The sequence below is a fragment of the Paenibacillus cremeus genome (assembly GCF_007786445.1).
Lineage (GTDB): Bacteria > Bacillota > Bacilli > Paenibacillales > NBRC-103111 > Paenibacillus_G > Paenibacillus_G cremeus.
Genome location: NZ_VNJI01000033.1, coordinates 1 through 85,070 on the forward strand (window position 1 = coordinate 1; position 85,070 = coordinate 85,070).

Annotated in this window: 74 protein-coding genes, 1 riboswitch and 1 other annotated feature; of the genes, 65 read left to right on the forward strand and 9 right to left on the reverse strand. The window is 55.2% G+C overall.

Annotated elements, in window-relative coordinates; translation table 11 throughout:
- Window positions 1-160: 160 nt before the first annotated feature.
- Window positions 161-1,858 carry a methyl-accepting chemotaxis protein gene (locus FPZ49_RS22365; RefSeq protein ID WP_144851211.1) on the reverse strand — a complete coding sequence of 566 codons (1,698 nt, stop codon included), beginning with the start codon at window positions 1,856-1,858 and terminating at the stop codon, window positions 161-163.
- A gap of 311 nt (window positions 1,859-2,169) precedes the next feature.
- On the opposite strand from FPZ49_RS22365, the gene FPZ49_RS22370 reads away from it, so the two are divergent.
- Window positions 2,170-3,651, forward strand: coding sequence for a glycoside hydrolase family 18 protein (locus FPZ49_RS22370; protein WP_186446007.1), 1,482 nt, complete (start codon window positions 2,170-2,172; stop codon window positions 3,649-3,651).
- Between the two features lie 52 nt (window positions 3,652-3,703).
- On the opposite strand, the gene FPZ49_RS22375 is transcribed toward FPZ49_RS22370, so the two are convergent.
- Window positions 3,704-4,672 carry an aldo/keto reductase gene (locus FPZ49_RS22375; RefSeq protein ID WP_144851215.1) on the reverse strand — a complete coding sequence of 323 codons (969 nt, stop codon included), beginning with the start codon at window positions 4,670-4,672 and terminating at the stop codon, window positions 3,704-3,706.
- 173 nt (window positions 4,673-4,845) lie between these two features.
- On the opposite strand from FPZ49_RS22375, the gene FPZ49_RS22380 reads away from it, so the two are divergent.
- From FPZ49_RS22380 to FPZ49_RS22410, 7 genes are all read left to right on the forward strand, one after another.
- Window positions 4,846-5,532, forward strand: a complete 687-nt coding sequence (locus tag FPZ49_RS22380; protein ID WP_186446008.1) for a TetR/AcrR family transcriptional regulator — start codon at window positions 4,846-4,848, stop codon at window positions 5,530-5,532.
- 58 nt (window positions 5,533-5,590) lie between these two features.
- Window positions 5,591-6,622, forward strand: coding sequence for a LacI family DNA-binding transcriptional regulator (locus FPZ49_RS22385; protein WP_144851219.1), 1,032 nt, complete (start codon window positions 5,591-5,593; stop codon window positions 6,620-6,622).
- A gap of 157 nt (window positions 6,623-6,779) precedes the next feature.
- Window positions 6,780-9,926: an alpha-mannosidase gene (locus FPZ49_RS22390; protein ID WP_144851221.1), complete on the forward strand. Its 3,147-nt coding sequence runs from the start codon at window positions 6,780-6,782 to the stop codon at window positions 9,924-9,926.
- A 70-nt stretch (window positions 9,927-9,996) separates the two neighbouring features.
- Window positions 9,997-10,240, forward strand: a binding site (T-box leader).
- Window positions 10,241-10,364: 124 nt separating this feature from the next.
- Window positions 10,365-11,399, forward strand: coding sequence for a phenylalanine--tRNA ligase subunit alpha (pheS, locus tag FPZ49_RS22395; RefSeq protein ID WP_144851223.1), 1,035 nt, complete (start codon window positions 10,365-10,367; stop codon window positions 11,397-11,399).
- A gap of 29 nt (window positions 11,400-11,428) precedes the next feature.
- A complete protein-coding gene (pheT, locus tag FPZ49_RS22400; RefSeq protein ID WP_144851225.1) occupies window positions 11,429-13,873 on the forward strand; it encodes a phenylalanine--tRNA ligase subunit beta in 2,445 nt (814 codons plus the stop codon).
- A gap of 191 nt (window positions 13,874-14,064) precedes the next feature.
- Window positions 14,065-18,294, forward strand: a complete 4,230-nt coding sequence (zapA, locus tag FPZ49_RS22405) for a cell division protein ZapA (protein WP_144851227.1) — start codon at window positions 14,065-14,067, stop codon at window positions 18,292-18,294.
- A 2-nt stretch (window positions 18,295-18,296) separates the two neighbouring features.
- Window positions 18,297-18,878, forward strand: coding sequence for a CvpA family protein (locus tag FPZ49_RS22410; RefSeq protein ID WP_144851229.1), 582 nt, complete (start codon window positions 18,297-18,299; stop codon window positions 18,876-18,878).
- A 58-nt stretch (window positions 18,879-18,936) separates the two neighbouring features.
- Here FPZ49_RS22410 and FPZ49_RS22415 read toward each other — a convergent pair whose 3' ends face one another.
- Window positions 18,937-19,317 (reverse strand): SDR family NAD(P)-dependent oxidoreductase, encoded by a 381-nt coding sequence (locus FPZ49_RS22415; RefSeq protein ID WP_144851231.1) that lies wholly within the window; start codon window positions 19,315-19,317, stop codon window positions 18,937-18,939.
- 214 nt (window positions 19,318-19,531) lie between these two features.
- Entirely contained in the window at window positions 19,532-19,900 is a 369-nt protein-coding gene (locus FPZ49_RS22420; protein ID WP_144851233.1) for a phage holin family protein, read from the reverse strand.
- Window positions 19,901-20,134: 234 nt separating this feature from the next.
- Here FPZ49_RS22420 and FPZ49_RS22425 point away from each other — a divergent pair, with 234 nt between their 5' ends.
- The 23 genes from FPZ49_RS22425 to FPZ49_RS22535 all read left to right on the forward strand — a co-directional run bounded on the left by FPZ49_RS22425 (window position 20,135) and on the right by FPZ49_RS22535 (window position 42,962).
- Window positions 20,135-22,510 carry an endonuclease MutS2 gene (locus FPZ49_RS22425; RefSeq protein WP_449289942.1) on the forward strand — a complete coding sequence of 792 codons (2,376 nt, stop codon included), beginning with the start codon at window positions 20,135-20,137 and terminating at the stop codon, window positions 22,508-22,510.
- 250 nt (window positions 22,511-22,760) lie between these two features.
- A complete protein-coding gene (locus tag FPZ49_RS22430) occupies window positions 22,761-23,441 on the forward strand; it encodes a PspA/IM30 family protein (RefSeq protein WP_144851237.1) in 681 nt (226 codons plus the stop codon).
- A 131-nt stretch (window positions 23,442-23,572) separates the two neighbouring features.
- Window positions 23,573-23,992, forward strand: coding sequence for a DUF350 domain-containing protein (locus tag FPZ49_RS22435; RefSeq protein ID WP_144851349.1), 420 nt, complete (start codon window positions 23,573-23,575; stop codon window positions 23,990-23,992).
- Between the two features lie 131 nt (window positions 23,993-24,123).
- A complete protein-coding gene (locus FPZ49_RS22440; protein WP_144851239.1) occupies window positions 24,124-24,600 on the forward strand; it encodes a hypothetical protein in 477 nt (158 codons plus the stop codon).
- Between the two features lie 145 nt (window positions 24,601-24,745).
- On the forward strand, window positions 24,746-26,044 hold the full coding sequence (locus tag FPZ49_RS22445) for an MFS transporter (RefSeq protein WP_144851242.1): 1,299 nt from the start codon (window positions 24,746-24,748) through the stop codon (window positions 26,042-26,044).
- Between the two features lie 159 nt (window positions 26,045-26,203).
- Window positions 26,204-26,512 carry an ArsR/SmtB family transcription factor gene (locus FPZ49_RS22450; protein WP_144851244.1) on the forward strand — a complete coding sequence of 103 codons (309 nt, stop codon included), beginning with the start codon at window positions 26,204-26,206 and terminating at the stop codon, window positions 26,510-26,512.
- An 11-nt stretch (window positions 26,513-26,523) separates the two neighbouring features.
- Entirely contained in the window at window positions 26,524-27,684 is a 1,161-nt protein-coding gene (locus FPZ49_RS22455; RefSeq protein ID WP_144851246.1) for a cation diffusion facilitator family transporter, read from the forward strand.
- 127 nt (window positions 27,685-27,811) lie between these two features.
- Window positions 27,812-28,738 carry a cysteine synthase A gene (cysK, locus tag FPZ49_RS22460; protein WP_144851248.1) on the forward strand — a complete coding sequence of 309 codons (927 nt, stop codon included), beginning with the start codon at window positions 27,812-27,814 and terminating at the stop codon, window positions 28,736-28,738.
- 128 nt (window positions 28,739-28,866) lie between these two features.
- On the forward strand, window positions 28,867-29,139 hold the full coding sequence (locus FPZ49_RS22465; RefSeq protein ID WP_144851250.1) for a hypothetical protein: 273 nt from the start codon (window positions 28,867-28,869) through the stop codon (window positions 29,137-29,139).
- A 151-nt stretch (window positions 29,140-29,290) separates the two neighbouring features.
- Window positions 29,291-29,782 carry an Lrp/AsnC family transcriptional regulator gene (locus FPZ49_RS22470; RefSeq protein ID WP_144851252.1) on the forward strand — a complete coding sequence of 164 codons (492 nt, stop codon included), beginning with the start codon at window positions 29,291-29,293 and terminating at the stop codon, window positions 29,780-29,782.
- Between the two features lie 16 nt (window positions 29,783-29,798).
- Complete coding sequence (locus FPZ49_RS22475) at window positions 29,799-30,992, forward strand: aminotransferase class I/II-fold pyridoxal phosphate-dependent enzyme (RefSeq protein ID WP_144851254.1); 1,194 nt, start codon at window positions 29,799-29,801, stop codon at window positions 30,990-30,992.
- Between the two features lie 146 nt (window positions 30,993-31,138).
- On the forward strand, window positions 31,139-31,408 hold the full coding sequence (locus tag FPZ49_RS22480) for an aspartyl-phosphate phosphatase Spo0E family protein (RefSeq protein ID WP_144851256.1): 270 nt from the start codon (window positions 31,139-31,141) through the stop codon (window positions 31,406-31,408).
- 116 nt (window positions 31,409-31,524) lie between these two features.
- Entirely contained in the window at window positions 31,525-32,049 is a 525-nt protein-coding gene (locus FPZ49_RS22485; RefSeq protein WP_144851258.1) for a hypothetical protein, read from the forward strand.
- A gap of 76 nt (window positions 32,050-32,125) precedes the next feature.
- Complete coding sequence (locus tag FPZ49_RS22490; RefSeq protein WP_261381543.1) at window positions 32,126-33,142, forward strand: ABC transporter substrate-binding protein; 1,017 nt, start codon at window positions 32,126-32,128, stop codon at window positions 33,140-33,142.
- A gap of 1 nt (window position 33,143) precedes the next feature.
- Window positions 33,144-34,190: a FecCD family ABC transporter permease gene (locus FPZ49_RS22495; protein ID WP_144851260.1), complete on the forward strand. Its 1,047-nt coding sequence runs from the start codon at window positions 33,144-33,146 to the stop codon at window positions 34,188-34,190.
- An 80-nt stretch (window positions 34,191-34,270) separates the two neighbouring features.
- A complete protein-coding gene (locus FPZ49_RS22500) occupies window positions 34,271-35,065 on the forward strand; it encodes an ABC transporter ATP-binding protein (RefSeq protein WP_144851263.1) in 795 nt (264 codons plus the stop codon).
- 1 nt (window position 35,066) lies between these two features.
- On the forward strand, window positions 35,067-36,134 hold the full coding sequence (cobT, locus tag FPZ49_RS22505) for a nicotinate-nucleotide--dimethylbenzimidazole phosphoribosyltransferase (protein ID WP_261381544.1): 1,068 nt from the start codon (window positions 35,067-35,069) through the stop codon (window positions 36,132-36,134).
- 4 nt (window positions 36,135-36,138) lie between these two features.
- Window positions 36,139-36,747, forward strand: a complete 609-nt coding sequence (cobU, locus tag FPZ49_RS22510) for a bifunctional adenosylcobinamide kinase/adenosylcobinamide-phosphate guanylyltransferase (protein ID WP_144851266.1) — start codon at window positions 36,139-36,141, stop codon at window positions 36,745-36,747.
- Between the two features lie 179 nt (window positions 36,748-36,926).
- Window positions 36,927-37,910 (forward strand): adenosylcobinamide-phosphate synthase CbiB, encoded by a 984-nt coding sequence (cbiB, locus tag FPZ49_RS22515; protein WP_144851268.1) that lies wholly within the window; start codon window positions 36,927-36,929, stop codon window positions 37,908-37,910.
- A complete protein-coding gene (cobS, locus tag FPZ49_RS22520) occupies window positions 37,898-38,707 on the forward strand; it encodes an adenosylcobinamide-GDP ribazoletransferase (RefSeq protein ID WP_144851353.1) in 810 nt (269 codons plus the stop codon). The genes cbiB and cobS overlap by 13 nt, the downstream gene beginning before the upstream one ends.
- 56 nt (window positions 38,708-38,763) lie before the next feature.
- Window positions 38,764-41,427 carry a cobyric acid synthase gene (locus FPZ49_RS22525; protein ID WP_144851270.1) on the forward strand — a complete coding sequence of 888 codons (2,664 nt, stop codon included), beginning with the start codon at window positions 38,764-38,766 and terminating at the stop codon, window positions 41,425-41,427.
- Window positions 41,428-41,469: 42 nt separating this feature from the next.
- On the forward strand, window positions 41,470-42,039 hold the full coding sequence (locus FPZ49_RS22530) for a cob(I)yrinic acid a,c-diamide adenosyltransferase (RefSeq protein ID WP_144851272.1): 570 nt from the start codon (window positions 41,470-41,472) through the stop codon (window positions 42,037-42,039).
- Window positions 42,036-42,962: an RluA family pseudouridine synthase gene (locus tag FPZ49_RS22535; RefSeq protein WP_144851274.1), complete on the forward strand. Its 927-nt coding sequence runs from the start codon at window positions 42,036-42,038 to the stop codon at window positions 42,960-42,962. The genes FPZ49_RS22530 and FPZ49_RS22535 overlap by 4 nt, the downstream gene beginning before the upstream one ends.
- 75 nt (window positions 42,963-43,037) lie before the next feature.
- On the opposite strand, the gene FPZ49_RS22540 is transcribed toward FPZ49_RS22535, so the two are convergent.
- Window positions 43,038-43,790 carry a YdcF family protein gene (locus tag FPZ49_RS22540; RefSeq protein WP_144851276.1) on the reverse strand — a complete coding sequence of 251 codons (753 nt, stop codon included), beginning with the start codon at window positions 43,788-43,790 and terminating at the stop codon, window positions 43,038-43,040.
- Window positions 43,791-43,992: 202 nt separating this feature from the next.
- On the opposite strand from FPZ49_RS22540, the gene FPZ49_RS22545 reads away from it, so the two are divergent.
- From FPZ49_RS22545 to FPZ49_RS22585, 9 genes are all read left to right on the forward strand, one after another.
- On the forward strand, window positions 43,993-44,370 hold the full coding sequence (locus FPZ49_RS22545) for an arsenate reductase family protein (protein WP_144851278.1): 378 nt from the start codon (window positions 43,993-43,995) through the stop codon (window positions 44,368-44,370).
- Between the two features lie 79 nt (window positions 44,371-44,449).
- Window positions 44,450-45,463 carry a site-2 protease family protein gene (locus tag FPZ49_RS22550; RefSeq protein ID WP_391563853.1) on the forward strand — a complete coding sequence of 338 codons (1,014 nt, stop codon included), beginning with the start codon at window positions 44,450-44,452 and terminating at the stop codon, window positions 45,461-45,463.
- Window positions 45,464-45,553: 90 nt separating this feature from the next.
- On the forward strand, window positions 45,554-46,735 hold the full coding sequence (locus tag FPZ49_RS22555; RefSeq protein ID WP_144851282.1) for an LL-diaminopimelate aminotransferase: 1,182 nt from the start codon (window positions 45,554-45,556) through the stop codon (window positions 46,733-46,735).
- Window positions 46,736-47,139: 404 nt separating this feature from the next.
- Window positions 47,140-47,976 (forward strand): HAMP domain-containing sensor histidine kinase, encoded by an 837-nt coding sequence (locus tag FPZ49_RS37540; RefSeq protein ID WP_144851284.1) that lies wholly within the window; start codon window positions 47,140-47,142, stop codon window positions 47,974-47,976.
- Window positions 47,888-48,169, forward strand: a complete 282-nt coding sequence (locus FPZ49_RS22565) for a sensor histidine kinase (RefSeq protein ID WP_144851286.1) — start codon at window positions 47,888-47,890, stop codon at window positions 48,167-48,169. Before FPZ49_RS37540 ends, FPZ49_RS22565 begins: the two co-directional genes overlap by 89 nt.
- Window positions 48,170-48,348: 179 nt before the next feature.
- Window positions 48,349-49,431: a Gfo/Idh/MocA family protein gene (locus FPZ49_RS22570; protein WP_144851288.1), complete on the forward strand. Its 1,083-nt coding sequence runs from the start codon at window positions 48,349-48,351 to the stop codon at window positions 49,429-49,431.
- Window positions 49,432-49,468: 37 nt separating this feature from the next.
- Window positions 49,469-50,488, forward strand: a complete 1,020-nt coding sequence (locus tag FPZ49_RS22575; protein ID WP_144851290.1) for a Gfo/Idh/MocA family protein — start codon at window positions 49,469-49,471, stop codon at window positions 50,486-50,488.
- Window positions 50,485-51,441, forward strand: coding sequence for an AraC family transcriptional regulator (locus tag FPZ49_RS22580; protein ID WP_144851292.1), 957 nt, complete (start codon window positions 50,485-50,487; stop codon window positions 51,439-51,441). Before FPZ49_RS22575 ends, FPZ49_RS22580 begins: the two co-directional genes overlap by 4 nt.
- A 133-nt stretch (window positions 51,442-51,574) precedes the next feature.
- Window positions 51,575-52,474 (forward strand): 5'-3' exonuclease, encoded by a 900-nt coding sequence (locus FPZ49_RS22585; RefSeq protein WP_261381545.1) that lies wholly within the window; start codon window positions 51,575-51,577, stop codon window positions 52,472-52,474.
- 67 nt (window positions 52,475-52,541) lie between these two features.
- On the opposite strand, the gene FPZ49_RS22590 is transcribed toward FPZ49_RS22585, so the two are convergent.
- A complete protein-coding gene (locus tag FPZ49_RS22590) occupies window positions 52,542-53,321 on the reverse strand; it encodes a pirin family protein (protein WP_144851294.1) in 780 nt (259 codons plus the stop codon).
- Between the two features lie 157 nt (window positions 53,322-53,478).
- Between FPZ49_RS22590 and FPZ49_RS22595 the strand changes: the two genes are divergently transcribed.
- Both FPZ49_RS22595 and FPZ49_RS22600 read left to right on the forward strand, forming a co-directional pair.
- Entirely contained in the window at window positions 53,479-53,991 is a 513-nt protein-coding gene (locus FPZ49_RS22595; RefSeq protein ID WP_144851297.1) for an acyl-CoA thioesterase, read from the forward strand.
- Between the two features lie 132 nt (window positions 53,992-54,123).
- Window positions 54,124-54,441: a cupin domain-containing protein gene (locus FPZ49_RS22600; protein WP_144851299.1), complete on the forward strand. Its 318-nt coding sequence runs from the start codon at window positions 54,124-54,126 to the stop codon at window positions 54,439-54,441.
- Window positions 54,442-54,567: 126 nt separating this feature from the next.
- Here FPZ49_RS22600 and FPZ49_RS22605 read toward each other — a convergent pair whose 3' ends face one another.
- Window positions 54,568-54,861 (reverse strand): DUF3055 domain-containing protein, encoded by a 294-nt coding sequence (locus FPZ49_RS22605; protein ID WP_144851301.1) that lies wholly within the window; start codon window positions 54,859-54,861, stop codon window positions 54,568-54,570.
- 209 nt (window positions 54,862-55,070) lie between these two features.
- Between FPZ49_RS22605 and ilvD the strand changes: the two genes are divergently transcribed.
- The 18 genes from ilvD to FPZ49_RS22695 all read left to right on the forward strand — a co-directional run bounded on the left by ilvD (window position 55,071) and on the right by FPZ49_RS22695 (window position 77,921).
- Window positions 55,071-56,756 carry a dihydroxy-acid dehydratase gene (ilvD, locus tag FPZ49_RS22610; RefSeq protein ID WP_144851303.1) on the forward strand — a complete coding sequence of 562 codons (1,686 nt, stop codon included), beginning with the start codon at window positions 55,071-55,073 and terminating at the stop codon, window positions 56,754-56,756.
- Between the two features lie 166 nt (window positions 56,757-56,922).
- Window positions 56,923-59,031 carry a sensor histidine kinase gene (locus FPZ49_RS22615; protein ID WP_144851305.1) on the forward strand — a complete coding sequence of 703 codons (2,109 nt, stop codon included), beginning with the start codon at window positions 56,923-56,925 and terminating at the stop codon, window positions 59,029-59,031.
- A 1-nt stretch (window position 59,032) separates the two neighbouring features.
- Window positions 59,033-59,752: a response regulator transcription factor gene (locus FPZ49_RS22620; RefSeq protein WP_144851307.1), complete on the forward strand. Its 720-nt coding sequence runs from the start codon at window positions 59,033-59,035 to the stop codon at window positions 59,750-59,752.
- A 28-nt stretch (window positions 59,753-59,780) separates the two neighbouring features.
- Window positions 59,781-60,329: a SiaB family protein kinase gene (locus FPZ49_RS22625; RefSeq protein WP_144851309.1), complete on the forward strand. Its 549-nt coding sequence runs from the start codon at window positions 59,781-59,783 to the stop codon at window positions 60,327-60,329.
- A 9-nt stretch (window positions 60,330-60,338) separates the two neighbouring features.
- Entirely contained in the window at window positions 60,339-60,731 is a 393-nt protein-coding gene (locus tag FPZ49_RS22630) for a DUF1987 domain-containing protein (RefSeq protein WP_144851311.1), read from the forward strand.
- The gene (locus FPZ49_RS22635) at window positions 60,728-61,246 is read left to right on the forward strand and encodes a histidine kinase dimerization/phospho-acceptor domain-containing protein (RefSeq protein ID WP_186446011.1); all 519 of its coding nucleotides are present in this window, start codon (window positions 60,728-60,730) and stop codon (window positions 61,244-61,246) included. The genes FPZ49_RS22630 and FPZ49_RS22635 overlap by 4 nt, the downstream gene beginning before the upstream one ends.
- Before the next feature lies 1 nt (window position 61,247).
- Entirely contained in the window at window positions 61,248-63,062 is a 1,815-nt protein-coding gene (locus FPZ49_RS22640; protein WP_144851315.1) for a SpoIIE family protein phosphatase, read from the forward strand.
- A 148-nt stretch (window positions 63,063-63,210) separates the two neighbouring features.
- A complete protein-coding gene (gene pelF, locus FPZ49_RS22645; protein WP_186446012.1) occupies window positions 63,211-64,962 on the forward strand; it encodes a GT4 family glycosyltransferase PelF in 1,752 nt (583 codons plus the stop codon).
- A gap of 27 nt (window positions 64,963-64,989) precedes the next feature.
- Window positions 64,990-66,492 carry a hypothetical protein gene (locus tag FPZ49_RS22650; protein ID WP_144851319.1) on the forward strand — a complete coding sequence of 501 codons (1,503 nt, stop codon included), beginning with the start codon at window positions 64,990-64,992 and terminating at the stop codon, window positions 66,490-66,492.
- 49 nt (window positions 66,493-66,541) lie between these two features.
- Window positions 66,542-67,702 carry a carboxylate--amine ligase gene (locus FPZ49_RS22655; RefSeq protein WP_144851321.1) on the forward strand — a complete coding sequence of 387 codons (1,161 nt, stop codon included), beginning with the start codon at window positions 66,542-66,544 and terminating at the stop codon, window positions 67,700-67,702.
- A gap of 24 nt (window positions 67,703-67,726) precedes the next feature.
- On the forward strand, window positions 67,727-69,346 hold the full coding sequence (locus FPZ49_RS22660) for a hypothetical protein (RefSeq protein ID WP_144851323.1): 1,620 nt from the start codon (window positions 67,727-67,729) through the stop codon (window positions 69,344-69,346).
- A 20-nt stretch (window positions 69,347-69,366) separates the two neighbouring features.
- Complete coding sequence (locus FPZ49_RS22665) at window positions 69,367-71,343, forward strand: hypothetical protein (RefSeq protein WP_144851325.1); 1,977 nt, start codon at window positions 69,367-69,369, stop codon at window positions 71,341-71,343.
- Between the two features lie 24 nt (window positions 71,344-71,367).
- A complete protein-coding gene (locus FPZ49_RS22670) occupies window positions 71,368-72,210 on the forward strand; it encodes an XrtA system polysaccharide deacetylase (RefSeq protein ID WP_186446013.1) in 843 nt (280 codons plus the stop codon).
- Window positions 72,207-73,601: a lipid II flippase MurJ gene (locus tag FPZ49_RS22675; RefSeq protein ID WP_144851329.1), complete on the forward strand. Its 1,395-nt coding sequence runs from the start codon at window positions 72,207-72,209 to the stop codon at window positions 73,599-73,601. Before FPZ49_RS22670 ends, FPZ49_RS22675 begins: the two co-directional genes overlap by 4 nt.
- Entirely contained in the window at window positions 73,564-74,304 is a 741-nt protein-coding gene (locus FPZ49_RS22680) for a glycosyltransferase family 2 protein (protein ID WP_144851331.1), read from the forward strand. The genes FPZ49_RS22675 and FPZ49_RS22680 overlap by 38 nt, the downstream gene beginning before the upstream one ends.
- On the forward strand, window positions 74,301-74,666 hold the full coding sequence (locus FPZ49_RS22685) for a DUF2304 domain-containing protein (protein ID WP_144851333.1): 366 nt from the start codon (window positions 74,301-74,303) through the stop codon (window positions 74,664-74,666). The genes FPZ49_RS22680 and FPZ49_RS22685 overlap by 4 nt, the downstream gene beginning before the upstream one ends.
- A 16-nt stretch (window positions 74,667-74,682) precedes the next feature.
- The gene (locus tag FPZ49_RS22690; RefSeq protein ID WP_222429951.1) at window positions 74,683-75,672 is read left to right on the forward strand and encodes a phosphatase PAP2 family protein; all 990 of its coding nucleotides are present in this window, start codon (window positions 74,683-74,685) and stop codon (window positions 75,670-75,672) included.
- A 404-nt stretch (window positions 75,673-76,076) separates the two neighbouring features.
- Window positions 76,077-77,921: an HD-GYP domain-containing protein gene (locus FPZ49_RS22695; RefSeq protein WP_186446014.1), complete on the forward strand. Its 1,845-nt coding sequence runs from the start codon at window positions 76,077-76,079 to the stop codon at window positions 77,919-77,921.
- 35 nt (window positions 77,922-77,956) lie between these two features.
- On the opposite strand, the gene FPZ49_RS22700 is transcribed toward FPZ49_RS22695, so the two are convergent.
- Window positions 77,957-78,217, reverse strand: coding sequence for a hypothetical protein (locus FPZ49_RS22700; RefSeq protein ID WP_144851338.1), 261 nt, complete (start codon window positions 78,215-78,217; stop codon window positions 77,957-77,959).
- A gap of 268 nt (window positions 78,218-78,485) precedes the next feature.
- Here FPZ49_RS22700 and FPZ49_RS36950 point away from each other — a divergent pair, with 268 nt between their 5' ends.
- Complete coding sequence (locus FPZ49_RS36950; RefSeq protein WP_261381546.1) at window positions 78,486-78,809, forward strand: hypothetical protein; 324 nt, start codon at window positions 78,486-78,488, stop codon at window positions 78,807-78,809.
- The gene (locus tag FPZ49_RS22705; RefSeq protein ID WP_261381549.1) at window positions 78,754-79,497 is read left to right on the forward strand and encodes an HRDC domain-containing protein; all 744 of its coding nucleotides are present in this window, start codon (window positions 78,754-78,756) and stop codon (window positions 79,495-79,497) included. The genes FPZ49_RS36950 and FPZ49_RS22705 overlap by 56 nt, the downstream gene beginning before the upstream one ends.
- A 114-nt stretch (window positions 79,498-79,611) precedes the next feature.
- Here FPZ49_RS22705 and corA read toward each other — a convergent pair whose 3' ends face one another.
- Entirely contained in the window at window positions 79,612-80,547 is a 936-nt protein-coding gene (gene corA / locus FPZ49_RS22710) for a magnesium/cobalt transporter CorA (RefSeq protein ID WP_144851340.1), read from the reverse strand.
- Between the two features lie 513 nt (window positions 80,548-81,060).
- A riboswitch (SAM riboswitch) is annotated at window positions 81,061-81,208 on the forward strand.
- Between the two features lie 119 nt (window positions 81,209-81,327).
- Between corA and metA the strand changes: the two genes are divergently transcribed.
- The 3 genes from metA (at window position 81,328) to mqnC (ending at window position 84,716) form a co-directional block, all read left to right on the forward strand.
- Window positions 81,328-82,260 carry a homoserine O-acetyltransferase MetA gene (metA, locus tag FPZ49_RS22715; protein ID WP_144851343.1) on the forward strand — a complete coding sequence of 311 codons (933 nt, stop codon included), beginning with the start codon at window positions 81,328-81,330 and terminating at the stop codon, window positions 82,258-82,260.
- The gene (locus FPZ49_RS22720) at window positions 82,257-83,441 is read left to right on the forward strand and encodes an aminotransferase class I/II-fold pyridoxal phosphate-dependent enzyme (protein WP_144851345.1); all 1,185 of its coding nucleotides are present in this window, start codon (window positions 82,257-82,259) and stop codon (window positions 83,439-83,441) included. The genes metA and FPZ49_RS22720 overlap by 4 nt, the downstream gene beginning before the upstream one ends.
- Before the next feature lie 132 nt (window positions 83,442-83,573).
- Window positions 83,574-84,716, forward strand: a complete 1,143-nt coding sequence (gene mqnC / locus FPZ49_RS22725; RefSeq protein WP_144851347.1) for a cyclic dehypoxanthinyl futalosine synthase — start codon at window positions 83,574-83,576, stop codon at window positions 84,714-84,716.
- Window positions 84,717-85,070: the final 354 nt, after the last annotated feature.

Sequence of the window (85,070 nt, forward strand, 5' to 3'; positions counted from 1 at the left end):
CCTTTAACGATTCTGGATAATGTTTAAATTTTTGTCCTTTAATCGCCATAAAAATGCACCCCTTAGAATTTATCGGATTAACCAAGGGGTTTTTCCAATGTCTATTCTAAGGGGTGCACTCTACAATATGGCAAGTGGACTCTTTTTCACTTTACACTCCCTACAGCTTGAAATGACGAATGCTCTCGCGAAGCTCTTCCGCCAGGCGGGACAGCTGCTCCGCACTGCCGGAGATGTGCTCCATCGAGGAGAGCTGCTGCTGCGAAGCGGCGGCTACCCCGTCCGTGTTCTCGCTCGAGGTCTGGGCGATACTGGCCGTCGAGGTCACCGAAGCGGAGACCTGCTCTGTGGCGGCCGCCATCTCTTGCGAGGTAGCGGATACCTCTTGCACATGCACATTCATATGGCTGATCGCATCTGCGATCGTCCGGAACGTTTGACCGGAGCCGTTCACGAGGGTGATCCCCTCCGCTACTTGGCGCGTAACCTCGTGCATCGCCGTCACCGTTTCTTCGGTTTCGGCCTGGATTGTAAGAACCCGCTCGGAAATGCCCTTCGCGGACTGGGCGGACTGCTCCGCCAGCTTCTTCACTTCCGTCGCGACGACCGCGAAGCCTTTGCCGTGCTCACCGGCCCGGGCCGCCTCGATCGAGGCGTTCAAGGCCAGCAGGTTCGTCTGATGCGCCAGCTCCGCAATGAGGCTGACGATGCCGCCGATATGCGTCGAGTGCTCACCGAGCTGCTCTACGCGCTTCGACGTCTGGGACGCCGTGCTGGAGATCGCCGTCATCTGACGCTCGGCCTCCGCCATCGCCTCCGTGCCCTTCGACGCGCTCTGCGTCGTATCGGAGAAAATCTCAGCCATATCCGCCGCTGTCTCCGAAATCCGCCCGATGCCGATGGCCATTTCCTCCATCGCATGCGCCGTCTCGTTCGCGGCCGCCAGCTGCTCACGCGAGCCGTCGGCGACCGTCTGCACGGAGACGGCGATTTGCGTGGCCGCCTTCGCGGTTTGCGCCGCACTTTCCGCCAGCTGGGCGGACAGCGCCGTGACCTGGGCGGAGGCGTCCGCCGAGCGGCTGATCGCCGCGTGCAGCTGCCGCACCATGCGGCTCAGCGCCTCGGCCAGCTGGCCGATCTCATCGCGGCTGCGGACCGCCAGCGGCTTCGTCGTCAGATCGCCGTCGGCGACGCGTATGATGCCTGCGGTAACCGCGCGCAGAGGCTGTGCCACGATGCGCAGGAACACCCAGCTGATCAATCCGGCCGCCAACACACCCAGAGCAAGAATGACGTAAATCCAGATCAGGCTGTCTTTGTGCGCTTTTTTCACATCCGCAGAGGAGGCTTCAGCGCCCTTCTGATTCATTTGCTCCAAATGCGTCAGATTGATCAGCAGCGCGCCAAAAATCTTTTGCCCGCCGTCAATGAGCACTTGGGCCTGGGCCGGAGAGGTTTTGCTGGCGACGAGTGTCTTCTGGGTATTTTTCTTAAATTCATCCCAGTTCGCGGTAAATTGCTTGAATTCCTCGCGTTCCGCATCCGACTGGATCCCTTTTTCATAGCTGGCTATGGTTTGGTCCAGCGTGTCATAGATTTCACCAATGGTTGATTCAATAGCCTTTCGCGCCTCCGGATCGTTCTTATCCCGGTGCTGGAAAACGAGGTTGAGCACGTGCTCGGTTTCATACCGGAGCGTGTCCATTTGATTAATCCTCGGCATCCAATTTTCGGTCACCAGTTCGACGCGGCTTTGCATGTACATCATGCGGTTCAAGGATAAGATCGCAGTGATGACGGTAAGCAGCAGCATCGTGATAAACCCCAGTGTTAACTTACGGCTGACAGTCCAATGCATAATTGGCCCCCTATATGTATGCAATTATTCGAACAAGTAATTCGACACGATGTGACAGAACCCTTTATTCAAACTTTTTAATTATACAGGAAAAAAATACCTAATTTTGCGACGTTCGTTACCAAAGTCATAGTATTTCAAACGCTTTCTAGTTCCCAGGTCTCTATCATGGCAATCTAGCGTTGGCGATAATAGGAGTGAACGGAAAACAATAGATTTCGTTGACAACTGACATCATGATTCCATGCTGTAACAGTTGCACTCCGAACAAAAACAGCAAGATTTACATCCAGAAGGGGAGGAAATTCGGTTTGAAACGTACGGTTGTTTTTCGTCATGTGCTAGTGGTGTCTATGATTCTATCTTTCTTTTTTGCGTTTTTCGCTCCTGATGCTTATGCAGCGAGGGATCGCCGAGCCCCAACCGCACCAACAGGGTTGAAGGTAACGAGCGTGACGGATCGGACGGCAGTTCTGGACTGGAATGCGGCGACCGATAATGTGAAGGTGACGTCCTATTGGGTGTACCAGGGATCGGCGCTGCTGACCAAGACAACAGGTCTCACTTACACGGCGACGGGGCTGACACCAGGTCAAAAATACACCTTCAGCGTAAAAGCCGCAGATGCCGCAGGAAACGTGTCGTCGTCAAGCAGTAGTGTAAGCGCAACGACATTGGCAAGCACACCTGCTCCAACGAAGAAAGCACTCATCGGCTATTACTCCGGCTGGTCGACCTATAACGGCAAGCAGGTGGCAGACCTCGACGGAAGTCAATTGACGCAGATTAATTATGCCTTTGCCGCAATCGGGCCGGATTTGAAAATCGCGCTGGGCGACTCGTACGCCGATGTAGAGCAGCGGTTCCCGAACGATACCGGAAGCGAGCCGTTTTTCGGAAACCTGGGTCAGCTGGTGAAGCTGAAGCAGCGGTATCCGCAGCTAAAAACCTTGATCTCGGTCGGCGGCTGGTCGGGGTCGGCCCATTTTTCAGACGTGGCACTGACCGAGGCGTCTCGTACGGCCTTTGCCAATAGCGCGCTGGCCTTTATTTTGAAATATAAAATGGACGGCATCGATATCGATTGGGAATATCCGGTGGCGGGCGGCGATCCGGGGAATATCACAAGACCTGAGGATAAAGTGAACTTTACGCTGCTCATGAAAAAGCTCCGGGAAACCTTGGACGCGCAGAAGGCAAAGGACGGAAAAACGTATTTGCTCAGCTTTGCCGCTGCAGCCGGCTCCTCCTATATCAACAATGTAGAGCTAAGTAAATTGCAGACTTACGTCGATTATGTCAACGTGATGAGCTACGATATGCATGGAACATGGGACTCGGAGACTGGGTTCAATGCGCCGCTGTACAAGGACCCTGCTGTCGGCTCCGCATCGGACATCGGCATTCATGACGTGATGCAGCTGTTTTTGAAGGCCGGCGTACCGTCAGGGAAGCTGGTCATGGGCGTTCCGTTTTACGGCTACAAATATGACCAGGTGGCGAATGTGAACCATGGCTTGTACCAAAGCTTCCAAGGCGGGAAGGCGCTGACTTATGCGGAGATCGTATCGGGCTACTTGAATCAGGGGTATACGCGGTATTACAATGCCGCTTCGCAGGCTCCGTATCTGTACAACGGTTCGAGCTTGATCAGCTACGACGACCCGGAGTCCGTGCAAGCAAAGGCTGCCTATGTCAAAAGCCAAGGCTTAGCCGGGGCGATGATCTGGACGCTGGGACAGGATACGGTGAATCGGGACCTGCAGTCTGCCCTGTATCGAGGCTTGCAATAAATAGGAAAAGGATGAGGGACGCAGCTGTGAGCTGTTCCTCATCCTTTTTTTATTAATACCGGCTGCCAAAGGTGGCTCCGACAGGCGCGAGCTCATTCAATCGGGCCAGCTCATCCGGTGTAAACTTAATCGAGAGCGCAGCGACATTTTGCTCCAGATACTTCACTCGCTTCGTGCCTGGAATAGGTACAATATCCTGACCTTGAGCGAGCACCCAAGCCAACGCCAGCTGTGCAGGAGTAACGCTTTTGGCCTCAGCAAGCTGCTGAATACCGTGGACAATCCGCAGGTTCTGCTCGAAAGCGGCATCCGTAAAGCGCGGGTTCTGCATCCGCCAGTCGTCAGCGGTCAGCTCGCTGCGGCTTGTAATCGTTCCGGTCAAGAAGCCCCGGCCAAGCGGACTATACGGGACGAAGCCAACGCCCAGCTCACGGCATGCATTCAGGATGTCCAGCTCAGGCTCACGGGACCATAAGGAATACTCCGTTTGCACGGCGCTAATCGGATGGACGGCATGCGCGGCCGCCAGCTGCTCCGGGGTAACCTCCGAAAGACCGAGATAGCGCACCTTCCCTTCCTTCACCAGCTCCGCCATCGCGCCTACCGTTTCAGCGATCGGCACCTTTGGGTCCGCCCGATGACAATAGTACAGATCGATGTAATCCGTGCCCAAGCGGCGCAAGCAGGCTTCGCAGGCTTCTTTAACATACTCCGGCATGCCGCTGAGTCCCAAATGCTGCGTTGCGCTGCGCAAAACGCCGAATTTCGTAGCAATCTGAACCGACGAGCGATGCGGCTTCAGCCCTTTTCCAACGAGTCGTTCATTGGCCCCCATCCCGTGCTCGTCAAACCCGTATATATCCGCCGTATCAAAAAAGGTAATGCCCAGCTCCAAAGCCCGATGCAGCGTCTCCAGCGACTCCGATTCATGGGTCTGGCCGTAAAACTCCGACATCCCCATGCAGCCCAAGCCCATACGGGACACTTGAAGCCCTTGTGCTCCTAATGCAGCAGCTTCCATTTCTTTTCCTCCTCGTCGATTCCTCAAAGTAGGATTTCATGGAACTAACCTTACCATACGGATCGCTAAAAAGTAAACTAATTAACTTAAAAAAGTTCAAATAGTATATTTTGTTTATGGATGATCGCTTTTACGGTATACTATGTACTACGAAACCAATGGAGGCAATTGCAATGGATTCCACGACGACGAGCTCCCCCGCAACCGATAAAGCAGCCAAGGCCATCGAGAAGCTGATCCTCAAGATTATCCCGATCATGCAAAGAAGCGGCTTCAGTCTGCTCAAGATGGACGAAGCGGCCAAAACGATGGATGTCAGCAAAGCGACAATGTATAAATATTTTGCTTCCAAGGACGAGATTGTGGAAAAGGTCGTAGACCATTTTGCAGAGTACATTTCGAAGATGGTTCAAGACATGCCGCAGGCGGACCAGGCCACTTACTACAAGTCTTTGAGGAAGGTGTTTCAGCAATCGCTGGTGATGGCGGTTTATTTGTCGGATGTGTTTCTCCACGATTTATCCAGCCTGTATCCGCAGCTCTATGATCGGCTGATGCAGCTGGTCGAAGTTCGCAATGCTCGGCTCGCTCAATTTTTCGCTGAAGGGATGGAGAGCGGCGTATTTCACCGGTTGAATCCGGTTGTGCTGATCCTTCAGATCGATACGATGCTTCGCAAAATGATTGACCCCAAGCTGCTGACGAGCCAGCATTTGTCGATGAAGCAGGCGCTAGCGGACTATTATGACATCATGAAGCGCCAGGTGCTGAAGCAGGATTTCGCTGCTGACCAGGACGAAGAGGACTCCGAGATGGAGAGCTTCTTGAATCACATGGTGCAAAAGCTGTCGCGTTACTAAACGACAATTGACTGCTTGTTATAACACGTGTTATTTTGTATTTGAGGTGTCTAGGACAATGAAGCGTGCAACCAGTTTTGATGTGGCCCAAAAAGCCGGCGTTTCCCGCAGTGTCGTCTCCGCGGTGCTCAACAACACGCGTGGCATCGGGGTCAGCGAGGAGAAGCGGCGGGCGGTGCTGCAGGCGATTGAAGAGCTGAATTATGTGGTCGATGTGCAGGCCAAAGGCATGCGCACCGGGCGCAGCCAGTGCATTGCCGCTTATGGAAATTTGAAAAATCCCTTCTTCGCGCAGATGCTCCAAGGGCTGCAGAAGGTGTGCAATGAGCGCGGCTACTATGTGCTGCTTTGCGGAGCGTCTGCGGATGCTGGCGTGGATCCGCGGAAGAAGCTGCTCGACCTTTTTCTGCAGCGGCGCATCGACGGGATCGTGTCCAAGGATACGACCGGCTATATGAACGAAGAGTGGGAGCGGGAAGTTCACCGGCTGAACATTCCGCATGTTTCCGTAGAAGGGTTCCCCGAATCGGACGGCATTGCATCCGTTCAAATGGACTACGGCCAGAGCGTTCGTGAGGCGCTGGATTATGCGTGGTCTCGGACGAAGCTGCCTCCAGTATATTTGGAGCTGTTTAACGGCCCGGTCCATGCTCCCAATTGGGGAGACCGGCATCGGACGCAGGCGTACCTAGCCTGGATGCGCGAGCATGGATTGGAGCCTAACGTGCTTCAAAAGCTCTATCAAGCTTGGCCGGAAGATGAGGCCTGGTGGTTCGATCTGGTGCACAGCTGGAAGGGGCGACAGGTCAGCGTGCTGACCAACTGGTCGCGTGCTTCGGTGGCGATTTACCGTGCGGCCTATGAGGTGGGCTTACGAATTGGCAGTGACGTGCATGTGATGGCTGCGGACAATACGGAGCAGCTGAACGAAGCGATGGTTCCGGCGTTAAGCGCGGTCGAGGTGCCTTATGCGGAAATGGGCGAGGCGGCGGCGCTGCGGCTGCTGGAGTACACGGAGGGCACGCGGGCGCTTGCCGATACCGAGCGGATCTGGCTGCCGGCAAAGCTGATGGCTCGGGAGAGCATGTAGCTGATGCGAAAGGAACCGGGGTCCGAGGGGCCCCGGTTAGACTGAAGCTTCACGGCAATGGATGCGCCTGCATGAACTGCAGTGTGTTGTATGCATAAAAACGCTCAATCATGCCAACTAATAACACGTGTTATAATTTATCGAGGAGGACTCATATATGTTATGGACGAAAGAAAAGCTGGCAGCACGAATCAAAGAGCTGGATGGATTCCGGTATCGTGACGAGCAGCGGGTGGCTAACCTGCGATTGCAAGAAGATCCCGAGGGAGAGATCGGCAGCCATCCGCCGGACAACGAGGCCTGGATGCCAGCACAGATCGGCGATCGCTGGATTGGCCGAGATTTGTATCTGTGGATTGCGTTCGAATTCGATGTACCTGCCGCTTGGGAAGGCCGTAAGGTGCTGGGCCGCTTCGATTTCGGACGTTCCGGAGGCAACAGCGGCTTCGAATCGCTGCTGTTCTTGAACGGCGAGCCGTACCAGGGCGTTGACTCGAACCACGAGGAAGTGTTCCTGCCGATGCCGCAATCTGCCGGCCAGCGGCTTGAATTCCGCGTGCGGATGTGGTCCGGGCTCAACGGCTACGGCAAGGCGGCGCCAATCGAGAATCAGCTCCGCATGGCGAATATCGGCTGGCTGGACGAAGCGGTCGACGACCTCTACTATACCAGCACCGCGGTGCTGCAAACCGTGCAGCTGCTCAGCGACAGCCGGCCGGAGCATCATGAGCTGCTCAGCGCCCTCGATCGGGCTTTTCTGCGCATCGATTGGTCGGCGCCGGGCTCGGAGGCTTTTTACGAATCGTTGTATGATGCCCGCGAAGTGCTGAACAAGCAGCTGGCGGCGATGCCGAAGCATCATCCGGTCACGGTGCAGTGCATCGGCCATACGCACATCGATGTGGCGTGGCTGTGGCGTCTGAAGCATACGCGGGAAAAATCAGCCCGCTCTTTCTCCACCGTCCTGCGCCTGATGGAGCAGTACCCGGACTACGTGTTCGTGCAAACCCAGCCGCAGCTATACGAATACATGCAAGCGGATTATCCGGAGCTATACCAGCAAATCCAAGCGCGTGTCAAAGAAGGCCGCTGGGAAGCGGGCGGGGCGATGTGGCTCGAGGCGGATTGCAATCTGACGTCAGGCGAATCGCTTGTTCGTCAGCTGCTGTACGGCACTCGTTTTTTCCGCGAGCAATTTGGGGTGGAATGTCGTTACCTGTGGCTTCCGGACGTGTTTGGCTACAGCTGGGCACTCCCGCAGATTTTGAAAAAATCAGGCATCGACATGTTCATGACGACCAAAATCAGCTGGAACCAATATAACCGAATGCCGCACGATACGTTCCATTGGAAGGGCATTGACGGCAGCGAGGTGCTGACGCACTTTATCACTACACCGGATAATGGAAGCAGCGAAGGCGCGTTCTATTATACTTACAACGGCAGCATCACCCCGAAATCGGTGCAGGGGATTTGGGACGCCTATCGGGACAAGGAGCTGAATCAGGAGCTGCTGCTGGCTTACGGCTACGGCGACGGGGGCGGCGGCGTCAATCGTCCGATGCTGGAGATGCGGCGCCGGCTTGCGGCGATGCCAGGCTTGCCTAAGGTGACGACAGGCCGAGCGGACGAGTATTTCGACCGGCTGCAGCAGCAGATCGCCTCTACCGACCGGTATGTGCATACGTGGGACGGCGAGCTGTATTTGGAGCTGCACCGCGGGACCTACACGAGCCAAGCCTTCGTGAAGCGGGCGAACCGGAAGCTGGAGCTGCTGTACCGGGAAACCGAATGGCTGAGCGTGCTGGGCAGCGTGCTTCGCTCGGATTGGAGCGCGTACCCGCAAGCGGAGCTGCTGGAGGGCTGGAAAATCATCCTGCGCAACCAGTTCCACGATATTATCCCAGGCTCTTCTATTGGTGAGGTGTACGAGGATTGCCGCGTAGAGTATGCGGAGGCATACGACATTGCCGGCGTAGCATGGAAGAAGGCCGCAGGCGCGCTGACCGGTGGTGGAGCGGCGGAACGTCACTACACTGTGCTCAACAACGCCTCCTGGCAGCGGGACGATGTGGTGCGCATTCCAGCGGCTGATCTGGAAGACGGAAGCTGGGTGGATGCGGAGGACCGCCCGCTGATCGCACAGCGTTCAGGTCAGGACTGGCTGGTTCAAGCCAAAGGGCTGCCTTCGATGGGGTACTCCGCGATCCGGTTTGCCACTGCTGGTCAGCAGGCTTTGGAGACAACGCCGTTCGAAGCGACGGCTGCTGGCATTTCCACCCCGTACTATACGATCGAGTGGGAGGCGGCATCGGGCCGGCTGACGCGGATTTACGATAGGCAGCATGGACGCGAGGTGCTTACTGCCGGCGCCTTCGGCAACGAGCTGCAGGTGTTCGAGGATAAGCCGAAGGGACGCCATGAGGCGTGGGATATCGATATTTTTTATCAGGAAAAAATGCGCTCGGTATCCGACCTCAAGCACGCGGTGGTGGAGGAAGTTGGTCCGCTGCAAGCGGTGGTGCGGTTCGCTTGGGCTTACGGCAAGTCGACCATTGAACAGCGCATGATCGTGTACGCCCGCAGCCGGCGAATTGATTTTGAGGCCCGGGTTGATTGGCACGAGCAGCGCCAGCTGCTGAAAGCGGCGTTCCCGGTCGATGTCCGGGCGACGGAAGCAACCTTCGACATCCAGTTCGGGAATGTGAAGCGTCCGACGCACTGGAATACAAGCTGGGATTATGCGCGGTTTGAGACGGTTGGCCACCAGTGGGCGGACTTGTCCGAACGCAGCTATGGCGTAAGTCTGCTGAACGATTGCAAATACGGCTATGACATTAAAGGTAACGTTATGCGCCTGTCGCTCATCAAATCGGCGCTGGTACCGGACCCTCAGGCGGATCAAGGATTGCATGAGTTTACGTACTCGCTCTTCCCGCATGCCGGAGATTGGTATGAAGCCGGTACCGTGCAGGAAGCGTGGTCGCTGAACAATCCGCTGACGGCCGCCATCGGCAAGCCTGAGCGAGCGGCCTTGTCGCTGGTTGGCCTTGCCGGAGCGGCTGCGGCTCACGTCATGATCGATGCCGTCAAAAAAGCGGAGGATCAAGACGCGGTAATCGTTCGGATGCACGAGTTCGGGGGCATGCGCGGTGAGGTGCAGCTGACCAGCGGCGCTCCCATTGCAAGCTGGCAGGAGACGGATCTGCTGGAGCGTCCGGAGGGTGAGGCCCAAACAGGAGCGCCGGTTGTTTTTGACATCAAGCCTTACGAGATCAAAACGTTCCTGCTGCAGCTCAGGTAACCGAGGGGACGCTGGCGCCCCTTGCATAAGAACCTGCGATTGCATATAATACTTGGTAAATCCATAAAGCCAAAATGCTTTGACGGAGAAAAGTAAGCAGTGCTTCTTCACAGGGAGGGAACGCCGTAGATTGAGAGCGTCCCCGAGGAATTCAGGCTGCCGAAGTTCGCTCCCGAGCAGTCCTTTGAAACCGCTGAGCGGCAAGTAGGAGGAACCGGTCGTTACGACGAACCGTTACGTTGAATGAAGTGAGAAGCTTGCCTGACTGGGCATTCTTCTAACAAGGGTGGTACCACGGCTTTTTCGTCCCTTATACGGCAGTTAGAATTCCGGCGTTTACGCACGGGTCTAGCTGCTGGCATATGCGGAGGAAGAGCCTTTTTTGCGTTATCGGGGTATGGAAAATGGAGGAAGTAAACGAGGAGGGTATTCAGGACCATGAAGGAACGATTGCTATCGTTGAAGGAAGAGGCGCTAAGCGAGCTCTCCCAGGTGGAGAACCAGCAGCAGCTGAACGATCTGCGGATCAAGTATTTGGGTAAAAAAGGGCCTTTGACCGAAATTTTGCGCGGCATGGGCGCGTTAAGCGCAGAAGAGCGTCCGATCATCGGGCAAGTGGCCAACGAGGTGCGCGGAGCGATCGAGGAAGTGATCGAGGCGAAGCAAGCCGACTACAATGCGGCTGAAACCAATGCGCGTCTGGCTGCAGAGACGATCGACGTAACGCTGCCGGGCCGTCCGGCTGCTCGTGGTGCCGTGCATCCGATCAGCAAGGTCATTCAGGAGATCGAGGATATTTTCGTCGGGATGGGCTACACCGTGGCTGAAGGACCTGAGGTTGAGCAGGACTACTACAACTTCGAAGCGCTCAATCTGCCGAAAAACCACCCGGCGCGCGACATGCAGGATTCGTTCTATGTGACCGACGAGATTCTCATGCGGACGCATACGTCCCCAGTGCAGGTGCGCACGATGGAGAAAATGAAGGGTGAAGTGCCGGTCAAAATCATTTGCCCAGGCCGTGTATACCGCCGGGATGACGACGATGCGACGCACTCCCATATGTTTACGCAAATCGAGGGCCTTGTCATTGACAAAGGCATTCGCATGAGTGACCTGAAAGGAACGCTGCTCCAGTTCGTGCAGGAGCTGTTCGGCAAGAACACGCAAATTCGGATGCGTCCGAGCTTCTTCCCGTTCACAGAGCCGAGCGCGGAGGTCGATGTGACCTGCGCCATGTGCGGCGGACAGGGCTGCCGGGTATGTAAGCATACGGGCTGGCTGGAAATTTTGGGCTCCGGGATGGTGCATCCGCGCGTGCTCGAGATGGCTGGCTACGATCCGGAAGTGTACAGCGGATTCGCATTCGGTCTCGGTGTAGAGCGCGTTGCGATGCTGAAATATGACATTGAAGACATTCGTCATTTCTATACGAACGATCTGCGGTTTTTGAAGCAGTTTGTTCATCTGTGATCAGAAGAGAGAGGAGCGTGAGCTAAACGATGAAAGTTTCTTATCAGTGGTTGTCGCAATATGTGGATGTGAGCGGATTTACCGCATCGGAGCTGGCCGAAAAGCTGACCCGCAGCGGCATTGAAGTCGATATCGTGGAAAACCGCAATAAAGGCGTAGAACAGGTGGTCGTCGGGTTCGTCAAGGCTCGCGAGAAGCACCCGGATGCCGATAAGCTTAGCGTTTGTACCGTCGATGTGGGGCAAAGCGAAGACCTGCAAATCGTGTGCGGAGCGAAAAATGTAGCGGCAGGCCAAAAGGTGCCCGTAGCGATCGTAGGCGCAAAGCTGCCGGACGGTCTAGTCATTAAGCGCGCGAAGCTGCGCGGTGTAGAATCGCAAGGCATGATTTGCTCGGCGAAGGAGCTGGGTCTTAACGACAAGCTGCTGCCAAAAGAAATTCAGGAAGGCATTCTCGTGCTGCCGGAGAACACGCCAATTGGCGAGAGCATCCTCGATGTGCTGGCGATTGCCGATGAGGTCATGGATCTTGACTTGACGCCGAACCGTTCGGACGCTTTGAGCATGCTGGGCGCGGCTTATGAGATCGGAGCCATCCTCGGGCGCGAAGTGAAGCTGCCAAGCAGCGAAGCAAGTGAGAGTGGAGCGGCAGTCAAAGCGGCGGATCGCATCTCCGTGGAGATTACCGCGAAGGAGCAGTGCTCGCATTACGCAGCCCGTCTGATCGAAGGCGTAAGTATCGGCCCCTCCCCGCTCTGGATCCAAAACCGTTTGATGGCGGCAGGCGTGCGCCCGATCAACAATATCGTCGACGTGACGAACTACGTCATGCTGGAATATGGTCAGCCGCTGCATGCATTTGACGCGGACCAGCTCGCGAACGGCCATATCGATGTGCGCATGGCGCGCGAAGGCGAGCAGCTGGTAACGCTGGACGGCGTAGAGCGGACGCTGGAGCCGCATATGCTGCTGATCACTGACGGCACGAAGCCGGTGGCGATCGCAGGCGTGATGGGTGGAGCCAACTCGGAGGTAACCGAGGGCACGACGCGCATTTTGCTGGAGTCGGCGAAGTTCGACGGCGGAACCGTGCGCAAGACGTCCCGTCAATTGGGGCTGCGCTCTGAAGCTTCGCTTCGTTTTGAGAAGGAAGTGAATCCGGAGGCCGTGATTCCTGCACTCAACCGCGCTGCGGCACTGATCGCCGAGCTGGCGGGCGGGAAAGTCGCTTCGGGCATCGTGGAAACGAAGGTTGGCGAGCATAAGCCGGTACAGATTGCCATTACGGTGGAGCGCATCAACGGCTATCTCGGAACGGCTTTATCCGAGGAGCAAGTAAAGGCGATTTTTGATCGGTTGAACTTTACTGTGGAAGCGCAGGGGCAAGGTAGTCTGGTAGTGCATGTGCCTAGCCGCCGCGGAGATATTACTCGCGCTGTGGATCTGATCGAAGAAGTGGCGCGTCTGCACGGCTACGATAACATCCCGACGACGCTTATGAACGTGGTGACGACGCCGGGTGCACTGACGAAGGAGCAAAAGATTCGCCGCTTGACCAGAACGCTGCTTACGAACAGCGGGCTGCATGAGGCGATTACGTATTCGTTTACGCATCCGGAGCAAATCAGCGAGTACGCGGGGGCTTATACGGATGTGAAGCCTGTCGCTCTGGCTATGCCGATGAGCGAGGAGCGCAGCGTGCTGCGTACGAGCTTGATTCCGCATCTCATGGATGTCGCTGTATATAACCGCAACCGAAATACGGATGATGTCGCCGTGTTCGAAATGGGACGCGTGTTCCTGACGGGCGAAGAAGCACTGACCGGATTGCCGCAGGAGAAGCTGCTGCTGGCCGCTCTTTTGACCGGTAAGCGCAGCGAGCTGCATTGGACAGGGAAGCCGGGCCAGGTTGATTTTTATGATCTGAAGGGGATCTTTGACGGTCTGGTCAGCTATTTGGGCATTCCGGGCGTTCGCTTCGTGAAGGCGCAGCCGGATGGCTTCCATCCGGGTCGTACGGCACAGATCGAAGTCGAGCTGAACGGTGAGCGTAAAGTGATCGGCATCATCGGACAGCTGCATCCGGCACTGCAGCAGCGCAAGGATTTGGCGGATACGTACGTGCTTGAGGTGGAGCTGGACGCACTGGCGGAGCTGGCCGACGAGCAGTTCACGTATCAGCAGCTGCCACGCTTCCCGGCGATCAGCCGCGATATGGCGCTGGTGGTTGGACGCGACGTCGCTGTGGGCGATTTGCTTGAGACCGCCAAAGCTACGGCAGGCGCGCTGCTCGAGTCGATTCAGGTGTTCGACATTTATACCGGTGAACGTCTTGGAGCGGACAAAAAGAGCGTGGCTATCTCGCTCGTGTATCGTACCTTGGAGCGCACGCTTACGGATGAGGAAGTCAGCGAATTGCACGCGAAAGTGGTCGCTGCACTTGAAACGTCCTTCGGAGCGGAACTCCGCAAATAAAGGGCTTTGCAGGGCGCGGATTTTTCCCCGAAAACAATCCGGATAGATCCCTAAAAGTCTTATAGCTACAGCAGGAAAAGCGATTCTCCGTATCGAACTATTTGTTATGCTAATGTTTACCTGTATTAAAGGGTGACAGGTGCAGTCGATACGGAGAATTTTTTTGTGTCCTGGAAAGGGGAAGAGCGTTTGTGAGCGGTGAAGATAAAGTCAAATTGACTGTCGATATTTATGGCACCCAGTATAAGCTGGTATCCAGTTCCAGCCCTTCTTATATAAAGCGTGTGGTTGCAACGGTAAACGATCAAATGCATCGCATCGCATCGGGCAGCCCAAGGCTGGATTTGCCCAAAATTGCCGTACTAGCGGCTGTGAATATGGCCGATGAGTGGAATAAGATGCAGCAATCCGTGGAGGAATCCCAAGGGAAGCTGCGCGAGCTGGAGAAAGCGAAGGCAGATCTTGCGGAACTGAACGCGAAGTACGCACAGCAGCAGCAGGAGCTGACGGCCCGTTTGGAGCAGCTGAATGCGGTTACGGACGAGCGTGATGAGCAGCGCTTGGCCCGGGAGCAAGCGGAAGCAGAAGCCTCGGAGCTTATGGTGCGCATCGGCGAGCTGGAGGAGCTGCAGCGCTCGGTGGAAGCCGAGTGGAACGCCGAGCTGGAGCGAGTGCGCGAGCTGACGGCGGAGCGCGACGCGCTGAGTGCGAAGCTTGGCGAGGCGGAAAGGGCGAAAGCGGAGCTGGTTGCGCGTCTGGGCAAGCTGGAGACGGAGCAGCGGGAGCTGGAAGCGGAGTGGAGCGCGGAGCAGGAGCGCGTACGTGAGCTGAGTGCGGAGCGGGAATCGCTGCGCGGGGAGCTTGGCGAAGCGGAAGCAGCGAAAGCGGAGCTGACGGAGCGATTGGGCAAGCTGGAGACGGAGCAGCTGGAGCTGGAAGCGGAGTGGAACGCGGAGCAGGAGCGCGTACGTGAGCTGAGCGCGGAGCGGGAGACGCTGCGAGGAGAGCTTGGCGCAGCGGAATCGGCGAAAGCGGAGCTGACGGAGCGACTGGGCAAGCTGGAGCTGGAGCAGCTGGAGCTGGAAGCGGAGTGGGGCGCGGAGCAGGAGCGCGTGCGTGAGCTGAGTGCGGAGCGGGACGCGCTGCAAGCGTCGCGTGAGAAAGCGGAGGCGGCTGCGGCGAGGCTGACAGGCCAGCTGGGCGAGCTTGAGCGCCAGCACGGATCGCTGCAGGCGGCACGAGCAGCAGACCAGCAGCGTTTAAGCGAGCTGGGTGCGGAGCGGGAGTCGCTGCTGGAGGCGCTCGGCGGCGCGGAAACTGCGGTAACGGAGCTGACCGACCGGCTGAGTGAGCTGGAGACAGAGCATGGCTTACTGCAAGCGGCTAACGTCGTGGAGCAAGAGCGCGTTAGCGAGCTCAGCGCGGCACGAGAGACGCTGCGGGCGGAGCTTGCTGAAGCGCAGGCGACATCCGCGGACCTGACGGTGCGGCTGAGCAAGTTGGAGCTGGAGCAGCTGGAGCTGGAGGCGGAGTGGATCGCGGAGCAGGAGCGCGTACGGGAGCTGACGTCGGAGCGGGAGGCGCTGCGAGGAGAGCTTGGCGCAGCAGAATCGGCGAAAGCAGACCTGACGGAGCGACTGGGCAAGCTGGAGACGGAGCAGCAGGAGCTGGAAGCGGAGTGGAGCGCGGAGCAAGAACGCGTGCGTGAGCTGACGTCGGAGCGGGAGAGATTGCAGGCGGCGCTTGGTGGTGCGGAGGTAGCGAAAGCGGGCTTAACTTCGCGCCTAAGCGAGCTGGAAGAGCTGCAGCGCCTGCTGGAGCAGGACCAAGCAGCGGAGCAGCAGCGTGTACGCGAGCTGACCGCAGAGCGCGATGAGCTGCAAGCAGCGCGCAGCCGAGCAGAAGCGCAATCAGCGGACCTGAACGCACGCTTGAGCGAGCTGGAAGAGCTGCAGCGCCTGCTGGAGCAGGAGCAAGCAGCGGAGCAGCAACGCGTGCGCGAGCTGACCGTAGAGCGCGATGAGCTGCAAGCGGCGCGCGTACAAGCGGAAGCGCAGTCGGCGGACCTGACGGCGCGCCTGAGCGAGCTGGAGGAGCTGCATGCGATGCTGGAGCAGGACCAAGCAGCGGAGCAGCAGCGTGTACGCGAGCTGACCGCAGAGCGCGATGAGCTGCAAGCGGCACGCGGCCGAGCGGAAGCGCAATCGGCGGACCTGACGGCACGCTTGAGCGAGCTGGAAGAGCTGCATGCGATGCTGGAGCAGGAGCAAGCAGCGGAGCAGCAGCGCGTACGCGAGCTGACCGCAGAGCGCGATGAGCTGCAAGCAGCGCGCAGCCGAGCGGAAGCGCAATCGGCGGATCTGACTGCACGCTTGAGCGAGCTGGAAGAGCTGCATGCGATGCTGGAGCAGGACCAAGCAGCAGAGCAGCAGCGAGTACGCGAGCTGACGGCCGAGCGCGACGAGCTGCAAGCGGCACGCGGACGAGCGGAAGCGCAATCAGCGGACTTGACGGCGCGCCTGAGCGAGTTGGAGGAGCTGCATGCGATGCTGGAGCAGGACCAAGCAGCAGAGCAGCAGCGCGTACGCGAGCTGACGGCCGAGCGCGACGAGCTGCAAGCGGCACGAGGACGAGCGGAAGCGCAATCGGCGGACCTGACGGCGCGCCTGAGCGAGCTGGAAGAGCTGCATGCGATGCTGGAGCAAGACCAAGCAGCGGAGCAGCAGCGAGTACGCGAGCTGACGGCCGAGCGCGACGAGCTGCAAGCGGCACGCGGCCGAGCGGAAGCGCAATCAGCGGAGCTGACCGCACGTTTGAGGGAGATCGAAGCGGAGTGGAGCGCGGATCAGGCGCGTGTCCGCGAGCTGAGCGCGGAGCGTGCGGGGCTGCAAGCAGCTCGCAATCACGCGGAGGCGGCGTCGGCGGAGCTGACGGCACGCCTGAGCGAGCTGGAAGAGCTGCAGCGCATGCTGGAGCAAGAGCATGCCGAAGAGCAAGCGCGTGTGCGCGAGCTGCGGACGGTATCGGGCGAGCTCGAGCACGAGCGCGACCAATTGCGCTCCCGGCTGGCGGCACGCGAGCAGCAGTACGGTGAGCTTGGCGAGCAGCTGGATCATCTGCAGGCACAGCTGAACGGCGAGCAGCAGGAGCTGGAGCTGCAGGTGGCGCTGTACAATGAGCTGCAGCAGGAGCTGAACATGGAGCGTGCCGGGCTGCAAACGCAAGCGGAGCGGTACGCCGAGCTGGAGCAGCGTCATGCGGAGCAGCAAGCGGCTGCAGCGGCAGAGCTTGCGAGCTGGGAGGAGCAGAAGCAGCGGCTGCAGGCACAGCTGGGCGCCCAGCTGGAGCAAGGACGCGACCTGCTGCTGCGCGGCGACGGGCTGCAAAGCGAGCTGGAGGAGCTGCAGCGGCAGTTCACTGAGTCGCAGGACGAGCTGGGGCTGCACCAGGAGCTGTACCGCGAGCTCGAAGCCGAGCATGCGGCGCTCCGGAAGAGCAGCACAGCGCGCGAAACCGAGCTGCTGCGCGAGCTCGCCGGACGCACCGCCGAGCTGGAGCGCCAGCTCGCGGAGTCGGCGAAGCGTGCGGCGCAAGCGGCGGACGCGCAGGACGCGCGGATCCGCGAGCTCGAGCAGCGCCTCGCGGAGCGCGAAGCCGAGCTGCAGCGGGAGCTCGCGGAGCGCGAACAGCGCGGCCATAGCTTGGAGCGGCAGCTGGAGCAGCAGCAGGCGTACAACCTGCAGCTGCAGGAGAGCAGCAGCCAGTGGCAAAAGCGCAGCGAGGAGCAGGCCTCGCACGCGGACGAGCTGCGCCTCAAGCTGCACGAGCAGCAGGAAGAGATCGAAGTGCAGCAGGAGCTCTACGACGAGCTGCAGGTGCAGCACGACGAGCTCGCAAGACAGCTAAGCGTACAGGAAGCGCGCGCGCTTCAAGCGGCAGACCAGCAGCAAGCGCATAGCGCCGAGCTGCTGCACAAGCTCAGCGCCCGTGAGGCCGAGCTGGAGACGCTGCGCCAAGAGCGCGAAGCGGCGGAGGAGCTCGGCCGGGCGCTGCAGGAGCAGTGCGCGGCATTGGCGGAGCGCCAGGACGCCTCTGCAAGCGAGCGCGAAGCCCTGGAGCAGCGGCTGACGGTGCAGGAGGCGCGCATCGTTGAGCTCGCCTTCCAGGCGGAGAGCGCAGACCGGCTGCGGGCGGAGATGGCCGAGCTGCGGGACGAGCTGGAGCTGCAGGTGGAGCTGTACAACGAGCTGCAGGAGCAGCTGAAGGAGCAAGGAAAGCGGCATGAGGCGCTGCAGGCCGAATACAGCACGCAGCAGGAGAAGGCAGAGCATGTGTTTGGCGAGCTGGAAGCGTTGAAATCCGAATACGAGAAGCTTCAAGTGGAATACAACGAGTGGATTGAGCTCGTAGAGAAGGATTAAGCATGAGCAGTTTGAATGGATTGGACTGGGCCGTTCTGGTGGCGATCGCTGCCGGGACGGTGCTCGGCTTTGCCCGTGGCTTAGTGACACAGCTCGTTTCTTTTGTCGGCTTATTCATTGCCTATCTGGTGGCCTTTGCGCTGTATGATGACGTCGCCCCGCTGGTGAAGAGCACGATGGGCTTGTCTGGCTTAGAAACCTACCAAAAGTACGAATTTCTGGCGAAGGGACTGCATCTCGACACGTACGTGTACAACGCCTTAGCCTTTGCGATCCTGCTGTTCGGAGTGAAACTGGCCTTCAGCATTGCGGGAAGACTGCTGAACTGGCTGGCCTCCGCACCCGGACTGAAGCAGTTCAACCAATGGTGCGGAGCGGCGCTAGGCTTCATTGAAGCAGCGCTCATAGTCATTATCGCGGTGCATGTGCTCACCGTCGTACCGAACGACAATGCCCAGCGGCTGCTGAAGCAGTCCGCGACGGCGCCGTACATCTTGGAACATACACCGCTCATAGCCAACAAGCTGGAGCAGCTTTGGGATAACCGGACCGATGGCGGCGGAAGCAATCGGGTAAAAGCTTAGGATAAACACAAAACGGGGTGGTAAAGGAACGCTAAGTTCCTCTATCACCCCGTTTGCCTTAACTCAAAGCCAAATCCCCCACCTGCACGAGCCGACCAGTAAAGGAAAGATCCTCCACTGCCGCCAAGACTGCGATCTCCGGCGCCACCACAGCGGGGTCCTTGCCCGTGGCATGCATTTCCGTTTTCACCGTGCCCGGATTGAACAGGTTCGCGACAATGCGGTAGCCGCTCTCCTCTTCCGCCGTCGTTCGGGTCAGCGGCTCAAAGCCCGCTTTGCTCGCGCTGTAAGCAACTTCTTCAATTTTGCCTGCTCTGCGTCCGCACAGCACCACGTTAGCCCCCGCCGCCGCCAGCTCTTTAGCCACAGCGCGCCCTAAACCCGTTCCCGCCCCTGTAATAACGGCTGTCTTCCCCCGCAAATCCAACGTATTCCCCATAATTCCTACCCCTTTTCTTGACTTTTTCATATCATAGCAGACCAAAGGGTAGGGCTTGAAATCACGTTTTTTGATGAATCGCATAAGGAATATTGAACAACTGTAGTTTTTAGCTAAAATAATGCTTTCCCTTGTGTTTGCTCCCGATTTCGTTAACTATGTTAATATGGGCAAAAAAAATCAGCCGCGACATGGGTAGCCGCAGCTGATTCTTTTATCTGGCGCCTTCGCGGCCGGAAATCCCGTTCTCGAACGGGGTTTTGACCGGAATGAAGAGGTCGATGATCCCAATGACCAGCGCCGCCAATATTGCACCGATAATGCTTGTAGACACACCGCTCACAACGAATTGGGCCAGCCAGATGACCAGTGCGCTTATGAGAAAGCCCACGATCCCTCGACCGAACGGTGTAATTCGCTTGCCGAACGCTCCCTCTATGACCCATGCGGCGATTGCAATCACCAAAGCCAAGAAGAATGCGCTCCAGAACCCTCCAACGGTAAATCCTGGAACGATCCAGCTCACCACGATTAGCATCAAAGCAGACACGATAAACCTGACTAAATGGCCAAGCAAATGCATCAGCGTTTCCTCCTTTTAATTGTGTGGCGCGTTCGGGTGGCAAATATTCGGTGCACAATTTAGATTGCCCTAGTTGAATCAAGCTATAACTGGTAATGTTAGGCTCTAGTTGTCCGACGGATTGAAAAGCGCCTTGTCGGACAGACACCTAGGCAATGGCATTACCGCTTGGTCTTGGATATAATAATGGATAAGTATTGTCCGCATTCGGAAAGGCAGGTTTATCGTTTGAAACTGACGAAAAGCTACAATGAGAAAATATTAACGACATTAGATTTTCATGCCGTATTACATAAATGTGCCGGGCATGCGGCAACCTCGCTTGGCAAAGAGCTGGTGGAGAAGCTCCATCCCAGCGGCCATTTTACCGAGGTGAAAAAGCGGCTGCAAGCGACTGACGAAGCGGTCAACGTGGATCGGCTGAAGGGCGGCGCGCCGTTCGGCGGCATTCGGGATATTCGGACCGCGATTCATCGCGCGCGCATCGGCGGCATGCTGAATCCGGCGGAGCTGCTCGATGTGGCGCTCACTAGCCAAGGCGGGCGGCGGCTGCAGAAGTTTTTGGAGGATTTGAACGGCGATTATGCGATTCCGCTGCTGCTGGAGCTGACCGAGAGCTTCACGGACCACAAACCGATGGAGGACCGCATCAAGCAGTGCATCGACGAGAATGCGAGCGTGGTCGATTCCGCCAGTCTGGAGCTGGCGCGCATTCGTCATGAGCTGCGGACCAGTGAATCCAGAGCACGGGAAAGACTGGAGCAGATGGTGCGCACCCCATCGATCCAGAAAATGCTGCAGGAGAATCTCGTGACCATTCGGAACGACCGGTACGTCATCCCTGTGAAGCAGGAGTACCGCAGCCATTTTGGCGGCATGATTCACGACCAATCTGCTTCCGGAGCCACGCTCTTTATTGAACCGGAGGGCGTCGTTCAGCTGAATAACCGGGTGCGGGAGCTCAAGCTGAAGGAAGAGACCGAGGTTGAGAAAATACTGCATGCCTTGTCTGCCCTGGTGTCGGAGGTGGCTGATCCGCTGCTGATCAATGTAGAAACGCTGGCGGAGCTGGACTTTATTTTCGCCAAGGCAGGTCTGGCCCGCGAGATGAAGGCGACGCTGCCTCTGCTCAATGACCGCGGCTTTATTAAGCTCAAGCGCGGCCGTCATCCGCTCATCCCCGCCGATCAAGTTGTGCCGCTCGACGTGGAGCTGGGCAATAAGTATTCCACGATCATTGTGACCGGACCGAATACGGGCGGGAAAACCGTCTCGCTCAAAACCGTTGGCCTTCTATCGCTCATGGCGATGTCCGGCTTGTTCGTGCCGGCGGAGGAAGGCAGCCAGCTCTGTGTGTTCGACGCGATTTATGCCGATATTGGCGACGAGCAGAGCATTGAGCAGAACTTGAGTACGTTCTCGAGCCATATGACGAATATTATTCGCATTCTAAGAGAAATGACGCCGAAGAGCCTCGTCCTGCTGGATGAGGTAGGAGCGGGAACCGACCCGGCGGAAGGCTCAGCGCTGGCCATTTCCATTCTGGAGTACATTCATAAAATGGGCTGCCGGATGATCGCTACAACCCACTACAGCGAGCTAAAAGCCTATGCCTTCGACCGTCAGGGCGTCATCAACGCCAGCATGGAGTTCGACGTGCAGACGCTCCGTCCGACGTACCGGCTGCTCGTGGGCGTACCGGGTCGAAGCAATGCGTTTGCGATCGCCGAGCGGCTCGGCCTCGCGAAGTCGATCATCGACCATGCCCGCGGCCAGGTCGGCGAGGAGGACCAGCGCGTCGAATCGATGATTGCGACGCTCGAGGAGAATCGCCTGCTGGCCGAGTCCGAGCGGCATAGCGCGGAGCAGCTGCGCCGCGAGGTCGAGTCGATGCGCCAGCAGCTGGAGAGCGAGCGGCAGCGCTTCGAGGAGCAGCGCGCCAAGCTGCTGGAGAAGGCGGAGCACGACGCGCTGCAAGCGGTGGCCAAAGCGCGGCGTGAAGCCGAAGAAGTCATTGCGGAGCTGCGTAGGATCAAGCGCGAGGAAGGCAGCGCCGTTAAGGACCACAAGCTCAGCGAGCTGAAGAAGAAGATGAACAACGCCGTGCCGGAGCTCAGATCGAAGTCGGGCATGAAGTCGCAGAAAAAGGCGGATCGCGTGGAGCCGGGCGATGAGGTGCTGGTGACGAACCTCGGCCAGAAGGGCCATGTCGTGGACATTGTGAACGAGCAGGAAGTGACCGTTCAGCTTGGCATTTTGAAGATGAAGGTGAACCGCACCGACCTGGAGCTGGTTAAGCAAGCCTCCGCTCAGAAGAAGCCGCCTCAGCAATCGACGACAAGTCTGAAGCGGACCCGAGACGATAATGTGAAGATGGAGCTGGATTTGCGCGGCGCCAATGTGGAGGAAGCGATGATCGAGGTCGACCGCTTTTTGGATGAGTCGTACTTGGCGAACTTCGGTCACGTCTACATTATCCACGGCAAAGGCACCGGGGTGCTGAGAACCGGCATTCAGGAGTATCTCCGCAAGCATAAGCACGTGAAGAGCTACCGGATGGGCAATTATAACGAAGGCGGCGCCGGCGTCACGGTGGCCGAGCTCAAATAGATCGATTGTCCTGCCACGAAGGCAGGAATTGGCTGCAGACAGCACGAATACATTGTTACAGGCGCGGCAGCTGGCGAGTCAAAAATTATTTTTCATCGATTTGAAACTCGCAGCTGAGACTCCCGTATATAAGAGTGTGAACATCGATGTTTAATATGTCGCTGACAACCGGAACTGTTGCCGATCAGACGGTGGCGGTTGGCAGCTGCTGCAAAACAACTATAATTACATTTTCGGGAGGATATAACTCATGGGAATTTTCAAACGTTTGCGCGATTTAACGATGGCTTCGATCAACGACATGCTGGACAAAGCGGAAGATCCGGTGAAGATGCTGAATCAATTCCTGCGTGACATGGAAGAGGATATCGCTGAAGCGGAAACCGCAGTAGCGAAGCAAATCGCGATTGAGAAGAAATTCAAGCAGCAATACGAAGAAGTCGCCGAAATCGTGGCGAAGCGGGAAGAGCAGGCGCTCAAAGCGCTGGAAGCCGGCAACGAAGACCTCGCCCGCCGCGCGCTGCAGGATAAGAAGGAGCAAACGGCAAACCGCGACGAGTTCAAGAAGCAATACGATATCGCCAAAGAGAATGCCGATCGTTTGCGCAATCAATTGAGTGAGATGAAAGACGAGTTCAGCAAGATGAAGAACAAGAAGGATCTGCTCGTAGCCCGTGCTGAAGCAGCTAAGGCACAGAAGCAGATCAACCAGGCGATGTCCGGCTTCGGCACCGACAACGCGGCCAAAGGCTTCGACCGCATGAGCGAGAAGGTGCTTCAGCTGGAAGCCGAAGCGGAAGCCTCGAACGAGCTTCGCTCCAAAGGCAAAAGCTTGGACGACGAGTTTAACGCGCTCGGCAAGAACGACGGCGTAGACGACGAGCTGGCGGCGCTAAGAGCCAAGCTGGCTGCTAAGAAGCAAGCGGAGTAACGGATTACTAAGGCAGCTCCTGATACAATAGACGGAAGACTGAAGGCCCATCCTTCAGTCTTTTCCGCTGTTTGTTCGCTTGAATAGCTACTTGCGCCCCGTGAGGCGAAAGGCAGGTCGAGTCGGATATGATGAATGAAGAGGTGGATCGATTGCTGAGTAATCCGTATGTGGAAACGCTGGCTTTTTTTTCGGTAGCGGTGCTGGCTTTAATCGTATTTTTGGCAATCTTTGAATTGGTGACGAAGTATAAGGATTGGGACGAAATCAAGAACGGCAACCTCGCCGTAGCGATGGCCACGGGCGGTAAAATTTTCGGGATCTGCAATCTGTTTCGCTTTGCGATTTTGAATAACGATTCCATTCTGCACTCGTTGATTTGGGCGGGGTACGGATTTATTTTGCTGATGGTCGCCTACTTTATCTTTGAGTTTTTGACGCCGTACTTCAACATTGACGAGCAAATTCAGAAAGATAACCGCGCAGTGGGATTTCTTTCAATGGCCATATCCGTGTCACTGTCCTATGTCATTGGCGCCAGCGTCACTTAAATTGCACTTCTTGAATTGGAGGAGGACCGTCCTTGAAGTATTTGTGGGGCACCTTGCTAGCGCTTGCGCTTGTTTTTTTCGGTATAGGCGTATACTATTTTATTAACCATGCATAGGGGGAGGAATGACGTTTGTCGCAAGCCCACGACCAAATTTGCCCTTGGTGCCAGACCGAGATCGTGTGGGACCCGGAGATCGGTCCGGAGGAAGCCTGCCCGCACTGCTTTAATGAACTGGGGGAATACCGCAGCATCAACCTGACGGTCAAGCAGACCGGCAATCCGATTCTGTTCGATGAGGAAGACGAGTATGAGGATGACAGCTACGGGGTAATGGATGAATACGAGGAGGCCGTGCAGCTTGTACTCGACAACCAGGAGGAAGCGCCGGAGTGCTCGTCCTGTCAGACCTTTATGCTGTTCGCAGGGACGCAGTCCGCACCGCATGCGTTTGTCCCGTTCGTCCATGAGGCGCTGAAGCAGCCGATCTTGAAAGCTTCGTTCTCCGCGCAGGTGTACGTGTGTCCGTCCTGCTTCCGGGTCGAGCAGCAATTGGCGGAAGCCGATCGGCTGGCGATGATAGAGCTGCTGAAGAAAGCGAAGTCTTAATCGTATAGAACGATCAACGGTTCAAAAGGAAATCGTCATGACGCTCAATGAGGCGTACGTGCGGTTTCCTTTTTTTGTCTGGATCTCATGTTTTTCGCCGATTAGGGAAGCTTAACTAAGACATTATGAACTTATAGGTGAGGGTATGAAATCGGAAGATAAGCAGTATACGTTTCTTGGGGTGCGCAGCCGGGCCGACTTTACATTAGACAAGCATCGATGGCAAGAGGTAGAGCAAGGCGAGGGAAAGCGCAAAGGCGGAGCCTTATCCGGACAGTCCAAGCTGCTGCTGACGGTCAACGGATTGTTCGCTGCGGCCAACGCGTTGTCAGGCACCTTCGTCAATGTGTACCTCTGGAAGGCGAGCAAGGATTTTTCGCTCATCGGCTGGTTCACGCTGATTCATCATTTGACCATGGCGATCACCTTCTGGTTGGCAGGCAAGTGGGTGAAGGAGCACAACAAAATGAACTGTTTGCGCGCCGGTGTCGCGATTGCCGCTCTATTTTATTTGCTGGTGCTCTGGTTCGGGGCGCGCGCTGCGCATTATTTTGTGCCGCTGGGGATGGTCTTGGGCTTGTCGTCGGGCTTTTTCTGGCTGGCGTTCAACGTCGTCTACTTTGAGGTCACCGATCCGGATAACCGCGACCGATTCAATGGCTGGGCGGGGCTGCTTGGTTCGACGGCAGGAATGATCGCGCCCTGGATATCCGGCTTTCTTATTGTACGGATGCAGGCGGCCAGCGGGTATCGGCTTATTTTTACGCTGTCGCTGGTGACGTTCTTGGTCGGGGTAGTGGTCAGCTTTTTCTTGAAAAAGCGCAAGTCCATGGGCGACTACGAGTGGATGCTTACATGGCGATGTTTGAGGCAAAAGGGCACATGCTGGCGTACCGTGAACGTGGCGCTGATGGCGCAGGGCTTCCGGGAGGGCGTGTTCGGCTTCATGATCGCACTGCTCGTGTTCGTAAATACGGGCAATGAAATGAGCCTCGGCAACTTCTCGCTTATTACGTCGGCGGTGGCGCTGCTCAGCTTTATGATCGCCGGGAAGGTGCTGAAGCCGAAATATCGGCGGACGGCGATGCTGCTAGGGGCGTGCGTGATGGTGCTCATTATTTTGCCGTTCTTCTGGAAGGTGAACTTCTTTACGCTGCTGGTGTTCGGTGTCGGGGCGGCCCTATTTTATCCGCTGTATGCGATCCCGATGACCTCTACGGTGTTTGACCTGATCGGTGGCGACGAGGAGAGCGCGAAGAAGCGGGAGGAGTACATCGTCATGCGGGAGCTGGCTTTAAATGCGGGGCGGATCCTGGGAACCGCAGTGTTTATCACGGTGATCTCGTTCACCAAAGCGCCAGGGGCGATGAATTGGCTGCTGCTTGGCATTGGCAGTTCACCTTTGGTGGCTTGGTTTTTCATGCGCAAGGTACATGCTGTTTAAGCGAGAGTGTGAGTTTGGGAGTCGCGGCCGTTTCCCTGATCAGGTTGGGGAAGCGGCATTTTTGTATTGCGATTTAGGGTTTGACAAATAATGTCTGTAATTGGCATAATAACTATATGAACATATGCTCATATAATTGTATATATTGGGGTGAAACGCTTGGAATCTCGAGAGCATGATTTTTTGCCGGAGGAGACGGTGGATGAGGTGGCGCTGATGTTTAAGACGCTGTCCGATCCGTCGCGAATCCGTATTCTTTATTTGCTGTCTCAAGAGGAATGCTCTGTCGGGCATATTGCCGAGGTACTCAAAATGACACAGTCGGCCGTATCGCATCAATTAGGTTATTTGCGGACGCTGCGGCTGGTGAAGGTTCGAAGAGAAGGCAATAGTATGATTTATTCATACGAAGACGATCATGTGATTTCATTAATGAAACAGGCGATTCAGCACGCCGAGCATCGTTAGGAGTGGAGAGGATGGACAACAAGGTTAACAAAGGCCACGGGTCGGATTCGAATCCAAAGCATGATTGCCATGACCATGACCATGACCATGATCACGATCACAAAAATCACACTCATACGCAGGGACACGTCTGTGACCACACCCACGAACATAACCATGACGACACTCACGATCACAAGCATTCTCATGACCACGATCATGACGATGTCCAAGACCACTCCGCGCACCACGGGCACCACCACCATGGCCATCACCATCACGGACACCATCATGGACCGGGGGGCCACCACCACCACGGGCCAGCCGACGGAAGCAAACGGGGGCTAACGATAGCGCTGCTCATTACAGCGGGCATTATGCTACTGGAGTTTTTCGGGGGTTTCTTCACGAACAGCCTGGCGCTGTTATCGGATGCCGGGCATATGCTGAGCGATACCAGCTCCCTGGTGCTCAGCCTGGTAGCCGTCCGCTTTGCAGCAAAGCCGGCATCGGCGGCGAAGACGTACGGCTTTTACCGCTTTGAAATTTTGGCTGCGCTGTTCAATGCCGTGACCCTGCTGCTGGTAGCTGTCTGGATTATCCGCGAAGCGTATGAGCGCTTCCAGCATCCGCCGCAGGTTGCGGGGGGCAGCATGATGCTGATCGCATCGATCGGACTGATCGCGAATCTGGCCAGCGCCTGGTCGTTGGTGCGGCAGGGCGATGTGAAGAACAACCTCAACCTGCGAAGTGCCTATCTGCATATTCTTGGAGATGCGCTTGGCTCTGTTGGGGCGATGGCCGCCGGCCTTTTAATGATTATATTTCAGTGGTACTGGGCGGACCCGCTCATTTCCGTGCTCGTCTCCCTGCTCATCGTCAGAGGCGCTTACGACGTGGTGAAGCATTGCCTCAATATCCTGATGGAAGGAACGCCGCCGCATATTGATGCGAACGAGGTGCGCCAGGCTCTGGAGCAGCTTCCGGGCGTGCTTGATGTGCACGATCTGCACATTTGGACGATTTCATCCGGCCTGGATTCGCTTAGCGGACATCTGTTGATTGAAGCGGAGGCAGACAGTCAAGTCATTCTGAAGCAGGCGGTGGCGACTGTGGAACGCCGATTCCGCATCCATCACGTGACGATCCAGATTGAAGCGTCGCCCGATTTGCATAAGCCGCTGAAAGTGTAACCTGCGAGCGTTTCCTTGACAAAAAACACTTTGCCGATAAAATAAAAGGGAATAATGGCAGATGGAGTCTATACGGGAGGGAAATCCTACTCGTAGCAGACTCGATCCGAAAAGGAGCGGCGGCAGCATGAGCAAGAGCAGAAAAATGGTGAACAGCGTTACGGAGCTGATCGGGGATACCCCGGCAGTACGCGTCAGAAGACTGCTTGGAGAAGACGATGCGGAGCTGTATGTGAAGCTCGAGTATTTTAACCCCAGCGGCAGCGTGAAGGACCGCGCAGCTTTTAACTTGATCGCGCAGGCGGAAAAAGACGGGAAGCTGCAGCCAGGCGCGACTATCATTGAACCGACAAGCGGCAATACGGGCATTGGCCTTGCAATGAATGCCGCTGCAAAGGGCTACAAAGCGATTCTCGTCATGCCCGATAACATGACCAAGGAGCGGATCAACCTGCTCAAAGCCTACGGAGCGGAGGTCGTCCTGACGCCTGCGGCGGAGCGGATGCCAGGAGCGATCGCGAAGGCATTGGAGTTGAAGGAGCAAATTCCGAACAGCTTCATCCCGCAGCAGTTCGAGAACCACGCGAACCCGGACATTCACCGGATCACGACGGCGCCGGAGATTATCGAGCAAATGGAAGGCCGCTTGGACGCATTCGTAGCGACTTCCGGCACGGGCGGAACAATCACCGGGACGGGAGAAGTACTGCGTGCCCATCTACCGGGCATTCAGATTTACGTCGTGGAACCGAAAGGCTCACCGGTATTGTCGGGCGGCAAGCCAGGGCCACATAAGCTGGTCGGAACGAGCCCGGGCTTTATCCCTGCCATCCTCAATACTGGCGTATACGATGAGATCGTGCAGGTCGCCGACGAGCATGCGCTGCAGACGGCGCGCGACTTGGCAAGCAAGGAAGGCATCTTGGTCGGTCCATCGGCCGGAGCTTCCGTTTGGACGGGCATTCAGGTCGCCAAGAAGCTGGGCAAAGGCAAGCGGGTGCTGTGCATTGCGCCGGACACCGGCGAACGATATCTCAGCATGGGCATTTTTTAATTGCATACCGACTGTATGAATAGTGTTTGTCCCGTTGGACAGACGCTATTTTTTTAAATATTATTGCATATTTATTCATTTTATTGTATATTAATCAATGTAAGAACGATTGGAGAGGGGAACATCGCATGAAAATCGCGCTGCACAAAGAACTTCCAGCTGAAACGCAAGTTCAGCAGCTGATCGACTCCATTACAGAGCCCGCTGAAGCCGGTATGTCCGCCCACGAGATCTGCACTTCGAACGCCAGCGTGATCGCTGCCTATGATGAAGAGCGTCTGGTTGCCCTGGGGCGATTGGTGGATGGCTGCACAGGACCCCAAGCCTTCAAATTCGCGGTTCTGCCGGATTACAAGGAACGCCAAATTGAACGTTACATGCGCAAGCTGCTCATGCTGTAGTCGCCCAATATTGTGAAATGATCTGCCTCCACGCCGCTCGTGGAGGTTTTTTGCTTTGCCCTCCAGCCGTCAGGCGATGTGAATTACTCTTTGCCAAAAATAGCCCAATGGGTGTAATATGAAGGAATAACTGCTTAGGAGGACCAAAACCATGGAACAATTTAAGGCGAAGATCGTCGATCTGCTCAAAGAAGATGCGAGACGGACACCGGCGCTGATTGCGACAATGCTGGGTGCATCGGAGGCGGAAGTGGCGGCGGCGATCCGAGAGCTGGAAGATGCGCACGTAATCATTAAATATGCCACTGTCGTCAACTGGGCGAAGGTGGACAGCGAGAAGGTTACAGCTCTTATTGAGGTGCAAATTACGCCGGAGCGCGGACGCGGGTTCGACGCGATTGCCGAGCGCATTTATTTATATCCCGAAGTGAAATCCGTGTATTTGATGTCGGGAGCGTACGATCTGCTCGTCGAGATCGAAGGCAAGACGCTCAAGGAAGTGGCGTCGTTCGTCTCTAATAAGCTCTCCCCGATTGACCGGGTGCTTTCTACGAAAACCCATTTTATTTTGAAAAAATATAAGCAGGACGGCATTATTTTCGAAGAGCATGAGGATGACCGCCGTCTCTTAATCTCACCATAAAGGACGCTGAGGAGCAATGATAGAGCAGAAGCAAGATCAAGGAAGCAAATCGATGAGCCAATATTTGGCTCCGCTCGTGCGCGAGATCGCACCGTCGGGCATTCGCAAGTTTTTTGATCTCGTCAGCGCCAGCAAAGATATCATCTCCCTCGGCGTCGGCGAGCCGGATTTCAGTACGCCATGGCATGTCCGGGAAGCTTGCGTATACTCGCTGGAGCGCGGCAATACCAAATATACGCCTAACTCCGGATTGCCTGAGCTGCGCGAAGCGATTGCGGAGTATTTATATGAATCGTTCCATGTGCCGTATGAGCCGAAGGATGAGGTGCTGGTTACGGTCGGCGGCAGCGAAGCGATCGACCTGGCGCTACGCGCGTTGATTACTCCAGGGGACGAGATTCTCATTCCGGAGCCAACATACATTTCGTACTCTCCAATTGCAATGATCAGCGGCGGCAAGCCGGTCGGGATCGAGACGTTCGCCAAGGACCAGTTCAAGCTGAAGGCCGAGTCGCTGAAAGCAGCGATCACGCAGAAATCCAAGGTGCTGATCCTGTGCTACCCAAGCAATCCGACTGGCGGCATTATGACCTACGAGGACTGGCTGCCCATCGCCAAGCTGGTAGAAGAGAACGACTTGATCGTCATTTCGGATGAAATTTACGCTGAATTAACCTACGAGCACAAGCACGTCAGCTTCGCATCCATCCCGGGCATGCGGGACCGGACGATTCTCGTCAGCGGCTTTTCCAAGGCGTTCGCTATGACCGGCTGGCGGATGGGCTATGCCTGTGGACATCGGGAGCTCATCTCCGCGATGCTGAAGATTCACCAGTACACCGTCATGTGTGCACCTTCAATGGGGCAGGTGGCCGCGCTCGAAGCGCTGAGGAACGGGCTGGAAGAGAAGGACCGGATGGTAGAGTCGTACAATCAGCGCAGACGTTTGGTCGTGCACGGCTTCCGCGAAATCGGTCTGGAGTGCCATGAGCCGCAGGGCGCTTTCTATGCATTCCCTTCCATTCAAGCGACAGGGATGACCTCAGAGGAATTCGCTCAGCGGCTGCTCTATGAGGCGAAGGTCGCAGCGGTCCCGGGATCCGTATTCGGGCTCGGCGGAGAAGGCTTTATCCGCTGTTCCTATGCGTATTCCGTCAATCAGCTGCTGGAAGCGATTGAGCGCATCGGGAAATTTATAAACAAATTGTAATTTCGACAAAATAGGATAAAAGTAACCCGTTTTCAAGTTCCCTCAAAACTGGTATCTTAGATGTATAAGAAGTTTCATATAATTAATATTATATGTGACTTTCTATATACAGGACTAAAGATGTAACACAGGGGGAGGGAAGATTTATGGCTTTTCCGGAATATCAGCTTCGTCAGACCTTGCATATCGGCTGGATTCGTGAAGACGATCATCGGGCTAAGTGGATTCTTGGAAAACGAAAGCGGGCCTCGGCTGCAGTATCGTTAGAGGACGATATTTACCGGCTGCGTATTGAGCTGGAAGAGCTTGTGCTCGGCGGGAACAGCCTAACTTCCCCGAGGGTAGTCGAGATCAGCATGGAGCTGGACAAAAAAATCAACGAATATATGAACAAACACCAAAGGGGCCGATATTAATCGGCTTCTTTTTTTGTGGGCTGGCGGCGGGCTGCGTTTTGAAACGAACGGTTCGTTTATGATAAGATGGAAAAAATAGAAAACTAGAGCCCGGCGAAGGAGAAGAGATGCGGACTATGAGAGGGAAATGGCTGATTGTTGTACTGCTGCTGGTGGTGGCGCTAGCCGGCTGTGATAATGGACCGAAGGCGGACGTTTCTATTTTCATGATGTCCTCCCAGGGTATTCCTTCAGAGGTAGGGGATAAGCTAGGCCAATCGCTGCAAAGCAAGCTGGGAGCAGCACCGACCGTAAGGCTGAATACGACGCCGATTTTTTCGATGGATAAAATGGTCGTGGAAATTGCCGCAGGCGAGAATGGCATTCTCATTATTCCAGGAGAGCAATTTAAGGCGCTGGGGCAGCAGGGCGGCTATGTATCACTGGATGACGTGGCGAAGCCGGAGGATTTTCCTGATGGCGTTCTGGAGCTGACCGACAACGGCAAGACGGAGAAGCACCTGTACGGCATTCCGATGGAAAAAACCAAATGGTTTACGGAGTTAAATTTAAACGGCAAAAACCTTTTCGCGTTCATCCCGGCCAACGCCCCGGATAAGGAGAAGGCGAAGCAAGTGCTGAAGCAGATTGCTCAAAAGTGAGAAGCTCGTTTTGCCCTCTGCTGATGGATGCGGATCCGTGGCAGGGGGCATTTTTAACGTTAGGAGATGAATAATCGTGCTTAAATACAGTGGAAAAAAAACGTGGCTGGCTGCGGTCATTGGGGTGACGGTGATCGCGGCCTTGACCGGCTGCGGAGGAGGTAGTACCAATAAAGTGCCGGGGCAGGGAGAACTAGTGGCTCCGCCGAAGGCGTCCGGTGGGACGAATGCAGGGACCGTCGCTGCCAAGCGGACGACGTATCCGCTGAAGATTAAGGATGCGACGGGGAAAGAATTTACCTTTGCCAAAGCGCCGGAGCGCATTGCTTCGGTTTCGCCGGCAGAGACGGAAACGCTGTATGCCTTGGGGCTGGGCGATAAGGTGGTCGGGGTGTCGGACTTCTGCGATTATCCTGCTGAAGTGAAATCGAAGCCGAAGCTCGGAAGCATCGTGAAGCCCAATGAAGAGGCGCTGATCGCGGCCAATGCGGATTTGATCATGACCGGCGTGTCGATGCCGACGCCCACCGTGGAGAAGCTGCGGGAGCTGAAGGTGAATTTGTTCAAGGTCGAGCCGAAAACGATAGATGATATCATTAACAACATTAAGCTTATGGGGCAAATTTTTGACCGTCAGGAGCAGGCCGAGAAGCTGGCCGCCTCCATGGAAGCCGACCGCAAGAAGGTGGCGGATGCCGTGAAGGACGTCAAGCCGGAGCAGAAGAAAAAGGTGTTCATCGAGATTTCTCCGGGCTGGACGGTTGGCAAAGGCGAGTTCATCGATGAGCTGATTACGGCTGCAGGCGGGGTGAATGTGGCTTCTAGCGAGAAAGGCTACGTGCAGCTAAGCGAGGAGAAAGTGATTGCGGCGAATCCGCAGGTCATTTTGTATCCGAAAAATTTAGTCGACGATTCGTCCAAGAAAAACATGGATCAGCTGATCCGCGCGCGAAGTGGGTGGAATCAGATCGATGCGGTGAAAAACAACAAGCTCGTCGGTGTAGACGACAACATGATGAGCCGTCCGGGTCCCCGCATTACGGCGGCGCTGGTGGAATTCGCGAAAGGCATCTACCCAGATTTGGTGAAATAAAATGAGGCGGAAGCTGTGGATCTGGGGAGGGGCGGCACTGGCTCTGCTGGTGCTGTCCGCTACGGTGGCGTTGTCGATTGGGACGGTCAGCGTACCGCTGGTGCACGTGTGGGAAATTTTGCTGCATCGGATTCCCGGCTGGGGAGAGCGGATTCCGGTGGAGTGGAACGTCGCGGCGGAGCAAATTGTTTGGCGGGTCCGGCTTCCGCGGATGGTGCTCGGCATTTTGGTCGGAGCTGCATTGGGGCTGGCCGGTGCGTCCTTTCAGGGCGTGCTGCGCAACCCGCTGGCCGATCCTTATACGCTGGGTGTCTCGTCGGGGGCGTCGGCTGGGGCTGCGTTTTTGATCCTGTTCGGGCTGCAGCTCGCTTGGTTCGGGATGTGGACGGTGCCGGTGGTGGCCTTCGGAACAGGGGCGTTGACGCTTGGCGCGGTCCTGCTGCTGGCGAGAACCGACGGGAAGCTGCGGATGGAGACGGTTATTTTGTCCGGGGTGGTTATGCAGGCTTTTCTTGGTGCCTTCGTCTCGTTAATGGTAGCGCTGTCTAAGCAGGTCATTAACGAGATTTTGTTTTGGACGATGGGAAGCCTGGCGCTGCGGGGATGGAGCTATTCGTTGGTACTGCTGCCATACTTGGCGGTCGGCACGCTCGTGCTGCTCAGCTGCGGGCGGGCGATGAATGTGTTTGCGTTGGGCGAAAAGCAGGCGGCGCACCTCGGCGTGAACGTCGAGCGGACGAAGCTCGTCGTGCTGGTCGCTGCGACGCTCATGACGGCAGCTGTGGTGTCGGTGTCCGGTGTGATCGCTTTTGTCGGGCTGCTCGTTCCGCATTTGCTTCGGCTAATCGTCGGACCGGATTACCGGCTGCTGCTTCCGCTCTCGCTCGTTGGCGGGGCGATCTATGTGCTCTGTGCGGATACGATCGCACGCATGGCGCTAAGCCCGACGGAGCTGCCGCTTGGGGTGGTGACGGCGTTTATGGGGGCGCCGTTCTTTGCCTATTTGCTGAGGCGCAGTCGGCGAGGGGATCGTGGGCAGGCTGGGTAAAGCGGGATGGTGGCTTGAGACCGAGATGAATGCGGGACAATCATGGATTTCATTCGCCCCTGTTTAGGAGGAGCTTGGCGATGGTTAGAGTGGATGTGGGGCGGCTGAGTAAGGTGTTTGGCTCGCGCAGAGTGCTGGAGGAGGTCAGCTTTCAAGTGAAGCCCGGGGAATGGCTGGGCATCTTGGGGCCGAACGGAAGCGGGAAGTCGACGCTGCTGCAGCTGATCGCAGGTGTCGATCGGCCAGCGACGGGGGAGGTGCGGCTGGATGACCAGCCGGTGGGACAGCTGGCTAGACAGGCGCTGGCACGGAAGCTGGCGGTGCTCCAACAGGAAGCGCTTCCTCCGCTAAGCTACACGGTGCGCGAGGTGATCGAGATGGGGCGGTACCCGTTCCAGAACTGGCTCGGGGACGAGCCGGACGCGTCGGCAGGGTATGCGGAGACACTGGTCGAGCGAATTCTGGAGGAGCTGAGGCTCGGAGCGCTCGCGGAACGTCCCTTGGATCGGCTGAGCGGAGGAGAACGCCAGCGGGTAGCACTGGGCAAAGCGATGGCACAGGAGCCGCAGCTGCTGCTGCTCGATGAGCCGACGACCTTTCTGGACATCGGCTATCAGGTGGAGATGATGAGCCTGGTGCGCACCTGGCAGCAGGAGCGGGGGCTGACGGTCATTTCGGTGCTGCATGATTTGAACCTGGCGGCGCAGTATTGCGATCGGCTGATGCTGCTGCACGATGGGCGTGCGGCAGGCCTTGGGAAGCCGGAGGACGTGCTGACCGCTGAATTGCTGGAGCGCGTCTATGGGACGCGTCCGTATATTTTGCCGCACCCGGATAGCGGTGTACCGCAAATATTGCTTGGGAAGGGGAATTGACGTGAAGAATCTGTCTTTGGTAGAGGTAATCAACGGTATTAAGCCGCTCGATGAGCGGAAGGTGGAGGAAGCGGCGCAGCATTTGGACCAGCTGACGAAGCCGCCGGGCAGCTTGGGCCGACTGGAGGAGGTTGCCAAGCAGCTGGCAGGCATCCGAGGAGAGGTTAAGCCGGAGCTGGGGCGCAAGGCGGTCATCGTGATGGCCGGCGACCATGGCGTTTGCGAGGAGGGGGTCAGCGCCTTCCCGGCGGAGGTGACGCCGCAGATGGTGCTCAACTTCCTGCATGGCGGAGCAGCGGTCAATGTGCTGTCACGGCATACGGGCGCCGATGTCGTCTGCGTCGATATCGGGGTGAATGCCGAGCTGGAGCATCAGAGTCTGTACTCGCGCAAGGTGCGCTACGGGACGGCCAACATGGCCAAAGGGCCGGCGATGACGCGCGAGGAAGCGGAGCGGGCGGTGATGGTTGGCGTGGAGCTGGTAGCCGAGCTGGTCGGACAAGGCTACGGCCTGTTTGCCACCGGCGAGATGGGCATCGGCAACACGACGGCCAGCGCAGCAATTCTGGCCGTGCTCGGAGGCGCGGACGTGGTGAGCGCCGCTGGGCGCGGCACCGGCATCGACGATGCGAGGCTGCAGCATAAGCAGGCGGTCATCCGCCGTGCGCTGGAAGTGAATGAGCCGGATGCGGCGGATCCGCTCGGCGTGCTTGCTAAGGTCGGCGGATTGGAGATCGCCGGACTGGTCGGGGTGATTCTAGGCGCCGCCCACCACCGCTGTCCCGTCGTCATCGACGGGTTCATCTCGTCGGCGGCCGCTCTGATCGCAGCGCGGTTGGCGCCGCTGAGCACCGCGTATATGATCGCCTCGCATCTGTCGCAGGAGCAGGGGCATGCCCGTCTGCTTGAGGAGATCGGGCTCGTGCCGATGCTGCGGATGGACATGCGGCTCGGCGAAGGGACCGGTGCGGTGCTGGCGTTTCCGCTGATCGAGGCGGCCGTGAAGCTGGTCAAGGAAATGGCCACCTTCGCGGATGCGGGCGTTTCTACGGGTACTGAGGAGCACTGAGCGGATGAAGGTACTCGTAACGGGCGGCGCGCGAAGCGGCAAAAGCGCGTTCGCGGAAGCGTATGCCGCTAGGCTCAGCGAGCAGGAGCAGCGACATGGACAGGAACGAGGACAGGAGCAAGGACAGGGGAGAGAGCGGGAGCAGGCGGTCTATATCGCCACGGCCCAAGCTTATGATGAAGAGATGCGGGAGCGCATCGCACTGCACCGGCGGGACCGGGAGGCGCACGGCTACCGCTGGACGACGGTGGAGGAGCCGTACGCATTGGCGGAAACGCTGCAAGCTGCCGAGGCTCCGGTCGTGCTCGTCGATTGCTTGACACTGTGGCTGTCTAACTGGCTGCTGCGGATGGAGCACGAGGTGGAGGCCGAGCGCAAAGTGGAGGCGAAGATCGAAGAGCTAGTTAGCGCGTTCGTAGCGTGTCGCAGCCAGATCGTGCTGGTGACGAACGAGGTAGGCTATGGCCTTGTGCCGGAGTACAAGCTGGGCCGGCAATTCCGCGATTTGTCCGGGCGCATGAACCAACGGCTGGCGAAGGTGGCGGACCAGGTATTCCTTGTCACCTCAGGCATCCCCGTGGAGCTGAAAAGCCAAGCGTTCAGGCTGACCTAAAGCGGAGAATCCGCGCTGGAGGGGCCCGAAGTCCGCGAAGGGCTCGCCGTAGGCGGTAAATCCGCGTTGGAGAGTCCAGTGGATCGCAAGGGGCGTGCCGAAAGCGGGAAATCCGCGTTGGAGGGCCGGTGGGCTGCAAAGGGCTGCTTTTTCATAATCAAACGTGCGGGGGAACGGTTTTGTTATTGTATGGGGTGCAGGAAACGCTGTGGATGGTGCTTGCCGCTATTATCGTGGATTGGATCGTCGGCGATCCGTCCTGGCGATGGCTGACGCACCCGGTCATTTGGATCGGGCGATGGATTACGTCGCTGGAAAAGGCGCTGCTTGGGAGCCGGGGGGCGTCAGATCAACGGAAACAGCAGCTAGGTGTGCTTTTGACACTGGTTACCGTGTGTGCGGCGTTTGGCTGCACGTGGCTCATCGTCTGGCTCGCGGGCGCGATCCATCTTTGGCTGGGCTATGCGGTGAACGTCTGGTTTATATCCACCACCATGGCCGTGAAGGGCTTAAAGGAAGCGGCCGTAGCGGTGTATCGCCCGCTGGAGGAAGGGCGGATGGATGAGGCGCGGAAGTATGTCGGCTACATCGTAGGAAGAGAAACCTCGCATCTGGACGAGGCGGAGGTCACGCGCGCGGCGGTCGAGACGGTGGCAGAGAACATCGTCGATGCGGTTGTGTCGCCCATCTGCTATGCCCTGCTCGGCGGGGCACCGCTGGCCATGCTGTATAGAGCTTCTAATACGCTCGATTCGATGGTTGGCTACAAGAACGACAAGTACCTGTACTTCGGCTGGGCGTCGGCCCGTTGGGACGACGTACTGAACTGGCTCCCGGCCCGGCTGACGGGCCTGCTGCTGGGGGCCGTCGCGTGGGCAACGCCAGGGCTTTCGGCAGCGCGGTCGTTCGCTGCGGTCCGGCGCTTCGCCCACCTGCATCCGAGCCCGAACAGCGGCATCCCGGAATCCGCGGTAGCGGGGGCGCTCGGCATCGAGCTGGGCGGGGTGAACGTGTATCACGGCCGGGTCAGCGAGCGGGCGCGAATGGGCTGGCCGCTGCGCGAACGGGGGCGGGAAGATATTGTGAAGACCGTGCGGATGATGTATGCGGTCAGCTTTTTAATCGCGGGAGGGCTGCTGCTGTGCGCGCTATGGATGGACTGAAGGGCTGGGGTGCGGCGCTGATTGCTGCGTTTCAATTTTTGACCCGATTGCCGCTGCCGGTGAATTTGCACTATGATGATGCGTTGTTTCGTCGCAGCGTTGTGTTTTACCCCGTGGTCGGGGTCGTGCTGGGCTGGTTGCTCGTTGGCATTGGACAAATGCTCCTCCTGATCGGTGTGCCGGTGCTCCCAGCCGCTGCATTGCTGCTCGCCAGCTGGGTAATACTGACCGGCGCACTTCATCTAGACGGCTTGATGGATACCGCAGACGGCATCCTAAGCCACCGGTCGCGCGAGCGGATGCTGGAAATTATGAAAGACAGCCGCGTTGGCGCGATGGGGGTGGTAGCCTGCGTTTTGGTGCTGCTGCTAAAATGGTCCTTGCTGCAGGAGCTGCTCAAACAGGGCGCGAGCCCGCAGCTCTTTCTGCTGCCGTTAGCCACGCTGTGGAGCCGCTGGTTTATGGTGGTCGCCATCGCGAGGTGGCCATATGCAAGGCAGGAACAGGGCGGCGGCATGGGCGGGATGTTTCGCGGCATCGGCTGGTTCACGCTGGCCGTACAGACTGGTTTAGCTGTGCTGGCCGCATGCTTTACGGCGGAGGCGGCTGGCTTCGAAGCTTCGCGGGCGTGGGCGACAGCAGCTCTCTTCGGAGCGGTCTCGGGCGCAGCGGGCTTGATCATGAGCCGATATTTAAGCAGCAAGCTCGGCGGCTTGACCGGCGATACGTATGGTGCGATGAACGAGCTTTTGGAGGCGGTTCTACTGCTTCTTTTGCTATGGGCCATCGGAAGCTAGCAGGTGGTTAACAGCAAGCGAAGCGCTGCATATTACAACTATAGGGGGACGAATACATGCTGGAGCGTTACGGACACGGCGGCGATTTGTGGACGGCGGCGGAGTCGTTCGGCCGGCCGAAGGAGCAGTTTCTCGACTTCAGCTCGAACATGAACCCGCTCGGACCGCCAGAGGTGATCGGCCGCCTTGTGCAGGAGCGATGGCAGGAGGTGGCCCATTATCCGGATCCTGCGGTCCGGGAGCTGACACGGATGCTCGCCCAAAAGCACGGCGTGGAGCCGGAGTGCATTCTCGTCGGCAACGGCGCGGCGGAGCTGATCGACTTGGCCGTGCGGGTGCTGCAGCCGGGGGTGACGGGTCTCGCAAGGCCATCGTTTTCGGAGTACGAGGAGGCGGTGGACAAAATCGGCGCGCAGGTGCTGGATATCCCGCTGCAAGCGTCTTCAGGCTTCGAGCTGCAGCTGGCGGAGGTGCAGGCGGCATCGAAGCATTGTGATGTCCTGTTCCTCGGGCACCCGAACAATCCGACCGGACGACTGCTGCCAAAGTCCGTCGTGCAGTGGCTGCGTGGCGGGGACGTCCCGGCAGTCATCGATGAAGCGTTCCTCGATTTCTCGGAGCGCGAGGAGGAGCTGACGCTCATCCCAGCGGCGGCTCGCAGCCGGAATCTGACGGTCATCCGCTCGATGACCAAATTTTATTCGATCCCGGGACTGAGGCTCGGCTATGCCGTGGCACATCCAGATCGGATCAAGGCCATGCGCCGGCTGCAGGTGCAGTGGAGTGTCAATGCGCTCTCGCAATGGATCGGAACAGCAGTCCTAGCGGAAAAAGCATTTGCCAAGCGCACGCTAGCATGGCTCCCCAAGGAGCGTGCATGGCTGACCGCCGGGCTCAAAAAATTGGGGCTCATGGTATATGACAGTGACACCAATTTTATTTTGTTCTCGCTGAAGTCATTGGGCTTGAAAGTGCAGGAGCTGCAAGCCGAAATGGGGCGGCGAGGCGTGCTGATCCGCGACGCCTCCCTGTTTAAGGGGCTGAGCGACAGCGACGTCCGGGTGGCTGTGAAGCTGCGCGAGCACAATGAGCGGCTGCTGCAGGAGCTGGAGGCGGCCCTGAATATGCTAACCGACGCAGTCACGGCGACAACACCGCCTGCACCCACAGAGCACGTCGCCCCTGTCACAAGCCGCCTTGCACCCACGCTAATGCTGCAGGGCACGGCCTCCGATGTCGGCAAAAGCCTGCTAACGGCGGCGCTCTGCCGCATCCTGCTGCAGGACGGCCGGCGCGTGGCTCCGTTCAAGTCACAGAACATGTCGCTGAACTCCTACGTCACGCCGGACGGAAAAGAAATCGGCCGGGCGCAGGGCATGCAGGCGGACGCCTGCCGCATTGCGGCGACGACCGACATGAACCCGATTTTGCTCAAGCCCAAAAAAGACATGGTCGCCCAAGTCGTCGTCCACGGCAAGCCGTACCGCGATCTGGAAGCCAGGGCGTACCGTGAGCAGTACCTCACGGTGGCGGAAGGCATCGTGAAGGAGGCACTGCACCGGCTAAGGGAAGCGTACGACGTCGTGGTGCTGGAAGGCGCGGGCAGTCCCGCGGAGGTCAACCTGAAGGACCGCGACATCGTCAATATGCGGCTGGCCGGTTGGGCGGAGGCGCCCGTGCTGCTGGTGGCCGATATCGACCGAGGCGGTGTATTTGCGTCCATCGTAGGGACGCTGGACATCTTAACCCCAGAGGAACGCGATCGCGTCCAAGGGTTCATCATTAATAAATTTCGCGGGGACGTTTCGCTGCTGCAGCCCGGCATCGACTGGCTGGAGGAGCGAACGGGCAAGCCGGTGCTTGGCGTTATCCCTTACTTGCCGCAGCTGGGGCTGGAGGACGAGGATTCGGCCTCACTCGATCGCAGACTGGCTGAGACCGCCTTTGCCTCCTCCATGCCCGATCTGCTGGATATCGCCGTGATCCGGCTGCCCCGGCTCTCCAACTTCACGGACGTCGATCCGCTGGACTATGAGCCGGATGTGCGGCTGCGCTACGTGACCACCGCCGAGGAGCTCGGCCGGCCTGATGCCGTCATTTTACCGGGCAGTAAAAATACGGTCGACGACCTGCTGTACCTTCGGCAGAGCGGTCTGGACCGGAGGCTGATCGACTATGCTCTGGAGGCGCAAGGGGCGCTTGTGGGCATATGCGCGGGCTACCAAATGCTCGGCGAGCGGCTGCTCGATCCCGAGCTGGTAGAATCGGATCAGCCGAAGCTGAGCGGGCTGGGGCTTTTTCCGACGGAGACGGTGTTTACGAAGGACAAACGCACGGTGCTGGCAAGCGGCACAACGAGTTTATATGGCACCGGCACCAGCCTGCCGATTCAGGGCTACGAAATTCACATGGGCCGGACGTCATTCCTACAGCCTGTGGAGCACCCCTTCCTGCTGCTGCATGAAAACGGCAGCCATCATGCCGATGGCGTTATCAGTGCGAACGGGCGCTGTTGGGGAACGTACGTACATGGGATCTTGCACAACGACGATTTCCGGAGAGCGTGGCTGAACACTCTGCGCGAGCGCAAGGGCTGGCCTGCTCTGCCGGCGGAGCTGCGGTTCATGGAGCGAAGAGAAGCGGCGTTCGACCGGCTTGCAGACCATGTCAGAGCTCACTTGGATATGAAGCGGTTATATGCGATGATAGATGTAACGTAATCAAGCGACTGATTTTAAAACAAGGTGTGGGAGGGGAATCGCATGAAAATCTACACAAGAACCGGCGATGCAGGGCAAACCGGGGTAATCGGCGGCCGCGTGGACAAAGACGATGCCAGGGTCGAAGCGTACGGGACGGTGGATGAGCTGAACTGTTTTGTCGGTCAGGCGATCGGGTTTCTGGATGCGGGGCGCGATGCGGATCTGATGGCGGATCTGCTGGAGATCCAGCATGAGCTGTTCGATTGCGGCGGGGATTTGGCGCTGCTGAAGCCGGATCAGAGACCGTTCAAGGTGACGGCGGAGATGGTCGACCGGCTGGAGACGTGGATCGACAAGTACGATGCGGAGACGCCGGACATTCAGCGGTTTATTTTGCCTGGGGGGACGCAGGCTTCCTCAGCGCTTCACGTTTGCCGGACGGTATGCCGCCGGGCTGAACGCCGGGTGGTGACGCTGGCCCGCAAGCAGCCGATCAACGAAGAAGTGCGTAGGTATTTGAACCGGCTTTCTGATCTGTTTTTCACCGTAGCCCGGACGGCCAATCACCGCGCAGGCTCCCCGGATGTGGAGTATGTGCGAAGCGCAGAGGTGTTCAAACGCAAGCCATGAGCTATTACAAGCCTTTAGAGTACATCGTTCCGGCGGAGGAAGACGGCTTTATGCTGCGGACGATTTTGCAAAAACGACTGATGATTTCCCGCAAGCTTCTGTCCCGGCTGAAAATGACCGAGCAGGGGATTACCGTGAACGGGGAACGCAAGTATATCGACATCAAGGTAAAGGCGGGCGACCAGGTGGCGGTGCGGATGGTGGAGGAAACGTCGGACGATATTTTGCCCCAGCCGATTCCGCTGGACATTGTGTACGAGGATGAAGAGCTGCTGGTGCTGAACAAGCCGGCGGGCCGCATCGTCCATCCGACGCACGGCCATTATACCGAAACGCTGGCGAACGGGGTCGTCTACTATTGGCAGCAAAAGGGTGCGAATTACCGCTTTCGTCCGATTCACCGGCTCGATCAGGAAACATCGGGGACGCTCGCCATCGCCAAAAACCCGTACGTCCACCAGCAAATCTCCGAGCAAATGCAAGCCCACGAGCTGAAAAAAGAGTACGTCGCCCTCGTGCACGGCTGCCTGTCTAGCGACGAAGGCACGGTGGATGCGCCGATCGATCGTGATCCGGAGCAGCCGCACGTCCGCATCGTGACCGAATCCGGCTATCGCGCGGTGACGCACTATCGGGTGGAGCGCCGCTTTCGGGAAGCTACACTCGTTCGACTGTGGCTGGAGACGGGCCGAACGCATCAAATTCGAGTGCATATGAAGCACTTGGGCCATCCGCTCATTGGAGATAAGATGTACGGACTTACAACGCTAGACGATGTACCTCCGGATCACGGAATGGCGCGCCATGCACTGCATGCGGTCACACTCGGCCTAACGCATCCGATTCGCAAAGAATGGATGGAATTCCATGCGCCGCTCCCAGACGATATGCAGCAATGCATCGAGCAGCTGCTGGACCATTAAAAAAATCCGCTCTTCCAAGGCGTAAAGGGAACCATGCCCTGTACCTTGAATCAGCGGATTTTTTTCTTCACTGCTTTACGGCTGCAGCATGCCCAAATACTCCTTCATGGCTAACGCAAGGTCATCCATCGCGATGGAGCTTGGCAGCAGCTGTCTGGCGCTCCATCCGGCCCCGCGGCTTGCCATGTAGGCGACGGGGTATGGCGTCACGGTCACCTGCTGCGTGCGAAAATGCTTAACGGCTCGAACCATATGCGAGGCGGAGGTGACCAGAATCGGATGCTGAAAGCCGTGCTCCCTCAGCATTTGAGCGGAATTGACCGCATTTTCCTGCGTGGTGCGGCTGCGATCCTCCAGCAAAATGTCGGTCTGCGGCACCCCCATCGCAATCAGCGCCCGCTTCGAGATCTGCCCCTCATTGCCCGAATTCTCGTACACCTGTCCTCCCGAGATGAGGATGGGGAGCTTTTTTCTCGCGTACAGCTCGACCACGGCTGCCATCCGGCTCATCGTAGTCTGACTGAGGCTGCTTTGATCATGCGGTCCGCTGGCATCGGGGGTTCCGGTCACTGCGCCGCCCGTCAGCACGACGTACACGTCGCCATTGATGGCCGCAGGCGGTTCGTAGCGGCTCTCCAATGAGCGCAGGGCCGACTCCCCGACAGGCGGAATGGACACTAGATACAGCAGCGCCGTAAAGCCGAGAAGCACCCATGCAATTTTACTCTGATGCCTGTAGAGCAGCCACACGCTTACAGCCAGCATCAGCACGATGAATAAGCCGGGAGGCAGCACAAACATATATAACGCTTTTAGCACATAAATCATGGTTGGAACGCTCCGGTCAGATGAAATGGACAATCCATTTTCATTATCGGCGGATTGGCATTATTTTTCAACTAAAGGTATGGTAAGTCGGATTTTTAGTGTGTGAATTGAGCGTTTTCGTTTGCAGGAGGGCGGCTTTCATCGGTATAATTGAGGACAGACCACCGTACACTCTACTAATCGATAAGGATGGAAATAACACATGAACGGCAAACGCGTCACAATGTACTGGTATCCCCAATGCGGCACCTGCCGCAACGCACTGAAATCGCTGAAGGAGCAGGGAGTGGAGGTCGAGACGATCCATTTGTTTGAAACCCCGCCTTCCGCTGCCCACTTGAAAGAGCTGATTGCCCAGAGCGGGCTCGAGATTAAAAAATGGTTCAACACCTCCGGTGAAGTGTATAAGGAAATGAAGCTGAAGGACCAGCTGCCGGGGATGAGCGCAGAAAATATGATCGAGCTGCTGGCCTCGAACGGAAGGCTGATCAAGCGTCCGGTCGTAACGGATGGACAACAGGTTACGGTCGGCTTTAAGCCGGAAACGTATGCGGAAGTCTGGGGGAGCACGAACAACTAATTCTGGAGGGGGAACGCTGTTGCCGAACCAACCGAAACCGAAGAAGCAAAACCCGCTGTGGTATCTCGGTGCCGCAGTGATGTTCATTTTGGCCAAGGGTAAGTCGCTGCTGGCGCTGTTAAAGTTCGGCAAATTCGGCGGCGTGCTGATATCGATGCTGCTGTCGGTCGGAGCCTATGCGATTATTTATCCGTGGCAATTCGCGATCGGCTTTGTGCTGCTGATCTTCGTCCATGAGCTGGGACATGTCATAGCCGCCAAGCAGAAGGGGCTGCCGGTCACAGCACCGGTGTTTATCCCGTTTCTCGGGGCATTGATCAGCATGAAAAAGCATCCCCGCGATGCCGTAACCGAGGCTTATATGGCTTACGGCGGTCCGCTGTTGGGCACGATTGGTGCACTCGCCGTCTTTGTAGCTGCCTATCTGACGGATAGCGAGCTGTTTTACTCGCTGGCCTACGTCGGTTTTTTCCTCAACTTGCTCAATCTGCTTCCGATCCATCCGCTGGACGGCGGGCGTATTGCTACGGCAATCTCCCGTTGGCTGTGGCTGATCGGCTTAATCGGCGGCTTATTTATCATTATTTATATTCGTTCGATCTTGTTCTTCATCATCTGGGCTATGTTCGCGTACGACCTGTACAAAAAATATGTCAAGCACCGTCACCACGGCGAAGAACGGTTCGTCACGGCCAGCTTCCTTGTATCAGCCGAGCCGCTTATCGAGCAGGGCTATCTCATCCCCGGCACCGAGCATAAACGCGAGCTGCCTTTTGTCACTTTTTCCGACCTGGACGGTCAGCAATATGTGCGGGTGATGTGGGAGTCGCTGGATTTTAAAGGGACGGTCCCGCTGATGCATCAAGGCTTGATCAAGCGGGCGCATGTGACGAAGCTGGACCATTTGCAAAAAGAAACCGGCCTGCATCTGATGATCCACTGCCAGATCGACTATACGCTGTATCAAAATGACAAGTACTATGACGTGCCTGTCGCCTCCCGCTGGAAATTCGGGATTGCGTACGTACTGCTCGCCGGCTTCCTGGTAGGGATGATGGCGCTTGTGCACCGCTTAGGCGATTTGAACGTGTGACGAAGCTCGAACGCATTAATGGACTAAATGATTAACCGCATAAACTTGTGCTGCACTACTCTCACTTTATTCGAAAAAGAGGTTAACCCCATGAAGCAATTACGTTCTAATCGGCTGGCCGAACTCGGGTCGGCTATTTTTTCTGAAATGGCAGCGTGGAAAAAAGAAGTCATGGACCGCGGCGTCGACGTCATCGATCTGGGCATTGGCAGTCCGGACCGTCCGCCGTCCGCCCGGGTGATCCAAGCGCTGCAAGAAGCGGTCGCGGATCCAAGCGTGTACGGGTATCCGACCTCTGAAGGCAGCCTGCCGTTCCGGCAAACCGTCGCGAAGTGGTATAAGCATCGCTTTGGCGTCGAATTGAATCCCGAGACGGAGATCGTCACGCTGATGGGATCGCAGGATGGACTGGCGCATTTGGCGCTGTCGGTTACGGATCCGGGAGACATCGTCATGGTGCCGGACCCAGGCTATCCGATATATTCCGCCAGCCTGGTCATCGCAGGGGTCACACCTTATTTCCTGCCGCTGCGGGAGGAGAATGATTTTCTCCCTGACCTGGAGCAAATTCCGCACGAAGTGGCTTCCAAAGCCAAATTTATGCTGCTCAACTATCCGAGCAATCCGTTGTCGGCGGTGGCTACGCGGGAGTTTTTCGAGCGCCTGGTTGCGTACGCGAAGCGTCATGAGCTATTGATCGTACATGATTTGGCTTATTCCGAGATGGCATTTGACGGCTTTCGACCACCAAGTATTCTGGAAGTCGAAGGGGCTAAGGAGTGCGCCGTTGAGTTCCATTCCTTGTCGAAAAGCTTCAACATGGCCGGCTGCCGCATCGCGTTTATGGTCGGCCGATCCGATGTGGTCGAGTCGCTCCGCATTCTCAAGTCGAATATCGACTATGGGGTGTTTGTGGCTGTGCAGCGAGCTGGGATCGCAGCGCTGGAGGAGGACATGTCTCCGGAGAGCACGCCAGTGGCTGGCACGTATGAGCGGAGACGGGATATTGTCGTGGATGGCTTGCGCCAAGCAGGTTGGAATATAGCCAAGCCGAAGGCTACGATGTTCATCTGGGCGCGCATTCCGGAGGGCTGGACATCTCGACAAATTTCCCGGGAAATGCTGTATAAGGCAGGCGTTGTCGTAATTCCGGGCGACGCGTTTGGACAAGAGGGTGAAGGCTACGTCCGCATTGCGCTGGTGCAGGAAGAGGATCGCCTGCGGGAGGCGGTTGCGCGGATCGGAAAGTTTCTTCACGGCGCACAAGATTGAGTGAATGGAAATGGACATGAACATGAAAAGCTACCTCAAAAACGCGGATGTACTCCTTCGAAAGGGCTCCGATCAGGGACATTTCTTACATAGCGCGCGCTAGAGCGCCCGATCGACAGCTAGCGTGGGCTGCAAAGCGGAAAAACCGCGCTAGAACGCCTGATCAACAGTTAACGCGGGCTGCAAAGCGGAAAAGCCGCGCTAGAGCGCCCTGAGGTCAGTCAGCAGGGCCAGACAATTAAATACAATTCGAGCCTGCCGGCTAATCGGCGGGCTCTTTTTTCCTCCCTCACCGAACAATCCACTCCGTTTATATTCTGTTTATAAATTGACCCGTATGATGCAGAAGTAAGGTCATTGACAGAGAACGGACGGGAGTCCGGTTCGGATAAGGAGAGATGCAAATGGCAAGAACATACACAGAAGGTGAAATAACGAATAAAGGCAATTGGCGCGCGTTTGTCCGCTTGCTGATGCAGGCGAATCCGCCTAAGCTAATTTTAACCATTGCGCTGACGCTAAGCATCATATCTACATTGGTGGGGCTCATGATCCCACTGTTTACGAAAAACGCCGTCGACAGCTTCTCGGTCAGCTCCATCAGCTGGACGCAGATCGGTGGCATGGGGGTCGCTTTTATCTTGATGGCTATCGGTTCGGGGATCTCGATCTACCTCCTGAACTATGCGGGTCAGTGTGTCGTGGCGGGCATTCGGGATCGCCTGTGGAAAAAGCTGCTGGTGCTTCCGGTTCGCTATTATGATAACAACCAGACGGGCGAAACCATCTCCCGAATGACGAATGATACCGCGGTCATCAAAGAGCTGACCTCTATCAGCGGATTTTCGCGCGCATTAAAGAGTGATACGATCTCCGACGCAGAGCGCACACATTACCTCGATATCATCGAAGCGGAAAGCAAGCGCTTATCGAAGTTAAGCGACAATCTGCTCAAGCTCTCTTCGCTCGAGTCTCAGCAGCATCCGTTTGAGCCGCGCAGCTTCAGGCTGGATAAGCAGCTCCGCAACTTAGTTTTAGCCTGCGAGCCGCAATGGGTAGACAAGCAAATGGTGATGGACATTGAATTAGCCGAGGTCACGATAACAGCGGATGAAGATCTGCTCAGTCAAGTGTGGACGAATCTCATTCACAATGCGATCAAATTTACCCCCGCTGGCGGGGCCGTCGGCGTTTCATTTAACGAGCAGTTCAGGGAAAGCGGAAATCCATATCGTAGATAGTGGCACCGGGATTTCGGATGATGAACAAATGCATATTTTCGAGCGATTCTATAAAGCGGACAAATCCAGAAACCGTACCATGGGCGGGAGTGGACTCGGCCTGTCCATCGTAAAGAAAATTATCGATATGCATCATGGTACGATTACAGTGACCAGTCAGCTTGGTCAAGGCACGACCTTCATCGTCGCTTAGCGCTCAGCTCCTAAAGCCCGCGCGTTTTTGCACGGGCTTTTTGCGCGATTTCACACCACGATCAAAATTCGCATGTCGCAAAATCTGAGTCTTTATTGTCATTAAATTGCAATTTCAACCTCACCTGTGTCATGATAAAATTTGTTAAGAGTCCCATGATATTAAAGGAGGATACACACGTGTCTGGAAAATTGAAAATCGGTATTATCGGCTGCGGCGGAATTGCAAACGGAAAGCATATGCCTAGCCTCTCGAAGCTTGATCAAGTTGAGCTTGTCGCTTTTTGTGATATCGTCACCGAGAAGGCCGAGAAGGCTGCTGCACAATACGGCGCAGAAGGCGCTAAAGTATATGAGGACTACCGCGAGCTTCTGGCGGATGCTTCGATTGATGTTGTGCACGTGTGCACCCCGAACGACTCTCACGCTGAAATTTCCATCGCCGCTTTGGAAGCGGACAAGCATGTGATGTGCGAGAAGCCAATGGCCAAAACCGCTGCTGACGCACGCCGCATGGTAGAAGCTGCGAAGCGCACCGGCAAGAAGCTAGCTGTAGGCTATAACAACCGTTACCGTCCGGACAGCCTCTTTATGAAGCAAATTTGCGAAGATGGCGAGCTCGGAGAAATTTACTATGCTAAAGCACACGCGATTCGCCGCCGTGCCGTTCCGACTTGGGGCGTATTCTTGGATGAAGAGAAGCAAGGCGGAGGTCCGCTGATCGATATCGGTACACATGCACTGGATTTGACCCTCTGGGTTATGAATAACTACGAGCCGAAGGTTGTACTTGGGACGACGTTCCATAAGCTTTCCGGTAAAGAAAACGCTGCTAATGCTTGGGGTCCATGGGATCCGAAGAAGTTCACGGTGGAAGATTCCGCTATGGGTATGATCGTGATGAAGAATGGCGCGACTATCATGCTCGAATCGAGCTGGGCGCTGAACACGCTGGACGTGAAAGAAGCGAAATGTACGCTGATGGGTACCGAGGGCGGAGCCGATATGGAAGACGGTCTTCGTGTGAACGGTGAGAAGCACAGCCGTTTGTACACGAACAAAGTGCAGCTGGATGCCGGCGGCGTAGCATTCTACGACGGGAAGAAAGAGAAAGCAGAAGAAACGGAAGCGCGTCTGTGGATCGATGCGATTCTGAACGATAAACAGCCGGTGGTTACGCCGGAGCAGGCTTGTGTGGTTTCCGAGATTTTGGAAGCTATTTACGAGTCCGCGAAAACAGGCAAAGCCGTATACTTCGATTAATGCCATTTATTAAATGAGCTCAGGAGGACGTAAACACATGATCAGAGTAGCGATGTTGAGCTTTTGGCACGTCCATGCCAGAGACTACGCGAAGCAAGCAACAGAACATCCAGGTACGGAAATCGTAGCGGTTTGGGACGAGCAGCCGGAGCGCGGACGTAAGGAAGCAGAGGAGCGCGGCGTGCGCTTTTACGAGGATTTGAATGTACTGCTGGCGCAGCCGGATATTGATGGCGTCATTGTCGATACTCCGACCAACGTGCACCGCGATGTTTTGGTTGCCGCGGCTAAAGCAGGCAAGCATATCTTCACTGAAAAAGTGGTAGCGTCCACGCTGAAGGAATGCAACGAAATCGTTGCGGCGGTGGAAGAGGCTGGCGTGAAGCTGACGGTTTCTCTCCCGCGCCTGAACTTTAACTATACCTTGGCCATTCAGGATATTCTGAAGCAAGGCTTGCTCGGCGATCTGACCCTGGTTCGTACTCGCTTGTCCCACAACGGTGCGATTCCATCGGAGCGCGGTCCGCTGGGCTGGCTGCCTGCACATTTTTATAATGGCGAGCAAACGTGCGGCGGAGCGATGATCGACCTCGGCTGCCATCCGATGTACCTGGCTCGCTTATTCTTGGGTCTTCCTGAGAGCGTTACGGCCAACTACGGATATGTAACGGGAAAAACCGTGGAAGACAATGCGGTGTCCGTCCTGCGGTATTCTAACGGGGCGCTTGCGATTGTGGAAGCGGGCTTTGTGAACCGTCACTCGCCGTTCGTCATCGAAGTGCATGGTACCGAAGGCAGCCTGCTGTTCTCGACGCACGATAACAAGCTGCTCGTCCGCAGCTCGAAGCTTGGGGACGAAGGCAACAAGGAATGGCAGGTGCAGCCGCTTCCGGCTGAAAGACAGTCCGCGTTCCATCAATGGGTGGAGCACATCGAGCAAGGAACGACAGCGACGGAGAACATCGCCATGGCGATCGATCTGACTCGCCTGATGGAGGCGTCGAATTTGTCGGCCGCTTCCGGCAGCGCGATCCAGCTTAGCGACTTGCAGCGATGAACGGCCAAACCCGACTCGGCGCGAGGCCGTATCCGTATGAGTCTATGCTTGCCAATCCGCAAGCGCTGGATCGGCTGGATGTAGAATTTCGTTGGGGCAGCTATGGAATTCGGATGTTGAAATTTCACCATACCAGTTTTCCGCCGGGGAAAATCGCACATTTTCACAAGCATTCCGATTACGAGTTTCACTTCATTCCGCGCGGGAAGGGCAAAGTTATTCTCGGCAACGACCCGTTCTCTCTGCACGAGGGCATGATGTATTTGACTGGCCCCGGGCTGATGCATTACCAAGAGGCGGATGCGTTCGAAGCGATGGACGAATTGTGCCTGCACATCGACATCCATCGGCTGGAGGACGGCCTGGCGGGGGCAGACGATTGGGGTGCGCGCTGGGAGCGGGCGGAGGCGGATTCCTGTATCCACCTGCTGGAGCAGCTGCCGGCGCGGCCGGTGATGGACACCTATCGTGCGATGGAGTGCTTCCTCACCGCCTACCGTGCTTGGCACGACAACCAGCCCGGCGTGATGACCGTGATCAAGCAGTCGATCATCCAAATTTTGCTGCGCATGACCCGTGCTTACGAGACGATGCCGCAGCAGGAGCTGCCGTCGCGCGACATGAAGCACTACCGCTATCAGCTGGCCGTGCAGTTTATTAAAGACAACTACATGGCCCCGCTAACACTGGAAATCGTGGCAGAGCGGGTGCAGATTAGCGCACGCCAGCTGCAGCGCATTTTCCGCGAGCAGACAGGCGGTACGTTCAGCGAGTACATCGAGCAGGTGCGGCTGATGCATATATGCACGGAGCTTGCGGCCAGCGATGCGACGATCGATCAGATCGCGTTCCAGAACGGCTTCTCAAGCGCGAATTACTTGCACTACGTGTTCAAGAAAAAGCTCGGCACCACACCGATGCAATATCGGCTGCACAATGCCCAGCGTTCCTGAGCCAAGTTGAAAACCCTCTGTTCCGCAGCCTTTTTGGGTGACGGGGCAGGGGGTGTTTGTTTTTGCAATTCCGTCCGCTCGGGGGCCGCTTTCTGTGCTATAATAGGCATGGCAATAGGTTTACATGGGAGAGATGCAAGTGACGAATGAGATGAATGAGATGAATGAAGTGAGACCGACGGTACTGCTGGTAGACGGTATGGCGCTGCTGTTCCGGGCGTTTTATGCCACCTCGTATGGCGGATACATTATGAAAACGAGTGCGGGTGTGCCGACGAATGCGGTATTTGGATTTATAAAATATTTTTGGGATGCCGTTCAGCGCTTTCAGCCTTCGCATATTGTATGCTGCTGGGACATGGGGAGCAAGACGTTCCGCAGCGAGCAGTTTACCGAATACAAAGCGAACCGGATCGAGTGTCCGGAAGAGCTGATCCCGCAGTTTGAGCTGGTGAAGGAAGTGACGTCCAGCTTTGGCGTGGTCAATGTAGGCGTGCATGGCTACGAGGCGGATGACTGTATCGGCACGTTATCTAAGAGCTATAGCGAGGACGCGCAGGTATACATACTAACGGGAGACCACGATATGCTGCAGCTCGTATCGGAGCGGGTCAGTGTGGTCATTATGAAAAAGGGCCAAGGAAACTACGCGGTCTACACCCCCGAGACGTTACTAGAGGAAAAACAGCTGAAGCCGGAGCAGATCATTGACCTCAAAGGTCTGATGGGCGATACAGCGGACAACTATCCTGGCGTCAAAGGCATCGGAGAGAAGACCGCGCTCAAGCTGTTGATCGAATACGGCTCGGTAGACGGGATTCTAGAAAATTTGGCCCAGCTGCCGAAGGGCGTCCGTACCAAGATTGAGTCTCAGCTCGACATGCTGCATTTATCGAAAAATCTTGCGACGATTTTCTGCGAAGCACCGGTTGCCTGCGCGCTGGAGGACTGCTTCTGGGAGCTAGACCGCTCCGCGGTGATCGAGAAATTCGAGGAGCTGGAATTCAAAGGCTTGAACCGGCTGCTGGGATAAGGACTAGTCACAATCAAACCAAAAGGGAAATGATCGCCGAATCATCGGTGCCGTTTCCCTTTTCCTTTTACAACTGCACCTTCACCTTGTTGTACGGTAAGTACCCGAGCTCACTCGGCACCTGGATTAAAATCAACCGTGTGCTCCCAGCCGCACCGCCTTGAATCTGCAGCGTGCCGGCTTCCACTGCGTCCGCGACTGCGAAGTGAGCGAACAGCACTTCAGCGGTGTCCGCCCCCAGCGTCCACTGCGCAGCGTCGCCTTCGACCACCAGGCCTGCCATAGAATAGCCGCTCGGCAGCTCGAAGGGCAAGCTCTGGCCCGCCGGTAGGGTGACATCCCACATCTGGGCGTCTGCGACCAGTTGGATGGGGGAGCCGGGGCCGATGATCTTTTTCACGGTCGCACCGGAAATGGTCTCCGTCTGGAAATCACTGTGCTCGTACTGCGAGTAGGTGGGTACTCGCTTCAAGGCATCGCCGAAGAACGGCTCGAACCAAATTTGAAAGCCCGACACCTTCGCGCCAAAATGCTCCGCATGCGAAACCCCGCGTCCCGTTTGCATCACCTGCGCGCCGCCGGCGCCGACCAAGCTTTCCCGGCCCAGCGTATCCTGATGGTTGATGCTGCCTTCGAGCACATACGAAATAATTTCAAAGCCGCGATGCGGATGCAGCGGGAGCTTTCCGCCATGCAGCGATTTAAACCAGGCCCAATAAAACAGCGTCCCGACGCGCTTGACCACGGAGCCTTCACCTGGGAAGCCGATCGGCTTCTGCTCGAGGATCGTCCCTCCATCAAATTCGCCAACCGCTTGCTCCTCTGGGGAATACACTCGAATCGACAATGAGTTCACACCTTTCTTTGGACATGGTATGCTTCTATGAGAGAACTGCTGAGACAGGTATAGCTTGAGCAAAATTTGGAAAAATAATAATCGGCCTGTTCAAGTTTATCAAATTTTCTCAGCGGCAGCATCATCGAAAAAGGGGACTGAGCCTACTATGGAGCAAAGATACGTCAATGAATCGCGCTGCTATAAGACGTCGCGCATTTTTCCAACGGATGTGAACAATCACAATACGCTGTTCGGCGGCAAATTAATGGCCTATATCGATGACATTGCCTCGATCGCGGCAACGAAGCACTGCCGGCAAATGGTCGTCACCGCCTCGACGGACTCCGTGGACTTTTTGCTCCCGATCCGGCCATCGGATTCGGTCTGTCTGGAGGCGTTTGTAACCTGGACGGGGCGAAGCTCGATGGAAGTGTTCGTGAAAGTCATTAAAGAGGATCTGAGAACGGCCGAACGGCACATAGCCGCCACGTCGTTTCTGACCTTCGTTGCTCTGGATGCGAACAATAAGCCGAGCACTGTACCGCAGGTGATCCCGCAGACGGAGGAAGAGAAGCGGCTGCACGAAACCGCGGTGGGTCGGGCCGAAATGCGCCGCCAGCGCCGGGAGGAAAGCAAGAAGTTTGCCGACTATTTAACAACGACCTTCCCTTGGGAATAACTCATCCAAAGAAAAGCCTGCTGCACCTAGAAAAAACCGCTTACAGCTTGGTCCGTTCATCCGTTATAATAAAAGTTATGCATCTTAATTACTTGCATGTACCTAATGATGATCGGGAGCGGAGGAATAAGGATGAGCAACATCAACGTGTGGGAAAATGCCGAGCCGGGCGTAAAACGCAAAATTTTTGAGCCAGGTGTAGGGATCATGATGATGGAAGTGCATTTTGAGGAAGGCGCGGAAGGGTACCTTCACAGTCATCCGCATGAGCAGCTGTCCTATCTGCTGAAAGGAAAGCTCGAGTTTTCCGTAGACGGAGAGAAGAAAGTCATCACTGCCGGGGAAACGATCTACATCCCAAGCGGTGCGAGACATGGCTGCCGGGCGCTGGAGGCGAGCGTGCTGCTCGATACGTTCACGCCGGTGCGCGAGGATTTAGTGAAGCGCTAATACATATCCAGTTCAAAAGCCGATTGCCTGTTCGCCCATGTGGTGGAAGCGATCGGTTTTTTTGTCCTCAGACGTAAAAAAGACGGGCTCGCCAACAAGCACCCCGTCCCTCCCATCCGATAACCGTTAAATATCCGAGAAGCTCACCGGCCCTACAACCTGCTCCAGAAACGAACAGAGCTCTTCGGCTTCTTCTTCAGTCAGCTTAAACACATGCTCCAAGTACCCTTCCGCTTCCAGATCGTCCGGTCCAATGACCGCGGTGCGTCCGGTTTGCATATCGGTCACCAATTTTTTCCCATAAAATCGGTTCGTCGTCGTAATTGCCAGATCGAAGCGCCGCAGCGTTTCGCCGACCACGCAGACGAAGCGGGTTTTCGTTTCTTCCGTTCCATCGTATAAAAAATCAAAATCCGCCATGCCTGAATTCCTCCGTGGCTATAAGTTTTGCGTAAGCTACCCGAATTATAACAGATACCTGTGCTGTGCAGCAAAGGCCATCGCCCGGGGCAGCGTGTTATTTTTACCGGGGGCTTGTCGTTTTCAATTCGGATGAAACATGGTACAATCGTAGGAGATATTTTAAGAATATTGAAATTTATTTGGTAGAGACGGAGGCTTGAAGCGAGATGTCCAAAGCAAAAATGAGAAGCGACATGATTAAAAAAGGCTTCGACCGTGCTCCGCACCGCAGCTTGCTGCGTGCCGCCGGCGTAAAAGAGGAAGATTTCGACAAGCCGTTTATTGCGGTTTGTAACTCCTACATCGATATCGTTCCAGGTCACGTGCACCTGCAGGAATTCGGTAAGCTGGTCAAAGAAGCGATCCGCGAAGCGGGCGGCGTGCCTTTCGAATTTAACACCATCGGCGTGGATGACGGGATTGCCATGGGCCACATCGGTATGCGCTACTCCCTGCCGAGCCGTGAGATCATTGCTGACTCCCTCGAGACCGTCGTTTCGGCGCACTGGTTCGACGGGATGGTTTGTATCCCGAACTGCGACAAAATTACGCCGGGCATGATGATGGGCGCGCTGCGCGTCAACATTCCGACCGTATTCGTCAGCGGCGGTCCGATGAAAGCCGGCAAAACCAGCGACGGACGTTCGATCTCCTTGTCCTCCGTATTCGAAGGCGTAGGCGCCTACCAAGCGGGCAAGATCGACGAGAAGGGTCTTCAAGAGCTCGAGCAGTACGGCTGCCCGACATGCGGTTCCTGTTCCGGTATGTTTACGGCTAACTCGATGAACTGCTTGGCTGAAGGTCTCGGTCTTGCATTGCCAGGCAACGGCACGATTCTTGCAGTTGCGCCTGAGCGCAGAGATTTTGTGAAAAAATCCGCGAAGCAGCTGATGGAGCTGATTCAAAAAGATATTAAGCCGCGCGATATCGTCACCATCGAAGCGATCGACAATGCCTTCGCACTCGATATGGCAATGGGCGGTTCGACCAACACAGTACTGCACACACTGGCATTGGCGCATGAAGCTGGCATCGATTACCCGATCGAACGCATCAACGAAGTAGCGAAGCGCGTTCCGCACTTGGCGAAGATCGCTCCGGCGTCCGACTACCACATCGAGGACGTTCATAATGCGGGCGGCGTGAGCGCGATCATCAACGAGCTGCTCAAGAAGCCGGGCGCGCTGCATGGCGACCGCATCACAGTTACGGCTAAGACGCTTGCTGAGAACGTGGCTGGCTGCGATATTCTGGATAAGGATGTCATTCGTACGCTGGAAAATCCGCACTCCGAGCAAGGCGGACTGGCTGTATTGTTCGGTAACCTCGCTCCGGGCGGCTCGATTATCAAAGTCGGCGCTGTAGACAAGTCCGTAGGAGGCTACCACAAAGGGCCTGCAATCTGCTTCGACTCCCAAGAAGATGCGCTCTCCGGCATCGCGAACGGCAAAGTCAAGGAAGGCCACGTCGTGGTCATCCGTTACGAAGGACCGAAGGGCGGACCGGGTATGCCTGAGATGCTCGCACCGACGTCGCAAATCGTAGGTATGGGTCTGGGTGCGAAGGTCGGTCTGATCACAGACGGTCGTTTCTCCGGAGCATCACGCGGGATCAGCATCGGTCACATTTCGCCGGAAGCGGCGGAAGGCGGTCCGATCGCATTCGTTGAGGACGGCGACATCATCGAGCTCGACTTGACCAACCGCACGATTCAGCTGCTCGTCAGCGATGAAGAGTTTGCGAAGCGTCAAGCGAACTGGAAGGGCTTTGAGCCGAAGGTGAAAACCGGCTACCTGGCTCGCTACTCCAAGCTCGTGACCTCGGCCAGTACCGGCGGCGTCATGAAAATCTAATTTTTGCACTAAACCAGGCCTCTGGGGACGATCGTTCGAGTATAGGACGATAGACCCAGAGGTTTTTTGTTTTTCTACAAGGTTCTACATTTTTTTACTTAACGCCGATGCCGGTATCTGTTAAACTTAGTAAAAACAATCATATATTTATTAAGGATCATAGACTATGCGAATATCAAGCATACGGCTAATCATTTTGTCCTTATGCCTCTTCCTTTTGGCGCCTGCCTCTGTGCTGGCGCGGTCCGATCAGCCGGAGGCGGTGCAGGGGGTGCTGGACCTGAGCCGCTGGAGCCTGGCGGAGCAAGGAGATGTAGAGCTCGGCGGGGAATGGCAGTTTTTTTGGCAGCAATTCCTTGAGCCGGGACCTGGACAAGCTCTCACTGCCTCATCCGGTTCCATCGTGAAGGTGCCTCATGTATGGGGGACGCACCCGGAGACGGATCCGGCCACAGAGCACTATGGCTATGGCACCTATCGTCTTCGAGTTCGATTCGCTCCCGAGGAAGCGGGAACGCTCAAGGCCCTGTACATTCCAGCGGTGGCCTCCGCCTACACGCTCTGGATCAACGGGAAGCAGGTGGAGCACAACGGCCGAATCGGTACCTCGAAGGAAACTATGGCACCCAAAAACTATGCCAAAGTCGTTCATTTCACCAGTGTGAGCGGAGACAATGAAATTGTGCTGCAGGTGTCCAACTACGTTCAGCGGAAGGGCGGACTGTGGACCATGCCGATCTTGGGCGATGATGCCCACATTGCATTGAAGCGAGAGACGAACCTCACCAGCCAGCTGTTCATTACGCTCGTGCTGCTCACGCTCGGCTGCTATCATTTGGCGCTGCATTTCATGCGCAAACGAGACCATCTAAGCCTTTTGCTAGGCACCTTTTGCACCCTGTTCGCGCTGCGCAGTATTTTGCTTGGAGACACGCTGCTCGTCCGATTTTTCCCTGGCCTCTCTTGGGAATGGGCGGTGAAGCTGGAATATTTATCGCCGGATATCGCCGTCCCGTTATTTGCCTTATTCGTTCATCTGTTATACCCGCAGGAGTTTAACCGGAAACTAGTGAACGGCATTATGGCCGTCGGCTCTATGTTTTGTTTGCTCATTCTGTTCACCCCGGCTTCCGTGTACACCTGGACGATGAACACGTATCAGCTGTTTACGCTGCTGACGTTCGGCATCTTGTTCTATGTGTTCATTCTCGCCGCCATCCGGAAACGGGAAGGGGCGGTAATCAACGGCGCAGCCTGCGTCATTCTGCTCGCGGCCGGCATCAATGACATGCTGTACTACAATCAGCTGATCGAATCTATCGATTTTGCCCCTTATGGCGTACTGGTGTTCTTCTTTGCTCAAACCTTGATCGTCGCACGCAGATTCGCCAAAGCGTACGATCACGTGGTGGAGCTCTCCGGAGAGCTGCGCGATGTGAATCTAGTGCTCGAGAAGAAAATTCGCGAGCGGACGGCGGAGCTGGAGGCGAGCAATGCGCAGCTGCGGGAAGCGAACGACCATTTGTACCAAACGGAGCAGTCGCGCCAAAAGCTGATTTCGAACATCTCTCATGAGCTGGGGACGCCGATGACGACGGTGCAGGGGTATGTGAAGGCGTGGCTGGACGGCAAGATGCCGCGGCCCGAGCGGCCCTATATTCAAATGATCTATGACAAAGTGCTGATGGTAAACCGGCTGGTGCAGGATTTGTTCGAGACGTCCAAGATGGAGTCCGGGGAGATCAACATCGCCTTGATCGAAATGCCGGCGGAGGATTTGTTCGAATCGTATTTTCGCGGGTTTCAATATGAGGTGGAGGAGGCCGGCATCCGCTTTGAGATGGAGGCCGCCGGACTATCCTCGGACAATGACCGGTTCGCCATTCTGTCCATTGACCCGATTCGCATTCAGCAGGTGGTAGGCAATCTGGTATTTAATGCCGTGAAGTTCACACCGGCGGGAGGGACCATCCGGATCGCTGCCGCGCTAACGGAGGGCGAGCATGACGCAGCCGGTTGGCTGGCCGTTTCGGTATCCGATACGGGAGCGGGAATTGCCAAGGATGCGCAGCCTCACTTGTTCGATCGCTTTTATAAAGTGAAGGGGGCGGAGCCTCTCAGAGGAAAGCGCCAGGGCTCGGGACTGGGCCTAGCCATAGCCAAGGAAATTGTTGGGCTGCATGGCGGCACCATTAGAGTGGAGAGCGAGCCTGGGCAAGGAAGCACGTTTACCTTTGAGCTGCCTGTTCAACTACTTTCTGTGGAGGTTATGTAACATGTCGGGCGATCGGATTTTGCTCGTCGAGGATGATAAAGAGATACGCGATTTAATACGACTCTATTTAACGTCAAGTGACTACCAAGTCATTACCGCAGAGAACGGCCTGGAGGGGCTGAAGCAGTTTGAGCTGCATAATCCCGATCTGGTGCTGCTCGATATCTTTTTGCCGGAAATGGACGGGTTTGAAGTATGCCAGCAAATTCGCAGCGTATCCAACGTACCGATCGTATTTATTAGCTGCCGGAAGGATTCCGACGACATTGTGCAAGGACTTGCGCTTGGGGGAGACGACTATATCACCAAGCCCTTTGATCCGGTGGTCGTGGTAGCGCGTGTACGGGCCAATCTGCGGCGGGCGCCGATCTTTCGGCGATCGCAGTATGAAGCGGGCGGTACAAAGCCGGAGCGGAGCGTGGTGAAATACGGCAGTCTGGAGATTGATTTTATCCATTATCAGGTCCGCCTGAACGGGTCCATCGTACTGATGTCGGCGAAGGAAATGCAGCTGCTGATGCATCTGGTGAGGTACCCGGATCAAGTGTTTACGGCCGAAGAAATTTATACCCGGGTATGGGGCGAGGACAGCAACTCGGATACGCGCACCGTACTTGTTCATATTAGCAGCATCCGCAAAAAAATCGAAAGCAACCCGGCGATCCCGCAATATATTCAGAATATTCGCGGCATCGGATATAAGTTCAACAGCAGCTATTAACGTCACGCTAATGAGAGAGGTGAGTCTAATGATTGATAATTCACTCCTGCAACTGCAGCATTTTATGCAAACCAATGGCTACCTGATCAGCTTCTCCGGCAAGCTGACCCAGTCCATCATCGAGGAATTGGGGGAAGCGGTCAAAAAGTACTTGGAAGCGGAAGAGCGGCGCCAAACCGACATTTTCAACATTTTCTCCATCTTTATCGAGCAAACGCAGAACATGAAAAACTATGGCTTGAGCAAAAAAGACACCGACAGCTACGAGGCGGTGGCGCAGTCCAGCATTGTAACGATTGGGCGCACCTCCACAGGCAACTACGTTTGCTCGGGCAACTTGATCGATCGGCAAGATATTCCGGCCTTGACTGGCATTTTAGAAGGCTTGGCGGGGCTGAATTCGGATGAGCTGAAACGGCTGTATAAGGAAAAGCGCAAGCTCGAGCTTCCGGAAGGCAGCCTGGGCGCGGGGTTGGGTCTGATCGAGATGGCCCGAAAAACGAAACGCCCGCTCGAATTCTCGTTCACACCGATCGACGAGCGGTTTTCCTTCTTCTCACTAAAAGCTGAAGTGTAGGTGATAGTTATGAATTCCATTCGCTTGGAAGGAACCAAGAGCACCCCGCAGGTCATCTTTGATGCTGAGCTGCGCGTTCTGGAGCTTAGCGGGCAGTCATACCCGGAAAATTCGTTTGCGTTCTACGATCCGCTGCTGCAATGGGCGGAGCAGTTTCTGGCGCAAGCCGGAAAACAAGAGATCGCAGTGAAGCTGGATTTGCGCTATATGAACACGAGCAGCTCGCGCTGCATTTTAATGCTGCTGGAGAAGCTGAACCAGGCGTACTTGAACGGTGCCGGCGTGGAGGTTCATTGGCACTGCTTTGCCGAGAATGAGAGCGAAGCGGAATGTGCCGAAGAGTTTCAAGAGGATTTGGAGATGCCATTCCACATTGTAATGAAAGAGGAATCGGATCTATGACGACGGGGGGACGCGACCGAAAGACCGGGTTTGAAGGTGAAATGCAGGTGCTGGAAGCGGCGCGTCAAGTGGCGGCGAGATCTGCCTATAAGGACAATGAGCTCCTCCCGCACTACGAGGAGCTGCTGTCCGAGTTCGAGCGACTGCTGCGCACGACGTCCAAAATTTATCGGATCAGCGACCTGCAAGGTGATCGGGTAAAAAAGCAGGAGGATGAGCTCAAGCGAGTGTACGACCAACTGAAGCAGATGGAGTCGTCGCGACGCGGGCTCGTCCGCGATATTTCTCATGAGCTGAACACGCCGATGACGTCGATTCAAGGCTATGTGAAGGCGATGCTGGACGGCGTCATTGTTCCCGATCGGGCATATCTGGCCACCATCTATCAGAAGCTGCTCTTGATTAACGGGCTGGTGGATACGCTATTTGAAATGTCCAAGCTGGAATCCGAGCTGCCGGCGGCAGATTCGAAGCCAGGGCTCACAGGTGCGGACAAACGGAAGGGACTGGAGTGAGATGAAGGATCGCAGTCTTGCAAAAGTGATGCTGCTGGCCAGCTGCCTGATTCTGCTCTCCATTCTGATTGCGGGTTCCGTCGTTTATGTGATTACGGAGAAGCAGGTCGTTAAGAAGCTGAAGACCAAAGATTTACTGTATATCGGGGAGTCGATTTCCTCTAAAATTGAAGGACGAATAGGAAGAGCCCGTGAGTCCTCCTTGCTGCTGGCGAAGGACCCGGAGCTGGTCGATTGGCTCAAAGGCGGCGAGAAGGACGCCCAAGCAGGCAATCATATGCTGACCAAATTAAAAGAGCTCGCGGGCGACTATGACTACAATAACTCGTTTATTGTCAGCGCTGTCAGCGGCAATTATTGGTCGGAGGCCGGCAAGGTCATTGACGTGGTCTCGAAAAGCGATCCGAGTGACGAATGGTTTTTCCGCACGCTGGCGTCCAAGAAGCCCGTTTCCGTTGTGCTAGATTATAATGATGCGCGCCAGGACACCTTCGTGTTCGTTAATGTGCTCATTGGAGACCCGGACAAGCCGCTCGGCGTGGCGGGGATCGGGCTTAGCTTGAAGGAGCTGGCCAGCGATTTCAAGACTTATAAATATTCGGAGAGCAGCAGGCTCTGGCTGACGGACGATGCCGGTAAAATCTACATGGCCGATAACTTGGACCAGTATGGGAAGCAGCTGCAGAGCTTTATTCCGCAGTCGGAAGCGGAGAAGCTGTTCGGCCAGCGGAAGACGCCGGCCGGCACGCCGGATACGCTCGAATATAAAGATGCGTCGGGGCGGCTGCTGGATCTGGTTGTCTATCCGGTGCCGTCGACCGATTGGCGACTGATCTTCAGCATCCCGCGAAGCGAGACGGCGTCGTTCCTGGACACGATCAAGCTGCATACGCTGCTGGCGGTCATCATTTGTATCTTAGCGATGATTTTCTTCTTTTTCTTCATCACCCGATATCTCGCCAATCCGTATCAGCGGGCGCTGGAGCTAAACAAGGAGCTGGAGCTTCGCGTACAGGAGCGCACCAAGGAGTTAGTTGAGCAGACGCAGAAGCTGACGGACAGCATCGAATATGCGAAGCGGATTCAGCAGGCGATCCTGCCTACACGCGAGAAGCTGAAGGAGCCGTTTGAAGACTTCTTCCTCTATTGGCGTCCTCGGGACGTCGTAGGCGGCGATTTTTATTGGACCAAGCAGGTGGACGATGGCTATTTGCTGGCCGTGGGCGATTGTACGGGGCACGGGGTGCCTGGCGCGCTGATGACGATGGTCGCTGTCTCCTCACTCAATCGGATTGTCGAGACGGGGATTGCGACGAATCCCGCCGAGATTTTAAAGGAGCTGAACAAGCTGGTCAAGAGTACGCTGCAGCAGGAGCACGGAACGTCCCTCAGTGACGACGGGCTGGACATCGGCTTGTGTCACATTACACGGGAACAGCTGAGCTATGCCGGAGCCAAAACCGCGCTGTACATTAAAAACGGGGAGGCCTGCCGGACGATCCGTGGTGACCGCAAAAGCATCGGCTCCCGCAAAATGCACGCCTCCTTCCAGTTCACAACGACGGTGGCGAGCCTGGCGCCGGACGATATTTGCTATATGACGACCGACGGCTTCCTGGAGCAGAACGGCGGGGCGAAAAACTTCGGCTTCGGCCGTCAGCGCTTTGAGCAGCTGATCGAGTCGGCGTACCCTAAGCCGCTTGCCGAGCAGGAGCTGGACTTTCATGATCGTCTGGAGCGGTATATGGGGACGGAATCGCAGAGGGATGACATTACGCTTCTAGCCTTTAAACCGAAGGGCCAGCTGCCGGTCTGAAAATATTTCGATATTTTGAAGAGAATGGGAACTTCTTTAATTTTCTTAATATAGACTTTATAAAACTTTATAGTGCTGACGACCTACGGAATGATAAAATATTTGTAGAATTATATCGCCTAATAAGGCTTAGAAGCAGGTGATGGCAATGCATTCCAAAATTAAAGTGCTGCTTTCGACAGAAGGCACATATCCGTTTCATCAGGGCGGGGTCAGCACTTGGTGCGATATTTTGGTGCAGGAGCTGAAGTCGGTCGATTACATGATTTACAGCGTGCTGATGAATCCGTTTGTGACCCAAAAGTTTCAGCTCCCGAGTCACGCCTCCCTGATCAAGATGCCGCTATGGGGAACGGAGGAGCCTTGCGAGCATCTTTCGGTTCCGTTTTCCGACATTTATTTGGCCAAACGAAGAACGCGCGAGAAAGAGGTCAAGCAGTACTTCATCCCGTTGTTTAAGCAATTGGTGGAAGAACTGCTCGCTGAAATCAAGTCGCCGCAAAAGTTCGGATCGATCCTGCTTCAGCTGTATCAATACTTTCAAACGTATGAGTATAAAGCCAGCTTCAAAACGGAAGCCACCTGGGAAACGTACAAGCAGATCGTGCTGACCGTCTGCAACCAGGCGCATTCCGGCATTGCCCGGCCCGATGTGTACAGTCTGATCCAGAGCATCGGTTGGATTTACCGTTTTATGAACATTATCAATACGCCAGTACCGAAGGTTCACGTCACCCACGCGGCCGCGGCCGCCTTCTGCGGTATCCCTTGCGTCCTATCCAAGCTGCTGAACAATACACCCTACATGCTGACCGAGCACGGGGTTTATTTGAGAGAGCAATACTTGTCGTTGTCCAAGCGCGCCTACACCCCGTTTCTGAGCACGTTCTTAATGCGGTTCATCCATTCTATCACCTCGCTGAATTATACCTTTGCCGATCAGGTATCGCCGGTGTGCCAATATAATACCCGCTGGGAGACCCGGTTTGGCGTTCGTCCGAAAAATATCCAGGTCATCTACAATGGTGTCGATCCTAACATCTTCATCGAAGCGCCTGCCGCTTCGCAGCCTGCTCCAACGGTGGTCATGGTTGCGCGGGTTGACCCGATCAAAGATATTATTACCTTTATGCGGGCTGCGGAAGTGGTACTAAAGCAGATTCCCGAAGCTAAGTTTATCGTGTACGGCTCGGTGAGCGTGCCAAGCTACTACGAGGAATGTCTGGAGCTCAAAAATCAGATGAATCTGGGTGATTCGTTCATCTTTGCCGGGCATACCCAGAACATGGCGGCGGCTTATCAGAGCGGCGATGTGATTGCACTCTCCAGCATCTCGGAAGCCTTCCCTTATTCCGTTGTGGAAGGGATGATGACGGGCAAGCCGGTGATTGCGACCGATGTTGGCGGCATTGCCGAAGCGCTGGGAGATACGGGCATTCTCGTTCCTCCTCGCGATCACGAACAGCTTGGGCAAGGCATCATCAAGCTCTTGAACGATCCGGAGCTGCGGTTCGAACTGGGCAAGGACGGCCGCGAGCGGGCGCTGAACTTTTTTACGCTGGAGCGGGTGCTGGATCTGCATCTGAAAAGCTATATTAAGATGGCGCTTCGGGTTCAAGAGAGTGCTCCTGCAGAGCTTCGTCCGGCGCCTGCCGCGATGCAGAAGCTGTATATGGACAAGGCATACTCCTTGCAAGCGCATGGGTTATATGAGGAGGCGATCCGCCAGTTCCGACTGGCCATTCAAGCGACGCCGTACTCGGTCCATGTTCCATTAATATTTACTGAAATTGCTGCGATTTATAATAAATTAGGACAGTATGACATGGTTCTGCAAGAGATGGATAAATGTCAAGCCTATATCGAGATGATGGAGTTGAAGAAGCCGGATACCGCGTAGCAGTCAAATAAGAAGGGGGATACAGTGATGAGAGTAAAGAAACGCGCATTATGGGGATACGCTCCGGCCTCGCTTCAGGGGCTTGTGAACACCATGCAGTCGACCTATACGGATCGTAAGGGACGGATGGCTGCGGAGCTTGCCCAGGTGCGGAAACAAAATGAGAAGCTGCGTGAGGAGGCCATGCTGCTGCACCAACTCGTCTCTGGCGGAGAGACGACGGAGCCGGCGTTACTGCTTAGCCAAGCGGCGGATTTGGAGCGCAGCTATTCTTCGGCGAGTGGACGGAAGCTGAGCGACGAATGGAAGCTGCGCCTGTGCAGCCGGCTGTTCGGACTTCACAAAGGCAAGGTGCACGAGTTTTTGCGCAAAATGGAGCATCTGCACGAGGACGAGCTGGCGCTGCTTGCCGCGAGGGTAGAGGCGTACCGCAAGGAGCAGGAGCTCATCATGGGCATCAAAATGGAGCTGCTGCGGAAGCAAGAGGTGTCGCGGAGCGAGCAGCTAGGCGTTCTGCAGCCGGAGCCGGAACCAGTCAACGAGCCGCAGATCGTTCATGAGACGGAGCCAGTCAGCGAACTGGAGATCGATAGCGTGCCGGAGCTAGTTGAAGTTAGCATGTCCGAGCCTGTAAGTGAACAGCTTGCGATGGAGCAGCCGGTGGCAGAGGCTCATGGTCTCGCGCTCACCCAGTGGATGGAGGAGCGTGACCGCGAGGCCGACGTGCGTCGGACCGAGTACGAGCGGCATATCGCCATGCTCGAGGAGCAGGCGGAGCGGACCAGTAAAATGCTGGAAGAGCTAGAGCGGCAGCTCGAGGAAAAGACTGCGCAAGCAGCTGAGAAGGACAAGGACAAAGAAATCGAGAAGCCTGCAGAGCTTGAGGCGTCGGAAGAGCAAGCGAAGCTCGCTAAGGTCGTCATGCTGAAGCCTAAACCGGTGCTGGTCGAGGTACAGCCTATACAGGCTGTCACCGCTGATGGGTTGATGCTTCAGGAAGAAGACCGGGAGCCGGTGCTGCCGAACGTGGTCGCATCAACCGTTGCAGGAGCTGAGCAGCTGGAAGCGCGTCCGAGCGGATCTGCCTTCTGGGGGAACGTGGATGGCTATATGAGAAGCTCGTCTACTGCGGCTGAGGCCAGAGTAAGCCCCGCAGCAAGACCGGTCCGGCTGCTGGCGGAGGAGAAGCCGCAGGATAGCCGAGTGGCCGTGCAGAGCGAGCTGGAAGCGGGGCAGCGCGAGGCTGCAGCAAGTGCAGCGGCCAGCGAGGGTGCAAGCACGCCAAGCCCGACCATGCCGCCTCAAGCGCAATCTCAGGAAAGCGCTGCGTTAACCAGTGAGATTCAAGCGATCCGGCACCGGTATATTGTCGGTAAACGGGCGGGCGACACGCTGTATGACGCCGGCGGGCGACTCATTATTTCCCAAGGCGGCGTCATTACGGCGGATGTCGTGGATGCGGCCGACCGCGCAGGAAAGCTCGCGGATCTGATCGTCGGAATGACAATATCGGGGCTGGGGGACAAGTAGTCCGATAGCTGCGAGCATCGGAGCGATGATGAAAGCAGGGTGAAAAGCAGTGTCACTTTTAGTAACGGACGGCATGCTGCGCATGGCTTTAGCGGCAGCGAGGTCGGTTGGTCGACACGGGATCTACGTCGGAGTGGGAGAGAAAACGGGGTTTACTTCTTCTGCGTTTTCAAAATATTGCAAGGACCGATGGGTGTATCCGAGTCCCTCAGCGGAACCTGATTGTTATTACGAACAGCTGGTGAAACGAATCGAGGAGAAAAACTACCGTGTTCTGTTCCCAATGGACGACATCACCATGGGCATCGCCATTGAGCGGCGTGAGGACTTGGGGCGGTTCATCCATCTGCCGATTCCGCCCACGGAGAGCTACCGGATCGCCCGTGATAAAGGGCTGTCGGCCAGCCTAGCGCTGGAAGCGGGTGTGGACGCGCCGAAAACCGAGTTTCCTCAAAGTTTGGAAGATGTGCCGACCCTTGCGAAGAAGCTGAAGTACCCTTTGGTGATCAAGCCGCGGATGAGCTCTGGCTCTAGAGGGATCCGGATCGTTCAGGATGAATCGGAGCTAATAGCTGTATATAGCGAGATTCATCAGACGTATGCTTTGCCTGTTCTGCAGGAGTATATACCGCTGGGCAAACGGTATGGCGTCGGGTTACTGTACGACAGCGTCGGAAAGCTGCGTGCAGCTTATGCGCAAGAAGAGGTTCGTCATTTTCCTTACCCAATCGGACCTAGTTCAGCTGTTGAAAGCATCTGGATGCCGGATTTGGTGGAGCGGGCGGTCACCGTCATGAGCAAGCTGCCTTGGTATGGAGTAGCAGAAATCGAATTTATGACGGATCCGAGGGATGGGATTCCTAAATTTATGGAGATCAACCCGCGGTTCTGGAATTCACTTCAGCTGGCGATTCAATCCGGCGCCGACTTTCCTTGGCTGCTTTACCAAACGGCAACAGGTCAGAAAATCGACGATGTTTTCGAATACAAAGTGGGGGAAAAATGCCGCAACCTGCTTCCAGGCGAATTGCTGCATTTTGCCACCAATTCGAATCGCTGGTCCATGGATCCGCCGCTATGGGCGGGACCATCGACAATCAAAGATGACATCGTTTCTTGGTCGGATCCGATGCCAACGCTAGGCTTCACGTTATCATGCGCCAGACATATTTTCGATCGTCAGCTATGGCACAAATTAATAAGACGATAACGTGTGAAACGGGGGAGAAACATCATGAGCAACGTCATCTTATTGCGTCCCTCGGACACGACGCTCCGTGATTCAAAGGAATTTGAAGAGCTTCTGGATGAAATCATCAGCCGGCGCTTGCAGCCTGAAGATCAGTATGAGATTGTCGCGCTGCTCGAATCGATGGGGTGGAACGACGCGCGGGCGTACGAAGTGTTCGGTGTGGAAGATACCTTCGCCCTAGGGGAGGAGCTATGGCAGGCCCTCCAGCAGAAGATGCTCATCCAGCCGATTCCTGAAGAAGAAAAGCAAAGAGGACTCGCGCTTGCCTACGAAATGCTCAAAAGCTTCCTACGCGGACTAATCTTTGCCTTGCCGATGGCTATCTCAGTACTATCCATGCTGGTGCTCAAATTTTCGCTCTGGTCATACGAATATTTGTCCGTTGAGCTGGCCACGTGTATTGCGATCGGTACGATCCTGAGTTTTGTGGTCGTCGGTGGCTTTACTCAAGCGATTGCGAGGCGAGGCTTTTATTTTATTTATCAGGGCTATTTCAAAATGGCGAGGAAAAACACCTTCTTCTTCATTCGTGTGGGATATCTGCTTTGTTTTGCGGTATCCGCCGCCATTTACGGCTTCAATTTCATTTTTAACATTTTTTCTCAGGAAATGTTTTTTATCATCGTGCTGTATTTCTTCTTCCTGAATTCCATTTGGCTGTCCGTGACGGTCATGTATATTTTGCGTAAGGAAATCACGTTTACCGGTCTTATCTTGTTTGGGATCCTGCTGGTTTACATCATGTTTATCCGACTGCATATGGACATTATTTGGTCGCAGCTGATTGCCATTGCTGTCGTATCGATTAACGGTATTGCCCTCGTGTTCTACTTTTTCCTCAGTGCAGAGAAGAAGGAGGAAAAAGGAATTGCGCCCAAAATGCCGCGTTTATCCATCACGTTCTATTCCATCATGCCTTATTTCCGTTACGGATTTTTATACTTTACGTTTTTGTTCGTCGATCGAGTGATGGCTTGGTCTATGAACGATCCGATCTACATGCCATATCTGATCTGGTTTCGCGGAGATTACGAGCTGGGATTGGACTTCGCGCTGCTGGTGCTGATGCTTCCGCTCGGGGTAGCCGAGGTTATCGTGCATCGGTTGATGCTGGATATTGAGTCGGGACAGAAGCAGTACTTTGCCTTTGAGGCGCAGCGGATGAATGATTACTTCCTGGCCCGCTATTTCAAAATGCTGTCGATCATTGTCGCCGTATCGATTGTCAGTGCGCTGCTCATCTATGGCGCTCTACTCTACTTTAATGAAAAATATCTCCATTATGCCGGCAAATATCTAGTGGCGGATCACATCACCTATTTCGTATTTTATGTCTCACTCTTGGCTTATGTCATCTTGGCGGTCGGACTGATGAATGCGGTGATCCTGTTTTCGCTGTCTCAGCCGGAGCAAGTGAACCGGGCGATACTTCCGGCCTTGCTGACGAACGTGATCGTCGGATTTTTAATGACCCGTTGGTTCCACTACAGCTACGCGGTGTTCGGATTGCTCGCCGGTTCGATCGTATTTCTCATTCTGTCCATTCGATCGATGAAGCATGTGCTACGAAGGCTGGACTATTACTTGTACGCCGGCTCATGAAATCGGAGGGGGGCATGACGATGTACGCATCAGGAGCCAACCAGCTTTATCATCTTATGCATTATGCATTTGCTTTCTGGCTGCTCTACAGCTTCTTTCCGCGACATATGTTTGCAGATCATTCGGAAGATGCGGCCGAACGTTTTTTTGCCCGCTATATGTGGGCCATCTTCTTGTATATTATTGTCGGTTACGTCCTGGTCGCAACCAAGCTTTTTGAAGTGCTGGCTATTATCCCGCTTGTTCTGGTTTTCATTTATCGCAGATTTTTGCGGCGCGGTGCGAGGGAGGACCGGGAAGAGGCGGCGGCGGGCATGGCGGTAATCTTTTACAATACGATCGAGATCGGATTCCGGGTTCGTCAGTTCATCGATTTTTACCGGTACCGACTGGTGGGATTATGGAAGCCCAGAGCGTGGGTGGGATCATTTCGGCGCTCTGGTGTAATGGCTTCGCTTGTGCTAGTCGTGGTGCTCTGCTTGTCGGCTTACATCCGGTTCTATGAAGCGATGACGAATCCTGCGCCATCGATGTCGGATGCTTACGTCGTGCTGGCATGGATGAAGTACAACGAACTTCGCATGATTTTTCCAACCGGCATTTATCCGCAAGGCAATCACCTGCTGCTCGCCTACCTGCACAAATTTTCCTCTATCGACGCCGTCTACGTGCTGAACTACAACGGGCCGATGAATGCGATGATGACCATCGTGGGCATGTATTTTGCGGTGTCGCGCTTTAGCGGCAATTGTGTGGCGGGCATCGTATCGGCAGCGCTGTTCGGATTGTTCGGGTATATGCTACTTGGCGGTGAATGGGAGCGGCAGATCGCAGCTAATTCGCAGGAGTTTGCCGGGCTGTTCATTTTTCCGGTGATTTATTTTTATTATAAATATTTGCGTGACGGTAAAAAGGAAGATCTATGGGTCGCCACGGTCGGATGCACAATAACCGGGCTCGTTCATACGCTTATTTTTGCCTATATCGGATTTGGAATGTGCACTTTTATTGGGGTTTCTATGCTGTTTAATTTCAAAGCGCACCGCCGCCGAATTTATTTTGTCGTTTTATTCGGTATTGCCGCGATCGTCATATCCAGTTCTCCAATCGTCATCGCCCGTTGGTTCGGCATTGAATACTATGGTTCGTCTAGCGATTACCTGGTATCTCAAGTAAGGGCAGCGGTTCCTGAGTTAAAGGTGAAGGATTATTTGGCACTGGCCGGGATGGGAATGACGCTGATCGTCGGGCTGCTCTCGCGCAAGGGACGCTCGGGCGAAACACCGGATCTTTATATTGCGGCTCTTGGCATCGCCTCCTTTCTGCTTTACTACTTTGGGGCGAGCTTGACGAATAGCGAGGTACTCCTCACCAGAAGGGATAATTTGTGGGTATTTTCTCTGATCTTAAGTCTCGGCTACGCATGGGCCGTCATTTGGCGCTTTCTGGAGCGGGTCCCGCTGAAGGGAAAGCTTGAGCTTGCGCTATGCGCTACGCTAATTGGGATGGGCCTTTACCATGGAGCCTTAAAGCCTATTAGCTCTTACAACATGGAATGGCCGTCCGGAGTGGAGCAATATCTGAAAATCTCTAGCAGCTATCCGCCCAAAACGTGGCTGATTGTTTCACAGGATGAAGGCTATGACCTTGTATTCGATAAAGGCTATCACATGCACTTAGGAGATTTTTTGGACCTTTATAATCCTACGGAGCCACCACTGATTCGGAAAGGGGAAGCCTTGCCGGATAAATCCATTGCCAAAGAAGTATTCGTATATCATGAAAAACGGGTGTTTCGGGGACTGAAGGATGAAAAAATGCAGATCATATACCAGCAAAGAGAGATCGATAATCAAAGGTTCGAGCAGTGGATCGCTTTGTTTAAACAAGTGCACGGCGATGCCGATGTATATTACGAGGATGACAATCTAGCCATCTATCATTTTCAGCTTCCCGATCCCGATAGGGATAAAAATACGAGAATCTGGGGCGGCTAGGAGGAGATCGCACTGCATAACGCATTGACGGTAGACGTAGAGGATTGGTATCAAACGAGCGATTTTAAAATCGATCCCTCTGAATGGCACACCTACGAGGATCGCGTCGTCAATAATACAATGAACTTGCTAGAGCTATTTGACCGCTATCAAGTCAAGGGAACATTCTTCACACTAGGCTGTGTAGCCGAGAAGCATCCTGGACTTATCCGGGAGATTGTCAAAGAAGGGCACGAGATCGCCTCTCATGGGGGGTGGCACCGGCTCGTCACCGGCATGACCCGAGATCAGTTCCGGGAGGACGTTCGAAGCTCGAAACGGCTTCTGGAGGACATCAGCGGTCAGCAGGTCGTCTTCTTCCGGGCGCCTTCCTGGTCGATTGCTCCGGAGTGCTACGATGTGCTTCGCATTTTGGAAGAGGAAGGCTATCTTTGCGATTCGAGTCTCCAGCCGTTCCAAACGCCTTTGTCGGGTGTCACCGGCGCGCCGCATACCCCATTTTATCCGGTGCTTGGCGGCAAGAAGCTCGAATTGCTTGAATTTCCCTCCTGCGTGCTGAAAACCAGCGGAATTACGGTACCGTTCTCCGGAGGGCTCTATTTGCGAACGCTGCCGTATGCGATGATTCGCTGGGCGCTGAACAAAGTCAACACCACAAGGCCAGGTATGATTTATGTGCATCCATGGGAGATCGATACGACGCAGCCCCGCATCAAGTCTTCACTGTTCGCACGTCTGACGCATTATCATAACCTCGGTTCAACAATGCCGAAGCTGGAGAAGCTGCTGCAGGAATTTTCGTTCAAGCCACTGAGCGAAATTATTGAGGAAAAGAGCTACGCTGGGGTAGCTTTGACCACCGCATGAAGCAAGTAAGCATTTGGAAAGGAACGTTCGTCATTGCTGCTATCCATATGCTGCTTGCCGGTGTGGCTTTCTTGAAGGACGTAATGCTGGCCTCGTTCTTCGGGACATCGCCTCAGGCCGATGCGCTGTCGATCGCACTCTTCATTCCCGACACGCTGGGCAATAATCTGGTCGGTACGGCCATCGGTGTAGCCTGTGTACCAACCTTCGCCGCATTGTACGCGCAAGGGAGCCTTCAGCGGTTTGCAATGACCGCCAGGCAGTTGGCGGTTCAGCTACTGGTATTGATGGCGGTAGCCTGGGTCATCCTCTTCGCGTTTGGCGATCATCTTGTGGGCTGGCTTGGGGGTGGCGGCATGCAATGGCTATGCTATCGGCTGGTTCTGATCCTGCTGCCGACCTTGGTTCTGTTTCCGCTCTCTGCGATCGTGAATGGCCTACTGCAGGCGGCGGAAGCCTTTCAAGCCCCCGCGTTTTCTACGGTCGTCTATAATGCGGTATTTCTAGCAGGGCTTGTTTTAAGCAGCGTCCTGGGACTTTCTAGAACACAAGGGGCCTATGTGGGGGCCGTCAGCATCGCGCTGGGGATGGTCACAATGACCGGTTATGTTCTGTTTCGTCTTTGTCGACATCCGGGACTCCAAGGCCTTTGGCGTCGGAGGGAACAGCGTCCATCTCTTCTACACATAGATGCCGATCTAGGCACGGTTTACCGGGTGTTCGGACCTTACTTGCTGGTGCTGCTATTTTCCCAATCGGTCTTAATCGCAGAACGTTACATCGCATCCTCTCTTGGGGAGGGAACGGTGGCAGGCCTGACGTACGCTTTTCGGCTGGCTCAATTTCCGATCTGGGTGTTTGTCGCCGCCATTAATATGATTTTGCTGCCCAGAATGGCCAAGGCCGGTGCTGCCGGAGATTTCGCAGGACAGCAGAGGGAGTTTTTCAAAGCGATCGGGGTGACCCTCGCCATCACCGTTCCTACCGCAATCGTCTTTTTCACCGCCCGGGTACCGATCATTACACTGCTTTTCGTTCGCGGATCGTTCGATGCGGCTTCCCTGCATATTACGGCTGATATCTTCGCCGGACTGGCGGTCGGAATTGTCGGTCAATCGCTGGCGTCTGTCGGTTTAAGGTATTACATCGCCAGCAGTAGAATGAAGGTGCCGGCATGCGTATATTTCACTACCGCCGTTCTTAATATCGGACTGGATACTTGGTGGGTTAAGCTATGGGGTCCGGCGGGGCTGGGCTGGGGCTCTGCCAGTGCCTCGGCCTTGAACGCATCGGTCATTCTCCTGTTTATCATGCGGGAAATTAAAGAAAACAAGCAAAGTCAGGGTGGTGCAGATGAAACGTTTTCTCGTCGTCATACCGTCGTACAATGAAGAACTGAATCTTCCGGGCGTTCTGAGGGAGCTGCTGGGTTTACGACTGGAAACCGATGTCCTCGTCGTCAATGACGGCTCGAAGGATCGGACGGCGGCTGTCGCATCCGAGTTTCCGGTCCATGTTGTGAGTCACCCCTGCAATCTGGGCTATGGCGCAGCACTTCAAACGGGGTTTAAATACGCTGTCAAGCAAGGCTACGACTATGTGCTCACGCTGGACGCCGACGGCCAGCATAATGCTCTCGATCTGATCATGATTATAAAAGAGATCGAACGCGGAGAGGCGGACATCGTAATCGGGTCCCGCTATATCGAGGCGCTGGGGTATACTTCCGGGCCGGTGAAACGGCTTGCGGTGGTGTTTTTCCGAGGGCTGATTCGACTGTTTACGAAAGCCAAAATTTCCGATCCAACCTCCGGACAGCGCGGCTTCAAACGCCATGTATTCCAGTACTATGCGGGCAGCGGTAGGTTTCCGCAGGATTTTCCCGATGTGGACGTGCTGATACACATGCTGCTGCGAAAGTATCGGATTAAAGAAATATCAGCCACCATGCGCGAGCGCAAGCAAGGAGTCAGTATGCACTCCGGCTTAAAGCCTATTTTTTACATGATTAAAATGATGCTCTGCATCGTCCTGGTGCTCATTCGCAGCAAGAGAGAGAGCTATAAAGAAGCCAAAGCGGGAGTGAAAGCATGAATAGTACGCTCAAATTGTTCATTTTGTGCTGCGGCATCGGATTTTCATGCGGGGTCATGTATTTGCTACTGAAGAAAAAAATTAATGAGCGGCATTCGATCATTTGGCTTGGCGGCGTCACGTCGATCCTGGTCATTACCGCCTTCCCCGAATGGTTCGATAAGCTGGCGGTATCGGTCGGCGTCAGTTATCCTCCGGCATTGCTGTTTTTGCTCTCGATTCTGGTGCTGGCCTTAGTGGTGCTGTATCAGTCAATGCAAATCTCCATACTGAATGAGAAGTTGAAGGAGTTAGTTCAATATATGGCGCTGGAACAGCCGGGCTTAAAATCAGATGAAAAGTGCGATGCACGGGCGGATTAAAAAGGAGAGGGGATTCTTGCATCGAGCTTGGAGACGAGTTTTAAACATTGCATTGTTTCTCGAGATTCATGAAATCATTAGCCTTTTAACATTATTGACATTGACATTTCTATATTCGATTCATTTGAATTTGGGAACTTTTGTAGAAACAACAAGAGAGATCACCGTCACTGCAGGGTTGATAACACGTACAGTTTTTCTCATTATGCTACTCATGCTAGGAATGATTGTAGCGTTTCCGAAGTGGCGTTTCATCGGCTATGCTCAATTGGTGTTTCGAATAATGACATCGTTTTTAATAATGCTGCTCTCTTACGAAATCGTGATGCGGTACATTCAGCTAATGGGGCATACAATGTACGACCATCTATTGCAAAAATGGGATTCGTTCCTGTTTTTTGGAAAGCAGCCAGCTGAATGGATGGACAAGTTGAATACACTACCCATGACAAGTCTTCTCAGTGGAGCGTATCTTGCTTGGTTTCCCTTTTGTTATGGAACGATCTTCTTGTTATTGATTAAAAGCAGACGAGCTGCGCTTGAATATGCGACAGTAGCTTTAACTAGCTTTTATATAGGCAATATCGGATATGTGCTCGTACCTGCGGTTGGGCCGCTATTTACACATGAATTCTCGACCGTGGTGGGTGGTCTAACGGCCAAAATGCTCGATCCAGGATTTTATAAACCGGTTGCGAATTGCTTCCCCAGTCTCCATACTTGTATTTCCGTTGTCATGCTCGTTCAGGTATGGAAGTATTTCAGAAAGATGATCTGGGTATATACTCCGGTAACGGCACTCATTGTTTTTTCTACCGTCTATCTTCGAATACACTATGCAGTCGATGTTTTTGTAGGTGTCGTGCTCGCCATATTAACGACAATATGCATTCCGGTCATTATGACTTTATGGGAACGATTGCGCGAACAAAAGGCTAGGTCACAATTCACAATGATTCCAATTGAAATTAACGACAACAGCATTGGACGGCAAAGGGAGGCCTAAGGGGACAAAGAGTACAGCACGGTACGTGGAGGCAAATCCAATAGAAGGCCACCTCGGAAAAAACAGCGAGCTTGAAAAAAATCAGGTCGATCAATATCGTCAGCGCTAGCTGCTTGCCACCAGCTGCTCCACGTAATTCTTCCAACTGAAAAACTAAGCTGGAAACGGGAGCTTGAGCTAAGTGCATCGGTATTGAAAAACGATATCATATGATCGAGATTTGTCATTATTGTGCCTTGTGCATCGCCCCCCATCTGGAATAAATGCAATATTTCAAGGTTTGTCGAACAATGATCGGCAAGGGCGCTTCCATATGATAAGATGTACTAGGCATGCGGATGCAGTGCTTTTCGAGTTGCCTTCGAGTCGAATTAAATCAACCATGTCATGGGAGGGGGGACATTGTGACGATTTACGGAATCAAAATTGATGACGTTTACTTATACTACGCTGGGATGGCCACGATCATTTTGTCCCTTGTGCTGGTTGTCTTGTATTTATTGCAGCGACGCCGAGTGAAGCGAAACGACATCAGGCTGGAGCTGGCGAGTCGTATGCTTCAGCATATTCAGCCCTCCGCAGGGCTCGAGAATAACCTGAACTATATTCTCGAAATGGTGGGCGGTTTTGTATCCGCGCCTTCGTATACGTTTTATTTACGCAATGAGAAGCAGCAGCAGCTGGTACTGAAGGCTACCCGATACCGGGAAGGGCAGGCCGGGGTAGCTGGAGGTTCCGGACGAGGCGGTGCTAAGAAAGAAAAGGAAGTGTACCACCCGCCGCTTCAGCTGCCGATCGAAGCCATTGGCAGTCGGACCGAATTGATCAAGGAAGGCGAGGTTCCGCTTCTTTCGATTCCCATCATGGGCGGCTCCGGACTCGTTCGCGTCGGACCGGTTACTCAGCTGAAGTCCAGCCAGCGCTGGGCATTGGAGTATATTTCGCAGCTGTCGTCCCAGTTTCTATCGATCTTGATCGATTCGGATCGGCTGCAGCGTAAGGCGGAAGTCATTGTGACCTCCGGCGAAGCGCTCCGCAAAATCAGCTCCATTGCACTGGATTGTGGAGAAACGATGAGCAAGGTACTGGGGATGGCGGCGGTTGCTTTGGAGCTGAAAGCCGGGTTTATTGCCCTGCCGGATGGCGGGCGGCTGCAAACGGCGGCTAGTCTTGGTGTGAGCCGGGAAGCGCTGCGAAGCAAGGAATGGCCTGAAGCGCTGCTTCAGTGGCTTGGGGGCCGGAAAGCAACGGTCATCGGTTCCGATGAGGTGCGTCCTGACTGGTTGCCTTCCAGCTTGAGCGGCCAAAATGGAGAAGGGCTCGTCATTAGCCAATTTGACGTGTTCGGCGAGGGCGGGCTGCTTGTCTTCGTGCCTTCCTCCGGGTCAAATGAGCGGTCGTCGCTTTCACAATTGTCCGCATCGGCCGTTTCGATTGCGGCGAATTTGTCGGAATTGATCCGCATCCAAATGCAGACGAGACAGCTGTCCGATTCCAGTGCTGAGCTGCTGAAATCGCTCTCTCGATCGATTGATAATTTAAACCCGTACACGACCGGTTATTCGGAGCTGATGAGCCGTTACTCGATCATTATTGCGATTGAGATGGGCTTGCCGGCCGACCAAATTACCGACATTGGACTCGCGGCCTATCTGAGCAACATTGGGATGCTGGGCTTAAGCGAGGAGCTGTACTTGAAGGAAGGACAGTATTCCGAGCAGGAATTTGAGAAAATGAAGCTTCACGCCGAGGTTGGCGCGGATATTGTGGAGATCACGCTGGGCAATAAGGCGGTTGCGGATTATATTCGCCATCACCACGAACGGATGGACGGCAACGGGTATCCGGCAGGGCTGAAGGATCAACAGATCCCGGTAGGAGCGAGAATTATTGCGGTGACGCAGACGTTCTTAGCTAAAATTCAAGGGCGCAAGTACCGGGAGCCGCTGGCCTTCAACAAGGCGCTCGCGCTTCTAAAGGCAGCAGCCGGATCACAGCTCGATCCGGCTGCCGTAGAAGCGCTGAGCTCTTGGTTCAAGCGTAAGCAGACCAACCCGGCGCTTGCTGGCCGATCTCTTGGCTCTTGCTGGGAGATGTGCTGTGTGCCGAAGGAAATTTGTGCCGGCTGTCCGGCGTTTGGTAAAGAAGATGTGAATTGCTGGGAAGTTCCCGGCAACCATTGTCAATCGCACGGCAAGTCCTGTGCGTCTTGTCCGGTCCGTTCGGAAGCAGCTACCCGCTTAGCCTAGCGTAGGCTCAACGGGTCTAGCGATAGTGCGGGCAACTATTGAAGCTCGTCTTCGTGCATGTCTTCGTTCGTCGAATCCTCTCCGGGATAATCCCGCGAAATTCCGGCGTGCAGCTCTTGATTTTCGTAAGCGTAAGCGCTGACGGCCTGCTGGTCTTCGAGCCACGGAGTGCTTTTGCCCAGAGCTTCATGGTTAAAGCTGCTGCCATAAGGGCCCTCAGGGAACTCTTGGGCGAGAATTTCGTTACGCTGGGATTGGACAGTGGCTAGCTCGTTGTTCTTTGGTTTTCTAAACATGGTTTGGGCTCCTTCCTGGCTCGATTTTCCGCTGGGTTTCGCGGAAGCCTGGTGCGTTAACCACATTGTGTCCTACCCTTAGCTGCTTTATCCAAGCGCTTGCGCAAAAGGAACAAATCTGCTATTATGGAAATAATTTCAAACGACAGAGGAAGCACCTCTTTTGCTGCATGGCGGGCCATGTGGGAGAAGGGGTGCTTTTTTTGCATTGTCGGCTTGAAACCACCGGACTGATAGAGGTCTAATACACGATTGGGAGGGAGCAGCTTTGAACTTACTATTTTTGAGCAGCTTGGAGAAGACCACGGAGGAGGGGCACATAACAAACGCACAAGTATCGATCAGTGAGCAGCAAGGCGTGTGGTATGCGATTTGGAGCGAGCTGAACGAGGAGGGCGAGCCGACGCAGGAAACCTGGTATGAGGGCCTGCACTGGCAGGAGCTGCTGGCGGTGTTCCGTGAGCAGGTGTTCGCGAAGCAATGCGAGGGCTTTAAGCCGCTGGTGGACATGGGAGTCAGGGAGCTCGCCATTGTCGATGTGCGCAATCTTCCTCCAGAAGATGCACTATTACAGCGAGCTGCATGCCGATGAGGCGCTGTACGAGGCGCTCCGGCAGTGGCGCTTCAAGCAGGCCAGCACGGAGAGCAAGGCCGCGTTCATCGTCGCCACGAACCGGTTGCTGCGCATGATCAGCAACTTCCGGCCACAGACGGAGGAGGAGCTGCTGCAGCTGCCGGGCTTCGGGGGGACCAAGGCCGCTGCCTATGGCGCGGAGATTCTGGCGCTGACGGCTGCGTACGAGCGGCACACCTCGTTTCCGCTCTCCTGGGTGGAGCAGGAGGTGCCGGAAGCAGACTTCCAGGCCTGGCTGCTGAAGGAGCAGGAGCGCAAGCGCAAGGCGGAGATGGACAAGCTGGACATTAAGCGGAGGCTGCTGGAGGTCATCTCCCGCGGCGAGCGGATCGATGAGCTGCAGGAGCAGACGAAGATGGATCGACGCAGTCTGCTGATGTGGATGGAGGAGCTGGACCGCGACGGGTACGATCTGGAGCCCTACATCGAACAGATGCTGGAGCAGGTGCCGGAGACCGAGCGGGAGCAGGCGTGGCAGGCGTTCGAGCAGCAGGGCGACTGCTACCTCAAGCCGATTCTGCAGGCGGTCTACAAGCAGCAGGAGTTCTCGTCGAAGGATGCCGAGCGGGTCTACGAATGGCTGCGACTGCTGCGGATGAAATTCCGCCGCTTGAACAGCAGCGTCAAGCCCGGCGAAGCGAGCTAGCGCGGAGCAGGCAATACCTGCGTTGGGGACCGCTTCCGTTCCTTACGCCGCCTTAAAAAACAGAAAACCCAGAGACACGAGCCAAGCGCGTCTCTGGGTTCATTTTTTTCATACCTACAGCCAATCCTTCTTACGAAACAGGATAAACATGGATACACCGACAACTACCATGGACAAGAGGGCCACAACCCCGCCATAATGCCAATGCATTCCGGGTACATATTCAAAGTTCATTCCGTATACGCCGGTAATGAATGTCAAGGGCATGAAGATTGTCGTCAGCGCTGTAAACACGCGCATGATTTCGTTCGCGCGGTTGGCTAGGCTGGACTGGTATGCTTCTCGCAAGTTCCCCATCAAATCGCGGAACGTGTCGAACGTCTCGGCAATTTTCACCGCATTCTCGTAAATGTCGCCGAAGTACTTTTTGAGCGGCTCACTGATCAGCTTGAGCTCCTTCTTGTTGAGGGTTGCGATCACTTCACGCTGCGGCACCAGCACCTTCTTCAGCCAGAGGATCTCACTGCGAAGACTGATGATTTCATTCAGATGCGACTTCTTCGTATGCATGAGAATGTCTTCTTCCAGCTTCTCGATCTTGGCTTCGATCCGGTCGCCGACGTTCGTATAGTTATCAACGATCAGGTCCATCAAGTGGTACAGGAACTGATCCGGCATCGTAACTTCCTCTTCCCAAAGCACGGGCTTCAGGGTACGGATCTCGTTGATTTTGGTCCGGGTGACGGTAATAATGTAATGCTTCCCTAGAAAAATGTTCAACGCCCGAAGAAAAATTTCCTCATCGTCAAACCGGATGCTGTTCACTACAATAAAATAATGCGTATCGTATAGCTCGATCTTCGGGCGCTGCTCTTCCTCGGTCAGAACATCCTCGATCGCGAGCTCATGAAGATGAAATAAGGGCTGTAAAATTTCCAAATCCTCGACATCGGCATCGATCCAATAAAATCCATGCTGAGGCGGTTCGATGGTTAACGTGATGTCCTCCACAAGCGTAAAAATGCCGTCCTGAACCAAGCGTGCCTTCATAGGTTCCACCCCTTTGTGTTAATCGAGTGGAACTAGAGTCGGCTGCCATTATCCGGTTCGGGCGGACACCGAAAGGCTACATCAATGTTCAAGCTGGCGAATCCCGATGGGTGCGCGCATGAACCGGACAAGGGCAGACGGCCGAGTTCCAATCGACCTATTCGGTTGTTGTTGAACGCAGATGCTACCCCTCGGGTCTCCGTCCATTCGAATGCTGCACCCCTTTATCACACGATTTTGCGCGGCTGCCAGATGAACCGCTAGGCTCAAGTCCAACGGGGACTTGACCCAGTACTAATCTAGTATAACCCCTCAAAATCCACCTTTCAAGCGATTATTGAGAAGAAAAACAGCGATTTTGTATTGTTTTCGTGTCCTTGTCATACGATATGGTGATAAACGGGTTTTGGTGCCTGCTGCAGCGATAAATTCCCGAAAAGGTCCATCTTGACGGTGGGAAGGTTTTCGATTACAGTAGTATTACCAACACAACCAAATAGATTCGGTTTTACACTCTTATCAAGAGCAGGTCGAGGGACTAGCCCGATGACACCCGGCAACCGACAATCCTTTGCGAGCATCCAAGATGCGACGAACAAGTGAAGGAATGCACGGTGCTAATTCTTGCGGAGGCTGTTTTACAGCTTCTGAGAGATGAGAGAGGACGATGTGATTATACACAGGCCTTTCTCGTGCGCGCGAAGAAAGGCTTTTTTTGTTGCCTTCCGCGGTGAAAGAGTGCGAGAACAACGAATCCCACATTGAAAAGGAGTGAATCCGATGCCAATCAAAGTACCTGATCACCTGCCGGCAAAAGAAGTGTTAATCCATGAGAATATTTTCGTGATGGACGAAAGCGTAGCCTTTCATCAAGATATCCGTCCGCTGCGAATTGCGATCTTGAACCTCATGCCCACCAAGGAAACGACTGAAACTCAATTGCTGCGGCTCATCGGGAACACACCGCTTCAGGTGGAATTCATTTTACTGCACCCAAAAACCCACACCTCCAAAAATACGTCGCCTGAGCACCTGGAGCAATTTTATAAAACGTTCGAAGATGTGAAGCAGGAGTATGAGTATTTGGACGGGATGATCATAACCGGCGCGCCGGTGGAGCAGTATGATTTTGAAGATGTGTATTATTGGGAAGAGCTGCAGCAAATTATGGAGTGGAGCAAAACGCACGTCACTTCGACATTTCATATTTGTTGGGCGGCGCAGGCGGGCCTGTACCATCACTTCGGCGTGCCGAAGTACGGCTTAGAAGAGAAAATGTTCGGCGTATTCCCGCACACCGTGACCACACCGAATGTGAAGCTGCTGCGCGGCTTTGATGAGCTGTTCGTTGCGCCTCAATCCCGTCATACCGAAGTGCGCCGCGAAGATATCGAGAAGCATCCGGAGCTGGAGATTTTGTCCGAGTCAGAGGATGCGGGCGTATACATCGTGGCTACTAAAGACGGAAAGCAGATTTTCGTAACGGGCCACTCGGAATATGACGCTTCTTCTCTGAAATATGAATACGATCGGGATATCAACAAAGGCATGGAGATCGACGTTCCGAAAAACTACTATCCGAATAATGATCCTTCGAGACAACCACTCAACACTTGGAGAGCACATGCGAACTTGCTGTTCTCGAACTGGTTGAATTACTATGTATACCAAGAGACGCCTTTCGATCTGCACAAGGAGGAATATGTAAGATGAGCAGCAGCAATCAGGACAACAGGTTGAAAATCGAAAGCCGACTCGCACAGATCGGCTCGCAGGAGGAGCCGGTCACAGGCGCGGTCAGCTTCCCGGTGTACCAAGCGACGGCGTTCCGTCATCCGAAGCTCGGCCAGAGCACGGGCTTCGACTATGCACGCACAAAGAGCCCTACGCGCAAAGTGCTGGAGGATGCGATTGCAGAGCTCGAGTCCGGCGACGCCGGGTTTGCCTGCAGCTCCGGGATGGCCGCGCTGCAAACGGTGTTTGCGATGTTCAGCCAGGGCGATCATCTGATCGTCTCGCTCGACCTATACGGAGGCACGTACCGCCTGCTGGAGAAAATCATGTCGCGCTTTGGCGTCACTTCGACGTATGTAGATACCAATGATTTCGATGCCCTTGAAGCGAATGTGAAGCCGAACACGAAGGGTATTATTATTGAAACACCAACCAATCCGCTGATGATGATTACGGATCTGGAGCTGGTCTGCAGCTGGGCGAAGAAAAAGGGCATCGTGTCCATTGTGGACAACACGCTGCTGACCCCATTCTTCCAACGTCCGATTGAGCTGGGTGCCGATATCGTCGTGCACAGCGCGACCAAATACTTGGGTGGGCACAATGACGTGCTGGCCGGGCTGATCGTCACGAAGGGCAAGGAACTGTCCGAGCAAATGGCGTTCCTGCACAACTCGATCGGCGCCGTGCTGAGCCCGCAGGATAGCTGGCTGCTGATGCGCGGTATGAAGACGCTCGCAATCCGTATGGAGCGCCACCAGTACAACGCTACGAAAATGACCGAGTTCCTGCAGGGGCATCCGCAAGTGGAGTCCGTCTACTATCCGGCGCTGCCAACCCATCCGGGGCATGAGATTCAGAACAAGCAATCGTCCGGCAATACGGGGATTTTCTCGTTCAAATTGAAAGACGCCCGTTACATTGAGCCGATTTTGCGTCACATTAAGCTGATCGCCTTCGCCGAAAGCCTTGGCGGTGTCGAATCGCTGATGACCTACCCTGCGGTGCAAACCCATGCAGATATCCCACTGGAAATCCGTACGAAGGTTGGCGTGGACGACAAGCTGCTTCGCTACTCCGTTGGTATCGAGCATATTGACGATTTGATTGCCGATCTGTCGAACGCGATTGAGCTGGCCCGCCAAGAAATCGAGGGCTAGGTTGGATTGTAATTTAACAAAAGCTTGACAATTGGCCGCCGCGACGGGTACTCCCCGGAATTGGCGGTCTTTTTCTATGGCGATGCCGCCCGAAATTATGATACGATAGGAAATGAAGGAGTTGAGGCCGTGATGAGTTCCATCGACCGTATTTTAGACCAAGCCTTGGCTGGTCAACGTATCAGCTTAGAGGATTGCATAGCGCTTTATGATTCGAACGAAATTGAGAAAATGGGGCATGCAGCCAATCAGATCATGCTGCGGCACCATCCTGATCCGATTACGACGTTCGTTATCGGACGGAACGTAAACTATACGAATATTTGTGACGTGTACTGCCGGTTTTGCGCGTTTTACCGTGCTCCAGGGTCGCCGGAGGGCTACGTGCTGCCGGACGAGGTCATTTTTCAAAAAATCCAGGAAACGATCAATGTAGGCGGTACGGAAATTTTGATGCAGGGCGGCGTGAATCCGAACCTGCCGTTTACGTACTACACGAACCTGCTTCGCGAAATCAAGAAGCGGTTCCCGGCGATTACGATGCATTCCTTCTCTCCGGCGGAGATCATGAAGATGAAGGAAGTGTCGGGCGGGTTGACGCTGGAAGAGGTCATCCAAGCGATTCATGAAGCGGGTCTGGATTCGCTGCCGGGCGGCGGCGGGGAGATTCTGGACGATCGGACGCGGCGCAAGATCAGCCGTCTGAAGGGCTCCTGGCGCGATTGGATGGACGTTATGCAGACGGCGCACAAGGTCGGCATGAACACCACCGCGACCATGGTCATTGGTTTCGGCGAATCGCATGAAGAACGCGCGCTGCATCTGCTGCGGGTTCGGGAAGCGCAGGATGAGTGTATTGCGAATGGCTACAATTCCGAAGGCTTTCTGGCGTTCATCTCGTGGACGTTCCAACCGGATAACACGAACCTGAAGGCGGACAAGCTTGGACCGGAAGACTATTTGAAGAATGTCGCGATCAGCCGCATTATGCTCGATAACATCAAGAACTTCCAGTCGTCCTGGGTGACGATGGGTCCGGAAGTGGGCAAGCAGTCGCTTCACTTCGGCTGCAACGACTTCGGGTCGACGATGATCGAGGAGAACGTGGTTTCCGCGGCGGGCACGACGCACAAAGTCAACATCGCCTCGACGCTCCAGATCATCCGCGAAGCGGGCAAGATTCCGGCACAGCGTAACACACGCTACGAGATTTTGCGCAAGTTCGACGATGAGTCGGTGACGTCGGTGGACAATGATTTTATAATGCAGAATTAGGAAACTACAACGCTTATCTAATGCTTAATCCTTGAAGGGATTGGTATTGATAAGCGTTTTTTGTTGTTGTTACGATTTCTTTTGATCATCCAGTGGTTCATTTAATAAAAATGCCAGTTTGGGCTATTCTCTCAGAAAAACAGGCTTATTTTTATTGACAAATTCATCAAAATGATACAATATGTATCTTGTAAATGTCCCTTCGTTTAACCATCAGTTGTCAGAATTCCGCCACTTCTAAAGTGGTGGGATGAATGGCAACGGTCTTAGGTAACTTGACTAATACAGCCGAAATCTATACGATTAGATTCATTCAGTCGTATTTAGAGAAAGGTTGTATTATCAATGGATCTT

Excerpts from the sequence above, each read along its gene's own strand:
- FPZ49_RS22365 (WP_144851211.1), bottom strand. The coding sequence starts at position 1,858 with ATGCATTGGACTGTCAGCCGTAAGTTAACACTGGGGTTTATCACGATG.
- FPZ49_RS22375 (WP_144851215.1), bottom strand. The coding sequence starts at position 4,672 with ATGGAAGCTGCTGCATTAGGAGCACAAGGGCTTCAAGTGTCCCGTATG.
- FPZ49_RS22380 (WP_186446008.1), top strand. The coding sequence starts at position 4,846 with ATGGATTCCACGACGACGAGCTCCCCCGCAACCGATAAAGCAGCCAAG.
- FPZ49_RS22385 (WP_144851219.1), top strand. The coding sequence starts at position 5,591 with ATGAAGCGTGCAACCAGTTTTGATGTGGCCCAAAAAGCCGGCGTTTCC.
- FPZ49_RS22390 (WP_144851221.1), top strand. The coding sequence starts at position 6,780 with ATGTTATGGACGAAAGAAAAGCTGGCAGCACGAATCAAAGAGCTGGAT.
- pheS (WP_144851223.1), top strand. The coding sequence starts at position 10,365 with ATGAAGGAACGATTGCTATCGTTGAAGGAAGAGGCGCTAAGCGAGCTC.
- pheT (WP_144851225.1), top strand. The coding sequence starts at position 11,429 with ATGAAAGTTTCTTATCAGTGGTTGTCGCAATATGTGGATGTGAGCGGA.
- FPZ49_RS22410 (WP_144851229.1), top strand. The coding sequence starts at position 18,297 with ATGAGCAGTTTGAATGGATTGGACTGGGCCGTTCTGGTGGCGATCGCT.
- FPZ49_RS22415 (WP_144851231.1), bottom strand. The coding sequence starts at position 19,317 with ATGGGGAATACGTTGGATTTGCGGGGGAAGACAGCCGTTATTACAGGG.
- FPZ49_RS22420 (WP_144851233.1), bottom strand. The coding sequence starts at position 19,900 with ATGCATTTGCTTGGCCATTTAGTCAGGTTTATCGTGTCTGCTTTGATG.
- FPZ49_RS22430 (WP_144851237.1), top strand. The coding sequence starts at position 22,761 with ATGGGAATTTTCAAACGTTTGCGCGATTTAACGATGGCTTCGATCAAC.
- FPZ49_RS22435 (WP_144851349.1), top strand. The coding sequence starts at position 23,573 with ATGAATGAAGAGGTGGATCGATTGCTGAGTAATCCGTATGTGGAAACG.
- FPZ49_RS22445 (WP_144851242.1), top strand. The coding sequence starts at position 24,746 with ATGAAATCGGAAGATAAGCAGTATACGTTTCTTGGGGTGCGCAGCCGG.
- FPZ49_RS22455 (WP_144851246.1), top strand. The coding sequence starts at position 26,524 with ATGGACAACAAGGTTAACAAAGGCCACGGGTCGGATTCGAATCCAAAG.
- cysK (WP_144851248.1), top strand. The coding sequence starts at position 27,812 with ATGAGCAAGAGCAGAAAAATGGTGAACAGCGTTACGGAGCTGATCGGG.
- FPZ49_RS22465 (WP_144851250.1), top strand. The coding sequence starts at position 28,867 with ATGAAAATCGCGCTGCACAAAGAACTTCCAGCTGAAACGCAAGTTCAG.
- FPZ49_RS22470 (WP_144851252.1), top strand. The coding sequence starts at position 29,291 with ATGGAACAATTTAAGGCGAAGATCGTCGATCTGCTCAAAGAAGATGCG.
- FPZ49_RS22475 (WP_144851254.1), top strand. The coding sequence starts at position 29,799 with ATGATAGAGCAGAAGCAAGATCAAGGAAGCAAATCGATGAGCCAATAT.
- FPZ49_RS22480 (WP_144851256.1), top strand. The coding sequence starts at position 31,139 with ATGGCTTTTCCGGAATATCAGCTTCGTCAGACCTTGCATATCGGCTGG.
- FPZ49_RS22485 (WP_144851258.1), top strand. The coding sequence starts at position 31,525 with ATGAGAGGGAAATGGCTGATTGTTGTACTGCTGCTGGTGGTGGCGCTA.
- FPZ49_RS22495 (WP_144851260.1), top strand. The coding sequence starts at position 33,144 with ATGAGGCGGAAGCTGTGGATCTGGGGAGGGGCGGCACTGGCTCTGCTG.
- FPZ49_RS22500 (WP_144851263.1), top strand. The coding sequence starts at position 34,271 with ATGGTTAGAGTGGATGTGGGGCGGCTGAGTAAGGTGTTTGGCTCGCGC.
- cobU (WP_144851266.1), top strand. The coding sequence starts at position 36,139 with ATGAAGGTACTCGTAACGGGCGGCGCGCGAAGCGGCAAAAGCGCGTTC.
- cobS (WP_144851353.1), top strand. The coding sequence starts at position 37,898 with ATGGATGGACTGAAGGGCTGGGGTGCGGCGCTGATTGCTGCGTTTCAA.
- FPZ49_RS22525 (WP_144851270.1), top strand. The coding sequence starts at position 38,764 with ATGCTGGAGCGTTACGGACACGGCGGCGATTTGTGGACGGCGGCGGAG.
- FPZ49_RS22530 (WP_144851272.1), top strand. The coding sequence starts at position 41,470 with ATGAAAATCTACACAAGAACCGGCGATGCAGGGCAAACCGGGGTAATC.
- FPZ49_RS22535 (WP_144851274.1), top strand. The coding sequence starts at position 42,036 with ATGAGCTATTACAAGCCTTTAGAGTACATCGTTCCGGCGGAGGAAGAC.
- FPZ49_RS22540 (WP_144851276.1), bottom strand. The coding sequence starts at position 43,790 with ATGATTTATGTGCTAAAAGCGTTATATATGTTTGTGCTGCCTCCCGGC.
- FPZ49_RS22545 (WP_144851278.1), top strand. The coding sequence starts at position 43,993 with ATGAACGGCAAACGCGTCACAATGTACTGGTATCCCCAATGCGGCACC.
- FPZ49_RS22550 (WP_391563853.1), top strand. The coding sequence starts at position 44,450 with ATGTTCATTTTGGCCAAGGGTAAGTCGCTGCTGGCGCTGTTAAAGTTC.
- FPZ49_RS22555 (WP_144851282.1), top strand. The coding sequence starts at position 45,554 with ATGAAGCAATTACGTTCTAATCGGCTGGCCGAACTCGGGTCGGCTATT.
- FPZ49_RS37540 (WP_144851284.1), top strand. The coding sequence starts at position 47,140 with ATGGCAAGAACATACACAGAAGGTGAAATAACGAATAAAGGCAATTGG.
- FPZ49_RS22565 (WP_144851286.1), top strand. The coding sequence starts at position 47,888 with ATGCGATCAAATTTACCCCCGCTGGCGGGGCCGTCGGCGTTTCATTTA.
- FPZ49_RS22575 (WP_144851290.1), top strand. The coding sequence starts at position 49,469 with ATGATCAGAGTAGCGATGTTGAGCTTTTGGCACGTCCATGCCAGAGAC.
- FPZ49_RS22580 (WP_144851292.1), top strand. The coding sequence starts at position 50,485 with ATGAACGGCCAAACCCGACTCGGCGCGAGGCCGTATCCGTATGAGTCT.
- FPZ49_RS22585 (WP_261381545.1), top strand. The coding sequence starts at position 51,575 with ATGCAAGTGACGAATGAGATGAATGAGATGAATGAAGTGAGACCGACG.
- FPZ49_RS22595 (WP_144851297.1), top strand. The coding sequence starts at position 53,479 with ATGGAGCAAAGATACGTCAATGAATCGCGCTGCTATAAGACGTCGCGC.
- FPZ49_RS22600 (WP_144851299.1), top strand. The coding sequence starts at position 54,124 with ATGAGCAACATCAACGTGTGGGAAAATGCCGAGCCGGGCGTAAAACGC.
- FPZ49_RS22605 (WP_144851301.1), bottom strand. The coding sequence starts at position 54,861 with ATGGCGGATTTTGATTTTTTATACGATGGAACGGAAGAAACGAAAACC.
- ilvD (WP_144851303.1), top strand. The coding sequence starts at position 55,071 with ATGTCCAAAGCAAAAATGAGAAGCGACATGATTAAAAAAGGCTTCGAC.
- FPZ49_RS22615 (WP_144851305.1), top strand. The coding sequence starts at position 56,923 with ATGCGAATATCAAGCATACGGCTAATCATTTTGTCCTTATGCCTCTTC.
- FPZ49_RS22620 (WP_144851307.1), top strand. The coding sequence starts at position 59,033 with ATGTCGGGCGATCGGATTTTGCTCGTCGAGGATGATAAAGAGATACGC.
- FPZ49_RS22625 (WP_144851309.1), top strand. The coding sequence starts at position 59,781 with ATGATTGATAATTCACTCCTGCAACTGCAGCATTTTATGCAAACCAAT.
- FPZ49_RS22630 (WP_144851311.1), top strand. The coding sequence starts at position 60,339 with ATGAATTCCATTCGCTTGGAAGGAACCAAGAGCACCCCGCAGGTCATC.
- FPZ49_RS22635 (WP_186446011.1), top strand. The coding sequence starts at position 60,728 with ATGACGACGGGGGGACGCGACCGAAAGACCGGGTTTGAAGGTGAAATG.
- FPZ49_RS22640 (WP_144851315.1), top strand. The coding sequence starts at position 61,248 with ATGAAGGATCGCAGTCTTGCAAAAGTGATGCTGCTGGCCAGCTGCCTG.
- pelF (WP_186446012.1), top strand. The coding sequence starts at position 63,211 with ATGCATTCCAAAATTAAAGTGCTGCTTTCGACAGAAGGCACATATCCG.
- FPZ49_RS22650 (WP_144851319.1), top strand. The coding sequence starts at position 64,990 with ATGAGAGTAAAGAAACGCGCATTATGGGGATACGCTCCGGCCTCGCTT.
- FPZ49_RS22660 (WP_144851323.1), top strand. The coding sequence starts at position 67,727 with ATGAGCAACGTCATCTTATTGCGTCCCTCGGACACGACGCTCCGTGAT.
- FPZ49_RS22665 (WP_144851325.1), top strand. The coding sequence starts at position 69,367 with ATGTACGCATCAGGAGCCAACCAGCTTTATCATCTTATGCATTATGCA.
- FPZ49_RS22675 (WP_144851329.1), top strand. The coding sequence starts at position 72,207 with ATGAAGCAAGTAAGCATTTGGAAAGGAACGTTCGTCATTGCTGCTATC.
- FPZ49_RS22680 (WP_144851331.1), top strand. The coding sequence starts at position 73,564 with ATGAAACGTTTTCTCGTCGTCATACCGTCGTACAATGAAGAACTGAAT.
- FPZ49_RS22685 (WP_144851333.1), top strand. The coding sequence starts at position 74,301 with ATGAATAGTACGCTCAAATTGTTCATTTTGTGCTGCGGCATCGGATTT.
- FPZ49_RS22700 (WP_144851338.1), bottom strand. The coding sequence starts at position 78,217 with ATGTTTAGAAAACCAAAGAACAACGAGCTAGCCACTGTCCAATCCCAG.
- FPZ49_RS22705 (WP_261381549.1), top strand. The coding sequence starts at position 78,754 with ATGTGCGCAATCTTCCTCCAGAAGATGCACTATTACAGCGAGCTGCAT.
- corA (WP_144851340.1), bottom strand. The coding sequence starts at position 80,547 with ATGAAGGCACGCTTGGTTCAGGACGGCATTTTTACGCTTGTGGAGGAC.
- metA (WP_144851343.1), top strand. The coding sequence starts at position 81,328 with ATGCCAATCAAAGTACCTGATCACCTGCCGGCAAAAGAAGTGTTAATC.
- FPZ49_RS22720 (WP_144851345.1), top strand. The coding sequence starts at position 82,257 with ATGAGCAGCAGCAATCAGGACAACAGGTTGAAAATCGAAAGCCGACTC.
- mqnC (WP_144851347.1), top strand. The coding sequence starts at position 83,574 with ATGAGTTCCATCGACCGTATTTTAGACCAAGCCTTGGCTGGTCAACGT.